Source organism: Pseudorhodoferax sp., from assembly GCF_047601025.1.
In the GTDB taxonomy this organism is placed as follows: domain Bacteria; phylum Pseudomonadota; class Gammaproteobacteria; order Burkholderiales; family Burkholderiaceae_C; genus Pseudorhodoferax.
This window is the reverse complement of sequence record NZ_JASGJZ010000001.1, coordinates 4031866-4147208: the sequence shown is the minus strand read 5'-3', so window position 1 is coordinate 4147208 and position 115343 is coordinate 4031866. Positions and strand designations below refer to the sequence as shown.

95 protein-coding genes and 1 pseudogene (2 of these 96 only partly in view) are annotated in these 115343 nt (G+C 71.3%); 42 read left to right on the top strand and 54 right to left on the bottom strand.

From position 1 onward, the window contains the following. The 17 genes from QM782_RS19285 to QM782_RS19205 all read right to left on the bottom strand — a co-directional run. Positions 1-867: the 5' portion of an IS256 family transposase gene (locus QM782_RS19285; RefSeq protein WP_415203341.1), read on the bottom strand. The gene continues 408 nt to the left of window position 1, outside the view; the window shows 867 of its 1275 coding nt (coding positions 1-867); it begins with the start codon at positions 865-867; the stop codon falls past the left edge of the window. Between the two features lie 20 nt (positions 868-887). After that, on the bottom strand, positions 888-1343 hold the full coding sequence (locus QM782_RS19280) for a hypothetical protein (RefSeq protein ID WP_415204502.1): 456 nt from the start codon (positions 1341-1343) through the stop codon (positions 888-890). Positions 1344-1455: 112 nt separating this feature from the next. Continuing rightward, positions 1456-2313, bottom strand: coding sequence for a DUF6396 domain-containing protein (locus tag QM782_RS19275; protein ID WP_415204501.1), 858 nt, complete (start codon positions 2311-2313; stop codon positions 1456-1458). 118 nt (positions 2314-2431) lie between these two features. Further along, positions 2432-3292, bottom strand: coding sequence for a DUF6396 domain-containing protein (locus tag QM782_RS19270; RefSeq protein ID WP_415204500.1), 861 nt, complete (start codon positions 3290-3292; stop codon positions 2432-2434). 121 nt (positions 3293-3413) lie between these two features. Beyond that, entirely contained in the window at positions 3414-4379 is a 966-nt protein-coding gene (locus tag QM782_RS19265; protein WP_415204499.1) for a DUF6396 domain-containing protein, read from the bottom strand. 16 nt (positions 4380-4395) lie between these two features. Then, complete coding sequence (locus QM782_RS19260; protein WP_415204498.1) at positions 4396-5256, bottom strand: DUF6396 domain-containing protein; 861 nt, start codon at positions 5254-5256, stop codon at positions 4396-4398. 71 nt (positions 5257-5327) lie between these two features. Then, positions 5328-7658: a phospholipase D-like domain-containing protein gene (locus QM782_RS19255; RefSeq protein WP_415204497.1), complete on the bottom strand. Its 2331-nt coding sequence runs from the start codon at positions 7656-7658 to the stop codon at positions 5328-5330. A gap of 50 nt (positions 7659-7708) precedes the next feature. Next, positions 7709-10990, bottom strand: a complete 3282-nt coding sequence (locus QM782_RS19250) for a type VI secretion system Vgr family protein (RefSeq protein WP_415204496.1) — start codon at positions 10988-10990, stop codon at positions 7709-7711. Between the two features lie 37 nt (positions 10991-11027). After that, entirely contained in the window at positions 11028-11423 is a 396-nt protein-coding gene (locus QM782_RS19245; RefSeq protein WP_415204495.1) for a hypothetical protein, read from the bottom strand. Positions 11424-11853: 430 nt separating this feature from the next. Next, positions 11854-12294, bottom strand: coding sequence for a CopD family copper resistance protein (locus tag QM782_RS19240; RefSeq protein WP_415204494.1), 441 nt, complete (start codon positions 12292-12294; stop codon positions 11854-11856). Further along, positions 12291-12746, bottom strand: a complete 456-nt coding sequence (locus QM782_RS19235; RefSeq protein WP_415204493.1) for an RrF2 family transcriptional regulator — start codon at positions 12744-12746, stop codon at positions 12291-12293. The genes QM782_RS19240 and QM782_RS19235 overlap by 4 nt, the downstream gene beginning before the upstream one ends. A 14-nt stretch (positions 12747-12760) precedes the next feature. Beyond that, entirely contained in the window at positions 12761-14014 is a 1254-nt protein-coding gene (locus tag QM782_RS19230) for an NnrS family protein (protein WP_415204492.1), read from the bottom strand. Further along, a complete protein-coding gene (locus QM782_RS19225; RefSeq protein WP_415205689.1) occupies positions 14007-14423 on the bottom strand; it encodes a group III truncated hemoglobin in 417 nt (138 codons plus the stop codon). The genes QM782_RS19230 and QM782_RS19225 overlap by 8 nt, the downstream gene beginning before the upstream one ends. A 105-nt stretch (positions 14424-14528) precedes the next feature. Beyond that, positions 14529-15434 (bottom strand): 2-hydroxy-3-oxopropionate reductase, encoded by a 906-nt coding sequence (locus QM782_RS19220; protein ID WP_415204491.1) that lies wholly within the window; start codon positions 15432-15434, stop codon positions 14529-14531. A gap of 22 nt (positions 15435-15456) precedes the next feature. Then, positions 15457-17046: a galactarate dehydratase gene (garD, locus tag QM782_RS19215; protein ID WP_415205688.1), complete on the bottom strand. Its 1590-nt coding sequence runs from the start codon at positions 17044-17046 to the stop codon at positions 15457-15459. 32 nt (positions 17047-17078) lie between these two features. Continuing rightward, a complete protein-coding gene (locus QM782_RS19210) occupies positions 17079-18080 on the bottom strand; it encodes a Bug family tripartite tricarboxylate transporter substrate binding protein (protein ID WP_415204490.1) in 1002 nt (333 codons plus the stop codon). Between the two features lie 34 nt (positions 18081-18114). Beyond that, the gene (locus tag QM782_RS19205; RefSeq protein WP_415204489.1) at positions 18115-19410 is read right to left on the bottom strand and encodes a glucarate dehydratase family protein; all 1296 of its coding nucleotides are present in this window, start codon (positions 19408-19410) and stop codon (positions 18115-18117) included. 95 nt (positions 19411-19505) lie between these two features. Between QM782_RS19205 and QM782_RS19200 the strand changes: the two genes are divergently transcribed. The 6 genes from QM782_RS19200 (at position 19506) to QM782_RS19175 (ending at position 26349) form a co-directional block, all read left to right on the top strand. Then, a complete protein-coding gene (locus QM782_RS19200; RefSeq protein WP_415204488.1) occupies positions 19506-20309 on the top strand; it encodes a FadR/GntR family transcriptional regulator in 804 nt (267 codons plus the stop codon). A 152-nt stretch (positions 20310-20461) separates the two neighbouring features. Further along, positions 20462-21448: a Bug family tripartite tricarboxylate transporter substrate binding protein gene (locus QM782_RS19195; RefSeq protein WP_415204487.1), complete on the top strand. Its 987-nt coding sequence runs from the start codon at positions 20462-20464 to the stop codon at positions 21446-21448. A 53-nt stretch (positions 21449-21501) separates the two neighbouring features. Continuing rightward, positions 21502-22413 carry a 5-dehydro-4-deoxyglucarate dehydratase gene (kdgD, locus tag QM782_RS19190; RefSeq protein WP_415205687.1) on the top strand — a complete coding sequence of 304 codons (912 nt, stop codon included), beginning with the start codon at positions 21502-21504 and terminating at the stop codon, positions 22411-22413. Positions 22414-22440: 27 nt separating this feature from the next. Then, positions 22441-23394: a Bug family tripartite tricarboxylate transporter substrate binding protein gene (locus tag QM782_RS19185; protein ID WP_415204486.1), complete on the top strand. Its 954-nt coding sequence runs from the start codon at positions 22441-22443 to the stop codon at positions 23392-23394. Between the two features lie 110 nt (positions 23395-23504). Next, complete coding sequence (locus QM782_RS19180; protein WP_415204485.1) at positions 23505-24842, top strand: enolase C-terminal domain-like protein; 1338 nt, start codon at positions 23505-23507, stop codon at positions 24840-24842. A gap of 58 nt (positions 24843-24900) precedes the next feature. Beyond that, positions 24901-26349 (top strand): aldehyde dehydrogenase family protein, encoded by a 1449-nt coding sequence (locus QM782_RS19175; RefSeq protein WP_415204484.1) that lies wholly within the window; start codon positions 24901-24903, stop codon positions 26347-26349. Between the two features lie 70 nt (positions 26350-26419). Here the strand turns inward: QM782_RS19175 and QM782_RS19170 are convergent, their stop codons facing one another. Further along, positions 26420-28696 carry an FdhF/YdeP family oxidoreductase gene (locus QM782_RS19170; RefSeq protein WP_415204483.1) on the bottom strand — a complete coding sequence of 759 codons (2277 nt, stop codon included), beginning with the start codon at positions 28694-28696 and terminating at the stop codon, positions 26420-26422. Between the two features lie 279 nt (positions 28697-28975). On the opposite strand from QM782_RS19170, the gene QM782_RS19165 reads away from it, so the two are divergent. Further along, positions 28976-29734: a YoaK family protein gene (locus QM782_RS19165; protein WP_415204482.1), complete on the top strand. Its 759-nt coding sequence runs from the start codon at positions 28976-28978 to the stop codon at positions 29732-29734. A gap of 88 nt (positions 29735-29822) precedes the next feature. Here QM782_RS19165 and QM782_RS19160 read toward each other — a convergent pair whose 3' ends face one another. The 4 genes from QM782_RS19160 to QM782_RS19145 are packed head-to-tail and all read right to left on the bottom strand — an operon-like array spanning position 29823 to position 33937. Next, a complete protein-coding gene (locus QM782_RS19160; RefSeq protein WP_415204481.1) occupies positions 29823-31943 on the bottom strand; it encodes a peptidase domain-containing ABC transporter in 2121 nt (706 codons plus the stop codon). Between the two features lie 2 nt (positions 31944-31945). Beyond that, positions 31946-33181: an HlyD family secretion protein gene (locus QM782_RS19155; RefSeq protein ID WP_415204480.1), complete on the bottom strand. Its 1236-nt coding sequence runs from the start codon at positions 33179-33181 to the stop codon at positions 31946-31948. A 9-nt stretch (positions 33182-33190) separates the two neighbouring features. After that, positions 33191-33646, bottom strand: coding sequence for a nitrogen fixation protein (locus QM782_RS19150; RefSeq protein WP_415204479.1), 456 nt, complete (start codon positions 33644-33646; stop codon positions 33191-33193). A 9-nt stretch (positions 33647-33655) separates the two neighbouring features. Further along, positions 33656-33937, bottom strand: a complete 282-nt coding sequence (locus QM782_RS19145; protein ID WP_415204478.1) for a hypothetical protein — start codon at positions 33935-33937, stop codon at positions 33656-33658. A 193-nt stretch (positions 33938-34130) separates the two neighbouring features. Here QM782_RS19145 and QM782_RS19140 point away from each other — a divergent pair, with 193 nt between their 5' ends. Genes QM782_RS19140 through QM782_RS19130 form a run of 3 tightly spaced genes read left to right on the top strand, consistent with a single transcriptional unit; the run spans position 34131 to position 38226 of the window. After that, positions 34131-34805: a response regulator gene (locus QM782_RS19140; protein WP_415204477.1), complete on the top strand. Its 675-nt coding sequence runs from the start codon at positions 34131-34133 to the stop codon at positions 34803-34805. Between the two features lie 17 nt (positions 34806-34822). Beyond that, positions 34823-36640, top strand: coding sequence for an ATP-binding protein (locus tag QM782_RS19135; protein ID WP_415204476.1), 1818 nt, complete (start codon positions 34823-34825; stop codon positions 36638-36640). Beyond that, positions 36625-38226: a phospholipase D-like domain-containing protein gene (locus tag QM782_RS19130; RefSeq protein ID WP_415204475.1), complete on the top strand. Its 1602-nt coding sequence runs from the start codon at positions 36625-36627 to the stop codon at positions 38224-38226. Before QM782_RS19135 ends, QM782_RS19130 begins: the two co-directional genes overlap by 16 nt. A 137-nt stretch (positions 38227-38363) precedes the next feature. Here the strand turns inward: QM782_RS19130 and QM782_RS19125 are convergent, their stop codons facing one another. The 4 genes from QM782_RS19125 to QM782_RS19110 are packed head-to-tail and all read right to left on the bottom strand — an operon-like array spanning position 38364 to position 43076. Further along, a complete protein-coding gene (locus tag QM782_RS19125; RefSeq protein ID WP_415204474.1) occupies positions 38364-39596 on the bottom strand; it encodes a M20/M25/M40 family metallo-hydrolase in 1233 nt (410 codons plus the stop codon). Next, positions 39596-41368 (bottom strand): 2-oxo-4-hydroxy-4-carboxy-5-ureidoimidazoline decarboxylase, encoded by a 1773-nt coding sequence (uraD, locus tag QM782_RS19120; RefSeq protein WP_415204473.1) that lies wholly within the window; start codon positions 41366-41368, stop codon positions 39596-39598. The genes QM782_RS19125 and uraD overlap by 1 nt, the downstream gene beginning before the upstream one ends. A 5-nt stretch (positions 41369-41373) precedes the next feature. Further along, positions 41374-42333, bottom strand: a complete 960-nt coding sequence (gene puuE / locus QM782_RS19115; protein WP_415204472.1) for an allantoinase PuuE — start codon at positions 42331-42333, stop codon at positions 41374-41376. Next, complete coding sequence (locus QM782_RS19110; RefSeq protein WP_415204471.1) at positions 42330-43076, bottom strand: GntR family transcriptional regulator; 747 nt, start codon at positions 43074-43076, stop codon at positions 42330-42332. The genes puuE and QM782_RS19110 overlap by 4 nt, the downstream gene beginning before the upstream one ends. A 313-nt stretch (positions 43077-43389) precedes the next feature. On the opposite strand from QM782_RS19110, the gene QM782_RS19105 reads away from it, so the two are divergent. From QM782_RS19105 to QM782_RS19090, 4 genes are all read left to right on the top strand, one after another. Continuing rightward, positions 43390-44613, top strand: coding sequence for a urate hydroxylase PuuD (locus QM782_RS19105; RefSeq protein ID WP_415204470.1), 1224 nt, complete (start codon positions 43390-43392; stop codon positions 44611-44613). 295 nt (positions 44614-44908) lie between these two features. Continuing rightward, positions 44909-47278 carry an ATP-binding protein gene (locus QM782_RS19100; protein WP_415204469.1) on the top strand — a complete coding sequence of 790 codons (2370 nt, stop codon included), beginning with the start codon at positions 44909-44911 and terminating at the stop codon, positions 47276-47278. A gap of 12 nt (positions 47279-47290) precedes the next feature. After that, a complete protein-coding gene (locus QM782_RS19095) occupies positions 47291-47731 on the top strand; it encodes a response regulator (protein WP_415204468.1) in 441 nt (146 codons plus the stop codon). After that, positions 47728-49782, top strand: a complete 2055-nt coding sequence (locus QM782_RS19090; protein ID WP_415204467.1) for a putative bifunctional diguanylate cyclase/phosphodiesterase — start codon at positions 47728-47730, stop codon at positions 49780-49782. Before QM782_RS19095 ends, QM782_RS19090 begins: the two co-directional genes overlap by 4 nt. Positions 49783-49860: 78 nt before the next feature. On the opposite strand, the gene QM782_RS19085 is transcribed toward QM782_RS19090, so the two are convergent. Together QM782_RS19085 and QM782_RS19080 are read right to left on the bottom strand one after the other, a co-directional pair. After that, complete coding sequence (locus QM782_RS19085) at positions 49861-51462, bottom strand: alkaline phosphatase D family protein (protein ID WP_415204466.1); 1602 nt, start codon at positions 51460-51462, stop codon at positions 49861-49863. Between the two features lie 201 nt (positions 51463-51663). Then, positions 51664-53313: an inorganic phosphate transporter gene (locus tag QM782_RS19080; protein WP_415205686.1), complete on the bottom strand. Its 1650-nt coding sequence runs from the start codon at positions 53311-53313 to the stop codon at positions 51664-51666. Between the two features lie 1433 nt (positions 53314-54746). Between QM782_RS19080 and QM782_RS19075 the strand changes: the two genes are divergently transcribed. Together QM782_RS19075 and QM782_RS19070 are read left to right on the top strand one after the other, a co-directional pair. Beyond that, entirely contained in the window at positions 54747-56570 is a 1824-nt protein-coding gene (locus QM782_RS19075; protein WP_415204465.1) for a trypsin-like peptidase domain-containing protein, read from the top strand. Next, positions 56567-58936, top strand: coding sequence for a tetratricopeptide repeat protein (locus tag QM782_RS19070; protein ID WP_415204464.1), 2370 nt, complete (start codon positions 56567-56569; stop codon positions 58934-58936). The genes QM782_RS19075 and QM782_RS19070 overlap by 4 nt, the downstream gene beginning before the upstream one ends. 50 nt (positions 58937-58986) lie before the next feature. On the opposite strand, the pseudogene QM782_RS19065 reads toward QM782_RS19070, so the two are convergent. The 8 genes and pseudogenes from QM782_RS19065 to QM782_RS19030 form a co-directional block, all read right to left on the bottom strand. Next, positions 58987-59118, bottom strand: a pseudogene (locus QM782_RS19065) (toxin YhaV); the annotation flags it as partial. 58 nt (positions 59119-59176) lie between these two features. Then, complete coding sequence (locus QM782_RS19060) at positions 59177-60766, bottom strand: FAD-dependent oxidoreductase (protein ID WP_415204463.1); 1590 nt, start codon at positions 60764-60766, stop codon at positions 59177-59179. A gap of 89 nt (positions 60767-60855) precedes the next feature. Further along, entirely contained in the window at positions 60856-62589 is a 1734-nt protein-coding gene (locus QM782_RS19055; protein ID WP_415204462.1) for an ABC transporter substrate-binding protein, read from the bottom strand. Between the two features lie 114 nt (positions 62590-62703). After that, on the bottom strand, positions 62704-63012 hold the full coding sequence (locus tag QM782_RS19050) for a DUF2160 domain-containing protein (RefSeq protein ID WP_415204461.1): 309 nt from the start codon (positions 63010-63012) through the stop codon (positions 62704-62706). 17 nt (positions 63013-63029) lie between these two features. Next, positions 63030-63842: a carbohydrate ABC transporter permease gene (locus QM782_RS19045; protein ID WP_415204460.1), complete on the bottom strand. Its 813-nt coding sequence runs from the start codon at positions 63840-63842 to the stop codon at positions 63030-63032. Continuing rightward, entirely contained in the window at positions 63835-64731 is an 897-nt protein-coding gene (locus QM782_RS19040; protein ID WP_415204459.1) for a carbohydrate ABC transporter permease, read from the bottom strand. Before QM782_RS19040 ends, QM782_RS19045 begins: the two co-directional genes overlap by 8 nt. Continuing rightward, complete coding sequence (locus tag QM782_RS19035; RefSeq protein ID WP_415204458.1) at positions 64728-65798, bottom strand: ABC transporter ATP-binding protein; 1071 nt, start codon at positions 65796-65798, stop codon at positions 64728-64730. Before QM782_RS19035 ends, QM782_RS19040 begins: the two co-directional genes overlap by 4 nt. 2 nt (positions 65799-65800) lie before the next feature. Beyond that, on the bottom strand, positions 65801-66880 hold the full coding sequence (locus tag QM782_RS19030) for an ABC transporter ATP-binding protein (protein WP_415205685.1): 1080 nt from the start codon (positions 66878-66880) through the stop codon (positions 65801-65803). 107 nt (positions 66881-66987) lie between these two features. Here QM782_RS19030 and QM782_RS19025 point away from each other — a divergent pair, with 107 nt between their 5' ends. Next, a complete protein-coding gene (locus QM782_RS19025; protein WP_415204457.1) occupies positions 66988-67761 on the top strand; it encodes a DeoR/GlpR family DNA-binding transcription regulator in 774 nt (257 codons plus the stop codon). 52 nt (positions 67762-67813) lie between these two features. Beyond that, the gene (glpK, locus tag QM782_RS19020) at positions 67814-69310 is read left to right on the top strand and encodes a glycerol kinase GlpK (RefSeq protein WP_415204456.1); all 1497 of its coding nucleotides are present in this window, start codon (positions 67814-67816) and stop codon (positions 69308-69310) included. Between the two features lie 80 nt (positions 69311-69390). On the opposite strand, the gene QM782_RS19015 is transcribed toward glpK, so the two are convergent. From QM782_RS19015 to QM782_RS19005, 3 genes are all read right to left on the bottom strand, one after another. Further along, a complete protein-coding gene (locus QM782_RS19015; protein WP_415204455.1) occupies positions 69391-72966 on the bottom strand; it encodes a hypothetical protein in 3576 nt (1191 codons plus the stop codon). 316 nt (positions 72967-73282) lie between these two features. Next, the gene (locus QM782_RS19010; RefSeq protein ID WP_415204454.1) at positions 73283-74032 is read right to left on the bottom strand and encodes a hypothetical protein; all 750 of its coding nucleotides are present in this window, start codon (positions 74030-74032) and stop codon (positions 73283-73285) included. Between the two features lie 179 nt (positions 74033-74211). Next, positions 74212-75135 (bottom strand): DMT family transporter, encoded by a 924-nt coding sequence (locus QM782_RS19005; RefSeq protein WP_415204453.1) that lies wholly within the window; start codon positions 75133-75135, stop codon positions 74212-74214. Positions 75136-75239: 104 nt separating this feature from the next. Here QM782_RS19005 and QM782_RS19000 point away from each other — a divergent pair, with 104 nt between their 5' ends. After that, on the top strand, positions 75240-76187 hold the full coding sequence (locus QM782_RS19000) for a LysR family transcriptional regulator (RefSeq protein ID WP_415204452.1): 948 nt from the start codon (positions 75240-75242) through the stop codon (positions 76185-76187). A 75-nt stretch (positions 76188-76262) separates the two neighbouring features. Here QM782_RS19000 and QM782_RS18995 read toward each other — a convergent pair whose 3' ends face one another. Beyond that, on the bottom strand, positions 76263-77462 hold the full coding sequence (locus tag QM782_RS18995; RefSeq protein WP_415204451.1) for an alpha-hydroxy acid oxidase: 1200 nt from the start codon (positions 77460-77462) through the stop codon (positions 76263-76265). A 106-nt stretch (positions 77463-77568) separates the two neighbouring features. Between QM782_RS18995 and QM782_RS18990 the strand changes: the two genes are divergently transcribed. Then, the gene (locus QM782_RS18990; RefSeq protein WP_415204450.1) at positions 77569-78459 is read left to right on the top strand and encodes an IclR family transcriptional regulator; all 891 of its coding nucleotides are present in this window, start codon (positions 77569-77571) and stop codon (positions 78457-78459) included. Here the strand turns inward: QM782_RS18990 and QM782_RS18985 are convergent. Continuing rightward, the gene (locus tag QM782_RS18985) at positions 78383-79312 is read right to left on the bottom strand and encodes a LysR substrate-binding domain-containing protein (protein WP_415204449.1); all 930 of its coding nucleotides are present in this window, start codon (positions 79310-79312) and stop codon (positions 78383-78385) included. The genes QM782_RS18990 and QM782_RS18985 overlap by 77 nt on opposite strands. 267 nt (positions 79313-79579) lie before the next feature. Here QM782_RS18985 and gcl point away from each other — a divergent pair, with 267 nt between their 5' ends. The 7 genes from gcl to QM782_RS18950 all read left to right on the top strand — a co-directional run bounded on the left by gcl (position 79580) and on the right by QM782_RS18950 (position 86666). Further along, entirely contained in the window at positions 79580-81376 is a 1797-nt protein-coding gene (gene gcl / locus QM782_RS18980) for a glyoxylate carboligase (RefSeq protein ID WP_415204448.1), read from the top strand. A gap of 98 nt (positions 81377-81474) precedes the next feature. Continuing rightward, positions 81475-82251 carry a hydroxypyruvate isomerase gene (hyi, locus tag QM782_RS18975; protein WP_415204447.1) on the top strand — a complete coding sequence of 259 codons (777 nt, stop codon included), beginning with the start codon at positions 81475-81477 and terminating at the stop codon, positions 82249-82251. 20 nt (positions 82252-82271) lie between these two features. Then, positions 82272-83189, top strand: a complete 918-nt coding sequence (locus QM782_RS18970; protein WP_415204446.1) for a 2-hydroxy-3-oxopropionate reductase — start codon at positions 82272-82274, stop codon at positions 83187-83189. Between the two features lie 109 nt (positions 83190-83298). Continuing rightward, positions 83299-83658, top strand: coding sequence for a hydroxyisourate hydrolase (gene uraH, locus QM782_RS18965; protein WP_415204445.1), 360 nt, complete (start codon positions 83299-83301; stop codon positions 83656-83658). 239 nt (positions 83659-83897) lie between these two features. Further along, positions 83898-85376, top strand: coding sequence for a nucleobase:cation symporter-2 family protein (locus tag QM782_RS18960; RefSeq protein WP_415204444.1), 1479 nt, complete (start codon positions 83898-83900; stop codon positions 85374-85376). 122 nt (positions 85377-85498) lie between these two features. After that, positions 85499-86008: a Fur family transcriptional regulator gene (locus QM782_RS18955; protein WP_415204443.1), complete on the top strand. Its 510-nt coding sequence runs from the start codon at positions 85499-85501 to the stop codon at positions 86006-86008. Positions 86009-86087: 79 nt separating this feature from the next. Continuing rightward, entirely contained in the window at positions 86088-86666 is a 579-nt protein-coding gene (locus tag QM782_RS18950; RefSeq protein WP_415204442.1) for a restriction endonuclease, read from the top strand. 10 nt (positions 86667-86676) lie between these two features. Here QM782_RS18950 and QM782_RS18945 read toward each other — a convergent pair whose 3' ends face one another. Then, the gene (locus QM782_RS18945) at positions 86677-87183 is read right to left on the bottom strand and encodes a cupin domain-containing protein (RefSeq protein WP_415204441.1); all 507 of its coding nucleotides are present in this window, start codon (positions 87181-87183) and stop codon (positions 86677-86679) included. Positions 87184-87197: 14 nt separating this feature from the next. Beyond that, positions 87198-89048 carry a diguanylate cyclase domain-containing protein gene (locus QM782_RS18940; protein WP_415204440.1) on the bottom strand — a complete coding sequence of 617 codons (1851 nt, stop codon included), beginning with the start codon at positions 89046-89048 and terminating at the stop codon, positions 87198-87200. Positions 89049-89226: 178 nt separating this feature from the next. Here QM782_RS18940 and QM782_RS18935 point away from each other — a divergent pair, with 178 nt between their 5' ends. The 5 genes from QM782_RS18935 to QM782_RS18915 are packed head-to-tail and all read left to right on the top strand — an operon-like array spanning position 89227 to position 93019. After that, positions 89227-90018: a transporter substrate-binding domain-containing protein gene (locus QM782_RS18935; protein WP_415204439.1), complete on the top strand. Its 792-nt coding sequence runs from the start codon at positions 89227-89229 to the stop codon at positions 90016-90018. Between the two features lie 15 nt (positions 90019-90033). Beyond that, positions 90034-90696, top strand: coding sequence for an amino acid ABC transporter permease (locus QM782_RS18930; protein ID WP_415204438.1), 663 nt, complete (start codon positions 90034-90036; stop codon positions 90694-90696). A gap of 7 nt (positions 90697-90703) precedes the next feature. Next, positions 90704-91357 (top strand): amino acid ABC transporter permease, encoded by a 654-nt coding sequence (locus QM782_RS18925; protein WP_415204437.1) that lies wholly within the window; start codon positions 90704-90706, stop codon positions 91355-91357. Next, positions 91341-92099 (top strand): amino acid ABC transporter ATP-binding protein, encoded by a 759-nt coding sequence (locus QM782_RS18920; protein ID WP_415204436.1) that lies wholly within the window; start codon positions 91341-91343, stop codon positions 92097-92099. Before QM782_RS18925 ends, QM782_RS18920 begins: the two co-directional genes overlap by 17 nt. Then, positions 92099-93019: a LysR family transcriptional regulator gene (locus QM782_RS18915; RefSeq protein WP_415204435.1), complete on the top strand. Its 921-nt coding sequence runs from the start codon at positions 92099-92101 to the stop codon at positions 93017-93019. Before QM782_RS18920 ends, QM782_RS18915 begins: the two co-directional genes overlap by 1 nt. 21 nt (positions 93020-93040) lie before the next feature. Here the strand turns inward: QM782_RS18915 and QM782_RS18910 are convergent, their stop codons facing one another. Then, a complete protein-coding gene (locus tag QM782_RS18910; RefSeq protein WP_415204434.1) occupies positions 93041-93709 on the bottom strand; it encodes a PEP-CTERM sorting domain-containing protein in 669 nt (222 codons plus the stop codon). A gap of 22 nt (positions 93710-93731) precedes the next feature. Next, positions 93732-95909, bottom strand: coding sequence for a phosphocholine-specific phospholipase C (locus QM782_RS18905; RefSeq protein WP_415204433.1), 2178 nt, complete (start codon positions 95907-95909; stop codon positions 93732-93734). A gap of 266 nt (positions 95910-96175) precedes the next feature. Between QM782_RS18905 and QM782_RS18900 the strand changes: the two genes are divergently transcribed. The 6 genes from QM782_RS18900 (at position 96176) to QM782_RS18875 (ending at position 101342) form a co-directional block, all read left to right on the top strand. Further along, on the top strand, positions 96176-97183 hold the full coding sequence (locus QM782_RS18900) for an ABC transporter substrate-binding protein (RefSeq protein WP_415204432.1): 1008 nt from the start codon (positions 96176-96178) through the stop codon (positions 97181-97183). Then, positions 97180-97674: a nucleoside deaminase gene (locus QM782_RS18895; protein WP_415204431.1), complete on the top strand. Its 495-nt coding sequence runs from the start codon at positions 97180-97182 to the stop codon at positions 97672-97674. Before QM782_RS18900 ends, QM782_RS18895 begins: the two co-directional genes overlap by 4 nt. 2 nt (positions 97675-97676) lie before the next feature. After that, on the top strand, positions 97677-98657 hold the full coding sequence (locus QM782_RS18890; protein WP_415204430.1) for an isopenicillin N synthase family dioxygenase: 981 nt from the start codon (positions 97677-97679) through the stop codon (positions 98655-98657). A 213-nt stretch (positions 98658-98870) separates the two neighbouring features. After that, the gene (locus QM782_RS18885) at positions 98871-99284 is read left to right on the top strand and encodes a VOC family protein (RefSeq protein ID WP_415204429.1); all 414 of its coding nucleotides are present in this window, start codon (positions 98871-98873) and stop codon (positions 99282-99284) included. 67 nt (positions 99285-99351) lie between these two features. Next, the gene (locus QM782_RS18880; protein WP_415204428.1) at positions 99352-100521 is read left to right on the top strand and encodes a patatin-like phospholipase family protein; all 1170 of its coding nucleotides are present in this window, start codon (positions 99352-99354) and stop codon (positions 100519-100521) included. A 41-nt stretch (positions 100522-100562) separates the two neighbouring features. Next, positions 100563-101342 (top strand): 3-hydroxybutyrate dehydrogenase, encoded by a 780-nt coding sequence (locus tag QM782_RS18875; RefSeq protein WP_415204427.1) that lies wholly within the window; start codon positions 100563-100565, stop codon positions 101340-101342. Between the two features lie 28 nt (positions 101343-101370). On the opposite strand, the gene QM782_RS18870 is transcribed toward QM782_RS18875, so the two are convergent. Genes QM782_RS18870 through QM782_RS18855 form a run of 4 tightly spaced genes read right to left on the bottom strand, consistent with a single transcriptional unit; the run spans position 101371 to position 107652 of the window. Continuing rightward, positions 101371-101685, bottom strand: coding sequence for a putative quinol monooxygenase (locus tag QM782_RS18870; RefSeq protein WP_415204426.1), 315 nt, complete (start codon positions 101683-101685; stop codon positions 101371-101373). A 58-nt stretch (positions 101686-101743) separates the two neighbouring features. Continuing rightward, positions 101744-103195: an efflux transporter outer membrane subunit gene (locus QM782_RS18865; RefSeq protein ID WP_415204425.1), complete on the bottom strand. Its 1452-nt coding sequence runs from the start codon at positions 103193-103195 to the stop codon at positions 101744-101746. After that, on the bottom strand, positions 103195-106368 hold the full coding sequence (locus QM782_RS18860; protein ID WP_415204424.1) for an efflux RND transporter permease subunit: 3174 nt from the start codon (positions 106366-106368) through the stop codon (positions 103195-103197). Before QM782_RS18860 ends, QM782_RS18865 begins: the two co-directional genes overlap by 1 nt. A 9-nt stretch (positions 106369-106377) precedes the next feature. After that, positions 106378-107652: an efflux RND transporter periplasmic adaptor subunit gene (locus QM782_RS18855; protein ID WP_415204423.1), complete on the bottom strand. Its 1275-nt coding sequence runs from the start codon at positions 107650-107652 to the stop codon at positions 106378-106380. Between the two features lie 286 nt (positions 107653-107938). Here QM782_RS18855 and QM782_RS18850 point away from each other — a divergent pair, with 286 nt between their 5' ends. Further along, positions 107939-108925 (top strand): LLM class flavin-dependent oxidoreductase, encoded by a 987-nt coding sequence (locus tag QM782_RS18850; RefSeq protein WP_415204422.1) that lies wholly within the window; start codon positions 107939-107941, stop codon positions 108923-108925. A 39-nt stretch (positions 108926-108964) separates the two neighbouring features. On the opposite strand, the gene QM782_RS18845 is transcribed toward QM782_RS18850, so the two are convergent. Beyond that, entirely contained in the window at positions 108965-109138 is a 174-nt protein-coding gene (locus tag QM782_RS18845; protein WP_415204421.1) for a hypothetical protein, read from the bottom strand. Between the two features lie 154 nt (positions 109139-109292). On the opposite strand from QM782_RS18845, the gene QM782_RS18840 reads away from it, so the two are divergent. After that, positions 109293-109982 carry a ProQ/FinO family protein gene (locus QM782_RS18840; RefSeq protein WP_415204420.1) on the top strand — a complete coding sequence of 230 codons (690 nt, stop codon included), beginning with the start codon at positions 109293-109295 and terminating at the stop codon, positions 109980-109982. A gap of 29 nt (positions 109983-110011) precedes the next feature. Here QM782_RS18840 and QM782_RS18835 read toward each other — a convergent pair whose 3' ends face one another. Then, positions 110012-110491 carry a hypothetical protein gene (locus tag QM782_RS18835; RefSeq protein ID WP_415204419.1) on the bottom strand — a complete coding sequence of 160 codons (480 nt, stop codon included), beginning with the start codon at positions 110489-110491 and terminating at the stop codon, positions 110012-110014. 163 nt (positions 110492-110654) lie between these two features. Between QM782_RS18835 and QM782_RS18830 the strand changes: the two genes are divergently transcribed. Further along, complete coding sequence (locus tag QM782_RS18830) at positions 110655-111290, top strand: glutathione S-transferase family protein (RefSeq protein ID WP_415204418.1); 636 nt, start codon at positions 110655-110657, stop codon at positions 111288-111290. On the opposite strand, the gene QM782_RS18825 is transcribed toward QM782_RS18830, so the two are convergent. From QM782_RS18825 to QM782_RS18815, 3 genes are all read right to left on the bottom strand, one after another. After that, positions 111291-111659, bottom strand: a complete 369-nt coding sequence (locus QM782_RS18825; RefSeq protein WP_415204417.1) for a translation initiation factor Sui1 — start codon at positions 111657-111659, stop codon at positions 111291-111293. It abuts the gene before it with no gap. A 269-nt stretch (positions 111660-111928) separates the two neighbouring features. After that, on the bottom strand, positions 111929-113104 hold the full coding sequence (locus QM782_RS18820; RefSeq protein ID WP_415205684.1) for a PLP-dependent aminotransferase family protein: 1176 nt from the start codon (positions 113102-113104) through the stop codon (positions 111929-111931). A 29-nt stretch (positions 113105-113133) separates the two neighbouring features. After that, positions 113134-114744, bottom strand: coding sequence for a gamma-glutamyltransferase family protein (locus QM782_RS18815; RefSeq protein ID WP_415204416.1), 1611 nt, complete (start codon positions 114742-114744; stop codon positions 113134-113136). 63 nt (positions 114745-114807) lie between these two features. On the opposite strand from QM782_RS18815, the gene nth reads away from it, so the two are divergent. Further along, a protein-coding gene (gene nth, locus QM782_RS18810) for an endonuclease III (protein ID WP_415204415.1) crosses the window boundary here: on the top strand, positions 114808-115343 show its 5' portion. Its footprint extends 103 nt past the window's final position; 536 of the gene's 639 nt are visible here — the first part of the coding sequence; its start codon is at positions 114808-114810; its stop codon lies off the right edge, out of view.

The following is a 115343-nucleotide window of genomic DNA, read 5'->3' as shown; positions in this document are numbered from 1 at the left end:
CTGCTTCCAACTGGCGTAGTCCAGGCTGCTGCGGATCAGGTGCACGATGCAGGTCTGCAGCGTCGTGGCCGGGAACACCACGCCCAGCGCCTCGGGCATGCCCTTGAGGCCATCGGTAACGGCGATCAGGATGTCGTTGATGCCGCGCGTCTTCAGGTCATTGAAGACCTTCATCCAGAACTTGGCCCCTTCCGTGTTCTCGATCCACAGCCCCAGGATGTCGCGCGTGCCGTCGGGCAAAACGCCCAGGGCCAGATAGATGGCCTTGTTGCGCACCACCGCGTCCTCACGGATCTTCACGCGCAGCGCGTCGAAGAACACCACTGGGTACATGGCCTCCAGCGGCCTGGCCTGCCAGGCGCCGACCTCGGCCATCACGGCGTCGGTGACACTGCTGATGAACTCGGGCGAGACCTCGGTGGCGTATTGCTCGGCCAGGAAGGCCTGGATCTCGCGCACGGTCATGCCTCGGGCGTACATGGCCACGATCTTGTCGTCAAAGCCGGTGAAGCGCCGCTCGTGCTTGGCGATCAGCAGCGGCTCGAAAGAGCCATCACGGTCGCGTGGCACGTCGATGCGCAGCGGGCCGTCCTCGGTCAGCACGGTCTTGCCGCTCGTGCCGTTGCGCTGGTTGGCGCTGCTCTCGGGCTTGTCCGCCCCGCTGCGATAGCCCAGGTGGTGGCCGAGCTCGGCGCCCAAGGCGCGTTCGATGAGCGCCTTCTTGAACGCCATCGATGCGGCGTTGACCGCCTCGCCGGTCATGGGGCCGGTCACGAACTGGTCAAGCAGTTCCTTGGGGATCGACGGCAACGCCGCCGACTTGGCCGCGATGGCCGCATTCTTCAACTTCGTCTTGCTCTTTGGCATAGATGCTCCTCAGGGTCATGCTATGCCTCAAACACAAAATTCCGGATAGGCTCGCCTGCGGCATCGTCGTAGTGATGGTCCGAGGTATCCCAGTAGTTGTTGTGCATGTTGTGGCCCATCACGAAGCCTACGGCCAGCTCGGGGTGCTCGTAGTCGATCAGCACGGTCTTCTGGTGATGGCTGGGAAACGCGCACAGGAAGAACTGCTGGGCCCAGGGCACGGCCTCGCGCTCGATCTCCTTGCCCGACCAGCGCCGGTACTCGTTGGCCACCCGGCGCAGGCTTTCCTCCATGGCGATACGTTGCTTGTCGCCGATGGCGTAGTCGCGTACCCGAAAGTCGATGTTCTGCAGTTCGCCGTCGCGGGCCTGCTCGTGCCAGCGACGGTTGAAGCGGATCGCATCCGGATCGCCGGGTGCGCCGGCGCTGTGGATCAGCTTGTCGATGTGTCCATGGCCGTACTCGGTCTTTTGCACTCGACGCTGGGCTACGTCAGCCCGATGCAATACGAACGGGCTTGGCTCGCTGCCCAGGAAAAGCGGACCGCATAATGAACTCGGCTATGGGATGCGGAGGTCAGGGGCAAGATCAAGATGAACTCGGTGGTGCGCTCTTCTTCTGATATTCGAAGGTGCCATCCCAGTTAGGCAACTCGGCAGGTGGCAACGGAACGATCTTGTCAATGTCAGGGAAGCGGGCATCGGGATTGCGTCGAGTTTCCTGGCGAATCAATCGATAGCGCCGTGCTCGTTCCTTGTCAACAAGAGTGTCGTAACCACCGTCTGACTCAGATAAACCACGATCAAACGTGTTGTACAGCGCAAAAGCGGCTTGCCCTCCGCCAAGAGCGACAGAGCGTTGAAGATATGCCAATGCCTTCTTCATGTCAGGAGGTGTGTTCAATTGATAGCGCGTTGCTAGAGTATAGGCAGCGCGAGCGTTTCCTTGCTCAATGGCACATTCCAGCATTAGCACACCGATATCTGGGCGCTTCAATTTTAATGCCAGCAAGTCCCCTACGTGCGCTTGTCCTAGTGGGCTGCCCAGATCCGCACTCTTGCGATAATAAGCCAGTGCCGCCTTACGGTCCTGCTTCACCCCATAGCCTTCTTCCAGATAGGTCGCCATGTTGTAGTAGCCGATGGCGGCACCCAGCTTGATCAACATCTCATTGAGGTCGATCACCCGTTGTGCTGGAGCAGGGTGCGTGGTCAGCCCCTGATAGTACAGAACCTGTGCATTCTGCATCGCCTTCCAGTGGCCCAGCGCCACGGCTTGTTCGTAGATCCGGGCGATGGTGTCGAAATCCTTGAGCCCATTGGATTTCTCCATCGCACGCGCCTTCTGAAAGATCGCCTCGGCCTCTGGAGTGACGGGCAGGCTCGGATCAGGATCGACGACGCAAGTGAAGCTCAAATCTGGTTTGGCAGGCAGGTCGGCAGGCATTGGTTCCTTGGGCTGGCAGGCAGCCAAGCCGGATAGGATCACGATCCACCAATGCCGTCTTCCCGGGCCACTCGCCCGCTGTGACGATGCCACCATCGCTACCTTCCCGGTTGCCACATCATGGTGAACTTGGTGGTACGCTTTTCTGCTTCTGATATTCGAAGGTGCCGTCCCACGGTGGCAGCGGTGCGGGTGGAAGCGGCACGATCTTGTCAATGTCAGGGAAGCGGGCGGCCGGATTTCTCTGCAAATCCTTCCAGATGAGTCGGTATCGACGTGCTCGTTCCTTGTCGACCGGTGTATCCCAGCCTCCATCATCTTTCGATAAGCCATCGTCAAATGTGTTATATAAAGAAAAAGCTGCTCCTTCTCCACCCAGGGCCGCCGAGCGTTGTAAGTAATCCAGCGCTCTAACCGTATTCGATGGTTGTGATAGGTGGTAGTGGAATGCAAGCGTATGCGCCGCGCTCGCACTTCCTTGCTGAACGGCACATTGCAGCATGGGTACGCCAATATCTGGACGCTTCAGCTTGAACGCCAGCAAGTCTCCCACCCGCGCCTGCCCCAACGGGCTACCCAAGTCGGCGCTTTTACGATAGTAAGACAACGCAGCCTGGCGATCCTGCCTCACCCCGTAGCCTTCTTCCAGATAGGTGGCCATGTTGTAGTAGCCGATGGCAGCTCCCAGCTTGATCAGCATCTCGTTGAGATCGATCACTCGTTGTGCCGGAGCGGGGTGCGTGGTCAGTCCCTGGTAATAGAGCACCTGAGCGTTCTGCATCGCCTTCCAGTGGCCCAGCGCCACGGCTTGTTCATAGGTCCGGGCGATGGTGTCGAAGTCCTTGGGTCCAGCGGCCTTCTCCATCGCACGCGCCTTCTGGAAGATCACATCGGCTTCCGGTGTCACCGGCAAATGCGGGTCGGAATCGGCGACGCAGGTGAAGCTCAAATCCGGCTTGGCAGGCAGCTCGGCAGGCATTGGCAGTTCCTTGGGCTGGCAGGCTGTCAAGCCGGACAGGATCACGATCCACCAATGCAGTTTCCCCGCGCCACCTGCCCGCTGCTCAAATGCTCCAGCCTTCACCTTTCCGATCACCTCATCAAGATGAACTGGGTGGCACGCCCTTCTGCTTCTGATACTCGAAGGTACCATCCCACGGTGGCAGCGGCGCGGGCGGAAGCGGCACGATCTTGTCAATGTCAGGGAAGCGAGCCGCAACATCTTTTCTTATTACTTGCAGTATCAAACGATAGCGACGCGCTCGCTCTTTATCGATTGACGTATTCCAGCCTCCTCCTGTTTTTGATAGCCCTTTGTCAAAAGTATTGTAAAGGTCAAATGCAGCCAGTTCTCCACCTAATGCGGTTGAGATTTGTAGGTAATTTAGCGCCTTCTGCATGTCGAGTTCATATTCGCTCCGATAGTGAAGGGCAAGATTCCACGCCGCATCTGCTTGACCTTGCTTCACTGCGCACTCCAGCATCGGCGCGCCCGCATCTGGACGTTTCAAGTCGAATTCCAGCAGATAGCCCACCCGCGCTTGCCCCAACGGGCTGCCCAGATCCGCACTCTTACGGTAATAAGCTAGCGCCGCCTGCCGATCCTGCCTCACCCCGTAGCCTTCTTCCAGATAGGTGGCCATGTTGTAGTAGCCGATGGCAGCTCCCAGCTTGATCAGCATCTCGTTGAGATCGATCACTCGCTGTGCCGGAGCGGGGTGCGTGGTCAGCCCCTGGTAATAGAGCACCTGAGCGTTCTGCATCGCCTTCCAGTGGCCCAGCGCCACGGCTTGTTCGTAGGTCCGGGCGATGGTATCGAAGTCCTTGGGTCCAGCGGCCTTCTCCATCGCACGCGCCTTCTGGAAGATCACATCGGCTTCCGGCGTCACCGGCAAATGCGGGTCGGGATCGGCAACGCAGGTGAAGCTCAAATCCGGCTTGGCAGGCAACTCGGCAGGCATTGGCAGTTCCTTGGGCTGGCAGGCTGTCAAACCGGACAGGAGCACGATCCACCAATGCAGTTTCCCCGTGCCACCCGCCAGCTGCTGAAATGCTCCCGCCTTCACCTTTCCGATCACCTCATCAAGATGAACTGGGTGGAGCGCCCTTCTGCTTCTGATACTCGAAGGTCCCATCCCACGGTGGCAGCGGCGCGGGCGGAAGCGGCACGATCTTGTCAATGTCAGGGAAGCGAGCAGAAGTGTTCTTGTCGATAATGCCCATGATAATGTCGTAACGACGTGCACGTTCCTTATCGATTGGGGTGTCCCAACCGCCATCTGCCTTGGATAAGCCACGGTTGAAGGTGTGATAGAGCGAGAATGCAGCTTGTCCACCACCTAACGCCACCGAACGTTGCAGATAATCCAAAGCCTTACTCATGTTCGGGGGAGATTCTGTACGGTAGTGCCCCGCTAGCTTCCGAGCAGCATCTGCCGATCCTTGTCCAACGGCGCATTCTAGTATGGACACACCAATATCTGGTCGCTTCAGCTTGAATGCCAGCAAGTCCCCCACCCGCGTCTGCCCCAACGGGCTGCCCAAATCTGCACTCTTGCGATAATAAGTCAGTGCCGCCTTACGGTCCTGCTTCACCCCATAGCCTTCTTCCAAATAGGTCGCCATGTTGTAGTAGCCGATGGCGGCGCCCAGCTTGATCAACATCTCGTTGAGGTCGATCACTCGCTGTGCGGGAGCAGGGTGCGTGGTCAGCCCCTGATAGTACAGAACCTGTGCATTCTGCATCGCCTTCCAGTGCCCCAGCGCCACGGCCTGCTCGTAGGTCCGGGCGATGGTGTCGAAATCCTTGGGCCCATTGGATTTCTCCATCGCGCGCGCCTTCTGGAAGATCGCATCGGCCTCTGGAGTGACGGGAAGGCCCGGATCGGGATCGACGACGCAAGTGAAGCTCAAATCCGGCTTGGGGGGTAGATCAGCAGGCATCGGTAACTCCTTGGACTGGCAGGCAGCCAAGCCAGACAGCAATAAACAGCAGGCGAGCGGACGGGCGCGCATCAGTCAACCGTAATGGATTTGCCGCCGTCATCGAAAAACTCGATCAGATGGCCAGTGATTGGGATGCCTCGATCCATGTTCTCCCCGTTCTGAGCCATCAAATCGCCCCACCGCTTGAACTCTTTTGCGATGTCTTCTTCCGGCGCACCACCCCCATGCAACTTGAACAACTCCTGCCGCCACTGCCTGGCGATCTCTGGGTCGTCGCTGGCGATGTTCAGCTCGGAGTCGAACTCCAGGCTGCGCACGTTGATGTTGGCCGAGCCGAGGGTGAAGAACACATCGTCTACCACCATCAGCTTGGCGTGGACATAGATCGGGCGGTACTGGTTCTGGTTGCCGGTCTTGCGCGTTCCCGAGACCAGGGTGGCGACGTTGATCTTCAGCCCCGCCACGTCCTGCGGCTTCAGGTCGCGGTTGACCGGCTGCTTGGGCGCCGTCATGTCCCGGTGGATCGTGGGCATGGTATCGGCGCGTCCCAGCGCCTGCAGCATCTCGTAGGTCGTGTTGCGTGAGACGCTGTCGGGCACGTTCGTCACCACGAAGATATGGCACACGCCGTGCAGCGATTCGTTGCGGCCCGCGGCCAGCAGCGTGCGCCGGGTCTTCTTGAGTTCTTCGGCCAGCGGCTTGTAGCGAAAGTACTGGTTCTCGAAGTAGATGTATTCGCGGGTATTGCCCATCGCCTGCGTGTAGCCGTCGAGGATGCTCCTCTGCCGGCCTTCCTGGTATTGCGTACGCAGGATCTGGGCGGTGCTGCGCATGGTGTCGGGGGCGGTGACGAACTGCTCGGGCCGGATGCCTTGGCGTGCGCTCTCGAAGCTGGCGAACCAGCGCTTGTACCAGGGGCTGCCGGCATCCCAGGCGGTGCAGAAGTTCCGGTTCAGGTCATACAGCACCGGCCCGCGAACCCGCGTCGACAGGTCCTGCCAGGGGCCGAACCCGGGGACGCGGCGGCCTGCGGCATCGTCGTAGTGATGGTCCGAGGTATCCCAGTAGTTGTTGTGCATGTTGTGGCCCATCACGAAGCCTACGGCCAGCTCGGGGTGCTCGTAGTCGATCAGCACGGTCTTCTGGTGATGGCTGGGAAACGCGCACAGGAAGAGCTGCTGGGCCCAGGGCACGGCCTCGCGCTCGATCTCCTTGCCCGACCAGCGCCGGTACTCGTTGGCCACCCGGCGCAGGTTTTCCTCCATGGCGATACGTTGCTTGTCGCCGATGGCGTAGTCGCGTACCCGAAAGTCGATGTTCTGCAGTTCGCCGTCGCGGGCCTGCTCGTGCCAGCGACGGTTGAAGCGGATCGCATCCGGATCGCCGGGTGCGCCGGCGCTGTGGATCAGCTTGTCGATGTGTCCATGGCCGTACTCGGTCTTTTCTGTCGTGCCGGGCAGCTGCGAGGCCGTCTGGGCGATGCGCTCCAGGCGCTGCACTTGCGCTTCGGCTTGTGCAATCTTGGGGGCGTATTCGGCGTTGATGGCACGCGCCGCGTCGGCGCCGCGTGGATTCATCCACTGCGAGGCAAGGCGTGAGGTGCGCTCATTGCGCAGGTCGCTCAGCCGCTTGCGGGCCGCTTTCAGGTCCGCCTCCGCCTGCTGCTGCTCGGGAGAGGGGGTGTACTCCGGCGGGAACAACTTGTCGTAGACCCAGACGGCCGCATCCTTGACCACGCCGCCCTCGTTCATGCCCGGTACGGTGTTCTCCTGCGATTGGGTCCAAGGGTTGCGCCAGATCAGTAGCTTGATCTTGCGGCCCTGCTTGCCCTTTTCTTTCAGCAGGTCGCCGATGCGTTGATCCCCAGGGCGTTCCAGACGCAGCGAGGCGTCAAACCCCCAACTGATGATCTCGATGCTATGGCGTGCCGCGCGGATGGCCTGGGCGACGGCCTTGAAGGCGTTTTCGCCATTGATCAGCGGGTCGATGCGGTTGTTGACTCGCCGTGGCCACCCGGTGCTCACGAACCACGGGTAGGCGAGGTTCGCCTGACCACCGGCCACGGCCGTGGTGACGAAACCGCGCTGCTTGCTGCCGGCGGGCTTGTCATTGCCCTGCGCTTCGTCATCGTCCTTTCCGAACCCGCCGGTCGTGCGCGTGGAACCGGCTTTGGCGTTGTCCCATTGGGTGCCCCTGGGGGCTTGTTTCACGAACGCGTACGAGTTGCGCCATTGGGCGCTGCGGGGATTGGCCTCATCTTTCCAGAGGAGGATGCGGCCGTCTGTGGGATCCCGGTAGCACTCGGCGACGTACGCGGTCTCGCTGACGAAGTACCGCAGATAGTCCCTGTTGAGCGAGGCATCGGTACGGTAGATGTACCAGCCCTGTTCAAATGGCATTCCGTTCTCCGTGATCGACGTAGCCGGCGCAAGGAATCGACGCCGTTCTGCTATGACTTGTATGCGCTCTTCCCTGATTGGGACTGTTCAAGACTTGCGCGTTGGTCCGCCTCGGAGTCGAACCCGCCGTGGCGTGAGCGTGTCCGGGTGGGATCGTCGCGGTAGCCCTTGTTGGCGAGCGAATTGGCACGGCCGGCATCTCCTTCTCCAAAGCACGTATCGACATCAATGTCGAACGTGTGGCCGTTGATCAGTTCGACCTTGTACCTGCTGACGCCGATCTTGTGCTTGAAGCGGATGTTGCCTTCTGCGTCCGACAGGCCACTGTCGATCTGTGCGCCGTCGGCAAACAGCTTGAAGGGCTCGTACGCATACCGCTTGCCGATCGCGCCACCGCCATGGGATTGCAGCGAAAAGGTCAGCATTGGAACGATGTCTGAAGTGGGGAAGGTCGGCGACGTGTAGTCGACACGTGCCGGTCCCTCAAACGACTTCTGGCGCGCATGGACGGTGATCGTGCCCGGGCACTCGACGGTGATGTTGCCGCCCTCGAGGGTGACGGACGCGCCACCGGCGGTGGAGATCACGATCCGCTTGGCCGCAGCCCAGTCGATGTGGGTGGACTGCGACTGGATGGTCACGTCCTGCTTGGCCGCCACCTGCATCCGGTCGGCCTGGGCCTGCAACTCTACATCCCCCCGTCCAGCGATGAGGGTGATGCCGGTGCCTGTCGCCTGCTCGCCGGGCTGGATCGCCCCGGCCAGGATGCCGATGGCCTGCCCGGTGTGGATGCGGCTGGCGCCGGCGCTGGCGAGGTGCGTGTCCTGCCCGCTGGCGATGACGATGCCTTCGCCGGCGCTCCACTGCAGGTCCTGCCCGGCCACGGTGGCCAGGCCGGCCTTGGCGGCCACCTCCACGACGGGTTGCGTGAAGTGCGGCAGCTTGCCTTGCTCTGTGGATGTGCTATCGGCTGCCGCGTCAGCCCGGGCGGCATCGAAGCCTGTCTCGTCCACCATCCCCTTGAGCACGGTGTGCAGCGCCTGGGCCGGCGGCTCGCGTTCGCTCAGGGTGCTGGCCTCGGCCTGCCGGCTGCCGATGGCCTGCGCCAGCTTGACCGTCTGGTGAATGCCCGCAGCCTGGCTGAAGGTCCGTGCCAGCGTAGCCAGTTGCCCCTGCAACGCCATGCCGGCCACGTTGTCCCCGGCCGGCTCCTGGGCGTGCGTGCCGTAGCTGCTCAGCAGCACGCCCTGGCCGGCGCGGATGGCGCCGTAGGCGTCGGTGCGCAATTCGAAGCCCAGGCCGCGCAAGCTGCCGCGGTGGTTGTCGGCCTGGTGGATGAGGTGCCCCAGGTTGAGCTGGGTGGCGTGCTGGGAGGTCGCCAGCTGGGTGCGCAGCTGGGCATCGGTGTCGTCGAAGACGAGCTGGTTGAAGCCTGACCCAGCGAACTCCTGAGTCTTGGTGCCGGACAGGGCGGCGGCGTTGGCCTGTCCGGCGGCCTGGAGGCTGGCGTGGCCGGCGCCGTGCCAGGCCGGGCCGTGGCCGCCGGGGCCGGCACCGATCAGGTTGCCCTGGGCGCCGGGGCGGTGGTCGCCCGAGGCGGCCAGTGCACTGGCATCGTCCTGGGCCGCCTGGCCGCCGGGCGTGGGAGCAAGCCCTGCCTCACCACGGCCGTTGTACAGCGCACCGACCACCAGGGGCCGCTCGACATTGCCGTCGACAAAATCCACCAGCACCTCCTGGCCGATGCGGGGGATGAACTGCGCGCCCATGCCGGCGCCGGCCCAGCGCTGCAGCACGCGCACCCAGGTGCTGGCCGCGCTGGTGCCGGGGCCCTGGGGCAGGGTTTGGAAGTCGAAGCGGATGCGCACGCGGCCCAGGCGGTCCATGTGGATCTCCTCGGGCCCGCTGGCGCGCTCCTGGCCGTCGGGGCCGACGACGGTGGCGGTGAGCAGGCCCGGGGCGCTGGGCACGGGGTGGCGGCGCGCGCCGGTGCCGTCGAGCAGCTGGGGACGCCAGGGCACGCTGGCGCGGATGGCCGTGAAGGCGTTGCCGTAGCCGGTGGCGGCGGCCTGCGCGCGCAGCTCGGCGTCCAGCGGGGGAGCGGCGTCCAGCGGCGGCGCGGTGTCCAGGGCGCCTGGCGCCTGCAGCGCTGGCGCGCCCAGCGCCTGGGCGATGGCGTCGCTCAGGTCCTTGGGCAGGTTGTTGATGCCGGCGTGGGTGACGGCGGTGAGCAGGAAGCGGCGGTGCTCGGAATCAGGTTGATCGGACAGGCCGGGCAGGGCGTCCAGTTCGCTGCCGGTGAGGCGGAACCACTGGCCGGCGGTGAAGCTGCGCACGGTGGCGCGGCCCAGCCAGGTCTTGTGGCGGGCCTCGTGGGCCTGCTGCATCAGGCGGGCGGCGCGTTCGGCGTCGGCGGTGTCGGCAAAGGCCTCGGCGCCGGCGTCGTCGAAGTCCTCCAGCGCCGGGGCGCCGGGGCCGGCGAAGGCGGCGGCGGTGGGCACGCTGGCGGCCACGGCGCGCTTGGCCTGGTGGTCCCAGGCCAGCACGGTGGTGGTGGCCACGGGCAACTGGCGCCGCCCGCCGAAGGCCTGCACCGCGTCCTGCATCTGCTGCGCGCCGCTGGCGTGAAAGCGCACGCCGGCGCCGCCTGCGCCGTCCGTGCCACCCTGGGCGCTCACCGCGTCCTCGGGGCAGGCGGCGCGGGCGGGGCTGTCGGCCAGCAGCACCAGGGTGTGGCCCAGCGGGGCGTCGTCCTGGCGCTGCAGCCGCATGGCGATGCCCTCGCGCGCGAGCAGGCGCTGCACGAACGCCAGGTCGCTCTCACGGTACTGCACGGTGTAGCTGCGCACGCCGGCATGGGCGCTGGCCTGCAGGTGCGCGGCCACGCAGGGCGCCCACTGCCAGGCGGCCTGGGGGTAAGCGGCGAACAGGCTCTCGACGATCTCCACCACGCTGCGCTCCTGCCAGACCTGGCTGCGCCGGCTGTGCGCCAGCAGCGCCAGCCAGGGCTGCATGGTCAGGCGGTAGCGCGCGAAGCCGCCGTCGGCGTCCTCGGCGATGGCCTGGGTGACCAGGCCGCTGCGCGGCAGCTCGCTGCCGTCGGCCAGCCGGCTCCACAGCGTCAGGCGCTGGCCCAGGAACTGGGCGGGCTCCAGCGTGGCGTCGGGCGACAGCGTGCTCACCGACAGCGTCCAGGGCTCGTCCAGCGCCTCGTGCAGCGTCCAGGCTTCCACCAGCAGGCCGGACAGCGCGCCCTCGCCCTGCAGCCGGTACAGCCGCGTCGCCTCGGATAGCAGCACGCTGCGCAGGGTCGCGGTGATGTCCAGGGTCATGGCGGGCTCTTCTGGGATCGGGACGGGAAGTTCCGGATTAGAAACGATGCTCGGCACAAATGCCGGCTTTGGCGGTGCGCCCGCTGTCCAGCCAGCCGGCGAAGGTCCGGGCCTCGGCCGGGACGTCGGGGCCAGGCCGCAAATAGTAGCGCTGCAGCACCAGCCGGTGCTGGGCCAGGCCGTGGCCCAGCAGCGCGCACGGTGCCACCGCCGGCAAGCCTGTCCGAAATTCCGTGTGCAAGGCTTGAAGCGCCCATGCGCGTAGCCGCTTGAGGTGCTTGAGCTCAGCGGTATGCGCCGGGGCCACTGCTGGGGCGTGGCACTTCAGATTTGAGGCCGCCCGGGCAAGGATGAAAAGGACCATGGCGCGCAAGTCGGCTCGATCGTCGTCAGCGTCACCGACGAGCCGTTTCCCGGCCAGGCCCCAGCGCACGTCAAGATCGCCAATGCCATCGAGGTCCGCTTGGTCGACCAGGACCGGCTTCCTCGCTGCGCGGATCTATGAAGCTTCAGGGTGAATCCAGCAGGTCCCGCCAGCCGGGAGCTGAACTCGATGTCGTCAGTGGGCAGATCTGGATGTCGCTTGACATGGCGAGCGCTCCATCGCCCGGGACCATCTGGACGCGGCCAGAACGCACGTTGTCGCGGCAGCGTCGGGCGAGTTGCAGCCGTGCCGCCCGCGCCGGTCGCTCGGGCTCGAAGAAGTCCGCGACCAGGTACGCCAAGAGGCGGGCCCGATCTTCTGGCAGCAAGCTCGGCACCTGTGCTGCAACGTCTTCGACAGCAAGAGACCTTGCAGCGCATCACCCCACCGGCCCTGGGCCACGAAGCCCATTCGCATCCGCGGACCTCGCCGTGCCCCCTCACCACTGGAGATAGAACATGGCCTTGGCCAGCAGCACGATCGTCAGCACATGGGCAAACACGCTCAGATGCAGCCGGCGCGAGCGCGTGCCGCCCAGCACACCGCGCCGGCGCCAGACCATCGCCGTCGCGAAGTGCCCGAACACGCTCAGGGCCAGCAGGATCTTGAGACCCAGCAGCAGGCCGAAGCTGCTGGCCAGCGGCTGCGCCAGCGCCGCACGGTACTGCCACGCCAGCCCGAAGCCGGCCGCGTAGAGCACCAGCAGCACCCAGGGCATGACGGCGGTGGCGCGGTTGCCGATGGCACGCTCGACCGCCCGCATCGTCTCCTGCGGCAGGTGCCTGCGCACGCCGGCAAGCATCACCACCTCGAAGAACACCGTGCCGGCGAACGCGAGGGCGGCCAGCAGGTGCAGCGTGACCAGCAGGCCGTGGCTCATCGCGTACCCCGCCGTTCGACCGGCCTGCGCCGGCTCGCGGCCACGGGCCACTCCGTGCCCGGCAGCAGGTCGGCGAGCGTGAAGCCGTCCAGGTGCGCCAGGAAGCCCTCCAGCGCCCCGCCGAGCACGCCGGCAAGCCGGCAGGCACCGGTCAGCGTGCACTGGCTGCCGGCCGCGAAGCACTCCACCAGCGCGAAGTCCGGCTCGATGCTGCGCACCACCGCGCCGAGGTTGACCTCGGCCGGCGCGCACGCCAGGCGCATGCCGCCGCCGCGGCCACGCACCGTCTCGATCCATCCGCGCAGGCCGAGCTGGTGGGTGACCTTCATCAGGTGCGGCTCCGAGATCGCATGGGCCTGCGCGATCTCGGAGATCGTGCACAGCCGGTGGGGCTGCTGCGCCACGTACATCAGCAGGCGCAGCGCGTAGTCCGTCATCAGGGTCAAGCGCATCGGACGAGGCTCCTTCACGGCGAGGTGCGCGGCCGCGGCGGCGCGGTCGAGGCGGCCTGCGCCGTCGGCGGTGGCGCCTGGCCGATGCGCGGGCGGATCAGCATCGGCGCGAAACGCCACAGGTAGAGCGCGAAGGCGGCCACCCAGCAGGCCGCCGACGCGTGGAGCGCGGCCAGGGCGAAGGCCTCCGGCAGCAGCGCCAGCAGGCGCAGCGCGGCCGCCGCGATGACCAGCAGGTAGCAGCCGACGATCAGGCGGTCGGTGCGCAGCGGCCGCCCGAGGTGGCCCAGGGCCGTGCGCGTGACCATGCCGATGATCAGCACCGCGAAGCCCGCGACACCGATGGCGTGCACGGGCCAGGCCGCGCGTACCGGCCAGCCGCCGGCCTGCGCGGCCGCGACCAGCAGGCCGGCGCCGAGCGCCGCATAGCCCAGGTAGAGGATCCACAGCAGCGGCACGCGGCGCACGGCCCACGGCTTCCAGGCCAGGACCTGCGCCAGGGCGATCACGCCCGCCGCCGCGAGCGCCCAGGCCGCGGCCGCCGGCCGGTCCAGCAGCGAGAAAAGTAGCCCCAGCCCTGCGGCGCCGAGCTGCCAGTGGCCCGAGCGCGTGTGCATCGGGATGTCCAGGCCGGCGACGGCGCGCATCGCGAAAAACGGAATGATCCGGCGGGCCACCAGCAGCGCGATCACGGCCATGCACAGCAGCCCGAGGTTGAAGCGCTGCATCAGCAACGCATGGTCGCCCTGGCCAGCCGCCAGCAGGAACAGCGCATCGGCCGCGCCGAGCGCCAGCACCAGCAGCGGCACGCCGTAGTTGCGCCGGCTGCGCGCACCGTAGACGGCGCGGCCCAGCGCGACGGCGGCCCAGGCGAACAGCAGCAGTTCGCAGGCCGCGGCCACGCCGAAGGCCATCGCCCCGGGCAGGAGGTAGCCCGCGCGCGCCGCCAGCCACAGCAGGCTCAGCAGGCCCAGGGAACGCCCTTTCATCGGGTTGATGCCGGTCCAGTTGCTGCCCGCCGTGAACAGGAAGCCGACCGCGATGGTCGCGATGAAGCCCCACAGCATCTCGTGCGCATGCCAGACGACGCCGCCGAGCCGCCCCTGCAGCAGCTGCGGCGCGAAGATCCACAGCGCGATGGCCACGGCGGCCCAGCCGCAGCCGAGCAGGTAGAGCGGGCGAAAGCCCAGTTCCAGGAACGCGGACCACTGCGGCGGGGCGGGCGGCGGCGCCCCGGCAGGCTCCTCGATCCGCAGCAGCTCAGCCATGGGCCAGCGCCGCGGGGACCGCGTGCGGAGCGCGGCTGATCTGATAGCCCATCCACAGGCTCTGCGCGATCCGCTCGGCCATTGCGCAGGCCTGCGCGGCCATCGCCCGGTTGGGCTGCGCCGCGGCGTTCTCGCGGAACAGCCCCAGCCAATGCTGGAACAGCGCCGCGGTGAGGCCGGGCAGCGCGGCGTGCCGGGGCATCGGAGCGCCGGTGAAGCGCCCGGTGCGCCGCAGGATGGCCGACCAGAAGTCCACGAGCCGGCCGAGGTGGTGGTCCCAGTCGTCGACGTGGGCCTCGAAGACCGGCCCCAGCACCGCGTCCTGCCGCACGCGCGCGTAGAACGCGTGGACCATGTCGCGGACCTCCTGCTCGCTGCACAACTCCGTGGACGGCGCTGCCTGCTCCATGTTCGTGGCCTGCCCGATAAAGATGAACTTTGCGTATATCTTATCGCCAAGCTCCTGCCGCAGGCGCACCGCCACGGTGCGGTGCGCGGTGCGCCGGACCGCGGGTCAGCCGCCGTTGCCGGCCGTGGCCGATGGGCTGATTTCGTGGGCGGCCATCAGCTCCAGCGCCTTGACCAGCGCCGAGTGGTCGAGCTGGTCCCAGCCCTGGGCGGCGCAGGCCTGCATCAGCTGGGCCGCGCCGGCGGTCTGCGGCAGCGCCACGCCCATGGCGCGCGCGCCGGCCAGCGCCAGGCCCAGGTCCTTCTGGTGCAGCCCGATGCGAAAGCCCGGCGCGAAGGTGCGCTGGATCATGCGCTCGCCATGCACCTCCAGGATGCGGCTGGAGGCGAAGCCGCCCATCAGCGCTTGGCGCACCTTGGCCGGGTCGGCGCCGGCCTTGCTGGCGAACAGCAGCGCCTCGCCCACGGCGGCGATGTTCAGCGCCACGATGATCTGGTTGGCCACCTTGGTGGTCTGGCCGGCGCCCACGCCGCCCACGTGGGTGATGTTCTTGCCCATCTTCTCCAGCAGCGGCAGCGCCTTGGCGAAGGCGGCCTCGGTACCGCCGACCATGATGGTCAGGCTGGCCGCCTTGGCACCGACCTCGCCGCCCGAGACGGGCGCGTCCAGGTAGTCGCAGCCCAGCGCCTCGATCCTGGCGGCGAAGGCCTTGGTCTCGATCGGCGAGATCGAGCTCATGTCGATCACGGTCTTGCCCGCGCTCAGGCCCTCGGCCACGCCGTCCGCGCCGAACAGCACGGCCTGCACGTCGGGCGTGTCGGGCAGCATCAGGATGACGATGTCCGACTGCTGGGCGACCTCCCGGGCGGTGGCCAGCGGCCTGGCGCTGCTGGCGGCGATGGCGGCGTGGGTCTTGCTGCGCTGCACGTAGCACAGCGCGTGGCCGGCGTCGATGAGGTGCAGGGCCATGGGCGCGCCCATGATGCCGAGGCCGATGAATCCGATCTTCATGTGTTGCTCCTGGGGAGGGTTGTCAGGTGACGGGCGCTGGATTGAACAGCACGAGCGCATTGGCGAGCTTCCAGTGCTCGGCCCAGGTCCTGGTGCGGCCGCTGGCGACGTCCAGCATCAGCCGGAACAGCTCCCAGCCGACCTCCTCGATGCTCTTGTCGCCGGTGGCGATGGTGCCGGCGTCGATGTCCATCAGGTCGTGCCAGCGGCGCGCCAGGTCCGAGCGCGTGGCGACCTTGATCACCGGCACCTCGGCCAGCCCGTAGGGCGTGCCGCGGCCGGTGGTGAACACGTGCAGGTTCATGCCGGCGGCCAGCTGCAGCGTGCCGCAGATGAAGTCGCTGGCCGGCGTGGCGGCGTAGACCAGGCCTTTCAGGCCCTGGTGCTGGAGCTTCTCGCCGGGCGGGAGCACGCCGGCGATGGGCGCACTGCCGCTCTTGACGATGGAGCCCATGGCCTTCTCCACGATGTTGGACAGCCCGCCCTTCTTGTTGCCCGGCGTGGTGTTGGCGCTGCGGTCCACGCGGCCCTTGTCCAGGTAGGCGTCGTACCAGGCCATCTCGCGGACCATGGCCCGGGCCACCTCGGGCGTGCTGGCGCGCGCGGTGAGCTGGTCGATGCCGTCGCGCACCTCGGTCACTTCGCTGAACATCACGGTCGCGCCAGCGCGCACCAGCAGGTCGGTGCAAAAGCCCACGGCCGGGTTGGCGGTGACGCCGCTGAAGGCGTCGCTGCCGCCGCATTGCACGCCGACCACCAGCTCACTGGCCGGCACCGTCTCGCGCCGGCGCGCGTTCAGCCGCTCCAGGTGCTGTTCGGCCTGGCGCAGGATCGACTCGACCATGGACATGAAGCCCACGTGCGCCTCGTCCTGCAGGCAGACCACGTCGAGCTTGGCTGCCTCGGTGTCGCCCACGTCGGCCACGTTGCGCTCGTCCACGATGGGGATGCTGCCCGGCGGCAGCAGCCGCTCGGGCTGCAGCTTCTCGCAGCCCAGGCTGACCACCATCACCTCGCCGCCGAAGTTGGGGTTCAGCGCGATGTTGCGCACGGTGCGGATCGGGATCACCGCGTCCGGCGCGTCGATCGCCACGCCGCAGCCGTAGGTGTGCTCCAGCGCCACCACGTCGTCCACGTGGGGGTAGCGGGGCAGCAGCTCGGCCTTGATGCGCTGCACGGCGTAGTCGGTCACGCCGGCCACGCACTGCACGGTCTGGGTGATGGCCAGGATGTTGCGCGTGCCCACCGAGCCGTCCGGGTTGCGGTAGCCCTCGAAGGTGTGGCCTGCCAGCGGCGGCTGCGGCGCGGGCTGCACGGTGGCCACCGGCAGGCCTTGCAGCTCGCGCGCTGCGGGCATCTGCAGCAGCCGCTCGTGCACCCAGCTGCCGCGCGGCAGGTCCTTCAGCGCGTAGCCGATGGTCACGCCGTAGCGGCGCACGGCGGCGCCTTGCGGGATGTCCAGCAGCGCCACCTTGTGCGCCTGCGGCACCTTGTCCACCAGCGTGAGACCGTCGGGGAACACCGTGCCGGCGGGCAGGCCGCCGTCGTTGGCCACGATCGCCACGTTGTCGCTGGCGTGCATCCGGATGTACAGCGGCGGCCGGATGCCCATCGTCGAACGGTCGTCCACGATCCGCGTGCCGATCACTCGGCCTTGATGCCCGCGGCCTGGATGACCTGCGCCCACTTGGCCACCTCGGCCTTCTGGTAGGCGCCGAGCTCGGCGGGCGTCATATTGGACGGGATCATGCCGAAGCTCTTCAGCCGCGCCTGCACTTCCGGCGTGGCGACGATCTTCATGATCTCGGCGTGCAGCCGCTCCACGATGGGCTGGGGCGTGCCGGCGGGCGCGAACACGGCCTGCCAGGAACCCATGTCGAAGCCCTTCTGGCCCGCCTCGGCGATGGTGGGCACGTCCGGCAGCGACTCCAGGCGCTTGGAGCTGCTCACGGCGATGGGGCGCAGCTTGCCGGACTGGATGTGCGGGCCGACGATCAGCGTGGTGTCGAACATCATGTCCACCTGCCCGCCGATCACGTCCTGCACGGCCGGGCCGCTGCCCTTGTAGGGCACGTGCGTGAACTTCACGCCGCTCTGGTAGGCCAGCAGCTCCATCGCCATGTGCGGCGAGGTGCCGGTGCCGGGCGAGGCCGAGGACAGGCCGCCCGCCGCGGCCTTGGCCTTGCTGGCGGCCAGCACGTCGCCCAGCGTCTTGTAGGGGCTGGCGGCGGGCACCACCAGCACCAGCGGGCCGGAGCCCAGCATGGCCACCGGCGTGAAGGACTTGACCGGGTCGTAGTCGAGCTTGGCGTACAGGCTCACGTTGATGGCGTGCGAGCTGATGGTGCCGCCGAGGATGGTGTAGCCGTCGGCCGGCGCGCGCGCGGCCAGCGCGGAGCCGATGCTGCCGCCGGCGCCGCCCTTGTTGTCGATGACCACGGGCGTGCCCAGCGCCTGGCCCAGCGGCTGGGCGATCACGCGCGCCAGGGTGTCGGTGTTGCCGCCGGGCGGAAACGGCACCATGTAGGTGATGGCCTTGCCGGTGGGCCAGTGGCCCTGCGCGGCGGCGGGCAGGACGGCGAAGGCGCTGCCCAGCAGCAGGGTGCTGGCGGCCAGCAGGCGGTGGTTCAGCGTGCGGCGGTGCATGGGGGGTGTCTCCTGGTGGGGTGGGAAGGAAAGCTCAGAACCGGGGTTGCCGGCCGGTGAAGGCCGGGTCGTACTTGCGCATCTGCGCGAGGTCGTCGCGGTTGCGGATGCCGCAGCGCAGGTAGTTGTCGTGCAGGCGGGCCAGCGCCTCGCGGTCCAGCGTGACGCCCAGGCCCGGCGCGGTGGGCACGCGCAGGCTGCCCTGCTCGAAGCGCAGGCGGCCGCCTTCGACGATCTCCTCGTCCTGCCAGGGGTAGTGCGTGTCGCAGGCATAGGTCAGCTGCGGCACGCTGGCGCACAGGTGCGTCATGGCCACCAGGCTCACGCCCAGGTGGGAGTTGCTGTGCATGGACAGGCCCAGGTCGAAGGTCTTGCACAGCGTGGACAGCCGCTGCGTGGCGCGCAGGCCGCCCCAGTAGTGGTGGTCGCTCAGCACGATCTTCACGGGGCAGCCCATCTCGGCGTTGCGGCGGAACTCGGCGAAGTCGGTCACCACCATGTTGGTGGCCAGCGGCACGTCGCACTCGCGCGCCACGGCGGCCATGCCGTCCAGGCCCGGGGCCGGGTCCTCGTAGTACTCCAGCACGCCGCGCAGCTGCCGCACGATCCGCAGGCTGGTCTCCACCGTCCAGTTGGCATTGGGATCGATGCGCAGCGGCGTGCCCGGGAACGCCTCGGCCAGCGCCAGGATGCCCGCCGCCTCCTGCTCGGGCGGCAGCGCGCCGGCCTTGAGCTTGATGCTCTGGAAGCCGTACTGCCCGACCATGCGCTGCGCCTGGGCGACGAGCTGCCGGGGCGAGAGCGCCTCGCCCCAGGCGTCCGGGGCGTAGGGCTCGTCGATGTGCTCGGCGTACTTGTAGAACAGGTAGGCCGAGAACGGCACGCGGTCGCGCGCCGCGCCCCCCAGCAGGTCGACGACGGGCGCCTGCGCGAGCTGGCCCTGCAGGTCGAGCATGGCCACCTCGAAGGCACTGACCACCTTGGCCACCGTCTTGGAGACGTGGGTGCCCGGCGCCAGCGACACCTGCCGCCCCAGGAACTCCGAGGCCGCCGAGGCCTCGGGCGCGACCAGGGCCGCGACGCGGCCCTCCATCTCGTTGAGCGCCCACGGCGAAAGCCCCACCAGGGCCGGCGCGGCCTTGGCCAGCGCATCCAGCATGGGCTGGTCGCCATAGCTCTCGTTGATGCCGACCAGGCCCGAGGCCGTCTCGATCTCGATGATGGAGCGCAGCGCCCAGGGCTCGTGGATGCCGGCCGCGTTCAGCAGCGGCGGATCGCGGAAGGCGATGGGGGTGATGCGGACGTGGCGGATCGCATGGGAAGGGATCATCTTGGATGGACCAGGGATGGCTGGAAACGGGCGCCGTCTCGGTGGCAGGAGGATTCGATTCAGGAAGTACGTTGTCGGACAACCTATAAGCTATTATGATCAATCGCATGCTCGACCCGACTCCGGGGTTACCCGAATCCCCGCCCGCGCCCCCCCGGCCGCAACCCCTGCCCGGGGGCAAGGCCGGGCGCGGCGGACGCAGCCTGACCAGGCTGCTGTCGGAGGAGTTCGAGCACAAGATCCGCCAGGGCCTGCTGCGCGCGGGCGACCGGCTGCCCACCGAATCGGAGCTGGTGCGCAGCCATGGCGTGAGCCGCACCGTGGTGCGCGAGGCGATTTCCAAGCTGCAGGCCGCCGGCTTGGTGGAGACGCGCCACGGCATCGGCACCTTCGTGCAGGCGGGGCGCGAGGGCACCGGCCTCACGCTCGATGCGCGCGAACTGAACGAGTCGGTGGACGTGCTGGCCGCGCTGGAACTGCGCATCAGCCTCGAGACCGAGGCCGCGAGCCTGGCCGCGCAGCGCCGCAGCGCCGAGCACCTGCATGCGCTGCGCCAGGCCCTGGACGCCTTCGAGCACAACGCGACCGCCGGCGGCGACACCGTCACGCACGACCTGGCCTTCCACCTGGGCATCGCCCGGGCCACGGGCAACCCCTATTTCGAAGGCATCCTGGCCCTCTTCGGCACGCGGCTCATCCCGCGCACGCGCATCACCTCCCTCCAGGCGCCGGGGCACGATCCCGACTACCTGCAGCGCGTGAACCGCGAGCACGCGGAGATCTACAACGCCATTGAGCGCCAGGACGCCGATGCGGCCCGCGCCGCCATGCGCATCCACCTGACCAATTCACGCGAACGCCTGCGGCTGGCGCAAAAGCTCAGCACACCGACCGCCTGAGGCCCTCGGGGCCGACGCCGGGCGGAACCCGCGCCGGCCATCCCTCCCCGATACGCCGCCACCGCCGGCGGCCACGCCCGGCATCTTTTCCACTTGCTCCGTCGTCGAATCAGTTATACGATGACATACAACAACGAAAATCGGAGACGATCATGACCTCGCATCCCCTTCCCCGCCGCGCCGCGGCCCTGGCAATGGCCGGCCTGTGCGCCGCGCTGCTGGCCCCGGGCGCCTGGGCGGCCGACGCCTGGCCGGCCAAGCCGATCCGCATCGTCGTGCCCTATCCGCCGGGTGGCAGTTCGGACATCATCGCCCGCTCCATCAGCCAGCAGCTGTCGCAGGCGCTGCAGCAGCCGGTCATCGTCGAGAACAAGCCCGGCGCCAACGGCAACCTCGGTGCGGAGCAGGTCGCGCGCGCCCAGCCCGACGGCTACACCTGGCTGCTGTGCGACCTGGGCGCGCTGGCCATCTCGCCGTCGGTCTACACCAAGATCGCCTTCGATCCGTCCAAGGACCTGCGCGGCGCGACGATGCTGGCCTACTCGCCCCACATGCTGGTGGTGCACCCATCGGTGCCGGCCAACGACCTGCAAGAGCTGGTCGCGCTGTCGCGCCAGCGGGACCTGAACTTCGCCGTCACCGCCACCGGCAGCGCCCCGCACCTGGCGGGCGTGGAGCTGGCGCGGCTCACCGGCGCCAGATGGGTCTACGTGCCCTACAAGGGCGGCGTGCAGTCGGTGCAGGACACCGTGGCCGGCCAGACCCAGGTGCTGATGAACGGCATGCTCGCCACCTACCCGCAGGTGCAGGCCGGCAAGCTCAAGCTGCTGGGCATCTCGAAGGCGACGCGCATGCCGCTGATCGCCGACGTGCCCACGCTGGCCGAACAGGGCGCCAAGAACTTCGCGTCCGGCACATGGCAAGGCGTGGTGCTGCCGGCCAGGACGCCCGACGCGACCGTGCAGCGCATCCAGCAGGCGCTGACCCAGGCCATCCGCGCGCCCGAGGTGCGCGCGCGCCTCACCAGCCAGGGCGCCGAGGTGGTGACGATGACGCCCCTGGAAACCGACCGCTTCTTCGCCGCCGAGCGCGCGCGCTGGCACCAGGTGGTGCAGGCCGCGCAGATCCGGCTCGATTGATCGCCCCGCTCCCGTTTGTCCAACCCACCCTGTTTCAGGAACAACCCATGACCATGACTCCCCAGCACCTCAAGGACGTGATGAGCTCCGGCCTGCTCTCCTTCCCGCTGACCGACTTCGACGCCAACGGCGACTTCAACGCCAAGGGCTACGCCGCGCGGCTGGAATGGCTGGCGCCCTACGGCGCGAGCGCGCTGTTCGCGGCGGGGGGCACGGGCGAGTTCTTCTCGCTCACCAGCAGCGAGTACCCGGCGATCATCCGGACCGCCGTGGACACCTGCCAGGGCAAGGTACCGATCATCGCCGGCGCGGGCGGCCCCACGCGCTTCGCCATCGAGTGCGCGCAGGCCGCCGAGAAGGCCGGCGCCCACGGCATCCTGCTGCTGCCGCACTACCTGACCGAAGCCAGCCAGGAAGGCCTGGCCGCGCACGTCGAGGCCGTATGCCGGAGCGTGGACTTCGGCGTCATCATCTACAACCGCGGCATCAGCCGCTTCGCGCCCGAGACCGTGGCGCGCCTGGCCGAGCGCAACCCCAACCTCGTGGGCTTCAAGGACGGCGTGGGCGACATCGAGGCCATGAGCGCCATGTACCTGACCATGGGCGACCGCCTGGCCTACCTGGGCGGCCTGCCCACGGCCGAGGTCTATGCCGCGGCCTACAAGGCGCTGGGCACGCCGGTGTATTCGTCCGCGGTGTTCAACTTCGTCCCCAGGACGGCGATGCGCTTCTACGAGGCGGTGCGGAGCGACGACCACGCCACGCAGCACCAGCTGCTCAAGGACTTCTTCATGCCCTACCTGAAGATCCGCAACAAGGGCGCCGGCTACGCGGTGAGCATCGTCAAGGCCGGCGCCAAGATCGTGGGACACGACGCAGGCCCGGTGCGCGCGCCGCTGTCCGACCTGAAGCCCGCCGAGTACGAGGCGCTGGCCCAGCTCATCGGCACGCTGGAAAAGCAATGACCAGCCCCTGACGGAGACAAGCCAAGCATGAAGAAAGCCATCGCCATCCTGGTGGCAGCCGTCGCGCTCGCCGCCCACGCGGCCTGGCCCGAGAAGGCCGTCACCATCGTCGTGCCGTTCCCGCCGGGCGGCTCCACCGACACCATCGCCCGCGCCCTGGCGCAGAAGATGGGCGAGCGGCTCGGCCAGCCCTTCGTGGTGGACAACAAGCCGGGCGCCACCGGCACGCTCGGCGCCACCGCCGTCAAGCGCGCGCCGGCCGACGGCTACACGCTGATGGTGGCCTCGCTCGGGCCCTACGTCATCACGCCGCACCTGATGAAGAGCGCGCCGTACGACGCGGAGAAGGACTTCGACTACATCTCCGTGCCCGTGCAGGCGCCGAACGTCCTGGTCGCATCGCCGGCGCAGAAGGCCGCAACGGTGGCCGAGGTGGTGGCCGCGCTCCAGGCGCAGCCGGGCAAGCTCAGCTTCGCGAGCTCGGGGAACGGCTCGTCGGACCACCTGTCGGCCGAGCTGTTCTGGCAGCAGACCGGCACCTCGGGCCTGCACGTCCCGTACAAGGGCGGCGCCCCCGCCATCAACGACCTGCTGGGCGGGCAGGTCGACTTCTCGTTCCAGAACGTCAACGCCGTGCTGCCGCACATCCGCGCCGGCAAGCTGCGCGCCATTGCCGTCACCGGCGACAAGCGCTCGCCCGTGCTGCCCGACGTGCCCACGCTGGCCGAGGCCGGCGTGAAGGGTGCCGAGCTCTATTCCTGGCAAGGCCTGGCCGCGCCCAGGGGCCTGCCCGCCGACGTGAAGGCCAAGCTGGGCCAGGCCGCGGTCGACGCCATCCGCGACCCGGCCGTGGCCAAGCGCTTCACCGAGCAGGGCCTGGAGATCGTGGCCAGCACGCCCGCCGAGTTCACCGCCTTCCAGGCGCGCGAGAACGCACGCTGGAAAGCCCTGATCCAGGCCCGCAAGATCACCGTCGACTGAAGCGGCGCCGCGCCACCCCGCGGGGCATGGCGCCATCGCGGCCACGCGGCCGCCCGTACGGCAAGATGGCGCCGCCCCGACCGCCCCTTCATCCTCCACACCGACCCGCCATGTCCACCACACCCACCATCACCGAGATCGAAGTCATCCCCGTCGCGGGCCGCGACGGCATGCTGATGAACCTCAGCGGCGCCCATGCCCCGTTCTTCACCCGCAACGTGCTGCTCATCCACGACAGCGCCGGCCGCACCGGCGTGGGCGAGGTGCCGGGCGGCGAAGGCATCCGCCAGGCGCTGGAGGACAGCAGGGACGTGCTGGTCGGCCAGTCGATCGGGCAGCACCTGCAGGTGCTGCAGCGCGTGCAGAAGGCCCTGGAAGGCCGCGACACGGGCGGGCGTGGCCTGCAGACCTTCGACCTGCGCATCGCCATCCATGCCGTCACGGCCGTCGAATCCTGCCTGCTCGACCTGCTGGGCCAGCACCTGGGCGTGCCCGTGGCGGCGCTGCTGGGCGAAGGCCAGCAGCGTGCGCGCGTCGAGATGCTGGGCTACCTGTTCTTCGTCGGCCCCAGCGACAGGACCGGCCTGCCCTACGTCAAGCCCGGCGAGGACGCGACGGGCAGCGATGACTGGGCCCAGGTGCGCCACATGGAAGCCATGACGCCCGAGGCCATCGTGCGCCAGGCCGAGGCCGCGCATGCGCGCTACGGCTTCAACGACTTCAAGCTCAAGGGCGGCGTGCTCGCGGGCGAGCAGGAGGTCGAGGCCGTCACCGCGCTGGCCAGCCGCTTTCCCGGGGCCCGCGTCACGCTGGACCCCAACGGAGGCTGGCTGCTCAAGGACGCCATCCGCCTGATGCGCGACATGCGCGGCGTGCTGGCCTACGCCGAAGACCCGTGCGGCGCCGAGGAAGGCTTCTCGGGCCGCGAGGTGATGGCCGAATTCCGGCGCGCCACCGGCCTGCCCACCGCCACCAACATGATCGCCACCGACTGGCGCCAGATGGTGCACGCGCTGTCGCTGCAATCGGTGGACATTCCGCTGGCCGACCCGCATTTCTGGACCATGGCCGGCTCGGTGCGCGTCGGCCAGACCTGCCGCGACTGGGGCCTGACCTGGGGCTCGCACTCCAACAACCACTTCGACATCTCGCTGGCCATGTTCACCCACGTGGCCGCCGCCGTGCCCGGCAAGGTCACGGCCATCGACACGCACTGGATCTGGCAGGACGGGCAGTCCCTCACGCAGAACCCGCTCACGATCCGGGGCGGCTTCGTCGAGGTGCCCCGGACCCCCGGCCTGGGCGTGACGGTGGACCGCGCGGCCCTGCAGCGCGCCAACGCCCTGTACATGGAACACGGCCTGGGCGCGCGCAACGACGCCATGGCCATGCAGTACCTGATCCCGGGCTGGGCCTTCGACAACAAGCGCCCCTGCATGGTGCGCTGACGCCGGCCCGGACAAGCGACACGACAGAGCAGCAACCGACGACCGACAGGCAAGCAGCATGACCCAACACCCCAACCTCATCGCCGGCCACTGGACCCCCGGCCAGGCCTACGCGCCCAACCTCAACCCCAGCGACCTGGCCGACGTGGTCGGCGAGTACGCCCAGGGCGATGCCGCCGACGTAGAGGCCGCCGTCGCCGCCGCCGCCGCCGCGTTCCCTGCCTGGAGCACCTCGGGCATCCAGGCCCGCTCCGATGCGCTCGACAGGATTGGCTCGGAGATCCTGGCGCGCAAGGAGGAGCTGGGCGAGCTGCTGGCCCGCGAGGAGGGCAAGGTGCGCGCCGAGGCCATCGGCGAGGCCGCCCGCGCCGGCCAGATCTTCAAGTTCTTCGCCGGCGAGTGCCTGCGCCTGGCCGGCGAGACGCTGCCCTCGGTGCGCCCGGGCATCGGCGTGGAGATCACGCGCGAGCCCATCGGCGTGGTCGGCCTGATCACGCCGTGGAACTTCCCGATCGCGATCCCGGCCTGGAAGATCGCCCCGGCCCTGGCCTTCGGCAACTGCGTGGTGCTCAAGCCCGCCGACCTGGTGCCCGGCTGCGCCTGGGCGCTGGCGGACATCATCCACCGCTCGGGCATCCCGGCCGGGGTGTTCAACCTGGTGATGGGCCGCGGCCGCGTGATCGGCGACGCGCTGGTGCACCACCCCGGCGTGGCGGCCATCAGCTTCACCGGCTCGGTGGGCGTGGGCCGGGGCATCGCGGCGGCCTGCGTGGCCGCCGGCAAGAAGGTGCAGCTGGAGATGGGCGGCAAGAACCCGCAGGTGGTGCTGGACGACGCCGACCTGGCGCAAGCCGTCGAACTGAGCGCGCAGAGCTGCTTCTATTCCACCGGCCAGCGCTGCACGGCATCGAGCCGCCTGATCGTCACCGACAAGATCTACCCCGCGTTCGTCGAGGCGCTCAAGCAGCGGATCGCAGCGATCAAGGTCGGCGCCGCGCTGGCCGCCGGCACCGACATGGGCCCGGTGGTCAGCCAGGCGCAGCTGGAGCAGGACCTGTCGTATGTCGAGATCGGCCGCTCCGAGGGCGCGCGGCTGGTCAGCGGCGGCGACCGCGTGGCCTGCCACACCGGCAGCGGGCACGAGGGCTATTTCATGGCGCCGGCGCTGTTCGCCGACACCACGCCGGCCATGCGCATCAACCGCGAGGAGATCTTCGGCCCGGTGGCCAGCGTGATCCGGGTGCAGGACTACGAGGAGGCGCTGGCCGTGGCCAACGACACCGAGTTCGGCCTGTCCGCGGGCATCGCCACCACCAGCCTGAAGTACGCCACGCACTTCAAGCGCCATGCGCAGGCCGGCATGGTGATGGTCAACCTGCCCACGGCCGGGGTGGACTACCACGTGCCCTTCGGCGGGCGCAAGGGCTCCAGCTACGGCCCGCGCGAGCAGGGCCGCTACGCCCAGGAGTTCTTCACCACCGTCAAGACGGCCTATATGCTGGCGTAGGGCGCATCCCGGCAAGCGCCCTCGCGGCGTCCGCTGGCAGCCAGGCCCGCGCGGGCCGCGCCCCCAGACCCTAGGCGGCGGCCGAGCGCCGCACCCGCACCGGCGCGGACTTGTACGACGGCGTGCCGCTTTCCGGGTCGATGAAGTCCAGCGGGACCAGCACGTTGGCCTCCGGGTAGTAGGCGCCGATGGCGCCGGGCGCGATGTCGTAGGCGATGGCCGTGAACTTCTCCAGGCGGCGCGCGAGCCCCGGCAGCGCGGTCTCGATGTCGACCAGGTCGCCGTGCGCGATCCCGTTGGCGGCGAGGTCCGCCTCGTTCATGAACACCACGTCCCGCCGGCCGAACACGCCGCGGTAGCGATCGTCCAGCGCATAGATCGTGGTGTTGTACTGGTCGTGGCTGCGCAGCGTCACCAGCCGCAGCACGCCTTCGGCGAAGACCGCCGGGTCCTCCGCCACGCCGCCGTACACCGAGAACATCGCCTTGCCCGTCGGGGTGTTCCAGCGGCGCTCGGTCGGCGGGATCGGCATGCGGAAGCCGCCCGGCTTGCGGATGCGCAGGTTGTAGTCGTCGAAGCCCGGGATGGTGCGTTCGATCAGGTCGCGGATCCGGTCGTAGTCGGCCACCAGGTCGGCCCACGGCACCTTGCTGTGCGGCAGCGTCGCCTGCGCGATGCCGGCGACGATCGCCGGCTCGGAGAGCAGGTGTTCGGAGGCCGGCGCGAGCTTGCCGGCCGAGGCGTGCACCATCGACATCGAGTCCTCCACCGTGATCGACTGGCGCCCGCTCGCCTGGACGTCGAGCTCCGTGCGTCCCAGGCAGGGCAGCACGTAGGTCTCCCTGGCCACCAGCAGGTGCGAGCGGTTGAGCTTCGTGGCGACGTGGACGCTCAGGTCGAGCCGGCGCATCGCGGCAAAGCTCTGGCCGGCATCGGGCATCGCGACCGCGAAGTTGCCGCCCAGGCACAGCAGCGCCTTCGCGGTGCCGGCGACCATCGCCTGCATCGCCGCGACCGCATCGTGCCCGTGCGCCGCCGGCGGCCTGAAGCCGAACACCTCCTCGATCTTCTTCAGGAAGGGTGCCGTCGGCTTCTCGGTGATCCCGACCGTCCGGTTGCCCTGGACGTTCGAATGGCCGCGCAGCGGGCAGATGCCCGCGCCGGGCTTGCCGACGTTGCCGCGCATCAAGAGCAGGCTGGCGATCAGGCGCACCGAGCCCGTGCCCCGGTTGTGCTGGGTGATGCCCATGCCGTAGGTGACGATGGCGGCCCTGGCCTGCGCATAGGCGCCGGCCACCTGCTCCAGCTGCGCGCGGCGCAGGCCGCTCGCGCGCTCGATGTCGGGCCACGCCGTCGCGCGCAGGTCGGCGGCGAAGGCGTCGAATCCCCCGGTGTGCGCGGCGATGAACGCATGGTCCAGCACGGTGCCGCCGCGCTCGGCGTCCAGCGCGAGCAGGGCCTTGGCCACGCCCTTGAGCGCGGCCGCGTCCCCGCCCGCGCGCACCTGGAAGTAGGTCGAGGCGATGCGGGTCGAGCCGAGCGTCGCCATCTCGGCCACGTTCTGCGGGTCGGCGAAGCGCTCCAGCGCGCGCTCCCTGAGCGGGTTGAAGACGATGATCGGCACCCCGCGGCGCGACGCCTCGTGCAGCGTACCCATCATGCGGGGGTGGTTGGTGCCGGGGTTGTGGCCGATCGAGAGGATCAGGTCGCAGTGCTCGAAGTCGTCGAGCGACACCGTGCCCTTGCCGATCCCGAGCGACTGCGGCAGGCCCACGCTGGTCGCCTCGTGGCACATGTTGGAGCAGTCGGGGAAGTTGTTGGTGCCGTACTCGCGCGCGAACAGCTGGTACAGGTAGGCCGCCTCGTTCGAGGTGCGGCCGGAGGCGTAGAACTCCACCTGGTCGGGCGGCAACCCGCGCAGGATCTCGCCGATGCGGCCGAACGCGTCCTCCCACGCGACGGCGCGGAAGGTGTCGGTGTCCCGGTCGTAGACCAGCGGGTGCGTGAGCCGGCCCATGTCCTCCAGCGCGTGGTCCGGCAGCTCCCGCAGCGCGCTCACCGTGTTCGCGGCGAAGAACTCGGGCCGCACGCGCTTGCTGGTCGCCTCCCAGGCGACGGCCTTGGCGCCGTTCTCGCAGAACTGGAAGGTGGACTTGTGTTCCTTGTCGGGCCAGGCGCAGCCCGGGCAGTCGAAGCCGTCGGGCTGGTTGGTGCGCATCAGCGTGATCGGCGCCTTCAGCGTCTCCATCTGCACGTGGATCGCCTGCGCCGTCGCGCGCAGCGCGCCCCACCCGCCGGCGGGGGCGTCGTAGCGTCGGATGCCAGGGACTTCGCGTCGATCGGCCATGGGAGAGAAAACTGGATGGGGAGGAACGGCGAGCGTAAGCGTTCGGCGCGGGGACGCCAAGGCACAGTTCGGCGCCGGGCCGGCGGCCCGGCTGCACTCCCGCGCCGCCGGCCCGCGTGCCATGCCAGCAAGGCGTCGCGCCGCCGAAAACGGGGGAAAATCCCGGGCTGCGATCCGTCGCCGGGCCGCCGGGATCCAGCATCCACGCCGCCTGCCCCCATTCCTTCCACCCCTGCCGGGGCCACGGTCCGCCCCGGCGCGCCCCCTCCGCCGCCCGCCATGCGCCGCATCCGATTCCTGACCGGCCGCCACCGCAGCCCCTCGACCAACCGCCTGCTCGGCCTGGTGCTGGCCTTCAACGCGGGCACGGTCAACGCGGGCGGCTTCCTGGTGCTGCACCGCTACACCTCGCACATGACGGGCTTCGCCTCGCAGCTGGCCGACGGCGCGGCGCTGGGCGATTCGCTGCTGGTGCTCGGCGCGCTCGGCGCGCTACTGGCCTTCCTGTGCGGCGCGGCGACCACGGCGCTGCTGGTCAACTGGGGGCGCCAGCACCAGCTTGCCAGCGTCTACGCGCTGCCGCTGCTGCTGGAGGCGATGCTGATGCTGCCGTTCGGGCTGATGGGCGCGATCACGCTGAGCTGGCAGACGCCGTTCGCGGTGCCGCTGACGGTGCTGCTGCTGTCCTTCATCATGGGGCTGCAGAACGCGGTGGGCTCCAAGACCTCCGGCGGCAGCATCCGCACCACGCACATGACCGGCAACGTGACCGACCTGGGCATGGAGCTGGGCAAGATGCTGTACCTGAACCGGTACGCCGCGCCCGGCGCCCCGGTGCGCCACAACCGCGGCAAGCTGCGGCTGACGGCCGGGCTGCTGGCGTGCTTCGTGCTGGGCGGGCTCATCGGCGCGCTGGGCTTCAAGCACCTGGGCTTCGTCTGCGTCGTGCCGCTGGCCGCGCTGCTGCTGGCGCTGTCGCTGCCGCCGCTGGGGCGCGACCTGCCGCGGCTGCGCCGCCTGCTGCTGCGGCGGGCCTGAGGGCCGGCGCCACCCGGGCCGGCCGGCTCGGCCGAGCGCATCGACCACGGCGTGCAGAGCACGCCGCTGCCCCCCGGGGCCGGCCGGCTCACCGCGCCTCCTGCGCGATCTGGCCGCGCGCGGGCGCGGCGCCGCCGCCCAGCACGACGACGCGGTCGGCGCTGGCGATGGTCTCGGGCCGGTGCGCCACGATGATGCGCGTGAGCGCCAGGCCGCGCACGGCCTCGTTCACGCTGCGCTCGCGCGCCACGTCCAGGTGGCTGGTGGCCTCGTCGAGCACCAGCACGCGCGGCCGGCGGTACAGCGCGCGCGCCAGCAGGATGCGCTGCTTCTGCCCGCCCGAGAGCACCGTGCCCATGTCGCCGACCAGCGTGTTGTATTGCATCGGCATGGCGGTGATCTCATCGTGCACCGCCGCCAGCCGCGCGCAGGCCTCGATGCGCTCGTGGTCCGGCACCGGCTCGAAGAAGCAGATGTTCTCGCCGATCGATCCGGCGAACAGCTGGTCGTCCTGCATCACGCAGCCCACGGCGCCGCGCCAGGCCGCCAGGCCCACGCGCGCCAGCGGCCGGCCGCCGACCTCGATGCTGCCGGCGCCGGGCTGCAGCAGGCCCAGGATCAGCTTGACCAGCGTGGTCTTGCCGCAGCCCGAAGGGCCGACGATGGCGACCGACTCGCCCGGCTCGATGCGCAAGCTGAAGTCCTGCAGCACCGGCGGCTCGGTCTCGGCATGGCGGAACGACACGTTCTTCAGCTCGATCGCCCCGTCCGCGGGCACGGCGCCGGCGGGCTCGCCGGCGGCCTCCTCCACCGGCGCCAGCGCGATGTCGCCCACGCGCTCGGTGTGCAGCGCCAGCATGCGCAGCTGCAGCGCGTTCTCCACCAGCGCGGCGGTACGCTGCATGAACTGCGACTTGTAGGACACGAAGGCGTACAGCATGCCGACCGAGAAGGCCGAGCCCTGGCCCACGTCCAGCACCAGCAGCGCGCCCAGCCACAGCGTGGCGGCGTTCTCGATGCCGAACAGCGCGCCCTGGGCGGTCTGGTAGACCAGGCCCAGCCGCTTGACGCGGATGCCGGCGTTGAACTCGTCCACGACCAGGTTCTGCCAGCCGGCGCCGCGCTGCGCCTCGCGGCCCAGCAGGCGGATGCTCTGCATGCCGCGCACGCTCTCCAGCAGGTGGCTGTGCTGGCGCGCACCGCGCACGATCTGCTCCTCGGTCGCCAGCCGCAGCGGCGCGTACAGCGCCAGCCGCAGCGCGGTGTACAGCCCGGCCGCCAGCAGGGCCACGGCCGCGAGCCTGGCGCTGTAGAGCAGCATCATGGCCAGCGTGGCGAGCGCCATCACGCCGTCGATCAGCGCCTCCAGGCAACTGGTGGTCAGCGTGCGCTGCAGCGCGCCGAGCGAGTCGAAGCGCGACATCACGTCGCCCACGTGGCGCTTCTCGAACCAGGCCATCGGCAGGCGCAGCAGGTGGCGCAGCAACCGCGTCATCAGCTGCAGGTTCAGCTGGGTGCCCAGCACCACCAGCAGCCAGGCGCGCAGCGCGGTGACGGCGGTCTGCAGCAGCGCCAGCAGCACGAAGCCCACGCCCAGCACGGCGACCAGGTCGCGGTCGTGCGCGACCAGGGCCTGGTCTACCACCCATTGCATGTGGAACGGGCCGGCCAGCGCGAACACCTGCAGCACCAGCGCCAGCACCAGGACCTGCGCCAGCGCGCCGCCCAGGCCCGGCAGCCGGCCGACCAGCGACGCCAGGCGCACGCGCTGGCGCTCGCGGCGCGGCTGGAAGGCCGGCAGGGGCCGCAGCTCCAGCGCCACGCCGGTGAAGTGACGCGAGAACTCCGCCAGCGCCAGCACGCGGCGGCCGACGGCCGGGTCGTGCAGCACCAGCTGGTCGCCGTCGATGCGCACCAGCACCACGAAATGGTTGAAGTCCCAGTGCAGCACGCAGGGCAGCTGCAGCTGCGGCAAGGCGTCCAGGTCCAGCCGCAGCGGGCGCGGCGCCAGGTCCAGCGCGCCGGCCACGCGCATCAGGTCGGTCAGCGTGGAGCCCTTCAGCGACACCGCGTGGCGCCCGCGCAGCGTGGCCAGGTCGATGCGGTGGCCGTGGTGGGACGCCACCATGGCCAGGCAGGCCAGGCCGCATTCGGCGGCCTCGGTCTGCACCACGACGGGGGTGCGGCGGCCGAGCGAGAAGTCCAGCATCCTCATACCCTCCCGGCCACCGAGTACAGCGGGTCGAACAGCCACTCCAGGATGCGGCGCCGGTCGATCCACACGTCCGCGTCGAACACCATGCCGGCGCGCAGCGCCACGCCCTCGCCATAGGCCTGCACCTGCTGCGCGGGCAGGCGCACGGTGACGCGGTAGACGGGCTCGGTGACCGGCAGCGGCAGGCTGGCCTCGCCCGGCTGGATCACCGAGCGGCCGACCTGCAGCACCTCGCCCAGGTGGTGGCCGAAGCGCTGGTACGGGAAGGCCTGGTAGCGCAGCGCCACGGCCTGGCCGGGCCGCACGAAGCCGACCGCGCGCGTGGGCACCAGCAGCTGCGCCTGCAGCTCGGCCCCGGCCGGCAGGATGGACAGCAGCGGCGTGCCGGGCTCGGCCTGCTGGCCGGCGTCGACCAGCAGCGTGGTGACGGTGCCGTCCACCGGCGCCGTCACCGCCACGCTGCGGCGCACGTCGGCTTCGGTCAGCTGCTGGTCGAGCTCGGAGATCTGGCGCTCGATCGCGGCCGCGTTGTTGGCGCGCCGCAGGCTGCTGGCGGCCAGCTCGCTGCGGGCCGCCGCCAGGTCGCCGGCCAGCGCGGTGGCGCTGCGGCGCAGGCTGGCGAGTTCGGCCTGCAGTTCGATCAGGGCCTCCTGCCGGCCCTGCAGCGCGGCCTCGGACAGGAATTTCTCGGACACCAGCATGGCGTCGCGGCGCACGCCGCGCTCGGCGCTGGCGATGCGCCGCATGTGCAGCGCGACCTGGTCCCGCGCCTCGCCCTGCTGCTGCTCCAGCCCGCGCACGCGCTGCGCCAGCGCAGCGGTGCCCAGGGCGTCGATCTCGGCTTGCTTGGACAGTTCGCGCCGCAGGCTGTCGCGCCGCTGCGCCATCTCGCGGCGCACGGCGGCCTGCGTGTCGCGCCGGTCGTCGCTGGCGCGCTCGCTGGAAACCACCAGCAGCACCTCGCCCCGGCGCACCGCCCGGCCTTCGGCGACCTGCAGCCGCGCGACCTGGCCGGCCTGCGGCGTGAACACCTTGACCAGGCCGGCCGTGGGCGCGAGGTAGCCGCTGACGTGCTCCTTGCGCGTGTACTGGCCCCACAGGCCGAAGCCGACCAGCACCAGCGCCGCGGCGGCCGCGCAGGCCACCAGCAGGCGCTGGCCCGGCAGCGGCGCCAGCAGCACCTCGCCGGCCAGGCGGTCCTGCTGGTGGCGCAGGGCTTCGGGGCGGAACATGGCCCGGCCCTACGCCCGTGCCTGCGCCAGCGGCACGGCCGGATCGGCGGCCGCGCGGATGGCCTCGCCGGGCTTGAAGTTCAGCGTCGCCACCTGCGGGCAGCGCCGGCAGGCGGAGACGCCCTCCTGCTTCCACCAGACGCATTGCGGGCGGATCGCGCAGCGCGGCAGGCGCTCGACCACGATGGGCGCCAGCGCCGCCGTCTTGCGCGCGAGCCGGCAGACGTGCCCGCCCGCGTCGAAATGCCCGCAGGCCGAGCCCACGCAGGGCGAGGCCATGCGGAAGACCTCGGCCGGATCCACCGGCGCCGCCAGCGCGCGGATCTCGCCCGTCAGCGGCACGGCGTGCTCCAGGTAGTCCGCACGCGGCTGGTCCACGCTGCCGACGACGACGGCGAACACCCGGGCCCCGGGCAGGTCCGGATGGGCGCTCGGGCACAGCGGCACCGAAGGATCGGAGGCCATGGCCGCGCCTCAGAACTGGCGCTGCAGGCCCACGGCGACGTTCACCGCCGGGTTGGCCACCGCCTGGCCGAGGCCCTGCGCCAGCAGCGGCCCCACCCAGTCGCCGGGGCGGATCTGCAGCACCGGCTGCTGCAGCACGGCGACCTCGCGCAGCGACAGCGCGCCGCCGACCTGGCCGGCCTGTTCGGGGCTCAGTTCCTGCAGCGACCCGCGCGCGGCCAGCGCGCGCTCCACGGCCTGACCTGCCAGCCGGGGCAGGTCTTCTTCTCTCGGCTTCCTCGATGTCGTCATGGCGTACTCCTTGAATCGACGGGTTGATGGTCACAGCGGCCAGGATCGACCGCCGCACTGCACAAGGTAGGCGCGGCGGGGCCGGCCGGCATCGTTAGAAGCTGGTAGTGCGGGGGCCGGGCTTCATCACTTCTGCCAATGCGCATGACCTGCGGCACTTGTGGTAGCGCCGCGCGGCGGCCAAGCTTGCGGCATGCCGAGCCCCCACGTCGCCGTGGCCCTGGTCGAGGACGAACCCGCGGTGCGCGAGCGCTTCGTCCAGGCCATCGCCGCCAACCCCCAGCTGCGGTTGCTGCACGCCTGCGGCACCGGCGCGTCCATGCAGCGCTGGATGGCCGACCACGCGGTCGACGTGCTGCTGGTCGACCTGGGCCTGCCCGACCTGCCGGGGCTGGAGGTGATCCGCCACGCGCGGCGCGTGCAGCCGGCCTGCGAGGTGATGGTGATCTCGGCCTTCGGCGACGCCGCGCACATGGTGCAGGCCTTCGAGGCCGGCGCCCGCGGCTACCTGCTCAAGGACGGCTCGCAGGACGAGCTGGCCCGCCACGTGCTGGCCCTGCACGCCGGCGGCTCGCCGATGTCGCCCATCATCGCGCGCCAGCTGCTGGGCCGCTGGCGCGCGCAGGCGCCCGCCCCGCCGGCCCGCGCGCAGCCGCGCACCGGCGGCATGGAGGGCCTGTCGGCGCGCGAGCACGACGTGCTGCGGCTGGTGGCGCGCGGCTGCAGCTACCACGAGGCCGGCGCCTGCCTGGGCATCGCCACCTCCACGGTGCAGGCCCACGTGCGCAGCATCTACGCCAAGCTCGAGGTGCACAGCAAGACCGAGGCCGTCTACGAGGCGCGCCAGCTCGGCCTGCTGGACTGCTAGCGGCGCCGCGGACGTCCATGGGTGCGTGCATCGCCGCCTGGTGCCTGCTGCTGGCACTATGGCCGGTGCCGGCGCCGGCCGGTACCGCGCAGGCCGTGGCCGTGATCACGCAGGCGGACTTCGTGCTGCGGGACGACGCGGCCCCGCCGCCGGACGGCGCGGACTGGGCCCCGGTGCGCCTGCCGGACAGCTGGTCCGCCACGCGGCGCGAGGCCCAGGGCATCGGCTGGTACCGCATGGCCTTCCGGCACGACGCTGCCGCCGGCGGCAGCGTCGGCATCCTGGTGCGGCGGCTGTCGATGAACGGCGAGTTCTTCGTGAACGGCGTGCGCGTGCTCTCCGGCGGGCGCATGCACGAGCCCGTCACGCGCAACTGGAACACGCCGTTCTTCGTCGAGGTGCCGGCGCCGCTGCTGCGCCCGGGCGCCAACCGGCTGGACATCCGCGTCTACGCCTACCGCAACGCCAACGGCGGGCTGGGCACGGTGCGCGTGGGGCCGCCGCAGCCGCTGCGCGACGAGCACGCCTTCCTGTACGCGCTGCACGTCAAGGGCGCGATCGTCTCGTTCGCCGTCGCGCTGGTGGCGGCCTTCATCGGCATCGCCTGCTGGTGGCGCATGGGGCGCGCGCCGCTGTACGGCCTGTTCGGCCTGGCCATGCTGGCCTGGGCGCTGCGCTACGCGAACTACTTCGTGCAGGACGTGCCGCTGCCGCCGCTGGCCTACGCGCTGGCCGTCAACTCCGCGCAGGGCTGGTTCTTCATCTTCTTCACGCCGTTCCTGCTGCGGCTGGCGGGCCGGCACTGGCCGCGGCTGGAGCGGGCGCTGCCGGCCGTGGGCCTGCTGGGCATGGCCGGCATCTGGGCGGCCTTCCAGGGCTGGGTGCCGCTGGGCTGGGTCATCGGGCTGTGGCTGTGCCTGTGGGCGCCCGGCTCCGCGCTGCTGCTGGCCGCGGTCACCCGGCACGCCTGGCGCCAGCGCACGGCGCCGGCGGTGCTGGCCGCGGCCGTGGCCTGGCTGTACGTGCCGCTGACCGTGCGCGAGCTGCTGATCACCGCCAACCTGCTGCCGTTCGACACCAGCTACGTCGCCCACTACGTGGGCGTGCCGCTGGCGCTGCTGATCTGCTGGATGCTGGTCGACCAGGTCGTCGATTCGGCCGGCGCCGCCGCGCGCGCCGAGCTGGCGCGCGAACGCGCCGCCTTCGACGAGCGCCGGCGCATCACGCAGGACATGCACGACGGCCTGGGCCTGCAGCTGAACGCGGCCCTGCGCCTGGCCGAGCGCAGCCCGGGCGAGGGCCCGGCCCTGGCCGGCGCGCTGCGCGCCTGCCTGGACGAGCTGCGGCTGATCGTCGACGCCTCGGCCTCGGGCACCGGCGAGCTCCTGACGCAGCTGGCCAACCTGCGCTTTCGGCTGCAGCCCCGGCTGCAGGCCATCGGCCTGCAGCTGCACTGGCGCATGGACGCCTTTCCCGACGAGCTGGTGCTGCCACCCGCGGCGGCGCTGCAGCTGCTGCGCCTCGTGCAGGAGGCCGTCAACAACGTGGTCAAGCACGCCGGGGCGCGCAGCATCACCTTCGAGACCCTCGCCGCCCCGGCACCGGACCGGCTGGTGCTGGAGATCCGCGACGACGGCCAGGGCTTCGACACCACGGCCAGCCCGACCGTCGGCCACGGGCTGGCCGGCATGCGCCAGCGCGCCGCCGCGGCCGGCGCGCGGCTGGACATCCGCTCCGGCGCCGGTGGCACCTGCCTGCGCCTCACCCTCCCCGTCCGGCCCGCGCCGCCCGGCCCTCCCCTCGCATCCGGAGCCCTGCCATGCACCCCACCCTGATCGCCGTCGCCAGCACCCTGTTCCAGCGCCTCGCCAGCGCGCCGGCCCCCGGAGACACCCCGCCGCCGCCCGCCACCCGCTTCAACGGGCTGCGGCTGTTCGCCGGCAACGGCGAGGCCTGGCAGGCCAAGCGCGCGCTGATCGCCGAGGCCACCGCCACGCTGGACCTGGCCTACTTCATCGTCGAACCCGGCGACGCCACCACCGCCCAGCTGCTGCAGGACCTGCGGGCCGCGGCGCGGCGCGGCGTGCGCGTGCGGCTGCTGGCCGACTACCTGATGACCGTGCGCCAGACCGATGCACTGCGCGCCCTGGCCGCCGAGCCCGGCCTGCAGGTGCGCCAGTACGGCGCGCCGCCGCCAGACTGGCTGCAGGCGCTGGCCGAGGCCGGCATCGACGCCGACGCCTTCATCACCGGCCTGTCCGCCGGCAACGCCAGCCAGGTCGTCGCCGCGCTGCAGGGCAGCCCGCTGTTCCCCCGGCGCTGGATCGACGCGCTGCGCGCGCCGGCGCAGGCGCCGTCCGCCTCGCCGCTGGCCCAGGCCGCCCAGGTGTTCGGCCACCTGGCCGGCCTGGCGCGCGAGCCGCTGGGCTGGTTCGCCGACGGGCTGCCGGCGGCCGGCCCGCTGCACCAGCTGCCCGCCATCGTGGCGGGCCTGCACACCTTCCTGCACCGCACGCACCACAAGCTGCTGCTGGCCGACGGCCGGCGCTTCATCATGGGCGGGCGCAACCTGGCCGATGCCTACCAGCGGCCCGATCCGCCGCAGGGCCATCCGTTCTGGGACCTGGACATCCATGCGCAGGACAGCCGGCCGGCGAGCCTGGAGCACCTGGCGGCCTTCGAGGCGCTGTGGGCCGCGGGCCACGACGTCGCAGGCGCGGCCGCGCCGCCCGCCACGGTGGCCGTTGTGGCCGCCGAGCCCGCCGCCCCGGCGCCCGCCCTGCCCGCGCCCGGCGGCCCGGTGCGCACGCTGGCGGACCTGGACGGCTGCATCGTCAACGGCCTGTCCGGCCCCGGCGAGGCCGCGATCACCGACACCTACGTCCGCCACGTCCGCGCGCTGGCGGCCAGCGGCGCCGGCGGCACCATCGACATCGTCAGCGCCTACCTGTTCCTGGACGACGACGGGCGCAGCAGCCCCGCGCTGCGCGCGCTGCGCGCCTGCCTGCTGGAGGCGGCGGCGGCCGGCATCACGGTCAACCTGCGGACCAACGCGCTGGCCACCACCGACCTGCGGCCGGTCAACGCCGCCTTCTACCGCCAGGCCGCCGCGCTGATCGCAGGCGGCATCCGCGTGTTCGAGCTCAAGCCCGGCCACGGCTCGCTGCACGCCAAGGCCGCGGCGATCGGCGACGACGTGCTGCTGATCGGCTCGTACAACATGGACCCGCGCAGCGAGCTGTACGACAGCAACAACCTGATCGTGCTGCGCGACCCCACCGGCGCGGCTACCGCCACCTTCCGCAGCCTGTTCGTCGAGCCGGACTGCTGGGCGCCGCTGACCGCCGAAGCCGCCGCGCAGCTGCAGCAGGAAACGGCGCAGAGCGCCCGGCGCACGCTGCTGTTCGAGCCGCTGCTGTAGCGCCGCCGCCGGACGGTCAGAGCTGGGCCGTCGGAAGCGGCGAACGCATCGACCGCCCCCACGGCGGGGTGCGCCGGACCCCAGGCGCAGGCGCGAGCCGCCACCCTGGCGTGGCGCCAGGGCAAGGACCGCGCAGCTCAGGCCTTCAGCAGGTCGGCCAGCGTGCGCGCGACGACCTTGGTCGCGCGGCGCAGGTCTTCCAGCACGATGTGCTCGTCGGCGCGCTTGGCGTTGGATTCGAGCACCGTGCGCGGGCCGGCGCCGTAGATCACGGCCGGGATGCCGCGCTCGCAGAACAGGCGCGCGTCGGTGTACAGCGGCGTGCCCCAGGCTTCCACCGGCTCGCCGAACAGCGCGGTGGCGTGGGTGCACAGGGCGTCGACCAGCGGCTTGTTGCCGGGCAGCGGCTGCATCGCGTGGGCCAGCAGGATGCGCTTGATCTCCACCGTGATGCCGGCCTGCCCCGCGGCGGCCTGCTCGATGATGCCGCGCAGCCGCGCCTCCACCGCCACCGGGTCCTCCTCGGGGATCATGCGGCGGTCCACCTTCAGCACCACCTTGCCGGGCACCACGTTGGTGTTGGTGCCGCCGGCGATCTGGCCGACGTTGATGTAGCCGTGGTTGATGCCCTTGACGGCACTGCGGGTCTTGCGCAGCTCGCCGTTCTCGGCGTACAGCGCCGAGAGGATGCGCGTGGCGGCCTGCAGCGCGTCCACGGCCGTCTCGGGCACGGCCGCGTGGCCCATCCGGCCGTGCACCGTGACCTCCATCTGCAGGCAACCGTTGTGCGCGGTGACGACCTGGTAGCTGAAGCCGGCGGCGATCTCCAGGTCCGGCTTGGTCAGGCCCTGCGCCAGCAGCCAGCCCGGGCCGAGCTCGCCGCCGAACTCCTCGTCGTAGGTGAACAGCAGGTCCACGCCGCCGGCCAGCGGCATGCCGGCCGCCTCCAGCGCGCGCACGGCGAAGCTGAAGGTGGAGAAGTCGCACTTGCTGACGGCCGCGGCGCGGCCGTAGAGCCGGCCGTCCGCGACCTCGCCGCCGTACGGGTCGTGCGTCCAGCCCTCGCCGGGCGGCACCACGTCGCCGTGCGCGTTCAGCGCCACGATCCGGCCGCCCGGGCCGTAGCGGCGCTGCACCACGAGGTTGGTGATGGACTGCAGGCCGTAGTCGTGCACGGTCTGGGCGGGCACCGCGTGGGCCTGGGCCTCGAAGCCGAAGCCCTGCAGCAGCTCCTTGGTGCGCAGCGCGTGCGGAGTGTTGTTGCCGGGCGGCGTGTCGGTGGGCACGCGCACCAGTTCCTGCAGGAAGCGAACCTGCTCGTCGAAGTGGGCGTCGATCCAGTCGTCCAGTTGTTGGTAGGCAGTCGTCATCACAGGTGCTCGATCAGGTGTTGGAAGGCGCGGGCGGCCAGCTCGGTGTCGTCGGCGGTCACGGTTTCCAGCGGGTTGTGGCTGATGCCGGCGTTGCCGCCGCGCACGAACAGCATGGCCTGGGGCACCAGCTCGTGCAGCTTCATGGCGTCGTGGCCGGCGCCGCTGGGCAGGCGGAACACGGGCAGGCCCTGGGCGCGCACCGCGGCCTCCCAGCGGGCCTGCCAGTCGGGGTGCGACGGCGCGGCCGAGGCGATCATGGTTTCGTCCAGCGTCAGGCTGACGCGGCGGCGCTCGGCGATGCGCTGGGCCTGCTGCTTCACGTTGGCCACCATGGCGTCGCGCTGCGGGTTGGTGGGCGCGCGCATGTCCAGGCTGAAGCTGCAGCGCCCGGGCACCACGTTGATCGAGCCGTTGGGCACTTCCAGCATGCCCACGGTGGCCACCGAACCCTCGTCGGCCGAGGCCCGGGCCTCGGCATACAGCGCCAGCTCGGCCGCGGCCACGGCGGCGTCGCGGCGGCGGTTCATCGGCGTGGTGCCGGCATGGCTGGCCACGCCCACGTACTCGCCGCGGTAGCGGGCACTGCCGTTGATCGAGGTGACCACGCCCAGCGGCAGGTCCATGTCGTCGAGCACCGGGCCTTGCTCGATGTGCACCTCGATGAAGGCCTGGTACAGGGCCGGGTCGCGCTTGAGCGCGCCGATGGCTTCCATCGTGGCCGGCAGGCCGGCGTCGCGCATCGCCTGGCGCATGGTGATGCCGTCGGCATCGGCCTGGTCCAGCCAGTCCGGGTCGAACTGGCCGACCAGCGCGCCCGAGCCCAGGAAGGTGGCGCGGTAGCGCTGGCCTTCCTCCTCGGCAAAGCCCACCACTTCCAGCGTCTGGCGCGGGCGGCGGCCCTGGGCGTGCAACTGGCGCACCACGGCCATGGCCAGCAGCACGCCCAGGCGGCCGTCGTACTTGCCGCCGTTGCGCACCGTGTCGTAGTGGCTGCCGGTCAGCAGGCGCGGGGCCTGCTTGTCCTGCCCGTGGTAGATGCCCACCACGTTGCCCACGGCGTCGATGCCCACCTCGTCGAAGCCGCTGTCGCGCATCCAGTCCGCCAGCTGGGCGGCGCAGGCGCGGTGGGCGTCGGTCAGGTAAGTCACGGTCAACTGGCCGTGCTCGGCATAGCCCGGCTCGCTGTGGCGGGCCAGCGCCTCGGCCCAGTCCCACACCTGCTCGCCCAGCGTGGGCTGGTAGCCGAACTTCTCGTTCAGCCGCAGCTGGGCGATGCGGTGGATGTTGCGCACGCACTCGGCGAACTCGTACTCGCGCGTGCCGCCGACGCGGCGCTCGAAGGTGGCGATGATCTGCTCGCGCGTCAGCCCGGTGCCGCGCGGGCCGCGCACCGCCAGGATGAAGGGCCAGCCGAAGCGGGTGTTGTATTCGGCGTTCAGGCGCTGGATCTTTTCCAGCTCGGCGGGGCTGCAGTGGGTCAGCCCGGCGGTGTTCTGCTCGTGCGTGCTCTCCTCGGTCAGCGTCTTGGCTTCCATGGCCTTGCCGGCCAGCTCGGGGTGGGCGCGGATCAGCGACAGCACCTCGTCCTCGCTGGCGTCGCGCACCACACTGACCATCGCATGCTGCAGCTGGGCCAGCGAGACGAAGCCATCGGCCGGCCGGCGCAGGTGGCTGCGCTCGGCGATCCATGGCGAGTATTCATAGATGCCAGCCAGCAGCCGCACGAAGGTGTCGCGGTCGGCCTGATTGAGTTGGGCGAGGGTCAGCATGCGGGTCACTCCCAGACGAAAGCGGTGGCGGCGTCGAACGGATGGGTACGGCGCCAGTGGTCGGCAATGTCGATGCGCCGCGTCACCCACACCTTGTCGTGCGCCTGCACGTGGTCCAGGAAGCGCTGCAGCGCGCGCATGCGGCCCGGCCGGCCCAGCAGCCGGCAGTGCATGCCGATGCTCATCATCGCCGGGCGCTCGTCGCCCTCGGCGTAATGCACGTCGAACGCGTCCTTCAGGTACTCGAAGAACGGATCGCCGTGGCTGAAGCCCTGGGGCAGCGCGAAGCGCATGTCGTTGCAATCCAGCGTGTACGGCACCACCAGCTGCGGCGCCAGGCTGCCGTCGGTCTTCTTCACCTGCAGCCAGAACGGCAGGTCGTCGCCGTAGTAGTCGCTGTCGTAGCCGAAGCCGCCGTAGTCGGCCACCAGGCGACGGGTGTTGGGGCTGTCGCGGCCGGTGTACCAGCCCAGCGGGCGCTGGCCGGTCAGGCGCTGGATGATCTCCATGCCGCGCGCCATGTGCTCGCGCTCGACTTCCTCGGCGATGGTCTGGTAGTGGATCCAGCGCCAGCCGTGGCAGGCGATCTCGTGGCCCAGCTCGACGAAGGCGGCGGTGATCTCGGGGTTGCGCTCCAGCGCCATCGAGACGCCGAAGACGGTCAGCGGCAGGCCGCGCCGCTCGAACTCGCGCAGCAGCCGCCAGACGCCGACCCGGCTGCCGTATTCATAGATGCTGTCCATGCTCATGTGCCGGGCCGGGAAGGCCGCGGGGTTGAACATCTCGGACAGGAACTGCTCGCTGCCGGCATCACCGTGCAGCACCGAGTTCTCGCTGCCCTCCTCGAAGTTCAGCACGAACTGCAGCGCCACGCGGGCGCCGCCGGGCCAGCGGGCATGCGGCGGGTTGGGGCCGTAGCCGCGCAGGTCGCGCGGGTAGCGGTCGGAAGATGCGGTAGCGGTCATGTCGTCTCGTTCATGGTTTTTCTGGCCGGGCGCAGCACCGCGGCCAGGTCGGGCGTGCGCGGGTCCATGCGCAAGTTGCGTTCCACGCTGCTGATGTGCTGCTCCATCAGCCTGCCGGCGGTGCGGCCGTCGCGCCGGGCCAGCGCATCGACGATCTCGATGTGCTCGGTCTGCGAGTGCTCGGCCGAATGGCCGCTCTGGTACATCAGCTGGATCAGCTGCGAGCGCGACAGCAGGTCGGAGATCAGCTCGGCCAGCACGTCGTTGCCGAGCAGCCGGGCCAGCACCACGTGGAAATCGGTCAGCAGCCGCGTGCGGCCGGTCACGTCGCCGCGCCTGACGGCGTCCTGCTCCTCGCGCAGGTGCGCGCGCAGCTCGGCCACCTGGGCATCGGTGATGCGCGCGGCCAGCTCGCGCGCCATGCCGCCCTCGACCAGGCGGCGCAGCTCGAACACCTGGCGCGCCTCCTCGGCGCTGACGGTGGAGACGAAGGCGCCGCGCGCGGGCAGCAGCGTGACCAGCCGGCTGCGCGCCAGCTGGTTCAACGCCTGGCGCACCACGGTGCGCGAGACCGCGAACACGTCGGCGATCTGCTGCTCCACCAGCTTGGTGCCGGGCATCAGCCGCTGCTCCACGATGGCGTTGGTGATGGACTCCACGATCTGGTCGGTGGTGCTCGGCGCCTCGCGGCCGGCGCGTGCAGGCTCCACGATGCGCAGGGGAGTGGCAGATTTGCGGGCCATGGATTGAAGACGATGAATGGCTTTCATTGTGTACAGAAACTCCGGTTCGTGCAAGCCGGACTTCCCGTCATGGGTATGCCGATCTCTGCTTTTCCCTTGCATGGCGGCGCATGCTGCGGGTTAACCCTGTGCAAATCATGCGTTAAACTGCATACAGTCAGGAAACCGGTCGCAGCGGGTTCCGCGTGCAGAGGCCCCAGGTTGCCGCTGCCGCGCAAGGGACGCGACCGTCACGCCCCACAGAGCCCGCCGTGGTGGGGTGCATGCCAAGAACACATTGCCGCGCGCCGGAGGCGCGGCCGGAGAACCCGTGATGGACCACTACCTGCTCGACTGGGCCAACCTGCTGCTGCGCTGGCTCCACGTCATCACCGCGATCGCCTGGATCGGGGCCTCGTTCTACTTCGTGCTGCTGGACAGCAGCCTGACGCCGCCCGAGCACGACGACCTGAAGCAAAAAGGCGTGGACGGCGAGCTGTGGGCCGTGCACGGCGGCGGCTTCTACCACTCCAACAAGTACATGGTGGCACCGCGCTGGCGCCCGCTGCCGACCAACCTGCACTGGTCGTACTGGGAGAGCTACTCGACCTGGCTGACCGGCTTCGCGCTGTTCACGGTGCTGTACCTGTTCAATGCGGGCAGCTTCCTCGTCGACAAGAGCGTGTTCGACTGGTCGCCCGGCGCCGCGATCGGGGCCTCGCTCGGCTTCCTGGTCGCGTTCTGGTTCATCTACGACCTCATCTGCCGCACGCTCGGGCAGCGCCCCGGCGGCGACCTGAAGGTCGGCGTGCTGGTGTTCGTGTTCATCGTGTTCGCCTCCTGGCTGGCGTGCCAGCTGTTCGCCGGCCGCGCCGCCTTCCTGCTGGTCGGCGCGATGATCGCCACGGCCATGAGCGCCAATGTGTTCTTCTGGATCATCCCGGGCCAGCGCAAGGTGGTGGCGCAGCTGCGCGCCGGCCGCAACCCGGACCCGATCCACGGCCAGCGCGGCAAGCAGCGCAGCGTGCACAACACCTACCTCACGCTGCCGGTGATCGTGGCCATGCTGTCCAACCACTACGGCTGGCTGTACCAGGGCCCGCACAACTGGCTGGTGCTGGTGCTGCTGATGCTGGCCGGCGCGCTGATCCGCCACAGCTTCGTCGCGCGCCACAAGGCCCATGTGCAGCACAAGCGCGCGCCCTGGGAGTTCGCGATCTCCGGCGTGGCAGTGCTGCTGGTGCTGGTCGCCTGGCTGGCGCCCAAGCCGCCCACCGCCGAGCAGCTGGCCGCCGCCAAGGCCGCCGAGGCCCAGCCCGCCGGCTATGCGGAGATGCGCGCCATCGTCGACCAGCGCTGCGCCATGTGCCACAACGCCGCGCTGGCGCAAAAGGGCGTGGACCTGCATACGGCCGAAGGGCTGAAGAAGCACGCCCAGGCCGTCTACCAGCAGGCCGCGGTGCTCAAGCTGATGCCGCTGTCCAACGCCACGCAGATGACCGAGGAAGAGCGCGCGCTGGTCAAGCGCTGGTTCGAGGCCGGCGCGCCGGTGAACTGACCGCCAGGCGATGGCCCCCGGTCCCAGGGGCGTGGGACCGGTTTGCGGCCTGGCTGCGCCACGGGCGAAGCCCCGCATCGACGCGCAGGGAGCGCAGCGCTGACACCGCGACAAAGCGGTTTATGCTCCCCGCATCGCAGTCGACGGCCGAGCAGCCCATGGAGTTCGAGGCTTCCTTCTCCGCAGCGCCCCCGGACATCACCGCCCCCGGGCATGCGCGCCCGTTCCGGCCGGCCCTGTCGATGGCCACGTTCCGGCAGATGGCCGCCCCCTGCGAAGCGGCGGCGCGGACATGATGAACGCCATCGTCCACGCGATCGAGGAAGCCTTCGCGGCCGTTCCGCTGCCGCTGCTCGAGGTGTGGGGCCGCCTCGGCTACTGGCTGGGGTTCGGGCTGATGCTGCTCGCCTTCGGCCGCTTCACGCTGCGCCCCGGCGGCCGCTGGAGGCTGGGCCGGGAACGCCAGACCTGGAACACCAAGGCGTTCTCGAGCATCCCGCTCACCCTGGTCCTGGTCATCGTCACCGGCTGGCTCGGCTCGTTCTTCGTGCTGGTGCCGGGCGCGCAGACCTTCGAGTCGCTGAAGGACCTGGTCGTGTTCCTGTGCATCGTGCTGTTCGGCTACCCGGCCCTGGTCACGGTGCCGTTCGCCTACGGCCTGTCCGACCTGATCGAGGGCGTGCCGCCCGGCTTCCTGCTGGACTGGCTGCCCGGCTACTTCATCAACCCGGCGTGCTTCTGGATCGCCTACCAGCTGATCGGCAAGGACCCGGATTTCCGGCGCGGCCGGACCTGGGGCGCCTACCTGGGCTTCGTGCTGCTGTTCCTGGCCATCGAGCCGGTGCTGTGGGGCTATCTGTGCGCGCCCCAGTTCACGCCGGAGATCTCCTACCGGACCGTCACGCCGGCGCTGCTCTTCACCACCGCCATCACCTGGCTGATCGCGCCGCCGGCCATGCTGGCCGCCCTGCCGCTGGCGCGCCGGCTGGGCTTCTTCTGGGCCGACATCCCCAGCCACGTGAAGGAGCGCCCGCTGGGCCGCCGGCAGTGGGTCTGGGAATCCGGCCGCGGCCGGCCGGGCGCCTCGGCGCAAGCCGCGGAATCCGGCATCCCGCTGCGCATGGCGATCCTCGCGCCGTTCATCGTGCTGGTCCTGGTGATGGTCGGCGCGACAGCCTACGTCACGCTGCGCAGCGCCGCGCAGGACTCGGACCGGCTCGCCACCTGGCTGCACCAGGAGATCGCCGAGAACATCAATCTGCAGCTGGACGAGCACCTGGCGCACGCCGGGACGGCGGACGCCGCGGCCATCGCCGGCCTGCTCGGCGACCTGCCGGTGGCCGTGCACGGCCGCGCCTTCATCGTCGACCGCGCCGGCCGCATCGTCGCGTCGTCCGCGCCGCCGGACGACCCCGTGGTGGCCGCGGCGGTCGGCCACCTCGGGGACGACACGCCCGGGGGGCTGGAGCAGCTGCCGCAGGACCATCCGTTCCGCTTCACCCGGATCAGTTCCAAGCCCCTGTCGCACGAGACCTGGCTGGCCCGCGCCACGGCCTACGAGGACCGCAGCGGCGGCCACGACGACTGGATCATGGTCACGGCCATGCCGGAATCGCACTACCTGTCCGGCATCCAGACCGGCAACAGCCGCTCGGCGATGATCTTCGCCCTCGCCCTGCTGCTGTCGCTCGCGGTCGCCGCGGTCCTGGCCGCGAAGGTGACCGCGCCGATCCGGCGCATCTCCAACGCCACCCGGGCGCTGGCCGCCGGCGACCTCGGCCAGCAGTTGCCCGGCAGCCCGCTGGAGGAGCTGAACGTGCTGGCCCGCGCCTTCAACGACATGGCCGATCGCCTGAAGCAGAACTTCGACGCGCTGTCCGCCGAGGTGGAAATGCGCACGCGCGCCGAAGCCACGCTGCAGCAGGCCCAGACCCAGCTGCTCGCCTTCAACGCCGAACTCGAGCAGCGCGTCGCCCAGCGCACCCGGGAGCTGCAGGCCCTGAACCAGGAGCTGGAGACGTTCTGCTACTCCGTCTCGCACGACCTGCGCGCGCCGCTGCGCGGCATCGCCGGCTTCACCGAGATCCTGGCCAAGCAACACGCCAGCGCGCTCGACCCCACGGCGCAGGGCTACCTCGGCCGCGTGCTGGCCGCCACGCACCGCATGGGCGAGCTGATCGACGACCTGCTCAAGCTCTCGCGCGTCTCGCGCGACCAGATGCAGCGCGAGAGGGTCGACCTCAGCGCCATCGCCCGCGACGTGCTCGCCCACCTGCAGAACACCGCCCCCGGGCGCCAGGTGGAACTCCACGTCGAGGACGGCCTGGCCGCCGAGGGCGATCCCCGCCTGCTGCGCATCCTGCTGGAGAACCTACTGGACAACGCCTGGAAGTTCACCTCCCGGACGCCCGACGCCCGCATCGCCTTCACCGCCGGCCACGAGGACGGCGCGACCGTCTTCACCGTCCGCGACAACGGTGCCGGCTTCGACATGCGCTACGCGGGCAAGCTGTTCGCGCCGTTCCAGCGGCTGCACCGCATGACGGAGTTCCCGGGCACCGGCATCGGGCTGGCCACCGTGCAGCGCATCGTCAGCCGCCATGGCGGGCGCATCCGCGCCGAGGCCGAACCCGGCAAGGGCGCCACCTTCCGTTTTTCCCTCTGAGAGCACGATCCCATGAACGACAAGACCATCCTGCTCGTCGAAGACAACCCGGACGACGAGGAGCTGACCATCCTCGCCTTCGAGCAGAACCACATCTCCAACACCATCACCGTGGCGCGCGACGGCGCCGAGGCGCTGGACCTGCTGCTGGGCCCGGACCGCCAGGGCGGCACCGTCTCGCCCTCGGTCATCCTGCTCGACCTCAAGCTGCCCAAGATCGACGGGCTGGAGGTGCTGCGCTGCATCCGCGCCGACGAGCGCACCAAGCTGCTGCCGGTGGTGGTCCTCACCTCCTCGCGCGAGGAGCAGGACCTGGTCGCCAGCTACAGCCTGGGCGCCAACAGCTACGTGCGCAAGCCGGTGGACTTCGCCCAGTTCATCGATGCGGTGCGCCAGCTCGGCCTGTACTGGCTGCTGCTCAACGAGATCCCGGCGAGGAAGCCCGCGCCATGACGCCGCTGCGCGCCCTCATGGTCGAGGACAACGAGGACGACTCGCTCCTCGTCCAGGAGGCGCTGCGAAGCGCCGGCTACGACGTGCGCGCGCAGCGCGTCGAGACCGAGGCCGACCTGCGCCACGCGCTGCGCGACGGGCCGTGGGACATCGTGCTGTCCGACTACAGGCTGCCGTCCTTCGACGCCCGGGGCGCGCTGGGCGTGATCCGGAACACCGACCTCGGCCTGCCGGTGATCGTGATCTCCGGCACGGTGGGCGAAGACGTCGCGGTCGAGACGCTGAAGCTCGGCGCCGACGACTACGTGCTCAAGGACAACATGACCCGGCTCGTCCCGGCGGTGGCGCGCGCGCTCGACACGGCCCGCAGCCGGCGCCAGCAGAACCGGCTCGAGCACATGAAGACGCTGATCCTGGAGAACTCGCTGGATCTGATCTGCACGCTGGACGTGCACGGCCGCTTCCTGGAGGTCAGCGCCGCGGCGCAGGCCATCCTGGACCACGAGCCCGCCGAACTGGTGGGCACCCACGTCGGGCAGCGGGTCCATCCCGATGCGCTGCCGTCCTTCCAGCACGAGTTCCAGGCCGTGCTGCAGGGCCAGCGCATGCGCGACTTCGAATGCCGCTTCCTGCACAAGTCCGGCCGGGTCGTGTACCTGACGTGGTCGGCCGTGCTGTCGCAGGACCACGGCGTGGTCGTCGCCGTCGGCCGCGACGTGACCGAGCGCAAGCAGGCCGAGCAGCGCATCCGCTACCTCGCCACCCACGACGGCCTGACCGACCTGCCCAACCGCAACCTGGTGCAGGACCGCATCCAGCAGGGCATCGCCCACGCGCGCCGCACCGGCCGCCTGCTCGCCCTGCTGTTCCTCGACCTGGACCGGTTCAAGGTCATCAACGACTGCTACGGCCATCCGTTCGGCGACGCGGTGCTGAAGGCCGCCGCCGAGCGGCTGGCCGCGCTGGTGCGCGAGGGCGACACCGTGGCCCGGCAGGGCGGCGACGAGTTCCTGATCCTGCTGGCCGACCTGCGCCAGGCCGCCGACGCCTACGTCGTCGCCCAGAAGATCGTCCAGACCCTGGAGGCCCCGTTCGTCGTGCAGGGCCGCGAGGTCCACCTGACCGGCAGCATCGGCGTCGCCGTGTTCCCGCAGGACGGCGAGTCCGCCGACGCGCTGATCGGCAGCGCCGACGTGGCCATGTACCGCGCCAAGAACCTGGGCCGCAACACCTACCAGTTCTTCACGCGCGAGATGAGCGAGGAGACGCAGCGCCGCGTCAGCCTGGAGACCGGGCTGCACGACGCCGTGGCGATGCGCCAGCTCCAGCTCGTCTACCAGCCCATGGTGAGCCTAGACAGCGGCCGCATCACCGGCTGCGAGGCGCTGCTGCGCTGGCACCACCCCGAGCTGGGCATGGTGCCGCCCGCCCAGTTCATCCCGATCGCGGAAGACTCCGGCCTGATCGTGCCGATCGGCGACTGGGTGCTGCGCACCGCCTGCACCCAGGCCCGGGCCTGGCTGGACGCCGGGCTGCCGCCGGTCACCGTGGCGGTGAACCTCTCCGCGCGCCAGTTCCTGCAGCAGGACGTGGTGAGCTGGGTGACGGACACGCTGCGCACCACCGGCCTGCCGCCCGAGCTGCTGGAGCTGGAGCTCACCGAGAGCCTGATCGCCCAGGACGTCGAGAACGTGATCGCCACCTTCGGCCGGCTCCGGGACGTCGGCGTCAAGCTGTCCATCGACGACTTCGGCACCGGGTATTCCAACCTGGGCTACCTGAAGCGCTTCCCCGCGAACACGCTGAAGATCGACCAGGCCTTCGTGCGCGACATGCTCACCGACCCGGGCGACGCGACCATCGTGCTGGCCGTCATCTCGCTCGCGCACAACCTCGCGTTCAAGGTCATCGCCGAGGGCGTGGAGACCGAGCAGCACTGCGACTTCCTGCGCCAGCACCACTGCGACGAGGTCCAGGGCTACTATTTCAGCCGGCCCATGCCCGCCGCGGAGTTCGAGGCCCTGCTCCGCAGCGGCCGACGCCTGCCCTGACGCAGCGGGGACCGGCGGCGGCTTCGCCATGCGAGGGCCCCGGGAGCCCTCGACGTGGGCGGACCGGACGGCCGGCGCCTACGCCCGCTGCGCCTCCAGCGTCCTGGTGAACAGCGCCTGCCCGTCCAGGTCCTTGAGCGTGACGGTCAGCGCCTGGCTGCGGTGGTCGATGTCCACCTGGCCGAAGAACTGGTAGCCCTCGGTGGGCGCGGAATTGTCGTAGCCCGCGCCCTTCTGGAAGACGACCTCGCCGCCGAAGGTCTTGTCCATCTCGTTGGGGCCGAAGCCGCCGGCGTTCAGCGGGCCGGAGACGAACTCCCAGAACGGATCGAAGTCCTGGAACTTCGCGCGCTCGGGGCTGAAGTGGTGGGCCGCCGTGTAGTGCACGTCGGCGGTGAGCCAGACGACGTTCCTGATGCCCGCGTCCTTGATGCCCTTGAGCAGGCGTGCGATCTCCATCTCGCGCCCCTTGGGCGCGCCGTGGTCGCCGTTGGCCACGGCTTCCCACCGGGCGCGGCCCTCGGCGTCCTTTCCGTCGGGCACGAACAGGCTGATCGGCATGTCGGCGGCGATGATCTTCCAGGTGGCGCGGCTGCGCTTCAGGCCGGCCAGCAGCCAGTCCACCTGCGGGCGGCCGAGGAAGTCGGTCTCGGCGCTTTCGGTGGTCTGCAGGTTGTGGCTGTTGGGGCCGCGGTAGCTGCGCATGTCCAGCACGAAGACGTCGGCCAGCGGGCCCTGTGGCAGGTGGCGGTACACACGCTGCGGCTCGGCCGCGCCGAACGGGCGCATCGGCGCGTATTCCATGAAGGCGCGCTGGCCGCGCGCGGCCAGCAGCTGCACGTTCTTCTCGGTATAGCGCGCATCGTTCACCACGCTCTTGCTGTCCGAGTAGTTGTTGCTGACCTCGTGGTCGTCCCACTGCCAGATCTGCGCCACCTCGGCGCCGAAGGCGCGCACGTTGGCGTCCATCAGGTTGTAGCGGTGCCGGCCGCGGAACTCGTCCAGCGTCTCGGCCACCTTGCCGACCTCGGGCGTGACCAGGTTCTTCCACAGCGTGCCGTCGCGCAGCTTCAGCTCGGCCGGGATCGGGCCGTCGGCATAGACGGTGTCGCCGCTGTGGATGAAGAGGTCGGGATTCGTCTTGCGCATGGCCTCGTAGATGCGCATGCCGCCGAAGGCCTCGTTGATGCCGAAGCCCTGGCCGGCGGTGTCGCCGCTCCACACCAGGCGCAGCGGGCGCGTGGCCGGGCCGTCGGCGGCCTGCGGCGTGCGGAAGTGGCCCGGCACCGCGGGCGAGCGCACGCTGGCGCTGCCCAGGTCCTCGAGCACCACGCGGTAGAAGATGTCCTGCCCGGCCGGCAGGCCCTGCAGGTCGATGCGGCCGGTGCCGTCGCCGCTGGCCAGCAGCAGGTCGGGGCCGCGCACGCGCGTGGCGTTGGCGAAGCCGGCGGTGGTGGACCATTCCAGCCACAGGCGCGCATCGCGGCTGGCGCGGGCCCAGACGATGGCGCGGTCGGCCAGCACGTCGCCGCTCTGCACGCCCGAGGGCAGCAGCGGACGGGCGCCGTCGCGGGTGATGGCGGCGGGCGCGGCCTGCGCGCGCAGCACGGCGGGCAGCAGGCCGCTGCCGGCGACGGCAGTGGAAGAAAGCAGGAAACGGCGGCGGGGAATCGTGGTCATCGTAGGAAGGTGTTTTCAAAAGCCAATCGACGCCGGCAGCTTAGGAAGGCGCGATGACATCCGCGTGACCCTCGGGACGGTGTCGCCCTTCCCTCGGCCGTGGCTGCGGCCGCGGATTGCCGGTGCCTCGCCGCCGCTGCGTCGATGCGCCCGCCACCGTGCATTACGGCCCGGCCTGCAGCCCGAGGGCCGGACCTCGCCTCAGAACACGTGCGACAGCAGCCAGTACAGGCTGCCGGACAGCAGCATGGCCGCGGGCAGCGTCGTCACCCAGGCCAGCAGCAGGTTGCGCAGCGTGGACATCTGCAGGCCCGAGCGGTTGGCCGCCATGGTGCCGGCCACGCCGGAGGACAGCACGTGCGTGGTGGACACCGGCAGGCCGTACATGTCGGCCGCGCCGATGGTGGCCATGGCCACCAGCTCGGCCGAGGCGCCCTGCGCGTAGGTCAGGTGGGTCTTGCCGATCTTCTCGCCCACGGTCACCACGATGCGCTTCCAGCCCACCATGGTGCCCAGGCCCAGCGCGATCGCCACCGACACCTTGACCCACAGCGGGATGAACTTGGTGGCGCCGTCCAGCTCGTGCTTGAAGGCGTGCAGCTGCTGCTGCGTGTCGGCCGACAGGGCCGGCGCGCCCTGCTTCTCGATGAGGCGGATGGCTTCCGAGGCCAGGTACATGTCGTTGCGCACGTTGGCCACGGCCACGGCCGGCACCTTGGCCAGCGAGCCGTGCTGCGCCACCTGCTCGCCGATGTGGGCCGACAGCGTGGCCAGCGCGGGCACCAGCGCGGGCGTGGCCTCGCGGGCACGCAGGTAGTCGGACAGCACCTTGCGGGCCTGCTCGCCCGAGGCGGGCGCGACCAGCGGCGTGCTCTTGAGCAGCTGCGCCTGCGTGGCCTGGGCCGCGGCCACGAACTGCGGCGTGTGGCTGTCGGGCACGGCATGGTTGAGCGCGTAGGCGATGGGCACCGTCCCGACCAGGATCAGCATGATCAGGCCCATGCCCTTCTGCCCGTCGTTGGAGCCGTGGGCGAAGGACACGCCGGTGCAGGTGAAGATCAGCAGCGCACGGATCCACCACGGCGGCGGCGCGTCGCTGCGCGGCTCTTCGTACAGTGCGCGGTTCTTGACCAGCGCTTTCAGCGCCAGCAGCAGCAAGGCGGCGCAGACGAAGCCGACGATCGGCGAGACCAGCAGCGCCTTGCCCACCGAGGCGGCCTGGCCCCAATCGACGCCGCTGGTACCGTCACGGCCGTGCATCAGCGCATTGGCGATGCCCACGCCGATGATCGAGCCCACCAGCGTGTGCGACGACGAGGCCGGCAGCCCCAGCCACCAGGTGCCCAGGTTCCAGATGATGGCGGCGATCAGCAGCGCGAACACCATCGCGAAGCCCGCGCCCGAGCCGACCTGCAGGATCAGCTCCACCGGCAGCAGCGAGATGACGCCGAAGGCCACGACGCCGCTGGAGAACAGCACGCCCAGGAAGTTGAACAGCCCCGACCAGGCCACCGCCACGCCCGGCGGCAGCGAGTGGGTGTAGATCACCGTGGCGACGGCATTGGCCGTGTCGTGGAAGCCGTTGACGAACTCGAAGCCGAGCGCGATCAGCAGCGCCACGCCCAGCAGGATGAAGGAGACGTAGGTGGTCGTCCCCAGGGCGATGGCGCCGGTCGCCTCCACGTCCTGCGCCAGGCTCCAGGCCGCATAGGCCAGGCCCAGGGCCAGCATGCCCACGAACACGACGACGGACGCCAGGCTGGGCCGGCGATCCAGTTGCGGCCTGTGCACCGGCGGGTGGGTGGCGGAAAAACCAGGCGAGGAATGGGAAGTGCTGTTGACGGAACTCATGGGACAGGCGCACGGCATGCGCCCAATGTGGAATATGAGCGGAATTGTTTCCAGCCACCGTGAAGCCAATGTGACAGCAAGCCGTGGCGCCCCCAGTCCGCCGCCGTCCACCGCCCTGACCGGGCAGCCGCCCGCCGCGCCGGCGCGGGCCACGGCGGCGGCCTGCCCCGGGCCGAGGATGCCGCCGAAGCCCATCACCGGCATGGCCTTCGGATCGGCGATGAAGCCGGGGCCGGGGCGCAGCGGGCCCGCGCCCGCGCCGGCCGCATGGCCGCCGCGCAGCGCGGTCCAGGCCAGCATCTTGGCCAGCACCGCGGCGTCCGGCAACACGAAGCCGCGCGCCAGGGCGGCGGGGGGCAACGCTGTGGAGCCGCTGCCGTGCTGGTGGCGCGCGGCCAGCCGCGGCAGGGCCAGCCAGCCGCGCGTCTCGCCCGGTGCCGGCAGCCAGGGGCTGAGCGGGCCGTCCCACCAGTCTGGCGCCAGCCGGGCCTGGCTGGGGGCACGGGCAGCGTCGCCGGTGACGCAAACCGCCTGCGCGCCCTGGCGGCGCAGCGCCGCGGCCAGCGCCGGCGCGGTGGCATCGTCGGCCCGGCCGCTCGGGCGCTGGGCTTCGCGGCGGGGTTGGGCGTCATCGGGCAGGCGGCGCAGGCCGGGCAGTTGCAGCAGGCCCTGGCCCGAGCCGATGGGCGCGCCCCGGGGCACGCGCAGCCCAGGGTGGCGCTGGCCGGCGACGTGGATCTTGCGGGAGGCGGACAGCGGCTCGCGGCTGAGCTGGATGCGCTGCGCCAACGCGGAGGCGTGGTGGATGCGGTCGTTCATGGCGTGGTCTCCGGGTTGACCCCCCGGGGCCTGGCCATGAAACGGACGGACGACGGCGCGCGCAAGCGATGGACTCGCCGGCACGATGGGCGTGCAGGGCCGAGGATCGGTCCAACAGAAAGGCGGGAGAACGCGGGCAGGCTTGCCGCGACCTCGGCCCTGGAACCATCCAGGGCCCGCGCCCCAGTTGCTGGGAGCAGGCCCTTCTTGCGCCGGTACGGACCGGATCAAGTTCAGCGGGACCATGGCTTCCACCACATCTCAGTTTTCCATGGCGCCGGCGCGCCACCCGCAAGGCATGAAACCGGCTTGCAGGCAAAGGTTCACAAGGCCGCGGAGCAGGCCATGCAAGTGCACCCGCGGAACTGGCTCTGCCAGGCCGCCGGGTGCGCCCCTTGAGGGGGATGGGACTTCTACACGCAGTGAGAAGTCCAAACGGGGTGGTTTCATTTCAGCCCGACGCGCTGTTCCATCCACAGGGAAGGAAAGCGGCGCGACAGGGCACCCCGGAGCAGGCCCGCGCTAGATGCCGACCCGGGGCGGGTGCGCGGCTGCACTAGACTCCGGCGCCGCTCATGCTTGCGTCCAGGGTCCGCGGCGCCGAGGAGACTTCCGTGCCGCGTCGACTTTCCTGCGCGCTGATGGCCATCGCGCTGTGCCTGCCTGCATTGGCCCAGCCGGCCGATCCGGCCGATCCGGCCCGGCTGTTCGAGCGCCTGGACCCCTCGGTGCCGGTGCTCGAGGCGCTGGACGGCCAGGGCGAGGTGATCGGCACGGCCACCGCGGTCGCGGTCGGCGGCGGGCGCTTCGTCGCCGCCTGCACCAGCATCGCGGGCAGCGACGCGATCCGCCTGGTGGCGGGCGGGCAGTCGGCCAGCGCCGAGCTGAAGGCGCACGATGCCCGGCGCAACCTGTGCCTGCTGGCGGCCGCCGGCCTGGGCGCCGTGCCGGCGATCGAGCCGGCGCCGGGGCCGGGCCTGCCGCAGGTCGGCGCGCGCGTGTTCGCGCTGTCGAACGCGCTGGGCCTGGGGGTCGGGCTGTCCGAAGGCGTGATCGCCGGCGTGCGCAGGCAAGGCGACATGACGCTGCTGCAGTTCACCGCGCCGATCTCGCCGGGCTCGGAAGGCGGCGCGCTGGTCGATGCGCAGGGCCGGCTGGTCGGCATCATCGACTACCGACAGCGCGACAGGCAAAACGTGAACTTCGCGCTGCAGGCCGCGGCGATCGCCGAGATCGAGACGCGCAGCGTGCAGGACGCCCACCGCCAGGCGCTGCTGGACCGGGCGCCGCGGCTGTTTCGCGCCGCCGATGCCGAAGGGCTGACCCAGCTGGCCCAGGACTGGACGAACCGCCTTCCGGACGATGCCGACGGCTGGGCCTGGCTGGCGCTGGCCGCACGCCTGCGCAACGACGCCGCGGCCGAGGAACAGGCCTGGCGCCGCGCGCAGCAGGCCGAGCCGTCGTCGTTCGCGTCGCTGGGCATTGCGGGCGCGCTGCTCCGGCAGCGGCGTTTCGCCGAGGCCGGCACGCTTGCCGAGGGCCTGCTGGCCCAGCGCCAGGAAGACCCGGCGGTCTGGGCGCTGCTGGGCCTGGCCCGCCACGGCGCCGGTGAGCTGGCGCAGGCCGACGAGGCCTACCACAAGGCCCTGTCGCTGGACCCCTGGCACGGGCCGGCCCACGAGGGCCTGATCGCACTGGCCACCGGGCGTGGCGACCATGCCGCCGCGGCTGCGGCCTGGGCCAGGCTGGTGCGCCTGCATCCGCGCCAGGCCAGGCTGCGCTGGCGGCTGGCCGAAAGCCTGCTGCGTTCGGATCAAGCGGCGCGGGCCTGGGCCCTGCTGGCGCGCCTGCCGGCGGACATGGCCGATACCGGCGACGGGCTGTTCTGGCAGGGCGCGACGCTGGTGGCGCTGGGCCGGCCGCAGCAGGGTGCGGATGCCTTTCGCGCCAGCCTGGCCAAGGCGCCGTCCGATCCGTCGCGGGTCTGGTCCGAGCTGGGCAAGGTCTACCAGAACTTCCACCGCTTTCCCGAGGCGATCGCCGCGCACCGGCAGGCCGTGCAACTGGCGCCGCACGTGCCCGATCGCCGCTTCTGGCTGGCGGTGGCGTTGAAGGACGGCGGCCACATCGAAGAGGCGCTGACGATCGACCGGGCCCTGGTGGCCGAGTTGCCGAACGAGGCCGGCGGCTGGCGGCAGCTCGGGATGGCGAGCGCGGCGGCCCAGCAGACCGAGGCCAGCATCGCGGCGCTGGAACGCTCGCTGGCGCTGGATTCGACGCAGGCCCGCCTGTGGGGCCTGCTGATCGAGCAGTACCACGCCGCCGGCCGGCACCAGGACGTGCGGCGCGCCTATGCCAGCCTGCGCGGGCTCGACCCCACGATGGCCGAGCGCAGCTACCGCGCGACGATCGCGCCCTACGAACAGGGGGCGAAATGACGCGCGCCCGCACCGGCATCAACCGGCTGGCCGCCGCCGTGGCCGGCATCGCCGCAGCCGCCTTCGCGCCCTGCAGCCATGCCGACGACGCGCAGGCGCTCTTCGACCGGCTCGCGCCCTCGGTCGTGACCGTGCTGGCCTATGACGAGGCCGGCGCCGCCGCCGGCCAGGGCAGCGGCGTGGCGCTGGGCGGGGGGCGCATCGTCAGCAACTGCCACGTGGTGCGCGACGCGGCGCGGCTGGAAGTGCAGGCGGCGCAGCAGCGGCATGCGGCGCGCTGGACGCGTGCTGACTCATCGCGCGACCTGTGCGTGCTCGAAGCCGAGGGCTTCGCCGGCCCGCCGGTGCGCATCCGGCCGCTGGCGGGGCTGGCAGTCGGCGAGCCCGTGCATGCCATCGGCAACCCGCTGGGCTTTGGCCTGGCGGTGAGCAGCGGCCTGGTCACGCGGCTGGCCGAGATCGACGGCGAGCGGGTGATCCTGAGCAGCGCCGCCCAGTCGCCGGGCTCCAGCGGCGGCGGGCTGTTCGACGCGCAGGGCCGGCTGGTCGGCATCAGCACCGGCGTGCTCAGCGCCGGCCAGCAGCTGAACATCGCGCTGCCGGCCGACTGGGTGGCGCAGCTGGCGTCGCGTGGCATCGCGCCGCCGGCCGTGCCCCCGCTGCCGGAGCCCGAGCCGCGCTGGGTGGACGAGGGCTTCGCGATGCAGGAGGCCGGGGCCTGGCAGCGCCTGCAGGCGCACGCGCTGGCCTGGCGCGCGGCGCAGCCGACGGCGGCGCGCGCATCGCTGTTCCTGGCCGCGGCCTTGTTCAACCAGGACGAGGTGGCCCAGGCCGAGGCAGCGCTGCGCGAGGCGCTGCGCCAGGACGACCACATGGCGCACGCCTGGCACTACCTGGGCCTGGTGCTGCACCAGGCCGGCCGGCAGGCCGAGGCCGAGCAGGCGATGGACCGGGCGCTCGCCCTGCTGCCGGCCTCGTCCGGCGTCTACCTGGCACGCGGCCGCTGGCGGCTGGACGCCGGGCAGCCGGCGCAAGCGCTGCCGCTGGCCGAACGGGCCGTGGCGATCGCGCCGGAAGAGCCGCAGCACTGGCTGCTACTAGGCGCGGTGCGCCAGGCGCTCGGCCAGCCGGACGAAGCGATCCGCGCCTACCGCGCCGGCTTGAGCCTGAACGAACGCGACGAGGCCGCGCGCAACCAGCTTGCGCGCCTGCTGGCCGGGCGCGGGCAGGACGCCGCCGCCCATCGCACGCTGGCCGAGCACGCCGGCCGCACCACCGATGCGCGGACGCTGATCGCAGTCGGCCTGGCCGACTACGACCGGCAGCGCTACGTGCCGGCCGAGGACGCCTTCCGCCGCGCCATCGCCGCCGCGCCCGACATGGCCGAGGGCTGGGAGAAGCTGGGCCACGTGCTCGTCAAGATGCAGCGCGACGACGAAGCGGCCGAGGCCCTGGATCGCGCGCTGCAGCTGGACCCCAACCGGGTCGAGGCGCGGATCGAGCGCAGCAACCTGCACGGCCGGCGTGGCGACCTGCGCGCCGCGCTGGCCGACGCCAGGCGGGCGACCGAGCTGGCGCCGCAGGAACCGCGCACCTGGCGGGGGCTGGCCTTCCACAGCACGGCCGCGCAAGACCCGCGCACGGCGATCGCCGCCTACCGGCGCATCGACGACATGGGCCGGGCCACGGTGGCCGACCTCGCCACGCTGGGCGACCTGCTCAGCCGCAGCGGCGACGCCAGCGGCGCGCTGGCCGTGTTCACCAAGGCCGAGGCGCTGGACCCCCGCGACGCGGGGCTGATGGTGAACATCTCCGCCTTCCACGGCCGCGCCGGCGATCGGGCCAAGGCGCGGCAGTACATCGACCGCGCGCTGGCCATCGACCCGCGCCACGCGGTTGCGCTCAGCAGCCTGGGTTACCTGCAACTGCTGGGCGGCACGACGGACGAGGCGGTGAAGACACTGGAACGCGCGGTGGCCATCGACCCGTCGCTGTCCAACAGCTGGATCAACCTCGGCCACGCCTACCTGCGCGCCCGCAATGCCGGCCGGGCGATCGCGGCGCTGGACAAGGCCCTGGCGCTCACGCCGAACGCCTTCGACGCCCACATCTACATCGCCCAGGCCTACCTGGCCACGCGCGATGGCGCCAAGGCCGATGCCCATGCGCAAAAAGTGCTGGCCAAGCTGCCCGACATGGTCCCGGCGCTGGGGCTGGCCCTGCTGGGCCAGCTGATGGACGGCCGCGCCGACGAGGCCCTGGCCACCTACCGCCGGCTGCAGGCGCGCGACCCGCTGGCCGCGCGCCGGTTTCGCGAGCAGGCCATCGGCGTCGGCCTGGCGGGGGCGGCGGGCCTGCCGCCCTGAGGCCGTGCTGCCGTTGCATGCCTGGCCGGCTGCCGCGGCACGCGCGACACCTATTCCGGCCCGTGCCAATCCCGCCGGCTGGCCTGCACCGATGCGTTCCATGGGTCTGGAGGGTTCCCGCGCCCGAGCATCTTCTCGAACACGGCATACGGGCCTGGCTTGCTGCCCGCTGAGTAAACCGTCACGGCTTTCGAGCCGGCTCCGGTGATCGAGGGTCGGTGCCCGGGCTTCGACCCGTGCTCATGCCCCGGGAACGGTGGCGTACTGCCGCGCGAGCGCCAGGAAAGCTTCCAGCGCCGGGTCGTGGCCCGGCAGTTCCTCTTGCAGGATCGCGGCCACGCGGGGCGCGAGCGCGGCGGCCAGCCGCGCGTCGAGGAACAACACGCGGGCGCGGCGGGCGAGCACATCTTCCACGCTGCGTGCGTATTCGTGGCGCACGGCGAAGCGCACCATCGCCTCGGTCAGGCCGGGCGCGAGCGCCGTGTCCGCCCCCGGCAGGCGCTCCAAGCACGGCGCCTCGCTGCCGTAGGAATGGGGGCCCTGGGGCGCGTCCAGGCCGACGTGCGCGCGCGCACCGTTGGCGCCGACCACGGGCAGCGACGCGGTGGCGCCGGCGGGCCGCGAGGGCAGCAGCCCCAGGTCCATGCATTTCTGCAGCACGTCCTCGGCCATCGCGCGGTAGGTCGTCCACTTGCCGCCGGTCACGGTGACCAGGCCGCTGCGGCTCGCCAGCACCGTGTGCTCGCGGCTGATGCGCTTGGTGTTGCCGCCGTCGTCGTCCTGCGGCTTGACCAGCGGGCGCAGGCCGACCCAGATGCTGCGCACGTCGGCGGCCCGGGGGGCGCGCCGCAGGTAGCGGGCCGATTCGCCGAGGATGAAAGCGACTTCCTCGCGCATCGCCACGGGCTCGCGCGCCAGGTCGTGGCGCGGGGTGTCGGTGGTGCCCAGGATCAGCTTGCCGAGCCAGGGCACGGCGAAGAGCACGCGCCCGTCGGCCGTCTTGGGCACCATCAGCGCGTGGTCCGAGGGCAGGAAGTCGCGGTCGACGACGATGTGCACGCCCTGGCTGGGCGCGACCAGGGGCTGGGTGCGCTGGCCGCAGGCTTCGCCGTCGCGCTGGCGCAGGCCGTCCACCCAGACGCCGGTGGCGTTGACGACGCAGCGCGCAAGCACCTCGAAGCGGCGGCCGGTCTCCGCATCGGCGCAGACCACGCCGGCGACCTTGCCGCCCTCGTAGAGCAAGTCGCTCACCGGGCAGTGGTTGAGCACGAGCGCGCCCTTGAGCGCGGCGGTGCGCGCCAGCGCGAGCGCGAGGCGCGCGTCGTCGAACTGGCCGTCCCAGTACTTGACGCCGCCCTTGAGCCCCTGGGCCATGGCCGTGGGCAGGCAGCGCAGGGTTTCCGCGCGGTTGAGGAATTGCGTCGGGCCGAGCCCCGCGTGGCCGGCCAGCGCGTCGTAGATCTTCAGGCCGGCGCCGTAGAACGGCGTTTCCCACAGCTTGTAGGACGGCATGACGAAAGCCAGCGGCCGCGCCAGGTGCGGCGCGTTGCGCAGCAGCGTGGTGCGCTCGTGCAGCGCCTCGCGCACCAGCGCGATGTTGCCCTGGGCGAGGTAGCGCACGCCGCCGTGCACCAGCTTGGTCGCGCGCGACGAGGTGCCTTCGGCGAAGTCGTGCGACTCCAGTAGTACGACGGACAGGCCGCGCGCGGCGGCGTCGAGCGCCACGCCCAGCCCGGTGGCCCCGCCGCCCACGACCGCGAGGTCATAGGTGGCGGGCCGCGCCAATCGCTCCAGCAGCTGGGTGCGGTCGGTGGGCAGGGGCGGCTGCATCGCGGGTGTCATGGGTCTTGCGGTGCTGCCCGCACCGGGGGCGAAGGGTCTGGCCCTCCACGATCCCGCGGCGCGGCGCAAGGCGCGCGTCAGCGCACCTTGCCTTCCTTCCAGGCTTGCAGCAGGCGGTCGTAGGCGATGGTTTGACCCTTCGGCTTCTCGTTGGCCAGCTTCTTCCACGGCGCGTGCTGGTCGCTCAGCCACTTGGCGGGGTCGCTCTTGGGGTTGAGCTTGGGCGCGCAGCGTTCCATGCCGGCGCGCTGCAGGCGCGCCATCACCTGGTCCATCTCCTCGGCCAGCGTGTCCATCGCCGCCTGCGGCGTCTTTTCGCCGGTGACGGCCTGGGCCACGTTCTTCCACCACAGCTGGGCGAGCTTCGGGTAGTCGGGCACGTTGGTGCCGGTGGGCGACCAGGCGACGCGTGCCGGGCTGCGGTAGAACTCGACCAGCCCGCCGAGCTTCGGCGCCATGTCGCTCATGGCCTGGCTGCGGATGTCGGACTCGCGGATCGGCGTCAAGCCGACGATGGTCTTCTTCAGCGAGGTGCTCTTGGCCGTCACGAACTGCGCATAGAGCCAGGCGGCGGCGAGGCGGTCCGGGTTGTGGTCCTTGAAGAAGGTCCACGAGCCCACGTCCTGGTAGCCGTTCTGCATGCCCTGCTTCCAGTACGGGCCGTTGGGGCCGGGGGCCATGCGCCACTTGGGCGTGCCGTCGGCGTTGACCACCGGCAGCCCCGGCTTGGTCATGTCGGCGGTGAAGGCGGTGTACCAGAAGATCTGCTGCGCGATCTGGCCCTGCGCGGGCACGGGGCCGGATTCGCCGAAGGTCATGCCCATCGCTTCCTTGGGGGCGTACTTCTTCATCCAGTCGACGTACTTGGTCAGCGCGTAGACGGCGGCCGGCGAGTTGGTGGCGCCGCCGCGCGAGACCGACGCGCCCACCGGCGTGCACTTGTCGTCGGCCACGCGGATGCCCCATTCGTCGATGGGCAGGCCGTTGGGGTTGCCGATGTCGGCGGCGCCGGCCATCGACAGCCAGGCGTCGGTGAAGCGCCAGCCCAGGCTCGGGTCCTTCTTGCCGTAGTCCATGTGGCCGTAGATCGGTTTGCCGTCGATGGTCTTCACGTCGTTGCTGAAGAACTCGGCGATGTCCTCGTAAGCGCTCCAGTTCAGCGGCACGCCCAGGTCATAGCCGTACTTGGCTTTGAACTTGTCCTTCAGGTCCTGGCGCGCGAACAGGTCGGCGCGGAACCAGTAGAGGTTGGCGAACTGCTGGTCGGGCAGCTGGTAGAGCTTGCCGTCGGGCGCGGTGGTGAAGCTGGTGCCGATGAAGTCCTTGACGTCCAGGCCGGGGTTGGTCCACTCCTTGCCGCTGCCCGCCATGTAGTCGGTCAGGTTCAGGATCTTGCCGTAGCGGTAGTGCGTGCCGATGAGGTCGGAGTCGCTGATCCAGCCGTCGTAGATGGACTTGCCGGACTGCATCGAGGTCTGCAGCTTCTCGACCACGTCGCCTTCCTGGATCAGGTCGTGCTTGACCTGGATGCCGGTGATCTCGCTGAAGGCCTTGGCGAGCGTCTTGCTCTCGTACTCGTGCGTGGTGATGGTCTCGGACACGACCGAGATGTCCTTCACGCCCTTGGCCTGCAGCTTCTTCGCGGCTTCGATGAACCACTTCATCTCGGCCATCTGCTGGTCCTTGGACAGCGTGGACGGCTGGAACTCGCTGTCGATCCATTTCTGCGCTTCGGCTTCGCCGGCCCATGCGGCCTGGCCCGACGCCAGGAGCGCCGCGGCGAACGCGATCGCCTTGTACTGCAGTTTCATTGCTGTCTCCTCACTTGAGACTCCCCGTTTGGGTGCTTGGAAGCCGGCTCCGGGGGAGGGTCGGGCCGGCTCCTTTCACGCTTCGAAAAAAGCGGGTTGTTTGCGTGGCTACGGTCACCCCTTGCGCATCACGAAGGCGAGCACGGCCATCGAGATCACGAAGCCGATCCACACCGAGGGTTCGGCCTCCAGCGAGAACCACTGCGCCATCTTTTCGCCCAGCCCCACCCAGGCGAGGTTGACGTAGGCGGCCGTGAGCAGGCCGATGAACAGGCGGTCGCCGCGCGTGGTGGCGATCGGCAGGAAGCCCTTGCGCTGCACCGTGGGGGACCTGATTTCCCACACCGTCATGCCGGCGAGCATCAGCACGATGCAGGTGAAGAACACCGCCACCGGGGTCGTCCAGGCCATCCAGTCGAACATCGTTTCCCCTTTCAGGCTCAGACACGCCCCATCGCAAAGCCTTTTGCGATGTAGTGCCGCACGAACCAGATGACGATCGCGCCGGGCACGATGGTCAGCACCCCGGCGGCGGCGAGCGTGGCCCAGTCCATGCCCGAGGCCGACACCGTGCGCGTCATCGTCGCGACGATCGGCTTGGCGTTCACGCTGGTGAGCGTGCGCGCCAGCAGCAGCTCCACCCAGCTGAACATGAAGCAGAAGAACGCCGCCACGCCCACGCCGGCCTTGATCAGCGGCAGGAAGATCGTGAGGAAGAAGCGCGGGAACGAATAACCGTCGATGTAGGCGGTCTCGTCGATCTCGCGCGGGATGCCGCTCATGAAGCCTTCGAGGATCCACACCGCCAGCGGCACGTTGAACAGCAGGTGCGCCAGCGCCACGGCGATGTGCGTGTCCATCAGCCCGACGGTGGTGTAGAGCTGGAAGAAGGGCAGCAGGAACACCGCCGGCGGCGTCATGCGGTTGGTCAGCAGCCAGAAGAACACGTGCTTGTCGCCGAGGAAGCGGTAGCGCGAGAACGCATAGGCCGCGGGCAGCGCGACCGCGACCGAGATCACGGTGTTGATGGCCACGTAGATCAGGCTGTTGATGTAGCCCGAGTACCAGCTTGCGTCGGTGAAGATGGTCTTGTAGTTGTCCCAGGTGAAATGCTGCGGCCACAGCGAGAAGCTGGACAGGATCTCCTCGTTGGTCTTGAAGCTCATGTTGACCATCCAGTAGATGGGCAGCACGGCGAAGACCAGGTAGGCGATCAGGAACAGCGTGCGTTTGCGGAAGCGGGGCTCATTCATGGCCGGCCCCTTCTTTGGAGGCGGTGCCCACGCGCTGCATCCAGTTGTAGAGGATGAAACACAGCAGCAGGATGATCAGGAAGTAGATCAGCGAAAACGCCGCCGCCGGCCCCAGGTCGAACTGGCCGACGGCCTTCTGCGTCAGGTACTGGCTCAGGAAGGTGGTCGCGTTGCCCGGCCCGCCGCCGGTGAGCACGAAGGGCTCGGTGTAGATCATGAAGCTGTCCATGAAGCGCAGCAGTACCGCGATCATCAGCACGCCGCGCATCTTCGGCAGCTGGATGTAGCGGAACACCGCGAACTTGCTCGCGCCGTCGATGCGCGCGGCCTGGTAATAGGCATCGGGGATCGAGCGCAGCCCGGCGAAGCACAGCAGCGCCACCAGCGGCGTCCAGTGCCAGACGTCCATCAGCAGCACCGTGAGCCAGGCCTGCGTGGCGTTGCCGGTGTAGCTGTAGTCGATGCCGGCGGCGTCGAGCGCGGCGCCGAGCAGGCCGATGTCCGAGCGGCCGAAGATCTGCCAGATCGTGCCCACCACGTTCCACGGGATCAGCAGCGACAGCGCCACCACCACCAGCACGGCCGACGACTTCCAGCCCTGCGCCGGCATGGCCAGCGCCAGCAGGATGCCGAGTGGAATCTCCACCGCCAGCACCGCGAGCGAGAAGACGATCTGGCGCAGCAGCGCGCCGTGCAGCTCCTCGTCGCGCATCACCTGCGCGAACCACTCGGTGCCGACGAACACGCGGCGCTCGGGGCTGATGATGTCCTGCACCGAGTAGTTGACCACCGTCATCAGCGGCAGGATGGCCGAGAAGGCCACGCACAGGATCACCGGCAGCACCAGGAACCAGGCTTTCTGGTTGACCGGCTTGGTGGTCTCGTTCACGGCAGCAGCTCCTCGTTGCGGTAGAAGCAGGTGTGTTCGCCCAGCACCTGCAGCCACACGGGCTGGCCCGGCGCCGGCAGCGCCTGCTCGGGCGCGAAGCGCGCCTTCAGCGCCTGGCCCTGCACCGCGGCGCTGAGCATCTGGTGCGTGCCCACGTCCTGCACGCGCGCCACCTCGCAGCGCAGCGCGCCGGGCGCGTGCGCATCGGCCAGCGCCAGGTATTCGGGGCGCACGCCCAGCTGCAGCTCACCCTCGGGCAATGCGCGCGGCAGCGCCAGCCGCTCGCCCGCGATCAGGAGCGCGCCGCCCTGCACCTGCGCGGGCAGGAAGTTCATGCCCGGCGAGCCGATGAAATGCCCGACGAAGGCGTGCTGCGGCCGCTCGAACAGCGCGCCCGGCGTGCCCACCTGCACCACGCGGCCGCGTGTCATCACCACCACCTCGTCGGCGAAGGTCAGCGCCTCGACCTGGTCGTGCGTCACGTAGATCAGCGTGAGCTTCAGTTCGTGGTGGATCTGCTTGAGCTTGCGCCGCAGCTGCCACTTCAGGTGCGGGTCGATCACCGTCAGCGGCTCGTCGAACAGCACGGCCGCCACGTCCTCGCGCACCAGGCCGCGGCCCAGCGAGATCTTCTGCTTGGCGTCGGCCGACAGGCCCGCCGCACGCTGGTCGAGCTGGCCGCTCATCTCCAGCATCTCGGCGATCTGGCCGACGCGGCGGCGGATGCGTTCGGCCGGCACCTTGCGGTTGCGCAGCGGGAACGCCAGGTTCTCGGCCACGGTCATGGTGTCGTAGATGACCGGGAACTGGAACACCTGGGCGATGTTGCGTTCCTGCGGGCTGGCGTGCGTCACGTCGCGGCCGTCGAAGCGCACGCTGCCCTGCGAGGGCACGAGCAGGCCCGACATGATGTTCAGCATCGTCGTCTTGCCGCAGCCCGAAGGGCCGAGCAGCGCATAGGCGCCGCCGTCGGCGAAGGCCATCTGCAGCGGCAGCAGCGCGTAGTCGCTGTCCTGGCGCGGGTCGGGCCGGTACGAGTGGGCGAGATCGAGTTCGATGCGCGCCATCGTCAGTGCCCTCCCGGGTGGGCGCGCGCGGGCGCGCGCAGCAGCGCACCATCGCCGCCGAACACGTAGGCCTGCGCCGGGTCGAGGTGCAGCGCGACGCGGCTGCCCAGTTCCAGGTAGTGCACGCCGGTGACCTGGGCCACCAGTTCACCCCAGGGCGTGTCGGCGTGGATGAAGGTGTCGGAGCCGGAGATCTCCGCCAGCTCCACCGTGCCTTGCACCGCCACGTCGCCGGGGCGCGGCGCCAGGCGCAGCGCGCTCGCGCGCAGGCCCACCGTCACGTCCCCTTGCGTCGGCTGCGGCAGGCGCAGCGGCAGCAGGTCGCCGCTGGCCAGGCGCAGCCCGCCATCCATCGGCTGCGCCGGCAGCAGGTTCATCGGCGGATCGCTGAACGCACGCGCCACGCGCAGCGACGCGGGCGCGTGGAAGACCTCGGCCGTCGGGCCGTATTGCAGCAACTCGCCCTCGTGCAGCACGGCGGTGTAACCGCCCAGCAGCAACGCCTCGCCGGGCTCGGTGGTGGCATAGACCACGGTGGAGTCGCCGGCGGCGAACAGCTGCGTGAGTTCCTCGCGCAGCTCTTCGCGCAGCTTGTAGTCGAGGTTGACCAGCGGCTCGTCCAGCAGCATCAGCGGCGCGCCCTTGGCGAGCGCGCGCGCCAGCGCCACGCGCTGCTGCTGGCCGCCCGAGAGTTCGGCCGGGTAGCGCTCCAGGAACATCTCGATGTGCAGCCGCCCGGCGATCTCGCGCACGCGCGCCTCGACGTTCTTCTCGCCGCGCAGCCGCAGCGGCGAGGCGATGTTGCCGGCCACCGTCAGCGACGGGTAGTTGATGAACTGCTGGTAGACCATGGCGACGTTGCGCTCGCGCACCGGCACGCCGGTCACGTCGGCGCCGTCGACGCGCACCCGGCCTTCGGTGGGCGCGTCCAGCCCGGCCATGATGCGCATCAGGCTGGTCTTGCCCGCCTGCGTGGCGCCCAGCAGCACCGTGACGGCACCGCCATGCAGCGCCATGCTCATCGGATGGAGCCATGCCTGCGGGCCGACCCGCTTGCCAATTTGCTCCAGCACCAACTCCATTGTCACCTTTCTTTTTCGATTTGGATGATTTTTTGTTCTTTTTCGATCGATTTGACTAGATGCTTACCCTTGGTTCTTTTCTCTTTGGTTCGTTTTAAATTCGGCGCGTGAACACCAACCCACGCCAGCTGCTGCTGCTGGAGGAAGTACGCCAGCGCCAGTCCGCCACCGTCGAGCAACTCGCCGACATCCTGGGCGTGACGCTGCAGACCGTGCGCCGCGACGTGCAGCGCCTGGCCGAGCAGGGGCTGCTCGCGCGCTTCCACGGCGGCGTGCGCGTGCCCAGCTCCACCGTCGAGAACATCGCCCACACCCAGCGCCAGATGCTCAACGCCGCGGGCAAGGCGCGCATCGCGCGCGCGGTGGCGCAGGCGGTGCCGAACGGCTGCTCGCTGATCCTCAACATCGGCACCACCACCGAGGCCATCGCCCAGGCGCTGATGCACCACCGCGGCCTGCGCGTGCTGACCAACAACCTGAACGTCGCCGCCATCCTGAGCGGCAACCCGGAGTGCGAGCTGATCGTGGCCGGCGGCGTGGTGCGCACGCGCGACCGCGGCATCGTGGGCGAGGCGGCGGTGGACTTCATCCGCCAGTTCCGCGTCGACATCGCGCTCATCGGCATTTCCGGCATCGAGCCCGACGGCACGCTGCGCGACTTCGACTACCGCGAGGTGAAGGTGGCGCAGACCATCATCGAACACGCGCGCGAGGTCTGGCTCGCGGCCGACCACGGCAAGTTCAACCGCCCGGCGATGGTCGAGCTGGCCACGCTCACGCAGATCGACCGCCTGTTCACCGACGCGCCGCCGCCCGAGCCTTTCCCCGCGCTGCTGCACGACGCGGGCGTGCAATGCACCATCGCGGCGGAAGGCGCCTGAGCATCGTGCGCGGTGCGACGCCCATGCCCACGCCGATCACCCCCGCCCCGACATGACCTACCTGCTCGCCCTCGACCAAGGCACCTCCAGCTCGCGCAGCATCGTGTTCGACGAACACGGCCACATCGTGGCCCAGGCGCAGCAGGAGCTGCCGCAGATCTACCCGCGCCCCGGCTGGGTGGAACACGACCCGATGGAGATCTGGCGCACCCAGCTCGCCACCGCCCAGGATGCGCTGCGCCAGGCCGGCATCGCCGCGCAGGATGTACGCGCCCTCGGCATCACCAACCAGCGCGAAACGACGGTGCTCTGGAATCGCAAGACCGGGCAGCCCGTGCACCACGCCATCGTCTGGCAGGACCGGCGCGCGGAACCGGCCTGCGCGTTGCTGCGCGAGCAGGGTCACGCCGCGCTGATCCAGTCGAAGACCGGCCTGCTGATCGACGCCTACTTCTCCGGCACCAAGCTGCAATGGCTGCTGGACGAAGTGCCCGGCGCACGCGCGGCGGCCGAAGCCGGCGAGCTGGCCTTCGGCACCGTCGACAGCTGGCTCGTCTGGCAGCTCACCGCGGGCCGGCGCCACGTCACCGACGTCAGCAACGCCAGCCGCACCATGCTGTTCAACGTGCACCGCAACCAGTGGGATGAGGAGCTGCTCGCGCTGCTGCGCATCCCGCGCGCGCTGATGCCCGAAGTGATGCCGTCGAGCGGCGACTTCGGCCGCACCGTGCCCGGGCTGCTGGGCGGCGCCATCGCCATCGGCGGCGTGGCCGGCGACCAGCAGAGCGCGCTCTTCGGCCAGGCCTGTTTTTCCGCGGGCATGGCCAAGAACACCTACGGCACCGGCTGCTTCATGCTGATGCACACCGGCGGCAGCTTCCAGAGAAGCGAGAACGGCCTGCTCACCACCAGCGCCGCGCAGTGCGGCACCACCCCCGAATACGCGATGGAAGGCAGCGTCTTCGTCGGCGGCGCGGTGGTGCAGTGGCTGCGCGACGGGCTGCGCGCGATCTCGGCCAGCAGCGAGGTGCAGTCGCTGGCCGAGAGCGTGCCCGACTCCGGCGGCGTGATGATGGTGCCCGCCTTCACCGGCCTGGGCGCGCCCTACTGGAAGCCGGAGGCACGCGGCACCATCACCGGCCTGACGCGCGGCACCACGCTCGCGCACATCGCGCGCGCGGCGCTCGAATCGATCGCCTACCAGAGCGCCGCGCTGCTCGGCGCGATGAGCCGCGACGCCGTGGCCGCGGGTGGCGCGCCCGTCTCCGAGCTGCGCGTGGACGGCGGCGCCTGCGTCAACGACCTGCTGATGCAGTTCCAGGCCGATCTGCTCGGCATTCCGGTGGTGCGGCCGGCGGTGGTGGAGACGACGGCCCTGGGCGCGGCCTACCTCGCCGGGCTGGCCAGCGGCGTGTACGCCAGCAGCGCCGACCTGTCGCAGCTGTGGCGCGCCGAACGGCGCTTCGTGCCCACGCTGGAGCGCGCGCGCGCCGACGCATTGATGGCGCGCTGGGAGCATGCGGTGGCGCAGGCGACGCTGCCCGCCTGATCCGCGGTGCCGCCCGATGGCGGGCGGAATGCGCGAGCAGCGCGGCAGGCTCGCGGCCGCCGAGAGCCCGGCACCCAGGCTTATGGCGCCGACCCACGCAGCAGCAGCCGCCGCACCCGCCGGCTCTTGGCCGCCACGGTGACCACCGTCACGACATGGCGTTCGCGCCACGCGGTGCGCGCCAGATCGCAGATCGCGTTTTCGCGGCTGAAGAAGCGCCGCTGCGCACCGCTGTAGTTCTCGAGCGTAAAGCCCTCGAAGTCACCGAAATGGTCGAACAGCAGCCCGCTGACCTTGCCGGACCACAACGCTGGCTTGGCATCGCCCGCCGCCGCACCGCCGGTGTCCGACAGCCAGTCGTCGTCGCCAGGCTCGAAGTACGGGTCGGCCGGATCGTCCACGCCTTCGCCACCAGGCACCTGGTCTCCTGGCGTCTGGCCGCCATCGCCCCCCGGATCGGGGAGCGCTGGCAACACACCATCCGGGGTCGCCGGCACCGCAAACGGATCGCCGCCCAATGCGCGCACCTTGTCGGCCAGCATCTCGACGTAGCGCGAGAACGCGGCATGCCAGCGGCTCTTGCGGCCGAGCCTGGCCAGCCGCCATGTCATCACCGAGAGCAGGCGCAAGTGATGCGCCAGCATGTCAGCCTTGGTCGACACCGGAATGCCCAGCTGGAACGCCCCCACCGTCTCGCGCCACATGCGCGCTTCGCGCCGTGCGGCCTCCACGTCCTTGGGGTTCGGATGCGCGACGAGCAACGCGAAGTCGCCGGCCGCATCGAGCATCGACAGGTCGGTGACGAGCGAACGGTTCTCGCCCAGGTCGAATACGCCGCGGGGCAGCGCGGCCGCAGCGCCGTCCCGCACCACCGTTGGCGCCGCCACCTCGACTCCGGCCGCCTTGAGCAGCCGCGCTGCCTCGGCCAGCGAAACCTGGCGCACCTCGGCACCCGGCATCCGGACTTTGCGTCCCCGGTGGGTGATCTGCCGCACCGAGACGTCGAAGCGCTGGCCTTTCCTGATACCGAGCGGTAACTCGGCGGACAGCACGCCCGTCTGCCGGCGCAGGCTCCTCGGGATGGGAACGTAGCGCATGCCGCCCGCAGGCACCTCGATCGTGTGCGCATCGGTGGCGCGAAGCTCGTGGCGTGGATAGAAACGGTCCGCCAGCGCCACGACGTCGTGCGCGTTCCAGCCAGGAATGTGGATCGTGGCGTAGGTGCCGTCGGGCACGTTCGCAGACCAGTGCAGCAAAAGCTCGTCGGGCACCAGTTCGTCGGTGATCGGCAGCGGCGAGGCTTCGATCTCGAAGGTATGCATGGCCGCGCGCGAGGCGCTCAGGCCGGGGTTGGCGACTGCGCTCAGGGCGATGTTGCGCTGCGCGAGCTTGTCGGACGTGCCCGGATTGGCGCCGGAAGGAATCGGCGTGCCAGTGAACTCGATCTGTGCCACGAGGCACTGGTGCTCGCCCAGCAGCAGGTCGGGCAGCGGCACGGCGGCGCCTGCGCCGGGCGCCGGCGGCAGGTAGTTGCCACCGAGGTTGGTGTCGAGCAGCGCACCGAAGAACTTGTCGCTCTCCGACGTGCCGATGTCCTTGACGTTGAAGGCATCGGCTTGCGCGTCCGGCGTGGCCGCGCGTGCTTGCGCGAAGCACGGAAACGACACCCATTCGCCCGCGGCCTGGCCCGGCAGCGCGATCGGATCGGCGCCGGCCGTTCGCACGTAGCCGTCGATCGGTGCGCCCATCGCTTCCTGGTACGTCAATGCCGCCGTGGTCTGGGCGGTGAAGAGGCGGAAGAACACGCGCACGTCGTTGGCGGCAAGCAGCGTGCCGTTGCGCCGCACCCGCGCCACGGCGAAGTTGTAGACATTGCGCCCGCTGCCGGTCGTGGTGGGAAACGGGCTCAGCGCGGAAGCCGACTGGTCGCCGGCGAGCGACTCGAACTGGGAGACGCTGACCGACGACACCAGGTCCTGGATGAACTGCAGCGCCTGTGCCCGCGTCGCGCCGTCGGGCAGCGTCACGCCGTGCAGCGTCTCGCCGGCGACGACCGGGAACACCTTCAGGTCCGAGCTGAGCCAGGGCGTCGTGTTGCCGCCGGCGAGGTCGAGCATGAACGGGTTGGCCGATTTGACGAGCTGGATCCAGGCGCTGTCCGTCAGCGGCGACAGCGCGGCGCTCGTCGACAGGGTGGCGGCAACGGGCTGCACCTGCTGTTGTCCTGCGAAGCCGAAAGCATCGGCGACGAAGCGCACGCGGTAGGTGAAGGTGATGCGCTGCAACCGCGCCGGCAGCCCTGGGTCGTCGCTCGCGACGGCGGTGGGCGTGACCTCGATGGCGGAGTTGCCGCCGACGGAGACGACCGGCGCCCAGCTCGCGAGCTGGGCGGCCGACGGCGCCAGCGTCGTGATGCCGCCGCCGGGGAACTGGCCCGGCTTGAGCCCGTCGACGGTGACCAGGATCGCGGCGTCGAACTGCGGGCTCGCCGTCACCTCGTCCTGGCCGAAGGTGCTGCGCTCGAGGATCAGGCCGATCTGCGGGCGCGGCCGCGCGAGCCAATGCGTGATGTTGACGAAGACCGCCTTGATGTCGGCGAAGGTCGCCTCTGCGCCAGGATGCGCGAACCCGTGGCCCTTGGCGCCGTCCGGGCCGACACGCGTCTGTGGCGGGCCGGGCACGATGTCGGAGTCGCCGGTGAGGTTGATGTCCACGTAGTGGTGGAAGGTCGCGCCGGTCACGATGCGGCCGACGCCCGCGCGTCGCCCGTCGTAGGCGCTGAGCGTGTTGACGGTCTTGGCCGACGCGAGGGTCGTGTCGGTGGTGCCCCCGGATGCGGCCGCGCGGATCGCATGTTCCAGCACCTGGCCGGTCGCGATGACCTCGGGCTTGGGGTGGTCGCCCGCGACGCTCGGGAACTCGACGAAGCTTTCGCCGTTGAAGGTCAGGGTCTGGCCGTAGTCGTAACCCGCGACCTCGCCCAGCGTCTGGCCCTCGTGCATGTGGTCGGGGTAGATCACGATGTCGCGTCCGTCGCGGCGCAGGATCGGATGCGCCGGCGAGGTCGCCGGGGCGATCGGCTGCGGAACCGAATCCGACTGGTTCTCGAACCAGGCGAAGGGCGCGGGAAACTCGCTGTAGTCGCCAGCCGGATTGGTCCGCGTGGTGTCGGCGCGGGTGGCGCTCAACGGTGCGAAGTTGCGCGGGAAACCCGCCGGCATCGGCGAATGCGCATCACCCTCCCCGTACCAGCAGCGTGCCGCGCGGACCCGCGGAATGCGGCCGCACATGTCCGCGCCGATGCCATCGTGGTCGCCCGTGGCGAAGACCCCGCCCCCCGCATCCATGAAGCGCGTGATCGCGGCGATCTCCGCTTCGTGCAAATCGAACGTGCCGCTGGCCCCGCCGACATTGCGGCCATGGTTGCCGATGAGCCAGATCACGTCGTATGCGAGCAGGTCGACGCCGGCACCGGCAAAGTCGAACGACTGCAGCACGCCCGCTGTCGCGTCGTTCTGTCGATGCGCGCGCGTCACCTGGAATCCGGCATCGGTCAACGCCCCGACGAGCGCGGTGTAGGTGAAGTCTTGTGTTCCCGAAGGGTCCACATCGAAGCGGTAATCGCCGTCCAGAACGATCAGGACCTTGGTAGCCATCACAACCTCCAGCATTCCGTGGGTGACCGCCAGCCGCGGCGGTGACGAGCGTCCCGCAGCCGGCAGCGGCGGCCGCGCGTGAGAACGACACGCAGATTCGGCCACGCTGGGTCGCAAACCGCATCCCCTGTATTGGGGATGTACGGACCGGCCGTGCCTTCCGTTCCCGGCCGCCAACCTCGGATTCCACCGGCACCGCCCGGCAGTAGCCCGTCGCGGTGGCGGCTTGGGTGCCCGCCATCGTGGGCCCGGCTGCGGGGGAAACCTTCGGGGACGCGAAGCCGCCGCCCTTCCGCGGTCGGCGGCGGACCCGGCCTCAGCGCACGAGAGGCATGCGGGCGCGGCCGCGCCGCAGCGCCGCGAGCAGCAGCAGGGCCAGCCCGGCCAGCGGCAGCGCTGCGGGCTCGGGCACCGCCAGCAGCGTGCCGTCGAGGGTGACGGCGCGGTCGCGCGCCACCGTCTGCGCGCCGGTCGGCTGGCCGTTGGCGCCCAGCTGCTGCTGGTACGAGCTGTCGTTGCCGCCGGTGGCCGCGCTCCAGGCGAAGCCCGGCAGCAGCGCCGGCGAATGGGCCATCACCGACACCCAGTAGGTGTCGCCGCCGGCCAGCGCCAGCGGTGCCGCCAGGTCGACCTCGTAGCGGTAGTGGTCGACGTCGTAGACGTTGCCGCCCTGGCTGAAGCTGCCCGCGCCCAGCAAGGTCGGGTTGGCGCCGGCGGGGCTGAAGGTCTGCAGCAGCAGCAAGGCGCCGGGCACGCCGCCGGCATCGGCGTAGAAGGCGACATCCCAGGCGGAGACGTCGGGCGCCGGCGCCGGGGCCGGCTGCGGGTTGTTCAGGTCGAGCCAGAAGCCGCTCCAGCCGACGCGCTCGACGCTGGCCGATGTGGCCGGCGTGAAGTCGTCGAACACGCGCCAGCCGCCGCCGGCCGCGCCGAGGTCGGAAAAACGCGGGCTGGCGCCGATGGGCGTGGGCGCATAGATCGGCGCCGCCTCGGCCTGCCCCGGCGGTGCCAGCAGGGCCAGCGCGGCCAGGCCGGCGGAAACGGCAGTGGCGAAGGGCTTGGGCATGGCGGTCTCCGGTGCGCCGTGGCGGCGTGTGGCGGGCATGCTACGCCGTGGCCGCGGCGCTGCCAAGCCTCGAAGCGAGGGGGTGGGCGCGCCGCACTTGCGAGGTGGTGACAAGCAAGCAGCGCCCGCCTGAACCGCCGTCCTTGATGAGCCCACGGGCCCGCGGATGCGGCCTGCGTCTACCGCCGGCAAGAGGCGGCGACGGCCAGCGCGGAGAGCCCGAAGCCCGCCAGCGCCAGCGGCTCCAGCCGCTCGCCCAGCACCAGGAACCCCAGCAGCGCCGACACGCCCGGGACCAGGAAGAACAGGCTCGCCACCCGGCCCGCCTGGCCGCGGCGGATCATGACGAACATCAGGCTGAAGGCGCCGATGGAGTTGGCCAGGCCCAGCCACAGCCAGGCGCCGACCAGCGCCGGCGTCCAGTCGACGGCGAAATGCTCGCCCGGCCCGGCCGCCAGCGCGACGGCCAGCGCCGACACGGCCATCTGCAGGCCGGCGCCGCTGCGCAGGTCCATGTGGGCGCAGAAGCGCTTCTGGTACAGCGTGCCGGCGACCAGCCCGAGCAGGCCCAGGCCCGCCGCGGCGTAGGCCGGCCAGGCGCCGCCCAGCGGCTGGTCCGCCACCACCAGCGCCACGCCCGCCAGCCCGCCCAGCAGGCCGAGGCCCTGGCGCAGGCCCAGCCGCTCGGCCAGCCACAGGTGGGCGCCCAGCGCCGTGGCCAGCGGCATCAGGCCGATCAGCAGCCCGGCCACGCCGGCGCTCAGGCCCCAGCGCAGCGCGCAGTAGATGCACGAGAAATGCAGCACCTGCATCAGCAAACCGACGACGGCCAGGTGGCCCCAGTCGGCGCGCCGCCGCGGCCAGGGCGCGCCGGTGGCCAGCGCCGCGGCCAGCAGCACCGCGGCGGCGAGGCCGAAGCGCAGCGTCAGCAGCGTCAGCGGCCCGGTGTGCGGCAGCGCCAGCTTGCCGGCCACGTAGCCGCTGCTCCACAGCAGGATGAAGACCAGCGGCAGGCCGGAAGCGGCCGCCGCGGCCAGCAGCCGGCCGGGCAGGCCGGACTGCAGGGGCCGGGCCGGCAGGCAGGACGATGGCGGGGTGGACATGGCGACTCCTTGGAACAACGGCAGGCCGCCACTCTAGGAATCGGTGAACACGGACACAATCCACCTGGAATTCGATTCAGAGTTTCCAAACGGAGAACGACACCATGGGCCGCCTCGAAGACCTGCAAGCCTTCGCGCGCGTCGTCGACGCGCGCGGCTTCTCCGGCGCTGCGCGGCTGCTGGGCACGACCAAGTCGGCCGTCAGCAAGCAGGTCGTGCGGCTGGAAAACCAGTTCGGCACACGGCTGCTGCACCGCACGACGCGCAGCGTCAGCCCCACGGCCGAAGGCCGCGCCGTCTACGAGCGCGCGCTGCGGCTGCTGGACGATGCCCTCGCGCTGGAGACCGAGCTCGCCGGCCGCCGCGACACGCCGCGCGGCGTGCTGCGGATGTCGGTGTCCACGGCCTTCGGCAACCTGCAGTTCACCGCGCTGATGGCCGAGTTCTGCGCCCGCCATCCGCAGCTCGACGTCGTGCTGGGCCTGAACGACCGCTACGTGGACCTGGCCGAGGAAGGCTTCGACGTGGTGCTGCGGCTGACGCACAAGCCCTCCGACGGACTGGTCGCGCGCCGGCTCGCGGCCATCCGCTTCGTGCTGTGCGCGGCGCCGGCCTACCTGGAAATCCATGGCGAGCCGCAGTCGGTGGCCGAGGTCGCCGGCCACCGCTGCCTGCGTTTCGGCTACCTGCAGGCACCCGACCGCTGGCGCTTCCGCCATGCCGGGCTGGGCGAGGCCGAGGTCGAGACACGCGGCGCGCTGCGCTTCGAGAGCGGGCTGACGGCCAACAGCAGCGAGTCGCTGCGCGTCGCGGCGCTGGCCGGCATGGGCCTGGCCGTGCTGCCGACCTACGCCATCGGCGACGACCTGCGCGCCGGCCGGCTGCGCGCGCTGCTGCCGGGCTGGCAGCCGGTCGGCGGCCTGGCCAACGCGGATACGCTGTACGCCGTCTACCTGCCCAGCCGCCACCCGGCGCCCAAGGTGCGCGCGCTGATCGACTTCATGCTGGAGAAGATGGGCGAAGTGCCACCGTGGGACCGCGAGGGGCCGTGACGGCCGGGCCGCCGCTGCCTTGGAAGGCTGCCGGCGGCGAACCGGGCGTGCTCCACGCGCGCGCCGGGTCCTCGGCTAGCCCCACTGCCCAGCACCACGCTCCATCGCGCGCTCCGCGCGCGCCGGGCCCTCCCAGAGCACGTGCGGGCCGATGTCGGCCACGGTCCTGACGCCGCAGAACGCCATGGTGCTGAGCATTTCCTGCCGGAGGATCTGCAGTACGCGGTGCACGCCCGGTTCGCCGCCGGCGGCCAGCCCGTAGAGCCAGGCGCGGCCGGCCAGCACGCCGCGCGCGCCCAGGGCGCAGGCGCGCACGATGTCCTGCCCGCAGCGCACGCCGCCATCGACCAGTACCTCGGCCCGGCCGCCCACCGCGTCGACGATGGACGGCAGCACCTCGGCCGCCGCGGGGGCGCCGTCGAGCTGGCGTCCGCCCTGGTTGCTCACGCTCAGCGCATCGGCGCCCGCCTCGATGGCCAGCAGCGCATCCTCGGCATCCAGCACGCCCTTGACGATCAGCGGGCCGCCCCACACCGCCTTCAGGCGTTCCACCTGCTTCCAGTCGATGTCCAGCACGAACTGGTCGGCGTGCCACCGGGCGAACGACGCCAGGTCGGTGACGCCCTTGGCATGGCCGATCACGTTCCCGAAGCCGCGATGGGCCGTGCGCAGCATGCCGAGGCACCACCGGGGAGCGGACAGCAGGTCCACCGCCTGCCGCAGCGACCGGCGCGGGGGCAGCGCCAGGCCGTTGCGGGCATCGCAGTAGCGGCGGCCCGCCACGTGGTAGTCCATGGTCAGGATCAGCGCCTCGCAGCCGGCATCCCGGGCGCGCCCCACCAGGGCGTGCAGGTAGGCCTGGTCCTTCAGCAGCGACACCTGCATCCACAGTGGGCCATCGCTGTGCCGGCGCACCTCCTCCAGCGGGCAGACGCTGCCGATGGACAGGCTGTAGGGCACGCCGAAGCGGTGCGCCGCCCGGGCGCCGAGGATCTCCGCGTCGGGCCACACGAAGCCGGCCAGCCCGGTCGGCGCGATGGCCAGCGGCAGCGCGGCCTGGCGGCCCAGCAGCGTGGTCGAGGCATCGGCCTGCGCGATGTTCCTGCCGATGCGCTGGCGGAACTTCAGCCGCGCGAAGGCGGATTCGTTGGCGGCGTAGGTCGCGCCGCTCCAGGAACCCGAGTCCACGAAGTCGTAGAACATCTTCGGCACGCGCCGGCGCGCGCGCTGGCGCGCATCTTCCACGCACTGGATGCTGTCGAGGTCTGCACTCATGGGTTTCTCCGGAGGGATGCGTCGTTTCAAGGCTGCCCCGGACTCTAGGGAAGGCAGGCCGGCCGCAGTAGCATCCCGTTCACCTGGTGAACAAATTTCCGACCCCATGCACCCGACCGGCACCAAGGTGAAATCCATCGATGCGCTGGCGCGCGGACTGGCGGTGCTGCGCCAGCTGCAGTACGAAAAAAGCATGAGCCTGCCCGGCCTGATGGCCAGCACCGGCCTGGCGCGCGCGACGCTGCTGCGCATCCTGAAGACGCTGGCGCAGGCCGGGCACGTCGACCGCAACCCGATGAACGGCCGCTACTTCGCCGTCACCGGCGCCTCGGGCGAGCCGGCGCTCTCGGCGCCGCGCAAGCGGCTGTCCGAGATCACCGCGCCGATGCGCAGGGCGCTCGAACGCAAGATACCGTGGCCGACCAACCTGGCCGTGCTGGACCGCTTCGAGATGGTCATCGTCGACGGCGACAGCAGCTGCAGCCTGACGCCGAACTACCACGCGCTGGGATTCCGGCCCCCGCTGCTGTTCACCGCCGTGGGCAAGGCCTTGCTGGCCTGGAGCAGCAGCGACGCGTCGCGCGCCTGGATCGACGCGGCCCTGCAGCATCGCCGCGTCGGCGGCGACTTCGACCGGGCCGCCCTGCTGCGGGAGCTGCAGCGCATCCGCAGGCAGGGCTATGCGGTCTACGACTCCACGCGCGCCTCGCCGAGCACGCCGGCGCGCTACGGGGCGCTGGCCGTCCCGGTCTTCGCGCAAGCGCGCTGCGTGGCCAGCCTGGCGATGGTGTGGATCCCGGAGGTCATGGCGCTCGACGACGTGCTGGCGCGCTATCTCGCGCCGGTGCAGCAGGCCGCCGAAGCCATGTCCCGCGTGCTCACGGCGCAGGGATTCACCCTGGCCCAGGCGGAGCCCGCGCTCACGGACCACCGTCCTGCGTGGACACCTCGCGCAGCCACCACTCCCCCTGCAGCTGCTGCTGCAGCCAGCCGATGAAGGCGGTGACCTTGGCCGGCACCAGCCGCGGCGAGGGGAACACCGCGTGCACCTCCTGCGCCGGCAGCGCGTGGTCCGGCAGCAGCTGCACGAGGGCGCCGTCCCGCACCGAATCGCGCGCCACGTACCAGGGCAGCACCGCCAGCCCCATGCCGGCGCGGCAGGCCGCCAGCACGGCCGACAGGTTGTTCGAGCGCAGCGGGCCCTGCACCGGCACCGCGCAGGCGCCGCCGCCGGGCGCCACGAAGTCCCAGCGCGCATCGCCCTGCACGCTGCTGTAGACTAGGCAGGCGTGGCGCGCCAGGTCCTGCGGCGCCGCCGGTGTGCCGTGCGCCCGCAGGTAGGCCGGCGCGCCGGCCAGCATCCAGGGGTTGCGGCCCAGGTAGCGCGCGCCCAGCGATGAATCCGCCAGCCGGCCCATGCGCACGGCCAGGTCCGCGCCCTGCTCCACCAGGTTCACGTAGCGGTCGTCGCACAGCAGCTCGATCTGCAGCCGCGGGTGCGCGCGCATGTAGCGCAGCACCAGCGGCACCAGCACGCGCCGGCCGAAGGCCACCGAGGTGTTGACGCGCAGCAGGCCGCTGCCGCCGGCCTGCACCAGCGCGGCCACGTTGTCGGCCTCGTCGGCCTCGCGTACCACGTTCTTGCAGCGCTCGTAGTACAGCAGCCCGGCCTCGGTCGGCGTCACGCCGCGCGTGCTGCGGTGCAGCAACCGCACGCCCAGGCGGCGCTCGGCCTCGGCCACGGCCTTGGTGGCGGTCGGCTGCGTGGTGCCGAGCTCGGCGGCGGCCTTGCTGAAGCTGCCGGTCTCCACGACGCGCACGAAGACCTGCATGGTCATGAGCCGGTCCATGTCAGCGCCGCCCGGCCGCCCGAAAGCACTGGCGAACCCTTCCGGGGGGCCGATGCGCCCCTCCGAGGGGCTGACGCACCCCTCCAGGATGCTGACGAACCGCTCCGGGGGACAGCGAGACGCGAAGTGACGGGCGTGGGGGCTGCATGTTCCGCAGTGTAGGCACGTATTCCGGCGTGGAATATCTCTTATCCGCCGGCGGGCGTTCCCGCGGCGCGCCCCGCTCTCCATCATCGATGCCAGTCCACAGCAACCAGGAGACCCGCGATGGCAAGAATGAAGGCGGCGATGGCCGCCGCGCTCGTGATGGAGAAGGAAGGCATCACCCAGGCCTTCGGCGTGCCCGGGGCCGCGATCAACCCGCTGTACGCGGCGCTGCGCGAGCGCCAGACCATCGCCCACGTGCTGGCGCGCCACGTCGAGGGCGCCTCGCACATGGCCGAGGGCTACACCCGCGCCAGGGCCGGCAACATCGGCGTGTGCATCGGCACCTCGGGCCCGGCCGGCACCGACATGGTCACCGGCCTGTACTCGGCCAGCGCCGACAGCATCCCGATCCTGTGCATCACCGGCCAGGCGCCGCGCGCGCGGCTGCACAAGGAGGACTTCCAGGCCGTGGACATCGCGTCCATCGTGAAGCCCGTGACCAAGTGGGCCACCACGGTGCTGGAGCCGGCCCAGGTGCCGCGCGCGTTCCAGCAGGCCTTCCACCTGATGCGCTCGGGCCGCCCCGGGCCGGTGCTGATCGACCTGCCGTTTGACGTGATGATGGCCGAGATCGAGTTCGACATCGACACCTACGCGCCGCTGCCGGTCTACAAGCCGGCCGCCACGCGCGCCCAGATCGACAAGGCGCTGGACCTGCTGGCGAGCGCCGAGCGCCCGCTGATCGTGGCCGGCGGCGGCATCGTCAACGCCGATGCGTCGGACCTGCTGGTCGAGTTCGCCGAGCTGACCGGCATCCCGGTGATCCCGACGCTGATGGGCTGGGGCACGATCCCCGACGACCACCCGCTGATGGCCGGCATGTGCGGCCTGCAGACCAGCCACCGCTACGGCAACGCCACCCTGCTGGCCAGCGACTTCGTGCTGGGCATCGGCAACCGCTGGGCCAACCGCCACACCGGCAGCCCCGAGGTCTACTGCAAGGGCCGCCGCTTCATCCACGTGGACATCGAGCCGACGCAGATCGGCCGCGTGTTCGCGCCGGACTACGGCATCGTCTCCGACGCCAAGGCCGCGCTGCAGCTGTTCGTCGAGGCCGCGCGCGAGCGCCGCGCCGCCGGCCAGCTGCCGGACCGCAGCGCCTGGGCCGCCGCCTGCCAGGGCCGCAAGCGCGACCTCGCCTACCTGCGCAAGACCCACTACGACAGCGTGCCGATGAAGCCGCAGCGCGTGTACCAGTGCATGAACAACGCCTTCGGCCAGGACGCGACCTACGTCTCCACGATCGGCCTGTCGCAGATCGCGGCGGCGCAGTTCCTGCACGTCTACGGCCCGCGCCGCTGGATCAACTGCGGCCAGGCCGGCCCGCTGGGCTGGACGGTGCCGGCCGCGCTCGGCGTGCGCGCGGCCGACCCGACGCGCAAGATCGTCGCGCTGTCGGGCGACTACGACTTCCAGTTCATGCTGGAGGAGCTGGCCGTGGGCGCGCAGTTCAAGCTGCCCTACCTGCACATCGTCGTCAACAACAGCTACCTCGGCCTGATCCGCCAGAGCCAGCGCGGCTTCGGCATGGACTACTGCGTGCAGCTGGGCTTCGACAACATCAACACGCCCGCCGGCGACGCCGCGCGCGGCTACGGCGTGGACCATGTGAAGGTGGTCGAGGGCCTGGGCTGCAAGGCCATCCGCGTGCAGCGCGCCGAGGAGATCGCGCCGGCCATCCGCCAGGCCGAGGCCTGGATGCAGGAATACCGCGTGCCGGTCGTCGTCGAGGTGCTGCTGGAGCAGGTCACCAACATCGCCATGGGCACCGAGATCGACAACGTCGTCGAGTTCGAGGACCTGGCCGCCAGCGCGGCCGACGCCCCCACCGCCATCGCCGCGGCCCTGCTCGACTGATCCCCCACCCCGCCCGGAGCACCGCCCCCTGGCCGGGGCGGCGCCGCCGCACGCCCGTGGCGCGTGCGGCGCACCCCGGCGCACCGCAAGGAGACACCATGCCCAAGTTCGCCGCCAACCTCACGATGCTGTTCAACGAGGTGCCTTTCCTGGACCGCTTCGCGCTGGCCGCCCGTACCGGCTTCGAGGCCGTCGAGTTCATGTTTCCCTACGAGCATCCGGCCGCCGACATCCGCAGCCGGATGCAGGAGCACGGCCTGCGGCTCGTGCTGCACAACCTGCCGGCCGGCGACTGGAACGCCGGCGAGCGCGGCATCGCCTGCATCCCGGGCCGCGAACGCGAGTTCCGCGCCGGCGTGGACCGGGCCATCGCATACGCCCACGCGCTGGACGTGCCGCAGCTCAACTGCCTGGTCGGCAAGACGCCGCAGGACGCCGACCCCGCCGCCGTGCACCGCACGCTGGTGGACAACCTGCGCCATGCCGCCGGCGCGCTGCAGGCCGCGGGCCTGAAGCTGCTGGTCGAACCGGTCAACACCTTCGACATCCCGGGCTTCCACCTCTCGCGCAGCGCGCAGACGCTGGCCGTGCTCGACGAGGTCGGCGCCGCGAACGCGTTCCTGCAGTACGACATCTACCACATGCAGCGCATGGAGGGCGAGCTGGCCGCGACGCTGGAGCGGCACCTGCCGCGCATCGCCCACGTGCAGCTCGCCGACAACCCGGGCCGGCACGAGCCGGGCAGCGGCGAGATCCACTACCCCTTCCTGTTCGCCCACCTGGACCGCATCGGCTACGGCGGCTGGATCGGCTGCGAATACAAGCCGGCCGGCCGGACCGAGGACGGCCTCGGCTGGATGGGCGCCCACCGCTAAACCACGAGGACTGCCACGCCATGACCACCACCACTCCCCAGAAGATCGGCTTCATCGGCCTGGGCATCATGGGCGCGCCCATGGCCGGCCACCTGCTCGCCGCCGGCCACCAGCTGTACGTGCACACGCGCAGCAAGGTGCCCGCGGCCATCGCCGAATCCGGCGCCACGCAATGCACCACGGCGCGCGGCGTGGCCGAGCGCGCCGACGTCGTCATCACCATGCTGCCGGACACGCCGGACGTCGAGGCCGTGCTGTTCGGCGAAGACGGCGTGGCCGCGGGCCTGCAGCACGGCGGCCGCGGCAAGCTGGTGATCGACATGTCCTCCATCTCGCCGGTGGAGACGCGCGCGTTCGCGCAGCGCATCGAGGCCCTGGGCGCGGACTACCTGGACGCGCCGGTCTCCGGCGGCGACGTGGGCGCGCGCAACGCCACGCTGTCCATCATGTGCGGCGGACGGCCCGAAGCGTTCGAGCGCGCCCGGCCCGTCCTGGCCGCCATGGGCCGCAACATCACGCGCGTGGGCGCCAGCGGCGACGGCCAGACCTGCAAGGTCGCCAACCAGGTCATCGTGGCGCTGACCATCCAGGCCGTGGCCGAGGGCCTGCTGTTCGCCGCGCGCGCCGGCGCCGACCCCGCCGCGGTGCGCCAGGCGCTGCTCGGCGGCCTGGCCAGCTCGCGCATCCTGGAAGTGCTGGGCGAGCGCATGGTCGCGCGCAACTTCGCGCCGGGCTTCCGCATCGCGCTGCACCAGAAGGACCTGAACCTGGCGCTGTCGGCCGCGCGCCGGCTGGGCCTGGCGCTGCCCGCCACGGCGGGCGCGCAGCAGCTGTTCTCCGCCTGCGTGGCGCAGGGCGGCGCCGGCTGGGATCATTCGGCCCTGGTCCGCGCGCTGGAGCGCCTGTCGAGCTTCGAGATCGGCCAGCCCGCGGACTGACACGGGCATGGCGCTTGCGTCGCCGTCCGCGTCCGCGGCCGGCACGCGGACGGCGCCAACGCGTATACGATTCAGGCCCGACATTGCAACCGACCGAAAGGATTTCTCCATGGGACACCTCAGCACGCACGTTCTCGACACCGCCCACGGCTGCCCGGCCGCAGGCATGCGCGTGCACCTGCAGCGCGTGCAGGCCGACGGCACCGCCGACACCGTCAAGACCCTCACGCTGAACGCCGACGGCCGCAACGACGGCGGCCCGCTGCTGGACGCGGCTAGCATGGCCGCGGGCCGCTGGCGCCTGGTGTTCGAGGTCGCGCCCTACTTCCGCGCCCGCGGCGTCGAACTGCCCGACCCGCCGTTCATCGACCAGGTGCAGCTGGATTTCGGCATCGCCGACGCGGCCGGCCACTACCACGTGCCGCTGCTCGTGAGCCCCTTCAGCTACAGCACCTACCGCGGCTCCTGAGTTCCACGACGTATGCGATTTGAGGGTTTATCCGGAGACTGAATCGTTCTATTGTGTATACGATTCAGCCCATACCCAGGTCGCCGCGGGTCCCCTGACAAGCCGGGGTCTTGCGACCCCAGCTCCCTACAGAACCCGCTGTGGTGGGGGGAAGAAACGGCCTGTGCCGGCCGTGCGGCTGCCCCCGGCCGACGTCACCGGCAGCGCATGTTCCAGACCCAGCGCCAGGAGAGAACCCGATGACCACGCCCGCTGTCCACCCGGTGGACGAACGCCTTCCCGCCGGCCGCCTGACCGCGCTGGGCCTGCAGCACGTGCTCGTGATCTATGCCGGCGCCGTGGCCGTGCCGCTGATCGTCGGCCGCGCACTGCAGCTCACGCCGCACCAGGTGGCCATGCTGATCAGCGCCGACCTGTTCTGCTGCGGCATCGTCACGCTGATCCAGTCCTTCGGCATGACGCGCTGGTTCGGCATCAAGCTGCCGGTCATGATGGGCGTGACCTTCGCCGCCGTCGGCCCGATGGTGGCCTTCGCCAACGCGATGCCGGGCGTCGAGGGGGCGCGCGCCATCTTCGGCGCCATCATCGGCTCGGGCATCGTGGCGATGCTGATCGCGCCGGCGATCAGCAAGATGCTGCGCTTCTTCCCGCCGGTGGTCACCGGCACCATCATCGCCATCATCGGCATCAGCCTGATGCGCGTGGGCGTGGGCTGGGCGCTGGGCGGCCCGGCCTCGATGGCGCAGAGCGTCAACGGGCCCGCGCTGGTGCGCATGGTGGACGCGGCCCGCGCCGCGGCCGAGGCGCGCGGCACCGACGTGGGCAAGCTGATCGGCCCGATCCCGATGGTGGACAACCCGGCCTACGGCGCGCTGGACACGCTGGCCATCTCGGCCGCGGTGCTGGTGTTCATCCTGCTGCTGGTGCGCTTCGGCCGCGGCTTCGTGGCCAACATCTCGGTGCTGCTGGGCATCGTGGCCGGTTGCGTCGTGGCGGTGGCCCTGGGCAAGATGGACTTCCACAAGGTCGCCCAGGCCGACTGGTTCGCCTTCGTCACGCCGCTGGCGTTCGGCATGCCGACCTTCGACATCGTGATGATCCTGACCATGTCGCTGGTCATGGTGGTGGTCATGATCGAATCGACCGGCATGTTCCTGGCCTTGTCGGAGATCACCGGCAAGCCGATCGGCCAGGCCGAGCTGGCCGCGGGCCTGCGCACCGACGGCCTGGGCACGGTGATCGGCGGCTTCTTCAACACCTTCCCGTACACCAGCTTCAGCCAGAACGTCGGCCTGGTCGGCGTGACCGGCGTGCGCAGCCGCTGGGTCTGCGTGGCCGCCGGCCTGATCATGGTGGTGCTGGGCCTGCTGCCCAAGATGGGCGCCCTGGTCGAGAGCGTGCCCTCCTTCGTGCTCGGCGGCGCCGGGCTGGTGATGTTCGGCATGGTCGCGGCCACCGGCATCCGCATCCTGACCGCCGTGGACTTCAAGGGCAACCGCAACAACCTGTACATCGTGGCGCTGTCGATCGGCTTCGGCATGCTGCCGCTGGTGGCGCCGCGCTGGATGCAGCAGATGATGCACGAGCTGCACCCGCTGCTGGAGTCCGGCATCTTGCTGACCGCCATCTCCGCCGTGCTGCTGAACCTGTACTTCAACGGGCTGGGCGGCGACGCGCGCGACGCCATCGAGGCCGCCAAGGCCGCCGAGGCGCACTGACACCGCGCCGGTGGCCGCCAAGGCGCGATCCGGCCGACAAGCGCCTGCGCGGCCATGGCGCTGCGCGGGCCGGCCCCGGGCGGCGGTCCCGCGCCCGGAGGGCGCGGCCTAGAATCCACGGCATGCCCCGCAAGACCGCTCCCCGCGCGCCCGTGCAGACCGCCAAGCGGCCCACGCCGGCGCGCCACCGGCAAGCGCTGGCCGAGGCCCGCGCCCGCTGCGCGGCCCGCGGCGCGCAGCTGACCGAGCAGCGCGCCCTGGTGCTGGAGCTGCTGCTCGCGCGCAACGGTGCGGCCAAGGCCTACGAGTTGCTGGCCGACATGCGCGAGCAGAACCCCGGCGTCGCGCCGATGACGGTCTACCGCGCGCTGGACTTCCTGGTCGAGCAGGGCCTGGTGCACAAGGTCACGGCCACCAGCAGCTTCGTGGTCTGCACGCACGGCCCGCACCCGCACAACGACCCGCTGTTCCTGGTCTGCGGCCGCTGCGGCGACACCACCGAATGGGACAACCCCACGCTCGGCGACCAGATCGAGCAGGCCCTGGCCGGCCTGGGCATGCATGCCCACGGCGTGGAGATCAGCGTGGACTGCGCACGCTGCCGCGCGCAGCAGCGCCCCTCCTCCCGCTGAGCGGCGCGGCCGCGGGCCGTGGCCCGCGGTCATGCTACAAACCGGCCCTTTCGCACCGCACGCCCTGGACGACCGCCGCATGAAGCTGAAGATGGCCGAGAACTCGCTGTTCGCGATCCTGCTGCGCTCGCACTGGTGGATCAGCTTCGCGATCGGGCTCGGCGTCGTGGCCGTCAGCCTGGCGCTGCTGCCGCGCCAGTACGCGCCGTTCGGTGCCGTCGGCGCGCTGCCGTTCGCGGTGATCGGCGCGATCGCGCTGAAGCGGCAGTGGGGCGCGCCCAGCGCCGGCCAGGTGCAGGCCCGGCTCGACCGCGCGGCCGCCATGGGCTGGAACGAATTCGCCGCGCTGCTGGAATCGGCCTGGCGCAGCGCCGGCTACGAGGTGGCGCGCGCTGGCGGCGGCGGCGCCGACTTCGTGCTGCGCAAGGACGGCCGCACCACCCTCGTCGGCGCCAAGCGCTGGAAGGCCGCGCGCCACGGCCTGGAGCCGCTGCGCGAACTGGACGCCGCGCGGCGCGCGCAAGAGGCCGATGCCGCCGTGTTCCTGGCGCTGGGCGAGCTCAGCGAGAACGCCGCCGCGTTCGCGCGCCAGGCACCGGTCCGCGTGCTGCAGGGCACCGAGCTGGCCGTGCTGCTGCGCGGCGGCAGCCGCCGCTGAGCCGCGGCGGTCAGACCCCGCCCTGCGGATGCGTGGGGTCGATCCACAGCACCGTCTCGGGCCGTTCCGCCGGCGCGATGTCCAGGTTGATCGCCACGGCCTCGCCGTCGCTGCGGCACAGCACGCATTCCAGCACCTCGGTCGGGCTGGCGTTGATCTCCTGGTGCGGCACGTAGGGCGGCACGTAGATGAAGTCGCCCGGGCCGGCCTCGGCCGTGAACTCCAACTGCTCGCCCCAGCGCATGCGGGCGCGGCCGCGCACCACGTAGATCACGCTCTCCAGGTGGCCGTGGTGGTGCGCGCCGGTCTTGGCGTTGGCGTGGATGGTCACGGTGCCGGCCCACAGCCGGCTGGCGCCCACGCGCGCGAAGTTGATCGCGGCCTTGCGGTCCATGCCGGGCGTCTGCGCGGTGTTGGCGTCCAGCCGGTCGCCAGGGATCACGCGCACGCCGTCGTGCTTCCAGCGCGGCGCGTGCACATCGTCGCCATCGGCGGCGTGGTGGTGGTCGTGGGCCATGGCGTTCTCCCGGTTCACTCGAAGGCGAAGGACTTCAGCGCGCGGCGCTGGCACTTGACGCGGTACATCGCGGCGTCCGCATCCACCAGCACCTGCTCGGGGCTGTCGTGGCTGCCGATCAGCAGCCGGATGCCGATGCTGGCCGAGCAATGCTGCGGCATGCCGCCCAGGTGCACGACGCGCTCGATCGCGTCGAGCAGCTTGTCGGCCACGGTGTTGACGTGGTCGGCCGCGGTCGTCTCGTGGCTGCCGAGGTCTTCCAGCAGCACCACGAACTCGTCGCCGCCGAAGCGGGCCACGGTGTCGTGCTGGCGCACGGCGGCCTGCAGCCGGTGCGCGATCTCCACCAGCAGCTGGTCGCCGGCCGCGCGGCCCAGGCTCTCGTTGATCTGCCGGAAGCCGTCCAGGTCGATGAACAGCACGCCGTAGTAGCTGCGCTGGCGGCTGCTGGACAGCTGGGCCTGGCGCAGCCGGTCCAGCAGCAGCCGGCGGTTGGGCAGCAGCGTCAGCGGATCGTCGAAGGTGGTGGACCGCGACTCGGCCTCCAGCGCGTGGCGCCGGCCGAGGTCGCGGGCGATGCCGGTGACGCCGACGACGCGCCCCCGGGCGTCGAGCACCGGCGACATCGCCAGCGACAGGTTGACCGGCACGCCGTCCTTGCGCCGCCGCACGGTCTCGAAGGCCTGCACGCGCTCGCCGCGCAGCACGCGCGCGATCAGCGCGGCGTCCTCGTCGCAGCGCTCGGGCGGGGCCAGCACGGCCGCCGGCCGGCCCAGGATCTCGGCCGCGCCGTAGCCGAACATGCGCTCGGCACCGTGGTTCCACGCGCTGATGCTGCCCCGCAGCGTCATGCCGACGATGCCGTCCGAGGCGTTGTCGGCGATGGTGCCGAGGCTGTTGCGCAGCGCCTGCAGCTGCCGGCGGACGGCACGGCGCCGCGCCAGCCAGACCCATGGCGCCAGCGCCGCCACCAGGCCGGCCAGCACCAGCGCGCCGCCCGCCCAGGCGGAGCCGGCCTCGTCGGCAGACTGCGCCACGACCAGGTAGAACGGATGCGTGCGCAGCCGGCGGTAGACGGCGACGCGGTCGTGCCCCTCGGCGTCGGCGGGCGGCTCGTACGTCCCCTCCAGCGGCGCCGCGGCCAGCGCCTGGCGCCATGCCGCGGACGCCTCCGGCGCGGCGGCGCCCTGCGCCTCGTCCCAGGCCGGGTAGTGGTAGAGCGGCTGCAGGTCGTCGGTGCGCAGCGCCGCCGCGCCATGCGGGCCGAGGTCGATGCCCCAGAACAGGCGGTCGAACTGCGCCGCGCCGACGGCGGCGAACACCACGCCGAGCAACTGGCCGGCGGCATCGCGCGCCGCGCGCGCGAAGACCACCTGGGCCGGCCCGTCGGGCGCGGCGCGCACCGGACCGGACACCACCAGCCCGGCGCGCGGATCGGCGACGGCGCGGCGGAAGAACGCCTGCTCGGCGATCCGCTCGTCCATCCCCGCGGGCAGCGGCTGCGACGGGTTGGCGCGCAGGCGCACCCTGCCGGCCGCGTCGGCGATCGCCACGGTCCCGACGCCAGCAGGCGGCGGGGCCGGCAGCACCGCGCCGCCCGCCCCGGCGGCCTGGCGCGCCGCCAGCAGCTGCAGGTACAGGTCGATGGCGTCGAAGCTGTCCGACAGCTGCGCCTCGGCCAGCCGCGCCAGATTCTGCGTGGCGGCGACGGCGCGCTCCTGGCGGTGCTGGTGGCTCGCGGCGATGGCCAGAGCCGCCAGGGCCAGCGTCAGGACCAGCAGGCCGGCCAGCAGCGGCCCGAGCGCTCCGGCCAGCCCGGCAGGCAGCGGGGAAACGCGGCGGGAGGAAGCGGGATCGGCAGGCATGCGTCGGCCGATTCTAGGGAAGCACGGCGGCCGGCGACGCACGCATGGCCGGCCCGTCGGAACGGCCGCGGCACAGGTCTTGCATACAGGCTCCCCGCATGCCGCGGTCCGCCGCGCATGCACCAGTCGCGGGCACCGAATCCGACGACCTCCCTGTTCCACTCCTGCCGCAGCCCCCATGCATCCCTTCGCCCGCCGCACCCTTCTCGCCGCTGCCATCGCCGGCCTCGCCGCCGGCACCGCCGCCCACGCCCAGCACGCGCTGGACAACGTCCTGAAGACCCGCAAGATCACGATCGCGATCCCCACGGACTTCCCGCCCTACGGCTTCGTCGGCACCGACCTCAAGCCCCAGGGCCTGGACATCGACATGGCCACCTACATCGCCGACAAGCTCGGCGTGGCCGTGGAGCTGACGCCGGTGACCAGCGCCAACCGCGTGCCCTACCTGCAGAGCGGCAAGGCCGACCTGGTGATCTCCACGCTGGGCCGGAACCCCGAGCGCGAGAAGGTCATCGACTTCACGGTCGCCTACTCGCCGTTCTTCCAGGCCGTGTTCGCGCCCAAGAGCATGGCGGTCAAGAGCTTCGCCGACCTGGCCGGCAAGACCGTCGGCGTGACCCGCGGCGCGATCGAGGACCAGGAGCTGAGCAAGCTCGCGCCGGCCGGCACGGAAATCCGGCGCTTCGAGGACAACAACGCCACCGTCTCCTCGTTCGTCGCCGGCCAGGTGCAGGCGATCGCCACCGGCGCCTCGGTGGCCGGCAACATGATGGCCAAGAACCCGCAGCTGAACGCCGAGTACAAGCTGCTGCTGAAGGATTCGCCGAACTTCATCGGCGTCGCCAAGGGCGAGGACGCGCTGCGCCAGAAGGTCGACGCGATCCTGGTCGCGGCCAAGAAGTCCGGCGACCTGGACAAGCTGGCCCAGAAGTGGCTCGGCCGCCCGGCCGGCGACCTGCCGCAGTAGCCCCGCGCCACCGCCATGCGGGTGCAACTGGATTTCGGCGCGGTGCTCGCCGAATGGCCGCTGCTGGCCGTTGGCGTGGGCTGGACGGTGGCGCTGTCGGCGCTGGCCGCGGTGCTCGGCGTGGCCGCCGGCATCGCCCTGGCCTGGGTGCGCTCGCACGGGCCGGCCTGGGCGCGCTGGACGGCGGGCTGCTACGTGGAGCTGATCCGCAACACGCCGTTCATCGTGCAGCTGTTCTTCATCTACTTCGGCCTGCCGGCCGCGGGCGTGAAGCTCAGCCCCGAGCTGGCCTCGGTCATCGCCATGGTGGTCAACCTGTCGGCCTACGCCACCGAGATCGTCCGCGCCGGCCTGCAGGCCACGCCGCGCGGGCAGCTGGAGGCCGCGGCCAGCCTGGCGCTGTCGCGCCTGCAGACCTTCACGCGCGTGGTGCTGCCGCCGGCGCTCAAGAAGGTCTGGCCGGCCCTGGTGAGCCAGATCATCATCGTCATGCTGGGCTCGGCCGTGTGCGGGCAGATCTCCACGCCCGAGCTGAGCTACGCCGCCAACCTGATCCAGAGCCGCAACTTCCGCGCGTTCGAGGCCTTCATCGTCGCCACGGCCCTGTACCTGCTGCTGTCGGTGCTGCTGCGCCGGCTGCTGAACTGGATCGGCCCGCGGTTCATCTACGGAAGGTAGGCGCCCCATGGTCGATTTCTCCCTGTGGGACATCCTGCGCAACCTGCTGCTGGCGCTGCGCTGGACGGTCGCGCTGTCGCTGATCGCCTTCGTCGGCGGCGGCCTCGTGGGGCTGGCGCTGCTGCTCGCGCGGCTGGCCGCCCGGCGCGGCGTGGCGCCGCTGGTGGCCGGCTACGTGCAGCTGTTCCAGGGCACGCCGCTGCTGATGCAGCTGTTCCTGGCCTACTTCGGCATCGCCCTGTTCGGCATCCAGACCTCGGCCTGGGTGGCGGCCTGCCTGGCGCTGACGCTCTACACCAGCGCCTTCCTGACGGAGATCTGGCACGGCTGCGTGGCCGCCATCCCCAAGGGCCAGTGGGAGGCCGCGGACAGCCTGGCGCTGTCCTTCGGCGAGAAGCTGCGCCACGTGGTGCTGCCGCAGGCCGTGCGGATCGCCGTGCCGCCCACCGTGGGCTTCCTGGTGCAGGTGGTCAAGGGCACGGCGCTGGCCTCGGTCATCGGCTTCATCGAGCTGACCAAGGCCGCCACCATGATCACCAACGCCACCTTCAAGCCCTTCACGGTCTACAGCTGCGTGGCCCTGCTGTACTTCGCGCTGTGCCTGCCGATCAGCCTGTACGCCAAGAATCTGGAAAGGAAACTGCATGCCGCCCGTGCCTGACGCCAAGGCGCCCATCGTCCACATCCGGGGGCTGCGCAAGTCCTACGGCGCCAACGAGGTGCTCAAGGGCATCGACCTGGCCGTGCAGCCCGGCGAGGTCATCGCCATCATCGGCAAGAGCGGCTCGGGCAAGAGCACGCTGCTGCGCTGCATCAACGGGCTGGAGAGCTTCCAGGACGGCAGCCTGACGGTGGACGGCCAGCCGCTGCGCCACGAGGACCCGCAGGCCATGCGCGCGCTGCGCCAGCGCGTGGGCATGATCTTCCAGGGCTTCAACCTGTTCCCGCACCTGACGGTGGGCCGCAACGTGATGCTGGCGCCCAGCCTGGTCAAGAAGAAGGAGCCCAAGGCCGGCGCCGAGCAGGCCCGGCGGCTGCTGGCGCGCGTGGGCCTGGCCGAGAAGTTCGACGCCTGGCCCGACCAGCTCTCCGGCGGCCAGCAGCAGCGCGTGGCTATCGCCCGCGCGCTGGCCATGGAGCCGGCCGTGCTGCTGTGCGACGAGATCACCAGCGCGCTGGACCCCGAGCTGGTCGGCGAGGTGCTGCGCGTGGTCGAGGGGCTGGCCGACGAGGGCATGACGCTGCTGATGGTCACCCACGAGATGGGCTTCGCGCGCAAGGTCAGCGACCGCCTGATCTTCATGCACCAGGGCCGCGTGCACGAGATGGGGCCGCCGCAGCAGCTCTTCGCCAGCCCGGCCACGCCGGAGCTGCGCCAGTTCCTGGCGTCGATCCACGACTGATGCCCGATGGCCTGCATGCGCTGAACCTGCACGACCTGCGGCTGCTGGCCCTGCTGCTGGCCGAGCGCAGCGTCACCCGCGCCGCCGAGGCCAGCGGCCAGGCCCAGCCGGCCGTGAGCCGCAAGCTGCAGCGCCTGCGCGAGCTGCTCGGCGATCCGCTGCTGGTGCGCAGCGGCGCGCGCATGGTGCCGACCGAGCGCGGCGAACTGCTGCGCGAGCCGCTGCGCGAGATCATGGCCCAGGTGGCGCGGCTGGAGGCCGGCGGCCGCTTCGACCCGGCCCGGGCCGAGCGCACCTTCCGTATCGTCTGCTCGGACTGCCTGCCGCCGGACTTCCTGCCCCGCGTGGTGGCGCGGCTGGTGGGTGCCGGCCCGCGCATCGCGGCCCACGTGCGGCCGGCCGACGCCAACTTCGACCTGGCCCAGGCGCTGGACGACGGCAGCGTGGACCTGGTCATCAACAACGACCAGCGCCCGCGCGAGGACCTGCGCATGGCCGCGCTGTTCACCGACGAGGTGGTCTGCCTGATGCGGCGCGGCCATCCGCTGGCGCAGGAGCGACGCATCCCGCTGGCGCGCTACCTGCGCATGCGCCACCTGGCGCCGCACACCGGCGCGCAGCCGCGCACCGGGCCGATCGACGGCGAGCTGGCCAAGACCGGCTACCAGCGCCAGATCTTCGCCACCGTGCCCGAGTTCAACATGGCGCCGCATGCGCTGCTGGCCAGCGACCTGGTGTTCACGACGGCCCGGCGCTTCGCCGCGCACTACGCGGCGCAGCTGCCGCTGGTCATGGCGCCGGCGCCGCTGGAGATCCCGCCGATGCGCTTCTACCAGCTGTGGCACGAGCGCGCCCACGCCAGCGCGGCCAGCCGCTGGCTGCGCGAGCAGGTCGCCGCGCTGGCGGAACTGCTGCAGTAGGCCGGGCGGGGCCGCGGCGGCTCAGGGCGCGCGGCGCCGCAGCCACCCCAGCATGCCCAGGCCCAGCGCCAGCAGCGAGGCCATCCCCGGCTCGGGCACCGCGCCCGCGTCCGGCGCCTGCAGCACGAAGGCCAGGTTGTCGGCATAGCCGTCGTTGTCGCTGGAGTCCAGGCGCTCCATCGACAACCAGAAGGCCAGCTGGCTGGTGCCGACCGGCATCCATCCGCCGGTTTCGCGGTACAGCAGCCCGGTCTGGTTGCCACGGTCGCCGGACATCACCGGGCCGATGGCGGCGCCCCCGACCTCGTTGCCGGACGGGTCGAGGAACTGCACGTAGAACAGCGCGTTGTCGCGCTGGCTGGTCCAGCCGCCGAGCCAGCCGCTCAGCGCGAAGGCGATGGACTCGGTCGTCGCCGTGCCGAGATCCAGCACCTGGTAGCCGACGGCGTACTGGCCCAGGCCCGCGAACATCCGGGCGCCGCGGTCGTCCGGCCCGGGCTGGGTCGGCAGCACCCAGTTGTTGCCGTAGTCCACGGACTGGAGCATGTCGTAGCTGGAGTAGCCCGTCCAGCCGGCGACGCCGGCTTCGGCATCGCCGTTGACGACCAGGTTGCTGCCGTAGACGACCGCCGCCTGGCTGCCACAGGCCAGGGCGAGCACGGCCGTGGCGGCGAGGTGTCGGAGACTCATGGTGGGTGTCCTTCTGTTCCGTTCAGTCGATGCGGTATTGGTCCAGCTGCGCAGCGCCCTGCATCGCCGGGTCGCTGATCGACGGCAGGCCGTTCTCCAGGTGTCCGGCGAAGCGGCGCAACCAGGCCGCGGCGCCGTGCACGCGCAGGCTGAAGTCGTACCAGTGCGCGCTGGCGGCCAGCGGCAGGCGCAGGCTGCTCCTGGAACGCGCCACGACGCGCACCTCGGGCAGCGTGTTCGTGTAGTACTTGTTGGCGCTCAGCTCGAAGGTGCAGGGCTGGTCGCCGTCGTTGACCAGGTCGAGCACCAGCTCGCCGGTGCCGCGTTCGGCGCGCAGCAGCATCTCGGGCCGCGCGGCGCCGCCGGCATGGCGCACGTCCCCCGCGACGTGGCGATGGAAGCCGTTCGGCCCCAGCACCCAGAGGTCGTAGGCCGCGGCGGTGGCCCAGCGCCCCTGCAGCTGCCTGCCCGGCTCGACGGTGTAGCGCCGCGGCACCTGGTCCAGCGCCAGCCGGTCGTAGACGTGGAAGACCGCCCCGGCTTCGCCGGCGTTCTCGAAGGTCAGCACCACCTCGCCGCCCGACGCGGGCACCTGGGCCTGGACCTGCAGTTCGTACGGCAAGGCCCGCGCGGGCCGCACGCCGGCGGCCTGCACCGGGGCGGCGAGCGTGGCCGGCGTCGCGGGCACCTTGGGGTCCACCAGCGCCAGGGCCCGGGCGCGCCGGGCGGCCGTGGCCGGCAGCAGCTGCAGGAAGCCGTTGTCCTCGGGATGCACGAAGTCGAAGCAGGACAGCAGGTCGCCGCAGACCGCGCGCCGCCACGGGCTGATCAGCGGCTCGCGCACGCCGAAGCGGGCCTCGATGAAGCGCAGCACCGAGCTGTGGTCGGCCACCTGCGAATTGACCCAGCCGCCCTTGGTCCACGGCGAGACCACGTACATCGGCACGCGCGGGCCCAGGCCGTACGGGCGGTGCAGCGTGCGCGGGTCGGCGCCGTTGAGCACGTGGTGGTACTCGCCGGTGGTGTCGACGGTCGATGCGCCGGCCAGCCGGGCCTGCGCCGGATCGCTGTCGTAGACCGTATACGACGGCACCGCCGGCGGCGGCACGTGGTCGAAGAAGCCGTCGTTCTCGTCGAAGTTGACCAGCAGGACGGTCTTGCTCCAGACCTCGGGATTGGCGGTCAGGGCATCCAGCACGCGCGCGGTGTAGTCGGCACCGGACGCGGGGCTGGACGGCCCAGGATGCTCCGACCCCTCGGCCGTGGCGACGATCCAGCTGACTTGCGGCAGCCGGTCGGCCAGCACGTCGGCCTTCAGCAGGTCCAGGTCGCGCGTGCCGACGCCGCGCTCGAGCAGCACCTGCGAATAGCCGGGCCGCTGGTACCACGCGTTGCGGAACGGGCGGAAGCCGGCCAGCGGGTTGTCGGTGAAGTTGTCCGCCATGTTCTGGTAGACCTGCCAGCGGATGCCGGCGGCCTGCAGGCGCTCCGCGTAGGTGATCCAGCGGTAGTCGGTGCCCGGGTCCGGGTTGAAGCTGTCGTGGCTGTTGTCCGTCGACGGGCCGCCGGCCACGGCCAGCGGGTCGTTGTGCCCGCTCCACAGGAACAGGCGGTTGGTGTTGGTGCCGGTCTGCACCGCGCAGTGGTAGTGGTCGCACAGCGTGAAGGCCCGCGCCAGCGCGAACTGGAACGGCAGGTCGCCCTCGGCGTAGTAGCCCATCGAGTGGTTCTGCTTGGCCGCGCACCAGTCGTTCATGCGGCCGTGGTCCCAGGCCAGCTGCGCGTCCAGCCACGAATGCGGCGTGCCGGCCACCCGCATCACCGGGAAGTCCTGCTCGGTGTTCAGGCGGAACGGCGCGATCGCGCGGCTCTGCGGCCAGTTGGGCCGGCCGGGTACCGGCGCGCCGCCGACGGTCTGCTGCACGAACACGGTCTTGCGCTGGAACAGGTTCTGCCGGTCCATGACCGGGATCGGGAACGGGTCGCCGAAGCCCCGCACGCCTTCGAGCGTGCCGAAGTAGTGGTCGAAGCTGCGGTTCTCCTGCGTCAGCACGACGATGTGCTCGACGTCCTGCAGGGTGCGCGTGCGCTGGTTGGCGGGTAGCGCCAGCGCGCGCTGGATGGCCGGCGGGAAGGTGGCGAGCACGGCGCTGGCGCCGCCGGCCTGGGCCATGGTGCGCAGGAAGTCGCGGCGGCTCATCGCAGAGCCCTCGCGCACGGGAACGCAAAAGTGTGGGTAGACATTGTTCTGGAGGTTCCGGATCGAGGTGGGAAGCGCCGGGCCGGCAGGGAGCGCCGGCCGCCGCGAGCGCAATGTAGGCAGGCTCGGTGAACGCGCGATGACAGCGATCGCGCCCGGCCCATAACACCGCGGCCATGGGGAACATGGCCGGCGCGTGCCTGTCGCCATGGCCCCGCGCTTCCTAGACTGGCCGGCATCGAACACCCCACGCCAGGAATCCCCGCATGCACCGCCGCCACCTTCTTGCCCTGGGCGCCGCCGCCCTGCCCGCCTTCGCGATCGCCCAGCCGGCCAAGGCCGTGCCGCTGAAGTTCACGCTGGACTTCCGCATCAGCGGCCAGACCGCGCCGTTCTTCGTCGCCCTCGGCAAGGGCTACTACGCCCAGGAAGGCCTGGCGCCCAGCTTCGACGTGGGCAGCGGCTCGGTGGCCGCGATCACCCGGGTGGCCAGCGGCGCCTACGACCTGGGCTTCGGCGACCTGTCGGCGCTGATGGAGTTCCAGGCCGCGCAGGGCCCGCTAGTGCAGGCCGTCTACCAGTACTACAACCGCGCGCCGTTCGTGATCATCGCGCGCAAGGACCGCGGCGTCGGCGACTTCAAGAGCCTGGCCGGCAAGCGCATCGCCGCCGCGGCCGTGGAGTCCACGCGCCGCGCCTGGCCGATCGCCGCCCGGCATGCCGGCATGAAGCCCGACGCCTTCGAGTGGGTCACGACCGACTTCTCGCAGCGCGACAACGTGATCGTGCGCGGCGACGTGGACGGCGCCACCTACTTCCACGACTCGGCGCTGTCGCTGTTCCAGCGCATCCCGGAATCGCAGCTGGCCGTGCTGGCGTACGCCGACGTGGGCGCTAGCCTGTACGGCAACGCCATCCTGGCCTCCGGCAAGCTGGCCCGCGAGAAGCCCGAGATCGTGCGCGCCTTCCTGCGCGCCACCAACCGCGGCGTCCGCGACACGCTGGCCGACCCGCTGGCCGCGATGGCCTTCGTCAAGCAGCGCGAGCCCATGCTGGACGAGAAGCTGGAGGCCCAGCGCTTCGCGATCACCGCGAAGTACATGGTCACCGCCGACACCCGCGCCCACGGCCTGGGCGCAGTGCGGCCCGAGCTGCTGGCCCGCCAGGTCGAGGAGATCGCCGAGACCTTCGGGCTGAAGGCCCGCCCGGCCGCCGAGGCCGTGTTCAACCCCGCCTTCCTGCCGGCCGCGGCCGAGCGGAGCGTGCAGGCATGAGCGGCCCGCAGGAGTTGACCGAGGCCGACCGCCGCCACCTGCGCCAGGCGATCGCGCAGTCGGTCGAGGGCAGCGCGCGCGGCAACCGGCCGTTCGGCGCGGTCGTCGTGGCGGCGGACGGCACCGTGCTGTCCGAGGCCTGCAACGACAACGCCGCCACTGGCGACTGCACCGCGCATGCCGAGGTCAACGCGCTGCGCCGGCTGGCGCCGCGCCACGGCCGCGAGGCGCTGTCGGGCGCCACGATGTACGCCTCCGGCGAGCCCTGCGTGATGTGCGCGGGCGCCATCTTCTGGAGCGGCATCCGCCGCGTCGTGTTCGGCATCGACGCGGCTTCCTTGCGGCGCTTCCGCGCCACGCAGGCCGGTGCGGCGGACCTGGAGATGTCCTGCCGCGAAGTGTTTGCCCGCAGCGCGGAGCCGTTCACGGTGATCGGCCCCGCCTTGATCGACGAAGCGGCCGCGCCGCACCACGACTACTGGAAGGTCTAGACATGAGCTACGCACTGCATGAACTGAACAAGGAATCGCGCATGGGCGCGGTCGGCACCGAGGCCGCGCGCGAGGTGCGCGTGATCGACCTCGCGGACTTCGAGGCGCGCCGCGCCGAGATCGCGGACCAGCTGTGGGACGCGGCCGTGGACGTGGGCTTCTTCCAGCTCTCCAACCACGGCATCGCGCTGGCCGACGTGCGCGAGGCCTTCGCGATGACCCAGCGCTTCTTCGCGCTGCCCGATGCCGTCAAGGCCCGCCATCCGCTGAAGAAGGGCCTGAACGCCGGCTGGGAGAGCCGCGCCCAGGTGCGCCCGTCCACCGGCACGCCGGACCAGAAGGAGTCCTACCAGATCACGCGCCCGCACATGGACGGCCTGTGGCCGGCCGAGGACGAGCTGCCGGGCTTCCGGCAGACCATGCTGGCGTTCGAGGCCCAGGCCTGGACGGTGGCGATGCGCGTGCTGTCGTGCTTCGCCGAGCGGCTGGGCTTCGCGCGCGAGTTCTTCACCGCCGCGCACGACCCGGCCCGGCCCGACTACCAGAGCACGCTGCGCATGCTGCACTACTACGCCGTGGACCCGGCCCTGCGCGACCAGATGGGGCTGTGGCGCGCCGGCGCGCACACCGACTTCGACTGCCTGACGCTGCTGTTCCAGCGCAGCGGCCAGGGCGGCCTGCAGCTGTGCCCGGGCAAGGACATGGAATCGCAGGCCTGGACCTCGATCACGCCGGCCGACGAGCTGATCACCTGCAACATCGGCGACATGCTGATGCGCTGGAGCGACGACCAGTTGCCCAGCAACTTCCACCGCGTGAAGAACCCCGGCCCCGACGAGTACCAGGGCGCGCGCTACAGCCTGGCGTTCTTCGCCCAGGCCAACCGCGACGTGCTGATCGAGACGCCCTCGGGCAAGTACCCGCCGATGACGGCCGGGGACTACCTGAACCAGCGCGTCGCCGCCAACTTCGCCAAATACTGAGAAAAACACCCCCAGTCTCCGCGCTGCGCGCTCCGCCAACCCCCTCCAGGGGCGACGCCTGCGGCCGGGCATAGCCCGTCCGCGGCGTCCGCTGGCATGGCCTGCGCCACGGCCGTTCGAACCGCTGCCTGCGGCCCGGTTGCAGGCGCTGCGGGTGGCGCGCCAGCGCCGTGGAGAGCTGATCTGCAGCGCGGCGCGACGCACAATCGCGCCATGCACAGCATCTTCCACCTCGCCTTCAACGTGCGCGACCTGGCCGAGGCGCGCCGCTTCTACGGCGGCGTGCTCGGCTGCCGCGAGGGCCGCAGCACCGACACCTGGGTCGACTTCGACTTCTTCGGCCACCAGATCTCGCTGCACCTGGGCGAGCCCTTCGCCACCGCCCGGACGGGCCACGTCGGCGACAAGCTGGTGCCGATGCCGCACTTCGGCCTGATCCTCGAGCTGCCGCAATGGCAGGACATGGCCCGGCGGCTGACGGACGCCGGCACCGAGTTCGTGCTGGCGCCGCAGCAGCGCTTCGCCGGCCAGCCCGGCGAGCAATGGACGATGTTCTTCCTGGACCCGTTCGGCAACCCGATCGAGGTCAAGGGCTTCCGCTCGCTGGCGTCGGTGTACGCGGCCTGATCCGCGGCGCACGCCGGCCTATACTGCGGCGCGCGCCGCTCCGGCCCGTCCTGCAAGCTCCGTGTCGATGCCCTCCTCCCCCTCCCGCGCCGCCGCGGCGGCTTCCGAGCAATGCGTGCTCGTGCTCCAGGGCGGCGGCGCCCTGGGTGCCTACCAGGCCGGCGTCTACGAGGCGCTGGCCGAGCGCGGCGTGGCGCCCGAATGGGTGGCCGGCGTGTCCATCGGCGCGGTCAACGCGGCGCTGATCGCCGGCAACCCGCCCGAGCGGCGCGTCGAGCGGCTGCGCGCGTTCTGGGACCAGGTGTCCTCCGGCCTCCTGCTGCCGGCCCTGCCCGAGCGCTGCGGCGACGAGCTGCGCAGCTGGTTCAACGCCTCCAGCGCGGCGCTGGTCGCCGGCTTCGGCGTGCCGGGCTTCTTCATGCCGCGCCTGCCGCCGGCGCCGCTGCAGCCGTCCGGCACGCAGGGCGCGCTGAGCTGGTACGACACCGGCCCGATGCGCAGCACATTGGAGCGGCTGGTGGATTTCGACCGCATCAACGACACGCGCTGCCGCGGCAAGGTGCGGCTGTCGGTCGGCGCGGTCGAGCTGCAGACCGGCAACTCGGTCTACTTCGACTCGGCCCGCCAGGCCGGCCCGCACCGGTTCGGGCCCGAGCACGTGATGGCCAGCGGCGCGCTGCCGCCGGGCTTCGCGCCGGTGGCGATCGACGGCAAGTGGTACTGGGACGGCGGCGTGGTCTCCAACACGCCGCTGCAGTACGTGATCGACCAGCCCGCCGTGCAGGACATGCTGGTGTTCCAGGTCGACCTGTTCAGCGCCCGCGGCCCGCTGCCGCGCAACCTGGACGAGGTCGCCGAGCGCGCCAAGGACATCCAGTACGCCAGCCGCACGCGGCTGAACACCGACCTCGTGGCCGCGCAGCAGCGCCTGGCCGCGGCCGCCCAGCGCCTGGCCGACCGGCTGCCCGCGGGCTTCGCCGACGACCCGGACCTGCAGGCGCTGCTGAACGCCGGCAACTGCCGGGCCGTCACCGTGATGCACCTGATCCACCGCAGCAAGAGCCACGCGGGCGCCTCCAAGGACTACGAGTTCTCGCGCCAGACGATGCGCGAGAACTGGGCCGCCGGACGCGCTGACGTGGAGGCCAGCTTCGCCGATCCGCGCTGGCAGAACCGCCCGCGCAACAAGGCCGGCATCACCGTGCTCGACCTCGCGCCGCGCCCGGCCGGCCGCTGAACCCTTTTCCCTCTCTCCCCGTTTCCAGCAAAGGACCCGCCATGAAGCTCAAGGACAAAGTCACGCTCGTCACCGGCGCCGCCAGCGGCATCGGCAAGGAAATCGCCTGCACCTACGCCCGCGAGGGCGCGCGCGTGGTGATCGCCGACCTGAACAAGGACGCAGCCGAGGCCACCGCCGCCGAACTGCGCCAGGCCGGCCTGTCGGCGATGAGCGTGGCCATGGACGTGACCAGCGAGGAGCAGGTCGACGCCGGCGTGGCCGAGGTCGTCCGGGCCTGGGGCACGGTGGACGTGCTGGTCAGCAACGCCGGCGTGCAGATCGTGCATCCGGTCGAGGAGTTCTCGCTCGCCGAATGGCGCAAGATGCTGGCCATCCACCTGGACGGCGCCTTCCTGACCACCCGCGCCGTGCTGCCCCACATGTACAAGCAGAAGAGCGGCTCCATCATCCTGATGGGCTCGGTGCATTCCAAGCTGGCCTCGGTGCTGAAGGCGCCCTACGTCACGGCCAAGCACGGCCTGCTGGGCCTGGCCCGGGTGCTGGCCAAGGAAGGCGGCCCGCACAACGTGCGCGCCAACGTGATCTGCCCGGGCTTCGTGCGCACGCCGCTGGTGGACAAGCAGATCCCCGAGCAGGCCGCCGCGCTGCAGATCAGCGAGGAGGACGTGATCAAGAAGGTCATGCTGAAGGACACGGTGGACGGCGAGTTCACCACCGTGGCCGACGTGGCCGAGGTCGCGCTGCTGTTCGCGACCTTCCCGAGCAATGCGCTGACCGGCCAGTCGCTGGTCGTCAGCCACGGCTGGGCGATGGAGTGAGGCGGGCGGGCCCCAAGGGCCCGCCGCGTCAGCCGCCGACCGGCTCCATGACGTGGATCGCGCGGCTGGCCACCCAGTCCTTGGTCCGGGCGCCGTAGGCCTTCATGTGCGGCGCCGCCGCATGGGCCTGCAGCGCTGGCAGGCTGGCCCACTTCTCGACGACGACGAAGGTGTCCGGGCCGAAGCTCGCCCAGCCCGGCGGCAGGTTGGCGGCATCGACCACGGCGCCGTATTCGATGCAGCCGTCCTCGGCCAGGACGGCGGCGCGGTTCTCGCGGAAGGCGGCGAGCACGTCCTCGCGCTTGCCGGGGTGGGTGGTGATGATGGCCAGGACCTGGATCATGCGGCAGTCTCCGATGGAGGGTGGTGGATGAAGCCGGCGATTGTGGCCCCGCCGCGGCTCAGCCGCGCGTCGCCGACGGGGCCGCGGCGGCCTCCTCCTCCTGCCAGCCCCCGCCCAGCACCTTGTACAGCGTGATGCGGTTGGCCTGCTCGCTCTGCTGCAGGCCGATCAGCGCCTGCTGCGCGGCGTACAGCGCGCGCTGCGCGTCCAGCACTTCCAGGTAGCTGCCGCTGCCGCCCTTGAACAGGGCCTGCGCCAGCTCGAAGCTGCGGGCGCTGGCGGCCACCAGCGCGCGCTGCGCGTCCAGCCGCTCGGCCAGGCGGCCGCGCTCGGCCAGCGCGTCGGCGACCTCGCGGAAGGCCACCTGCAGCGTCTTCTCGTACTGCGCCAGCTGGATCTCGCGCTGCACCTCGGCCGCGCGCACCGCGTTGCGGCTGGCGCCGCCGTCCAGGATCGGCAGGCTCAGCGACGGCCCCAGGCTGAAGGCACGGCTGCCGGCCTCGAACAGGCTGGACAGGCTGGGGCTGGCCAGGCCGGCGGTGGCGGTGAGGCTGATGCGCGGGTACAGCGCCGCGCGCGCGGCGCCGACGTCGTGGTGCGCGGCCTGCAGCGCATGCTCGGCCGCCAGCACGTCGGGCCGCTGCCGCAGCACGCTGGACGGCAGCCCGGCCGGCGGCGCCGGCAACAGAGCGACGGACGGCTGCGCCTGCGCCCCCCCCACGGCCGCCACCGCGGGCAACAGCTCGGGCGGCGGCGTGGCGCCCGCCAGCAGCGCCAGCGCGTTGCCGTCCTGCTCCACCAGCGCCTCGTAGGCCGCGACCTGGCCGCGCGCGGTCTCCACCGTGGTCTGCGACTGCGCCAGCGCCACGCCGGACTGCGCGCCCAGCGCATGGGCCTGGCGGATCAGGTCGTAGGACTGGCGCTGGCTGGCCAGCGTTTCGCGCGCCAGCTGCAGGCGCTGCTGGTCGCCGGCCAGCTGCAGCCAGGCCTGGGCCACCGCGGCGACCAGGCCGATCTGCACGCTGCGGCGCGTGTCCTCGGTGGCGAAGAAGGTCTGCAGCGCCGCATCCGACAGGTTGCGCACGCGGCCGAACAGGTCCAGCTCGTAGGCGGTGAAGCCCAGGTTGACCGTGAAGCTGTCGGCCACGCGCGACTGGCCGCTGGTCGTCATGCCAGCCGGCGTGCGGGCGCGCGTGGCCCCGCCCGTGGCGCCGATGGACGGCAGCTGCGCCGCGCTGGTCACGCCGTACAGCGCCTGCGCGCGCTCGATGTTCAGCGCGGCCACGCGCAGGTCGCGGTTGTTCGCGAGCGCCAGCCGCACCAGCGCGCGCAGGCGTTCGTCCTGGAAGAACGCGCGCCAGTCGGGCAGCGGCTGCGGCGCCTCCACCGCCTGCGCGCCGGCCGGCCAGGCCGCCGGGATCGGCGCGACCGGCTGCTCGTAGCGCGGCGCCAGGTTCATGCAGCCGGCCAGGGCCAGGCCGGCGGCCAGTGCACAGGTGGCGGCGCGCATCAACGGCCTCCCCCGGCGGCCAGCGCCGCGGCCGGGTCCGCCCGGCGCTCGGCGCGCCGGGCCAGCCAGCCGCGGATCAGCATGAAGAACAGCGGCACGAAGAAGATGCCCAGCGCCGTGCCCAGCATCATGCCGCCCAGCACGGCGGTACCGATGGCCACGCGCCCGCCGGCGCCGGCGCCGCTGCCCAGCGCCAGCGGCAGCACGCCGAAGCCGAAGGCCAGCGAGGTCATCAGGATCGGCCGCAGCCGCAGCCGCACCGCCTCCATGATGGCGTCGCGCACGCTCCTGCCCTGCTCCTGCAGCTGCTTGGCGAACTCGACGATCAGGATCGCGTTCTTGGACGACAGGCCCACCGTGGTCAGCAGGCCGACCTGGAAGTACACGTCGTTGGTCAGCCCGCGCAGGCTGGTGAACAGCAGCGCGCCGACGATGCCCAGCGGCACCACCAGGATCACCGAGAACGGCACCGACCAGCTCTCGTACAGCGCCGCCAGGCACAGGAACACGAACAGGATGGAGATCGCGTACAGCACCGGCGCCTGCGCGCCGGAGAGCCGCTCCTGGAACGAGGCGCCGGTCCATTCGTAGTCGATGCCGGCCGGCATCTCGCGCATGACCTCCTCGACCGCCGTCATGGCCGCGCCGGAGCTCACGCCCTGCACCGCGTCGCCGGTGAACTCGTAGGCCGGCGCGCCGTTGTAGCGCGCCAGCTGCGGCGAGCCGTAGCTCCAGCGCGTGCTGGAGAAGGCGGTGAACGGCACCATCTGGCCGAGCTGGTTGCGCACGCTCCAGCGCTCGATGTCGGAGGGCAGCATGCGGAACGGCGCATCGCCCTGCATGTACACGCGCTTGACGCGGCCGTTGTTCAGGAAGTCGTTGACGTAGGTGCCGCCCAGGGCCGCGGACAGCGTGCCGTCGATGGCGCTGGTGGTCAGGCTCAGCGCGCCGGCGCGGGCGTCGTCGATGTCGATGCGCAGCTCCGGCGTGTCCTCCAGGCCGTTCATGCGCACGTTGCGCAGCTCCGGCCGCGCCTGCAGCAGCTCCAGCGTCTTGCGCTGCGCCGCCACCAGCGCCTCGTGGCCCAGGCCGTTGACGTCCTTCAGGAAGAAGTTGAAGCCCGACGCGGAGCCCAGGCCGCGCACCGCCGGCGGCAGCTGCACGATGATGCGCGCGTCGCGGACCTTGGCGAGCTCGTGCCCGGCGCGCTGGGCGACCGCGGCGGCCGAGTGCTCGGCGCCGGGGCGCTCGTCCCAGTGCTTGAGCTTCACGAAGGCGCGCGCCGAACTCTGGTCGCCGTTCTGGCCGGTCAGCACGTTGACGCTGACCACCTCGGGCTGCTTGCCGAAATACTCCTGCACCTGGGCCACGATGGGCTGCAGCCGCGCGTTCGAGGCGCCGGGGGGCAGGTTGACCTGCACGGAGACGAAGCCCTGGTCCTCGTCCGGCAGGAAGGCCGTGGGCAGGCGCAGGAACAGCAGCGCCACGCCGACCAGGATCAGGGCGTAGACCAGCAGCGCGCGCTTGCTGCGCCCGAGCACGCCGCCGACCGCCCCCTGGTAGGCGTGGGCGCTGCGGTCGAAGCCCCGGTTGAACAGTGCGAAGAAGCGGTCCACCCAGCCCAGCGGGCCGCGCCGCGGCGCATCGCCGTGCGGGCTGTGCGTGCCCTTGGGGATGGGCTTGAGCAGCGTGGCGCACAGGGCCGGCGTCAGCGACAGCGCCACCAGCACCGACAGCACCATCGAGGAGACGATGGTGATCGAGAACTGCCGGTAGATCACCCCGGTGGAGCCGCCGAAGAAGGCCATCGGGATGAACACGGCCGACAGCACCAGCGCGATGCCGACCAGCGCCGGCGTGATCTCGGCCATGGACTTCTTGGTGGCCTCGCGCGGCGGCAGGCCCTCCTCGCTCATCACCCGCTCGACGTTCTCCACCACCACGATGGCGTCGTCCACCAGCAGGCCGATGGCCAGCACCATCGCGAACATGGTCAGCGTGTTGATCGAGTAGCCGGCCGCCGACAGCACGCCGAAGGTGCCGAGCAGCACCACCGGCACCGTGATCGCCGGGATCAGCGTGGCGCGGAGGTTCTGCAGGAACAGGTACATCACCAGCACCACCAGCAGCACGGCCTCGAACAGCGCCTTGACCACCTCCTCGATCGAGGCGCTGACGAAGGGCGTGGTGTCGTAGGTCACGAAGGTCTGCAGCTGGTTCGGGAAGAACGGCTGCAGCTCGGCGATCTTGGCGTTGACGGCCTCGGCCACCTTGACGGCGTTGGCGCCGTCGGCCAGCACGATGCCCATGCCGGCGCCCGGGCGGCCGGCCAGCAGCGAGCGCACCGTCAGGTTCTCGGCGCCCAGCTCCAGGCGCGCCACGTCCTTCAGCCGCACCACGGCGCCGTCGGTGGTCACGCGCAGCACCACGTCGCCGAATTCCTCCACGGTCTGCAGCTTGGTGCGCGTGGTGATGGTGGCGGTCAGCTGCTGGTCGGCCATGGCCGGCAGCGCGCCGAGCTGGCCGGCCGAGACCTGGGCGTTCTGCGCCTGCAGCGCGGTATTCACGTCGGACGGCATCAGCGCGTACTTGCGCAGCTTGTCCGGGTCCAGCCAGATGCGCATGGCGTAGCCGGTGCCCAGCACCTGCACGTCGCCCACGCCGTCCACGCGGCTGATCACGTCGACCAGACTGCTGGTGATGTAGTCGCCCACGTCCACGGCCGAGGCGCTGCCGTCGCCCGAGAAGAAGGCCACGACCATCAGGAAGTCGTTGCCGCCCTTGGTCACGAACACGCCGCGGCTCTGCACCTGCTGCGGCAGCCGCGACAGCGCCGGCTGCATCTTGTTCTGCACCTGCATCTGGGCCACGTCGATGTCGGTGCCGGGCGCGAAGGTCAGCGTCAGGCGCGACTGGCCCGAGGAGTTGCTGGTGCTCTGCATGTACAGCAGGTTGTCCAGCCCCTTCATCTGCTGCTCGATGATCTGGGTGACCGAGTCCTCCACCGTCTTGGCCGAGGCGCCGGTGTAGGTCGAGCCGATCGACACGCGCGGCGGCGCGATGTCGGGGTACTGCTCCAGCGGCAGCGTGCGGATCGACAGCAGGCCGGCCAGCATCACGACGATGGACAGCACCCACGCGAAGATGGGGCGGGCGATGAAGAACTGCGCCATGTCCGCTCCTCAGCGCACCACGGCGGCCGGCGCCAGCGGCGCGGCGCTGGCCACCGGGCCCGGGCCGGCGCTGCCCTTGCCGTTGGCCGGCGCCGGCGTGCCGGCACCGGCCGAGGGCGCGACCTCGTTCGCGCGCACCAGGTCGCCGGCGCGGGCGCGCTGCGAGCCCTCGACCAGCACCCGGTCGCCGGCCTGCAGCCCGTCCAGCACCTGCCAGCGGCTGCCGACCGCCCGGCCGACCGTGATCGCGCGCTTGGCCAGCCGGTCGTCGGGCCCGACGACCAGGGCCGAGGCGCTGCCGTCCGGCGCGCGCGTGACGGCCTGCTGCGGCACCAGCAGCGCGTCCTCGGCCACGCCTTCCTGCAGCACCGCGCGCACGTACATGCCCGGCATCAGCAGCCGCTCGGGGTTGGGCACCACGGCGCGCAGCGTCACGCTGCCGGTGCCGGCGTCCACCGTCACGCCGCTGAAGGTGAGCTTGCCGGGCAGCGGGTAGACGCTGCCGTCCTCCAGCACGACGCGGATCGGCGCCTCGTCGGCCCGCCCCTGCGACAGCCGGCCGCTGGCCAGGTCGCGCTTGAGGCGCAGCAGCTCGGCGCTGGACTGGGTGACGTGCACGTACAGCGGGTCGAGCTGCTGCACCGTGGTCAGCGGCGTGGCCTGGTCGGCCGTCACCAGCGCGCCGGCCGTCACGCTGGACAGTTCCGCCCAGCCGCTGATCGGCGCCACGATGCGCGTGCGCGCGAGGTTGATGCGGGCGGTCTGCTCGGCTGCGCGGGCCACGGCCAGCTCGGCCTCGGCCTGGGCGGCGGCGGCCTGGGTCTGCTCGTTGACCTGCTGGCTGATGGCGTCGATCTTGACCAGCTCGGCATTGCGCCGGGCCACGCTGCGCGCGTTGGCCAGCGTCGTCTCGGCCTTGCGCACGTTGGCGCGCGCGCTGGCGGTCGCGGCCTCGTAGCTGGCCGGATCGAGCTGGTAGAGCACCTGCCCGGCCTTGACCATCGACCCCTCGGTGAACAGCCGCTGCTGCACGATGCCGCCGACCTGCGGCCGGATCTGGGCGATCACGGGCGCCACGGTGCGGCCGGCCAGCTCGGTCGTGACCGGCAGCCGCTCGGCCTTCAGCGTCACGACGCCGACGTCCTTGGGCTGCGGCGCGGCGGCCGGCCCGGCCGCCGCCTTGGCGTCGCCACCGTCGCGCGAACAGCCGGCCACCGCCAGCGCCGCGGCCAGCAGGGGAACGCACAGGCCACGGAAGAGCGAGGGATGTCTGGGAATGGGCATGAAGGGACCTGCGGAGGCGTGCTCGGAAATCGGAATCGCCGCGCTGCGGCGCGGCCGGGTGCAGCGGTGGACGGCATCGGGGCCGGCAAGTTTCCCATCCACGGCCGGCCGCAGCGCCAACTTTGCAATGCAGACACACTTGCCGGCGCGGCAAACGGTGAACGATACACCGGCATCGCCCCGTTCGTTCATGCACCGGCCGCAATCCCCGGCCATGCGCGACGAACCGCACAGCGCCCGGCCACACGCCAGCACGGCTTCGCCGCCCTGGCTACGATCCGGCGCCATGACCGCACTCTCCATCCTCGATCTCTGCCCCATCGTCGAAGGCGGCGACGCCGCGCAGGCCCTGCGCAACAGCCGCGACCTGGCCCGGCACGCCGAACGCCAGGGCTACCGCCGCTTCTGGCTGGCCGAACACCACGGCATGCCGGGCATCGCCAGCGCCGCGACCTCGGTGGTGATCGCCCACGTCGCCGAAGGCACGCGCACGATCCGCGTGGGCGCCGGCGGCATCATGCTGCCCAACCATTCGCCGCTGGTGATCGCCGAGCAGTTCGGCACGCTGGAATCGCTGTTCCCCGGCCGCATCGACCTGGGCCTGGGCCGCGCGCCCGGCTCGGACCAGGCCACGGCGCGCGCGCTGCGCCGCGACGCCTTCGAGTCACCGGACCAGTTCCCGCAGGACGTGGTGGAACTCATGCACTACCTGTCGCCCGCGGCCGCCCAGGGCCGCATCCAGGCCGTGCCGGGCACCGGGCTGCAGGTGCCGGTCTGGATCCTGGGCTCCAGCCTGTTCGGCGCGCAGCTGGCCGCCGAGCTGGGCCTGCCCTACGCCTTCGCCTCGCATTTCGCGCCGGCCGCGATGATGGACGCCATCGCGCTCTACCGCGCGCGCTTCAAGCCGTCCAGGCAGCTGGACAAGCCCTACGTGATGCTGGGCATTGGCGTGTTCGCGGCCGCGACGGACGAGGAGGCGGCATTCCTCGCCAGCTCGATGCAGCAGGCCTTCGTGCACCTGCGCAGCGGCCGGCCGCGCAAGCTGCAGCCGCCCGTGGCCGGCTACACCGAAGGGCTGACGCCGCCGGAACAGGCCATCCTGGCGCAGACCATGCAATGCGCGGTGATCGGCGCGCCGCAGACCGTGCGGCGGGAGATCGCCGCCTTCGTCGCGCGCACCGGGGCGGACGAGCTGATGGTGGCCACGCAGATCTACGACCACGCGGCGCGCGTGCGCTCCTATGAGATCCTGGCCGACGCCTGCCGCGCCTGAGCCTGCTGCCGCGCCGCCCGCATCACGCGGCCGCGGCGGTCACCACTCGCCGACTTCGCGCACGCGCTGGTCGAAATCCGGCGGAAGCTGCGCTTCGGGGCATGGCGGCGCCAGGCTCCCCACGGCCGCCGTGGCGTGGTCCGCCGGCGACGCCTCGTGCGCGGCGGCGGACGGCGCCATGGCGGGCAGCAGATCAAGGGGGTCGACGAACATGGCGTTCTCCTCGGCAAGGCCTGGCCAGTGTAGGCAGCGACCCGTGAATCGCGCGTGACACCGGCCGCCTGGCGCGTGTGACTTCTGCACGCCCGGATCGGCCCGATGCGTGCGCGGAATGCAGGCGACGCGCGCTTCCTACAATGCGCGCGCCATGACCGATGCCACGACCGAGCCCCAGACCGACCCCACCCCGCCCGGCCAGCGCGCCCGCAAGCGCCCGCCGCGCGGCGGCCCAGGCCGCACGCCCCACCCGCTGCTGGACCGGCTGGCGGAACTGCACCCCGCGCTGTTCGGCCCCCGCCCGCGGCCGCTGAAGCTGGGCACCTACGAGGACCTGCTGGCGCGCCATCCCGGGCTGTTCGACGCCGCCGAGCTGAAGGCCGCGCTGGGCCAGCACGCGCGCTCCTCGCGCTATCTGGAATGCCTGTCGCGCGGCGAGCCGCGGCACGACCTGGACGGGCAGTGCGCCGGGCCGCTGTCGCTGGAGCACCAGCACCATGCAGTGGTCGAGCTGTTCCGCCGCCGCCAGCACCGCAGCGCGGTGGACCTGCAGCCGGCGCTGCGCGCGCGCGTGCGCGACCTGTTCATCGCCAGCGGGCTGGACCGCGACGGCTATGCCAGCGCCGCGCGCATCCGCCGCGACACGCTGGACGCCCTGCTCGACCAGGCCCGGCAGGACCAGGCCGGCGACATCGCCCGGTGCGAGGCGCTGCTGCGCGCCTTCGAGGCCAGCGGCCTGGACGAAGCCGCCTTCGCCGAGCGCTACGGCCTGGCGCCGCAGGCCACCGCGGCGCAGCTGGCCCGCGCCCGCGACGAGCGGCGCATCCAGGCCGCCGGCTGACCCACGGCCCCGCGGCCCGCGCCGGCCGCTCAGCGCGGCACGACCAGCACCGGGTTGTCGGTCTTGGGCTCGATCGTGACCTCGCCCTGGCCCGGCGGCACGACCACGGTCTCGACCTGGCGGATCACGCCGCCGCCGCCGACGCTGCCGCTCTGGCTGCCGTAGCCCAGCACCCGGGCCGCGCAGGCCGCGTGGTCCTCGCCGCCCAGCGCATCGCAGCGGCGCATGGCGTTGGCGGCCATCTGCTGCGCGCCGGGGCTGCGCAGCTCGCCGCTCTTGCGGGCGGCCGCGGCGTTGGCGGCCTCGCGCAGGCAGGTGTCGCGCGCCTGCGGCGTGGCGCCTTCCAGGCAGGCGGCCCGTTCGCTGGCGTAGCTGCCGGAGCTGTCGATGCCGCTCGCATCGGGCGCCGCCGGCAGGACCTGCGCCTGCGCGGCGGCCGCGCCCACCGCGAGCGCGCAGGCCAGGCCGAACGACAGCAGCGCGGGCTGCTGGGGGGCGGACACGGACATGGCGGACCCTCTCTTCGTGCTGACGATGCATCCAGTCTAGGAAGGCACCCGCGCCCGCCGGGCCGGACGATGCCGGCACCTCCCGCGGCACGATCGCCGAAGCGGCTGTAGGAACGCGCCGTCGGCTGGCTACACTGGTTCGCGAACTGCACCGGAGACCGCCATGTTCACGCTCTTCTACGCCCCGAAGACCTGCGCCCGCGCATCCCACATCGCCCTGGCCGAGAGCGGCCTGCCCTACCGCATCCAGCGGCTGGATTTCGCCGGCGGCGAGCAGCGCTCGCCGGCCTACCTGGCGATCAACCCCAAGGGCCGCGTGCCGGCGCTGCAGACGCCGCGCGGCATCCTGACCGAGACACCGGCGATCCTCGCCTTCATCGCGCAGAGCGCGCCGGCCGCGCAGCTCGCGCCGCTGGACGACGCGTTCGCGTTCGCGCAGCTGCAGGCCTTCAACAGCTACCTGGCCTCCACCGTCCACGTGGCGCATGCGCACCGCACCCGCGGCGCGCGCTGGGCCGACGACGCGGCCGCGCAGGAGTCCATGCAGCGCAAGGTCGCCAGCAACATGCGCGATTGCTTCGAGCTGATCGCGGCCGGCATGCTGCAGGGGCCCTGGGTGCTGGGCGAGCGCTATTCGGTCGCCGACGCCTACCTCTACACCATCGCCAGCTGGCTGCCGGGCGACGGCGTGCCGCTGGACACGCTGCCGCAGATCCAGGCCCACCAGGCCCGCATGGAGGAACGGCCCGCCGTGCGCAAGGCCCTGGCGGAAGAAGCCGCGGGCCAGGTGCAGGCCTGATCAGCCGCCGGCGCGCTTGACCGACCAGCCCTGCTGCTGCAGCAGGGCCATGACCTGGGCGACATGGTCGCCCTGCACCTCGATCCGCCCGTCCTTGACTGTGCCGCCGGTGCCGCAGGCGGCCTTGAGCTGCTGGCCGAGCCGCAGCAGTTCGGCCGCGCCGACCGGCACGCCCCAGACCACGGTCACGCCCTTGCCCTTGCGGCCCTTGGTCTCCAGCCGCACGCGCACGGTGCCGTCGCCGGCCGGCACGGCCTCGGCCGCGGCGGCCTTGCAGGCGCACTGCGCGGCCGGCCGGCGGCAGGCCGGGCACATGCGCCCGCCGTCGGTCGAATAGACCAGGCTGCCGCCGCTGGTGACCCGCCCCATGTCAGTGCTCCCCGGCGCTGCGGACCACCCGCAGCCCGCGACAGCGGGCCGCAGGCAGCGGTTCGATCGGCCGCGGAGCAGGCCACGCCTGCGGACGCCGCGGAACGGGCCCGGCCCGGCCGCAGGCCTGCCTTGCAGGCCACGGCTGCTCCGGAGGAGCTGCCTCGCCGGGCCGTCCAGGCCGGCGCAGGCAGGCCCGGCGCCGCGGCCCTCCGTCCCCTGGAAAGGGTTGGCGGGGTACGCAGCGCACGGACTGGGGATGTCTCATGTCACAGCGCCTGGCCCAGGCGGGCGATGCCTTCCTCGATCTTGGCGGCGTCGGCCGTGGCGAAGGACAGGCGCAGCGTGGAATGGTCCGGCTGCTGCGCGTAGAACGGCGCGCCGGGCACGAAGGCGACCAGCTTCTCGATCGCACGCTGCGCGAAGGCGCCGGCATCGCGCCCGCCGGCCAGCCGCGCCCAGAAGAACATGCCGCCCTGCGGCGCGTCGAACGCGACCGCGTCACCCAGCACCGCGCGCAGCTGCTCGGCCATCACGCGCGCGCGCGCGGCGTAGACCTGGCGCACCCGGTCCAGCGCCGCGCCCATGCGGTCCAGCGCCAGGTACTGCGCGGCGATGGCCTGCGTCAGGTTGGAGGTGTGGGCGTCGGCGAACTGCTTGCACATGGTGGCGTTGGCCAGCAGCGCCGCGGGCGCCGCCAGCCAGCCCACGCGCAGGCCGGGCGACAGAATCTTGCTGAACGAGCCGCAGTAGGCCAGCCAGTCGCGGCTGCCGGGCACCTCGGCCGACAGCGCCAGCAGCGTGGGCGGCGGCGCCGCGCCGAAATACAGCTCGCCGTACGGATCGTCCTCCACCACCAGCGTGCGCGTGCGCGCCGCGATCTCCAGCACGCGGCGGCGGCGCTCCAGGCTCAGCATGGCGCCGCTGGGGTTGCCGAAGCTGGGCACCAGGTAGACCAGCTTGGGCCGGTGCTCCTCGATCAGGCACTCCAGCGCCTCCACCTGCACGCCGTCGGCGTCGATCGGCGCGCCGATGACCTCGGCGCCGTACAGCCGGAAGCACTGGATGGTCGCGAGGAAGGTCGGCGCCTCGACGATGACCTTGTCGCCGGGCGAGACCATGGTCTTGCCGATCAGGTCCAGCGCCTGCTGGCTACCGGTCGTCACGATCAGGCCCTCCGGCGCGACCGGCATGCCCTTGGCGGCCATGAAGCGGGCGATCTGCTCGCGCGCCGGGCCGTAGCCTTCGGTCGCGCCGTACTGCAGCACCGGGCCGGGCGCGTCGCGCAGCACGGCCTCGCTGGCCAGGCGGATGCCTTCGACGTCGAACAGCGAGGGATCGGGGAAGCCCCCGGCGAAGCTGATGATGCCGGGCTTGCCGAGCAGCTTGAACAGTTCGCGGATGGCCGAGGTCTCGACGTTCTGCAGTCGGTCGGCGAATGGCAGCATGAAAGGTTTCTCCTCTTGGGGGGTGGTCAGAAGCCGGCGGCCAGGCCGTCGCGGCGCGGGTCGCTGGCGGCCACGTAGCCTTCCACGGACGGGTCGCCGGCGCGCCAGATGAACTGGCCGGCGCCGAAGTCCAGGTAGGGGTCGCGGTTCAGGTCGATGCGGTGGCCGCGCGCCAGCAGGCCCTGGACCGTCGCCTGCGGCATGGTCGGCTCGACGTTCAGCGCCAGCCCGCCGTTGAAGCGCCAGCGCGGCGCGTCGCAGGCGGCCTGCGGGTTCTGGCCGAAGTCCAGCAGGCGCACCAGCGTCTGCAGGTGGCCCTGCGGCTGCATGTTGCCGCCCATCACGCCGAAGCTCATGGCCGGCTGGCCGTCGCGCGTCAGAAAGGCCGGGATGATGGTGTGGAACGGCCGCTTGCCGGGCGCCACCTGGTTCGGCCCCGGCAGCAGCGAGAAGCCGTGCCCGCGGTTCTGCAGGCTGATGCCGAAGCCGGGCTCGACCACGCCGGAGCCGAAGCCCAGGTAGTTGCTCTGGATGAAGCTGACCATCATGCCGCGCTCGTCGGCCGCGGTCAGGTAGATGGTGCCGCCCCTGGCCGGGTTGCCGGCCTGGAAGTCCTGCGCGCGCCGCGGGTCGATCAGCCGCGCGCGTGCCGCCAGGTAGCCGTCGTCCAGCAGCTGGTCCGGCGTGACCTCCATGCTGCGCAGCTCGGCCACGTGGCGGTAGACGTCGGCGAAGGCCAGCTTCATGGCCTCGATCTCCAGGTGCTGCACCTCCACGCCGTCCACCGGCAGGCCGGCGAGGTCGAAGCGCTCCAGGATGCCGAGCGCCATCAGCGCCGCGATGCCCTGCCCGTTCGGCGGGATCTCGTGCAGCGTCCAGCCGCGGTAGTCGCGCTGGATCGGCGCCACCCACTCGGGGCGGAAGGCCGCGAAGTCGGCCGCCGCCAGGCTGCCGCCGTGCGCCGTGACGAAATGCGCCGTGGCCGCGGCGATCTCGCCCTCGTAGAAGGCCTTGCCGCGGGTCGCGCCGATCGCCCGCAGCGCCCGCGCCGCGGCCGGGAAGCGGAACAGCTCGCCGACGCGCGGCGCCCGGCCCCAGGGCATGAAGGTCTGGGCGAAGCCGGGCTGCGCATGCAGCTCCTCCGCGGCGGCCTGCCACTTGTGCTGCACCACCACCGGCACCAGGTAGCCGCGCTCGGCGATCTCGATGGCCGGCTCCAGCAACTCGGCGAACGGCAGCGAGCCGAAGCGCTCGGACAGCGCGGCCCAGGCGCCCACGGCGCCCGGCACGGTGATGGCGTCGACGCCGCGCTTGGGCGGGGTGGTGGCGGCCTCGCCGTGGCGGCGGTGGAAGTAGCCCGGCGTCCAGGTCGCCGGAGCTTGGCCGGAGGCATTCAGGCCGTGCAGCTGCCGGCCGTCCCACAGGATGCAGAAGGCGTCGCTGCCCAGGCCGTTGCTGACCGGCTCGACCACCGCCATGGCCGCCGCGGCGGCGACGGCCGCGTCCACCGCATTGCCGCCGCGCCACAGCATGCGCAGCCCGGCCTGCGCGGCCAGCGGATGCGAGGTGCTGCAGACGTTGCGCGCGAACACCGGCCGGCGCGCCGTGGCGTAGGGATTGGCGAAGTCGAAGTGCATGGCGGCAGGACGGCGCGGTCGGCGGGGCGGCCATTGTAGGAGTCGCCCCTACACTGCCGCGCCATGACGCCCCACGACATCGAACAGTTCTTCGCGACCCTGCAGGCGGCCAACCCGCACCCCGTCACCGAGCTGGAATACACCAGCGTGTTCGAGCTGCTGGCGGCCGTGCTGCTGTCGGCCCAGGCCACGGACGTGGGCGTCAACAAGGCCACGCGCAAGCTGTTCCCGGTGGCCTGCACGCCGCAGCAGATGCTGGCGCTGGGCCTGGAGCGGCTGGAAGGCTACATCCGCACCATCGGCCTGTACCGCACCAAGGCGAAGAACCTGCTGGCCACCTGCCGCATCCTGGTCGAGCAGCACGGCGGCGAGGTGCCGCGCACGCGCGAGGCGCTGCAGGCGCTGCCCGGCGTCGGCCGCAAGACCGCCAACGTAGTGCTGAACGTGGCCTTCGGCGAGCCGACCATGGCGGTGGACACGCACATCTTCCGCGTCGCCAACCGCACCGGCCTGGCGCCCGGCAGGACGCCCGAGGCGGTGGAGCGCGGCCTGCTCGCGCGCGTGCCGCCGCGCTACCTGGTCGACGCGCACCACTGGCT

Coding starts and splice junctions, on each gene's coding strand:
- QM782_RS19170 (WP_415204483.1), bottom strand. CDS start 28,696: ATGGCCGATCGACGCGAAGTCCCTGGCATCCGACGCTACGACGCCCCC.
- QM782_RS18815 (WP_415204416.1), bottom strand. CDS start 114,744: ATGCACTTCGACTTCGCCAATCCCTACGCCACGGCGCGCCGGCCGGTG.
- QM782_RS19225 (WP_415205689.1), bottom strand. CDS start 14,423: ATGGAGCAGGCAGCGCCGTCCACGGAGTTGTGCAGCGAGCAGGAGGTC.
- QM782_RS18880 (WP_415204428.1), top strand. CDS start 99,352: ATGCCCTCCTCCCCCTCCCGCGCCGCCGCGGCGGCTTCCGAGCAATGC.
- QM782_RS18955 (WP_415204443.1), top strand. CDS start 85,499: ATGCCCCGCAAGACCGCTCCCCGCGCGCCCGTGCAGACCGCCAAGCGG.
- QM782_RS19095 (WP_415204468.1), top strand. CDS start 47,291: ATGAACGACAAGACCATCCTGCTCGTCGAAGACAACCCGGACGACGAG.
- QM782_RS19135 (WP_415204476.1), top strand. CDS start 34,823: ATGGGTGCGTGCATCGCCGCCTGGTGCCTGCTGCTGGCACTATGGCCG.
- QM782_RS19000 (WP_415204452.1), top strand. CDS start 75,240: ATGGGCCGCCTCGAAGACCTGCAAGCCTTCGCGCGCGTCGTCGACGCG.
- QM782_RS19090 (WP_415204467.1), top strand. CDS start 47,728: ATGACGCCGCTGCGCGCCCTCATGGTCGAGGACAACGAGGACGACTCG.
- puuE (WP_415204472.1), bottom strand. CDS start 42,333: ATGACCGCTACCGCATCTTCCGACCGCTACCCGCGCGACCTGCGCGGC.
- QM782_RS18995 (WP_415204451.1), bottom strand. CDS start 77,462: ATGAGTGCAGACCTCGACAGCATCCAGTGCGTGGAAGATGCGCGCCAG.
- QM782_RS19030 (WP_415205685.1), bottom strand. CDS start 66,880: ATGGAGTTGGTGCTGGAGCAAATTGGCAAGCGGGTCGGCCCGCAGGCA.
- garD (WP_415205688.1), bottom strand. CDS start 17,046: ATGGGCATCCGGCCGCCGCTGTACATCCGGATGCACGCCAGCGACAAC.
- QM782_RS19165 (WP_415204482.1), top strand. CDS start 28,976: ATGCGCCGCATCCGATTCCTGACCGGCCGCCACCGCAGCCCCTCGACC.
- QM782_RS18895 (WP_415204431.1), top strand. CDS start 97,180: ATGAGCGGCCCGCAGGAGTTGACCGAGGCCGACCGCCGCCACCTGCGC.
- QM782_RS18835 (WP_415204419.1), bottom strand. CDS start 110,491: ATGTCCGTGTCCGCCCCCCAGCAGCCCGCGCTGCTGTCGTTCGGCCTG.
- QM782_RS18940 (WP_415204440.1), bottom strand. CDS start 89,048: ATGCCTGCCGATCCCGCTTCCTCCCGCCGCGTTTCCCCGCTGCCTGCC.
- QM782_RS19015 (WP_415204455.1), bottom strand. CDS start 72,966: ATGGCTACCAAGGTCCTGATCGTTCTGGACGGCGATTACCGCTTCGAT.
- QM782_RS18870 (WP_415204426.1), bottom strand. CDS start 101,685: ATGATCCAGGTCCTGGCCATCATCACCACCCACCCCGGCAAGCGCGAG.
- QM782_RS19070 (WP_415204464.1), top strand. CDS start 56,567: ATGACGCGCGCCCGCACCGGCATCAACCGGCTGGCCGCCGCCGTGGCC.
- QM782_RS18925 (WP_415204437.1), top strand. CDS start 90,704: ATGGTCGATTTCTCCCTGTGGGACATCCTGCGCAACCTGCTGCTGGCG.
- QM782_RS18990 (WP_415204450.1), top strand. CDS start 77,569: ATGCACCCGACCGGCACCAAGGTGAAATCCATCGATGCGCTGGCGCGC.
- QM782_RS18855 (WP_415204423.1), bottom strand. CDS start 107,652: ATGCCCATTCCCAGACATCCCTCGCTCTTCCGTGGCCTGTGCGTTCCC.
- QM782_RS19125 (WP_415204474.1), bottom strand. CDS start 39,596: ATGACGACTGCCTACCAACAACTGGACGACTGGATCGACGCCCACTTC.
- QM782_RS18935 (WP_415204439.1), top strand. CDS start 89,227: ATGCATCCCTTCGCCCGCCGCACCCTTCTCGCCGCTGCCATCGCCGGC.
- QM782_RS19140 (WP_415204477.1), top strand. CDS start 34,131: ATGCCGAGCCCCCACGTCGCCGTGGCCCTGGTCGAGGACGAACCCGCG.
- QM782_RS18885 (WP_415204429.1), top strand. CDS start 98,871: ATGCACAGCATCTTCCACCTCGCCTTCAACGTGCGCGACCTGGCCGAG.
- QM782_RS18890 (WP_415204430.1), top strand. CDS start 97,677: ATGAGCTACGCACTGCATGAACTGAACAAGGAATCGCGCATGGGCGCG.
- QM782_RS19105 (WP_415204470.1), top strand. CDS start 43,390: ATGGACCACTACCTGCTCGACTGGGCCAACCTGCTGCTGCGCTGGCTC.
- QM782_RS19035 (WP_415204458.1), bottom strand. CDS start 65,798: ATGGCGCGCATCGAACTCGATCTCGCCCACTCGTACCGGCCCGACCCG.
- QM782_RS19150 (WP_415204479.1), bottom strand. CDS start 33,646: ATGGCCTCCGATCCTTCGGTGCCGCTGTGCCCGAGCGCCCATCCGGAC.
- gcl (WP_415204448.1), top strand. CDS start 79,580: ATGGCAAGAATGAAGGCGGCGATGGCCGCCGCGCTCGTGATGGAGAAG.
- QM782_RS19210 (WP_415204490.1), bottom strand. CDS start 18,080: ATGCACCGCCGCACGCTGAACCACCGCCTGCTGGCCGCCAGCACCCTG.
- QM782_RS19100 (WP_415204469.1), top strand. CDS start 44,909: ATGAACGCCATCGTCCACGCGATCGAGGAAGCCTTCGCGGCCGTTCCG.
- QM782_RS18960 (WP_415204444.1), top strand. CDS start 83,898: ATGACCACGCCCGCTGTCCACCCGGTGGACGAACGCCTTCCCGCCGGC.
- QM782_RS18910 (WP_415204434.1), bottom strand. CDS start 93,709: ATGAGTCTCCGACACCTCGCCGCCACGGCCGTGCTCGCCCTGGCCTGT.
- QM782_RS19055 (WP_415204462.1), bottom strand. CDS start 62,589: ATGAAACTGCAGTACAAGGCGATCGCGTTCGCCGCGGCGCTCCTGGCG.
- uraD (WP_415204473.1), bottom strand. CDS start 41,368: ATGCTGACCCTCGCCCAACTCAATCAGGCCGACCGCGACACCTTCGTG.
- QM782_RS18825 (WP_415204417.1), bottom strand. CDS start 111,659: ATGGGGCGGGTCACCAGCGGCGGCAGCCTGGTCTATTCGACCGACGGC.
- glpK (WP_415204456.1), top strand. CDS start 67,814: ATGACCTACCTGCTCGCCCTCGACCAAGGCACCTCCAGCTCGCGCAGC.
- kdgD (WP_415205687.1), top strand. CDS start 21,502: ATGACTCCCCAGCACCTCAAGGACGTGATGAGCTCCGGCCTGCTCTCC.
- QM782_RS19110 (WP_415204471.1), bottom strand. CDS start 43,076: ATGGCCCGCAAATCTGCCACTCCCCTGCGCATCGTGGAGCCTGCACGC.
- QM782_RS19240 (WP_415204494.1), bottom strand. CDS start 12,294: ATGAGCCACGGCCTGCTGGTCACGCTGCACCTGCTGGCCGCCCTCGCG.
- QM782_RS19275 (WP_415204501.1), bottom strand. CDS start 2,313: ATGCCTGCCGACCTGCCTGCCAAACCAGATTTGAGCTTCACTTGCGTC.
- QM782_RS19200 (WP_415204488.1), top strand. CDS start 19,506: ATGATCAATCGCATGCTCGACCCGACTCCGGGGTTACCCGAATCCCCG.
- QM782_RS18930 (WP_415204438.1), top strand. CDS start 90,034: ATGCGGGTGCAACTGGATTTCGGCGCGGTGCTCGCCGAATGGCCGCTG.
- QM782_RS18875 (WP_415204427.1), top strand. CDS start 100,563: ATGAAGCTCAAGGACAAAGTCACGCTCGTCACCGGCGCCGCCAGCGGC.
- QM782_RS18970 (WP_415204446.1), top strand. CDS start 82,272: ATGACCACCACCACTCCCCAGAAGATCGGCTTCATCGGCCTGGGCATC.
- uraH (WP_415204445.1), top strand. CDS start 83,299: ATGGGACACCTCAGCACGCACGTTCTCGACACCGCCCACGGCTGCCCG.
- QM782_RS18985 (WP_415204449.1), bottom strand. CDS start 79,312: ATGGACCGGCTCATGACCATGCAGGTCTTCGTGCGCGTCGTGGAGACC.
- QM782_RS19235 (WP_415204493.1), bottom strand. CDS start 12,746: ATGCGCTTGACCCTGATGACGGACTACGCGCTGCGCCTGCTGATGTAC.
- QM782_RS18860 (WP_415204424.1), bottom strand. CDS start 106,368: ATGGCGCAGTTCTTCATCGCCCGCCCCATCTTCGCGTGGGTGCTGTCC.
- QM782_RS19045 (WP_415204460.1), bottom strand. CDS start 63,842: ATGAATGAGCCCCGCTTCCGCAAACGCACGCTGTTCCTGATCGCCTAC.
- hyi (WP_415204447.1), top strand. CDS start 81,475: ATGCCCAAGTTCGCCGCCAACCTCACGATGCTGTTCAACGAGGTGCCT.
- QM782_RS19085 (WP_415204466.1), bottom strand. CDS start 51,462: ATGACCACGATTCCCCGCCGCCGTTTCCTGCTTTCTTCCACTGCCGTC.
- QM782_RS19250 (WP_415204496.1), bottom strand. CDS start 10,990: ATGACCCTGGACATCACCGCGACCCTGCGCAGCGTGCTGCTATCCGAG.
- QM782_RS19130 (WP_415204475.1), top strand. CDS start 36,625: ATGCACCCCACCCTGATCGCCGTCGCCAGCACCCTGTTCCAGCGCCTC.
- QM782_RS18845 (WP_415204421.1), bottom strand. CDS start 109,138: ATGTTCGTCGACCCCCTTGATCTGCTGCCCGCCATGGCGCCGTCCGCC.
- QM782_RS18950 (WP_415204442.1), top strand. CDS start 86,088: ATGAAGCTGAAGATGGCCGAGAACTCGCTGTTCGCGATCCTGCTGCGC.
- QM782_RS19080 (WP_415205686.1), bottom strand. CDS start 53,313: ATGAGTTCCGTCAACAGCACTTCCCATTCCTCGCCTGGTTTTTCCGCC.
- QM782_RS19185 (WP_415204486.1), top strand. CDS start 22,441: ATGAAGAAAGCCATCGCCATCCTGGTGGCAGCCGTCGCGCTCGCCGCC.
- QM782_RS18920 (WP_415204436.1), top strand. CDS start 91,341: ATGCCGCCCGTGCCTGACGCCAAGGCGCCCATCGTCCACATCCGGGGG.
- QM782_RS19255 (WP_415204497.1), bottom strand. CDS start 7,658: ATGCCATTTGAACAGGGCTGGTACATCTACCGTACCGATGCCTCGCTC.
- QM782_RS19175 (WP_415204484.1), top strand. CDS start 24,901: ATGACCCAACACCCCAACCTCATCGCCGGCCACTGGACCCCCGGCCAG.
- QM782_RS19230 (WP_415204492.1), bottom strand. CDS start 14,014: ATGGCTGAGCTGCTGCGGATCGAGGAGCCTGCCGGGGCGCCGCCGCCC.
- QM782_RS19260 (WP_415204498.1), bottom strand. CDS start 5,256: ATGCCTGCTGATCTACCCCCCAAGCCGGATTTGAGCTTCACTTGCGTC.
- QM782_RS19010 (WP_415204454.1), bottom strand. CDS start 74,032: ATGCCCAAGCCCTTCGCCACTGCCGTTTCCGCCGGCCTGGCCGCGCTG.
- QM782_RS19155 (WP_415204480.1), bottom strand. CDS start 33,181: ATGTTCCGCCCCGAAGCCCTGCGCCACCAGCAGGACCGCCTGGCCGGC.
- QM782_RS18945 (WP_415204441.1), bottom strand. CDS start 87,183: ATGGCCCACGACCACCACCACGCCGCCGATGGCGACGATGTGCACGCG.
- QM782_RS19270 (WP_415204500.1), bottom strand. CDS start 3,292: ATGCCTGCCGAGCTGCCTGCCAAGCCGGATTTGAGCTTCACCTGCGTC.
- QM782_RS19145 (WP_415204478.1), bottom strand. CDS start 33,937: ATGACGACATCGAGGAAGCCGAGAGAAGAAGACCTGCCCCGGCTGGCA.
- QM782_RS19005 (WP_415204453.1), bottom strand. CDS start 75,135: ATGTCCACCCCGCCATCGTCCTGCCTGCCGGCCCGGCCCCTGCAGTCC.
- QM782_RS19220 (WP_415204491.1), bottom strand. CDS start 15,434: ATGAAGATCGGATTCATCGGCCTCGGCATCATGGGCGCGCCCATGGCC.
- QM782_RS19060 (WP_415204463.1), bottom strand. CDS start 60,766: ATGCAGCCGCCCCTGCCCACCGACCGCACCCAGCTGCTGGAGCGATTG.
- QM782_RS19050 (WP_415204461.1), bottom strand. CDS start 63,012: ATGTTCGACTGGATGGCCTGGACGACCCCGGTGGCGGTGTTCTTCACC.
- QM782_RS18915 (WP_415204435.1), top strand. CDS start 92,099: ATGCCCGATGGCCTGCATGCGCTGAACCTGCACGACCTGCGGCTGCTG.
- QM782_RS18840 (WP_415204420.1), top strand. CDS start 109,293: ATGACCGATGCCACGACCGAGCCCCAGACCGACCCCACCCCGCCCGGC.
- QM782_RS18865 (WP_415204425.1), bottom strand. CDS start 103,195: ATGCGCGCCGCCACCTGTGCACTGGCCGCCGGCCTGGCCCTGGCCGGC.
- QM782_RS19160 (WP_415204481.1), bottom strand. CDS start 31,943: ATGCTGGACTTCTCGCTCGGCCGCCGCACCCCCGTCGTGGTGCAGACC.
- QM782_RS18905 (WP_415204433.1), bottom strand. CDS start 95,909: ATGAGCCGCCGCGACTTCCTGCGCACCATGGCCCAGGCCGGCGGCGCC.
- QM782_RS19205 (WP_415204489.1), bottom strand. CDS start 19,410: ATGATCCCTTCCCATGCGATCCGCCACGTCCGCATCACCCCCATCGCC.
- QM782_RS18900 (WP_415204432.1), top strand. CDS start 96,176: ATGCACCGCCGCCACCTTCTTGCCCTGGGCGCCGCCGCCCTGCCCGCC.
- QM782_RS19195 (WP_415204487.1), top strand. CDS start 20,462: ATGACCTCGCATCCCCTTCCCCGCCGCGCCGCGGCCCTGGCAATGGCC.
- QM782_RS19180 (WP_415204485.1), top strand. CDS start 23,505: ATGTCCACCACACCCACCATCACCGAGATCGAAGTCATCCCCGTCGCG.
- QM782_RS18850 (WP_415204422.1), top strand. CDS start 107,939: ATGACCGCACTCTCCATCCTCGATCTCTGCCCCATCGTCGAAGGCGGC.
- QM782_RS18830 (WP_415204418.1), top strand. CDS start 110,655: ATGTTCACGCTCTTCTACGCCCCGAAGACCTGCGCCCGCGCATCCCAC.